General features: G+C 54.0%; 125 protein-coding genes and 7 pseudogenes (1 of these 132 running past the window's edge). 88 read left to right on the top strand and 44 right to left on the bottom strand.

The window, feature by feature from the left end; genetic code table 11:
- A protein-coding gene (locus tag ACW44H_RS20275; protein ID WP_035561902.1) for a HupE/UreJ family protein crosses the window boundary here: on the top strand, positions 1-515 show its 3' portion. 136 nt of this gene lie to the left of the window's left edge; 515 of the gene's 651 nt are visible here — the last part of the coding sequence; its start codon lies off the left edge, out of view; its stop codon occupies positions 513-515.
- A 15-nt stretch (positions 516-530) separates the two neighbouring features.
- On the top strand, positions 531-1,292 hold the full coding sequence (locus ACW44H_RS20270; RefSeq protein ID WP_113270634.1) for a hypothetical protein: 762 nt from the start codon (positions 531-533) through the stop codon (positions 1,290-1,292).
- 87 nt (positions 1,293-1,379) lie between these two features.
- Here ACW44H_RS20270 and ACW44H_RS20265 read toward each other — a convergent pair whose 3' ends face one another.
- Entirely contained in the window at positions 1,380-1,841 is a 462-nt protein-coding gene (locus ACW44H_RS20265) for a hypothetical protein (RefSeq protein ID WP_241524643.1), read from the bottom strand.
- 580 nt (positions 1,842-2,421) lie between these two features.
- Between ACW44H_RS20265 and ACW44H_RS20260 the strand changes: the two genes are divergently transcribed.
- The 6 genes from ACW44H_RS20260 to ACW44H_RS20235 all read left to right on the top strand — a co-directional run bounded on the left by ACW44H_RS20260 (position 2,422) and on the right by ACW44H_RS20235 (position 10,913).
- On the top strand, positions 2,422-3,513 hold the full coding sequence (locus ACW44H_RS20260) for a DUF7146 domain-containing protein (protein WP_052703833.1): 1,092 nt from the start codon (positions 2,422-2,424) through the stop codon (positions 3,511-3,513).
- Positions 3,514-4,053: 540 nt separating this feature from the next.
- Entirely contained in the window at positions 4,054-4,707 is a 654-nt protein-coding gene (locus ACW44H_RS20255; protein ID WP_167408823.1) for an ERF family protein, read from the top strand.
- Between the two features lie 71 nt (positions 4,708-4,778).
- Positions 4,779-5,234 (top strand): metal-dependent hydrolase, encoded by a 456-nt coding sequence (locus tag ACW44H_RS20250; RefSeq protein WP_146779542.1) that lies wholly within the window; start codon positions 4,779-4,781, stop codon positions 5,232-5,234.
- The gene (gene traF, locus ACW44H_RS20245) at positions 5,231-6,250 is read left to right on the top strand and encodes a conjugal transfer protein TraF (RefSeq protein ID WP_113270631.1); all 1,020 of its coding nucleotides are present in this window, start codon (positions 5,231-5,233) and stop codon (positions 6,248-6,250) included. Before ACW44H_RS20250 ends, traF begins: the two co-directional genes overlap by 4 nt.
- Positions 6,250-7,809 (top strand): conjugal transfer protein TraH, encoded by a 1,560-nt coding sequence (locus tag ACW44H_RS20240; protein WP_176304216.1) that lies wholly within the window; start codon positions 6,250-6,252, stop codon positions 7,807-7,809. Before traF ends, ACW44H_RS20240 begins: the two co-directional genes overlap by 1 nt.
- Positions 7,809-10,913 carry a conjugal transfer protein TraG N-terminal domain-containing protein gene (locus ACW44H_RS20235; RefSeq protein WP_457509111.1) on the top strand — a complete coding sequence of 1,035 codons (3,105 nt, stop codon included), beginning with the start codon at positions 7,809-7,811 and terminating at the stop codon, positions 10,911-10,913. The genes ACW44H_RS20240 and ACW44H_RS20235 overlap by 1 nt, the downstream gene beginning before the upstream one ends.
- Before the next feature lie 29 nt (positions 10,914-10,942).
- Here the strand turns inward: ACW44H_RS20235 and ACW44H_RS20230 are convergent, their stop codons facing one another.
- From ACW44H_RS20230 to ACW44H_RS20185, 10 genes are all read right to left on the bottom strand, one after another.
- Entirely contained in the window at positions 10,943-11,287 is a 345-nt protein-coding gene (locus ACW44H_RS20230; RefSeq protein ID WP_113270628.1) for a hypothetical protein, read from the bottom strand.
- 344 nt (positions 11,288-11,631) lie between these two features.
- On the bottom strand, positions 11,632-13,302 hold the full coding sequence (locus tag ACW44H_RS20225; RefSeq protein WP_101146467.1) for a type IV secretory system conjugative DNA transfer family protein: 1,671 nt from the start codon (positions 13,300-13,302) through the stop codon (positions 11,632-11,634).
- Positions 13,299-13,712, bottom strand: a complete 414-nt coding sequence (locus ACW44H_RS20220; protein ID WP_113270625.1) for a hypothetical protein — start codon at positions 13,710-13,712, stop codon at positions 13,299-13,301. The genes ACW44H_RS20225 and ACW44H_RS20220 overlap by 4 nt, the downstream gene beginning before the upstream one ends.
- Positions 13,712-14,302, bottom strand: coding sequence for a hypothetical protein (locus ACW44H_RS20215; RefSeq protein ID WP_113270624.1), 591 nt, complete (start codon positions 14,300-14,302; stop codon positions 13,712-13,714). Before ACW44H_RS20215 ends, ACW44H_RS20220 begins: the two co-directional genes overlap by 1 nt.
- Positions 14,290-16,377, bottom strand: a complete 2,088-nt coding sequence (locus ACW44H_RS20210) for a conjugal transfer protein TraN (RefSeq protein ID WP_281662274.1) — start codon at positions 16,375-16,377, stop codon at positions 14,290-14,292. The genes ACW44H_RS20215 and ACW44H_RS20210 overlap by 13 nt, the downstream gene beginning before the upstream one ends.
- 135 nt (positions 16,378-16,512) lie before the next feature.
- Entirely contained in the window at positions 16,513-17,880 is a 1,368-nt protein-coding gene (locus ACW44H_RS20205) for a hypothetical protein (protein ID WP_457509110.1), read from the bottom strand.
- 1 nt (position 17,881) lies between these two features.
- Positions 17,882-18,859, bottom strand: coding sequence for a type-F conjugative transfer system pilin assembly protein TrbC (locus tag ACW44H_RS20200; RefSeq protein WP_113270621.1), 978 nt, complete (start codon positions 18,857-18,859; stop codon positions 17,882-17,884).
- Positions 18,844-19,713, bottom strand: coding sequence for a TraU family protein (locus ACW44H_RS20195; protein ID WP_246009098.1), 870 nt, complete (start codon positions 19,711-19,713; stop codon positions 18,844-18,846). Before ACW44H_RS20195 ends, ACW44H_RS20200 begins: the two co-directional genes overlap by 16 nt.
- 134 nt (positions 19,714-19,847) lie before the next feature.
- Complete coding sequence (locus ACW44H_RS20190; protein ID WP_127061349.1) at positions 19,848-20,549, bottom strand: hypothetical protein; 702 nt, start codon at positions 20,547-20,549, stop codon at positions 19,848-19,850.
- The gene (locus ACW44H_RS20185) at positions 20,527-21,102 is read right to left on the bottom strand and encodes a helix-turn-helix domain-containing protein (RefSeq protein ID WP_035561861.1); all 576 of its coding nucleotides are present in this window, start codon (positions 21,100-21,102) and stop codon (positions 20,527-20,529) included. The genes ACW44H_RS20190 and ACW44H_RS20185 overlap by 23 nt, the downstream gene beginning before the upstream one ends.
- On the opposite strand from ACW44H_RS20185, the gene ACW44H_RS20180 reads away from it, so the two are divergent.
- Entirely contained in the window at positions 21,101-21,643 is a 543-nt protein-coding gene (locus ACW44H_RS20180; protein ID WP_035561865.1) for a hypothetical protein, read from the top strand. The genes ACW44H_RS20185 and ACW44H_RS20180 overlap by 2 nt on opposite strands.
- 5 nt (positions 21,644-21,648) lie before the next feature.
- On the opposite strand, the gene ACW44H_RS20175 is transcribed toward ACW44H_RS20180, so the two are convergent.
- On the bottom strand, positions 21,649-21,981 hold the full coding sequence (locus ACW44H_RS20175; protein ID WP_113270617.1) for a DUF2274 domain-containing protein: 333 nt from the start codon (positions 21,979-21,981) through the stop codon (positions 21,649-21,651).
- A gap of 142 nt (positions 21,982-22,123) precedes the next feature.
- On the opposite strand from ACW44H_RS20175, the gene ACW44H_RS20170 reads away from it, so the two are divergent.
- Positions 22,124-22,741, top strand: coding sequence for a helix-turn-helix domain-containing protein (locus ACW44H_RS20170; protein ID WP_127061347.1), 618 nt, complete (start codon positions 22,124-22,126; stop codon positions 22,739-22,741).
- Between the two features lie 1,215 nt (positions 22,742-23,956).
- Here the strand turns inward: ACW44H_RS20170 and ACW44H_RS20165 are convergent.
- Positions 23,957-24,493, bottom strand: coding sequence for a hypothetical protein (locus ACW44H_RS20165; RefSeq protein ID WP_035561874.1), 537 nt, complete (start codon positions 24,491-24,493; stop codon positions 23,957-23,959).
- A gap of 195 nt (positions 24,494-24,688) precedes the next feature.
- Complete coding sequence (locus ACW44H_RS20160; RefSeq protein WP_127061345.1) at positions 24,689-27,043, bottom strand: DNA topoisomerase; 2,355 nt, start codon at positions 27,041-27,043, stop codon at positions 24,689-24,691.
- 458 nt (positions 27,044-27,501) lie between these two features.
- Here ACW44H_RS20160 and ACW44H_RS20155 point away from each other — a divergent pair.
- The 11 genes and pseudogenes from ACW44H_RS20155 (at position 27,502) to ACW44H_RS20105 (ending at position 32,379) form a co-directional block, all read left to right on the top strand.
- Positions 27,502-29,265, top strand: a pseudogene (locus ACW44H_RS20155) (AAA family ATPase).
- Positions 29,249-29,686, top strand: a complete 438-nt coding sequence (locus ACW44H_RS20150) for an ATP-dependent DNA helicase (protein ID WP_167408820.1) — start codon at positions 29,249-29,251, stop codon at positions 29,684-29,686. Before ACW44H_RS20155 ends, ACW44H_RS20150 begins: the two are co-directional and overlap by 17 nt.
- Positions 29,667-29,816 carry a hypothetical protein gene (locus ACW44H_RS20145; protein WP_457509109.1) on the top strand — a complete coding sequence of 50 codons (150 nt, stop codon included), beginning with the start codon at positions 29,667-29,669 and terminating at the stop codon, positions 29,814-29,816. Before ACW44H_RS20150 ends, ACW44H_RS20145 begins: the two co-directional genes overlap by 20 nt.
- The gene (locus ACW44H_RS20140) at positions 29,813-29,944 is read left to right on the top strand and encodes a hypothetical protein (RefSeq protein ID WP_268762343.1); all 132 of its coding nucleotides are present in this window, start codon (positions 29,813-29,815) and stop codon (positions 29,942-29,944) included. The genes ACW44H_RS20145 and ACW44H_RS20140 overlap by 4 nt, the downstream gene beginning before the upstream one ends.
- A gap of 8 nt (positions 29,945-29,952) precedes the next feature.
- On the top strand, positions 29,953-30,105 hold the full coding sequence (locus ACW44H_RS20135; RefSeq protein WP_457509108.1) for a hypothetical protein: 153 nt from the start codon (positions 29,953-29,955) through the stop codon (positions 30,103-30,105).
- 80 nt (positions 30,106-30,185) lie between these two features.
- Complete coding sequence (locus ACW44H_RS20130; protein ID WP_185858944.1) at positions 30,186-30,323, top strand: hypothetical protein; 138 nt, start codon at positions 30,186-30,188, stop codon at positions 30,321-30,323.
- Positions 30,324-30,383: 60 nt separating this feature from the next.
- Positions 30,384-30,824, top strand: a complete 441-nt coding sequence (locus tag ACW44H_RS20125) for a hypothetical protein (RefSeq protein ID WP_113270610.1) — start codon at positions 30,384-30,386, stop codon at positions 30,822-30,824.
- A gap of 4 nt (positions 30,825-30,828) precedes the next feature.
- The gene (locus ACW44H_RS20120; RefSeq protein ID WP_113270609.1) at positions 30,829-31,209 is read left to right on the top strand and encodes a hypothetical protein; all 381 of its coding nucleotides are present in this window, start codon (positions 30,829-30,831) and stop codon (positions 31,207-31,209) included.
- 9 nt (positions 31,210-31,218) lie between these two features.
- Complete coding sequence (locus tag ACW44H_RS20115) at positions 31,219-31,500, top strand: hypothetical protein (protein WP_127061337.1); 282 nt, start codon at positions 31,219-31,221, stop codon at positions 31,498-31,500.
- Positions 31,487-31,891 carry a hypothetical protein gene (locus ACW44H_RS20110; protein ID WP_113270607.1) on the top strand — a complete coding sequence of 135 codons (405 nt, stop codon included), beginning with the start codon at positions 31,487-31,489 and terminating at the stop codon, positions 31,889-31,891. Before ACW44H_RS20115 ends, ACW44H_RS20110 begins: the two co-directional genes overlap by 14 nt.
- Positions 31,888-32,379, top strand: coding sequence for a hypothetical protein (locus ACW44H_RS20105; protein WP_113270606.1), 492 nt, complete (start codon positions 31,888-31,890; stop codon positions 32,377-32,379). Before ACW44H_RS20110 ends, ACW44H_RS20105 begins: the two co-directional genes overlap by 4 nt.
- 77 nt (positions 32,380-32,456) lie before the next feature.
- On the opposite strand, the gene ACW44H_RS20100 is transcribed toward ACW44H_RS20105, so the two are convergent.
- Positions 32,457-33,544, bottom strand: a protein-coding gene (locus ACW44H_RS20100) for an IS3 family transposase (protein ID WP_253504891.1) whose coding sequence is annotated in 2 segments (ribosomal slippage) — positions 32,457-33,283 and positions 33,283-33,544 — 1,089 coding nt in all. Because the reading frame shifts where the segments join, the coding sequence is not laid out codon by codon here.
- 166 nt (positions 33,545-33,710) lie between these two features.
- Positions 33,711-34,064, bottom strand: coding sequence for a hypothetical protein (locus tag ACW44H_RS20095; protein WP_146779539.1), 354 nt, complete (start codon positions 34,062-34,064; stop codon positions 33,711-33,713).
- 229 nt (positions 34,065-34,293) lie between these two features.
- Here ACW44H_RS20095 and ACW44H_RS20090 point away from each other — a divergent pair.
- The 4 genes and pseudogenes from ACW44H_RS20090 to ACW44H_RS20075 form a co-directional block, all read left to right on the top strand.
- A pseudogene (locus ACW44H_RS20090) lies at positions 34,294-34,437 on the top strand (IS3 family transposase); the annotation flags it as partial.
- 903 nt (positions 34,438-35,340) lie between these two features.
- A complete protein-coding gene (locus ACW44H_RS20085; protein ID WP_113270605.1) occupies positions 35,341-35,586 on the top strand; it encodes a hypothetical protein in 246 nt (81 codons plus the stop codon).
- Between the two features lie 35 nt (positions 35,587-35,621).
- On the top strand, positions 35,622-35,903 hold the full coding sequence (locus tag ACW44H_RS20080; protein WP_457509107.1) for a hypothetical protein: 282 nt from the start codon (positions 35,622-35,624) through the stop codon (positions 35,901-35,903).
- A 364-nt stretch (positions 35,904-36,267) separates the two neighbouring features.
- Complete coding sequence (locus ACW44H_RS20075; RefSeq protein WP_146779538.1) at positions 36,268-37,179, top strand: hypothetical protein; 912 nt, start codon at positions 36,268-36,270, stop codon at positions 37,177-37,179.
- Positions 37,180-37,360: 181 nt separating this feature from the next.
- Here ACW44H_RS20075 and ACW44H_RS20070 read toward each other — a convergent pair whose 3' ends face one another.
- Positions 37,361-38,854 (bottom strand): competence protein CoiA family protein, encoded by a 1,494-nt coding sequence (locus ACW44H_RS20070; protein WP_127062883.1) that lies wholly within the window; start codon positions 38,852-38,854, stop codon positions 37,361-37,363.
- A 161-nt stretch (positions 38,855-39,015) separates the two neighbouring features.
- Positions 39,016-39,543, bottom strand: a complete 528-nt coding sequence (locus tag ACW44H_RS20065) for a hypothetical protein (protein WP_101145376.1) — start codon at positions 39,541-39,543, stop codon at positions 39,016-39,018.
- A gap of 212 nt (positions 39,544-39,755) precedes the next feature.
- Between ACW44H_RS20065 and parS the strand changes: the two genes are divergently transcribed.
- A complete protein-coding gene (gene parS, locus ACW44H_RS20060; RefSeq protein ID WP_101145377.1) occupies positions 39,756-40,208 on the top strand; it encodes a type II RES/Xre toxin-antitoxin system antitoxin in 453 nt (150 codons plus the stop codon).
- On the top strand, positions 40,205-40,669 hold the full coding sequence (locus tag ACW44H_RS20055) for an RES family NAD+ phosphorylase (protein ID WP_101145378.1): 465 nt from the start codon (positions 40,205-40,207) through the stop codon (positions 40,667-40,669). Before parS ends, ACW44H_RS20055 begins: the two co-directional genes overlap by 4 nt.
- Positions 40,670-40,767: 98 nt before the next feature.
- On the opposite strand, the pseudogene ACW44H_RS20050 reads toward ACW44H_RS20055, so the two are convergent.
- Positions 40,768-41,095 (bottom strand): annotated as a pseudogene (locus ACW44H_RS20050) (IS1595 family transposase); the annotation flags it as partial.
- 16 nt (positions 41,096-41,111) lie between these two features.
- On the opposite strand from ACW44H_RS20050, the gene ACW44H_RS20045 reads away from it, so the two are divergent.
- Complete coding sequence (locus ACW44H_RS20045; protein WP_101145379.1) at positions 41,112-41,369, top strand: hypothetical protein; 258 nt, start codon at positions 41,112-41,114, stop codon at positions 41,367-41,369.
- A gap of 125 nt (positions 41,370-41,494) precedes the next feature.
- On the opposite strand, the gene ACW44H_RS20040 is transcribed toward ACW44H_RS20045, so the two are convergent.
- Together ACW44H_RS20040 and ACW44H_RS20035 are read right to left on the bottom strand one after the other, a co-directional pair.
- Entirely contained in the window at positions 41,495-41,716 is a 222-nt protein-coding gene (locus ACW44H_RS20040) for a hypothetical protein (RefSeq protein ID WP_101145380.1), read from the bottom strand.
- A 50-nt stretch (positions 41,717-41,766) separates the two neighbouring features.
- A complete protein-coding gene (locus ACW44H_RS20035) occupies positions 41,767-42,267 on the bottom strand; it encodes a hypothetical protein (RefSeq protein ID WP_052703860.1) in 501 nt (166 codons plus the stop codon).
- 259 nt (positions 42,268-42,526) lie between these two features.
- On the opposite strand from ACW44H_RS20035, the gene ACW44H_RS20030 reads away from it, so the two are divergent.
- From ACW44H_RS20030 to ACW44H_RS20015, 4 genes are read left to right on the top strand one after another with little or no spacing between them, the layout of a single operon-like run.
- Entirely contained in the window at positions 42,527-42,748 is a 222-nt protein-coding gene (locus ACW44H_RS20030) for a hypothetical protein (protein WP_035557803.1), read from the top strand.
- Positions 42,732-43,052 carry a hypothetical protein gene (locus tag ACW44H_RS20025; protein WP_035557806.1) on the top strand — a complete coding sequence of 107 codons (321 nt, stop codon included), beginning with the start codon at positions 42,732-42,734 and terminating at the stop codon, positions 43,050-43,052. The genes ACW44H_RS20030 and ACW44H_RS20025 overlap by 17 nt, the downstream gene beginning before the upstream one ends.
- 5 nt (positions 43,053-43,057) lie before the next feature.
- Positions 43,058-43,540 carry a PH domain-containing protein gene (locus tag ACW44H_RS20020; RefSeq protein WP_052703859.1) on the top strand — a complete coding sequence of 161 codons (483 nt, stop codon included), beginning with the start codon at positions 43,058-43,060 and terminating at the stop codon, positions 43,538-43,540.
- 7 nt (positions 43,541-43,547) lie between these two features.
- A complete protein-coding gene (locus tag ACW44H_RS20015; RefSeq protein WP_127062880.1) occupies positions 43,548-43,916 on the top strand; it encodes a hypothetical protein in 369 nt (122 codons plus the stop codon).
- A gap of 95 nt (positions 43,917-44,011) precedes the next feature.
- On the opposite strand, the gene ACW44H_RS20010 is transcribed toward ACW44H_RS20015, so the two are convergent.
- A complete protein-coding gene (locus tag ACW44H_RS20010) occupies positions 44,012-44,329 on the bottom strand; it encodes a hypothetical protein (protein WP_127062879.1) in 318 nt (105 codons plus the stop codon).
- Positions 44,330-44,498: 169 nt separating this feature from the next.
- Between ACW44H_RS20010 and ACW44H_RS20005 the strand changes: the two genes are divergently transcribed.
- The 18 genes from ACW44H_RS20005 (at position 44,499) to ACW44H_RS19920 (ending at position 60,850) form a co-directional block, all read left to right on the top strand.
- Entirely contained in the window at positions 44,499-46,157 is a 1,659-nt protein-coding gene (locus ACW44H_RS20005) for a DUF4942 domain-containing protein (RefSeq protein ID WP_457509106.1), read from the top strand.
- Positions 46,158-46,241: 84 nt separating this feature from the next.
- Positions 46,242-46,460 (top strand): hypothetical protein, encoded by a 219-nt coding sequence (locus ACW44H_RS20000; RefSeq protein ID WP_113270592.1) that lies wholly within the window; start codon positions 46,242-46,244, stop codon positions 46,458-46,460.
- A gap of 172 nt (positions 46,461-46,632) precedes the next feature.
- Positions 46,633-46,941 carry a hypothetical protein gene (locus tag ACW44H_RS19995; RefSeq protein ID WP_035557818.1) on the top strand — a complete coding sequence of 103 codons (309 nt, stop codon included), beginning with the start codon at positions 46,633-46,635 and terminating at the stop codon, positions 46,939-46,941.
- On the top strand, positions 46,938-47,546 hold the full coding sequence (locus tag ACW44H_RS19990) for a hypothetical protein (RefSeq protein WP_457509105.1): 609 nt from the start codon (positions 46,938-46,940) through the stop codon (positions 47,544-47,546). The genes ACW44H_RS19995 and ACW44H_RS19990 overlap by 4 nt, the downstream gene beginning before the upstream one ends.
- The gene (locus ACW44H_RS19985; protein WP_457509104.1) at positions 47,546-48,190 is read left to right on the top strand and encodes an OmpA family protein; all 645 of its coding nucleotides are present in this window, start codon (positions 47,546-47,548) and stop codon (positions 48,188-48,190) included. The genes ACW44H_RS19990 and ACW44H_RS19985 overlap by 1 nt, the downstream gene beginning before the upstream one ends.
- Complete coding sequence (locus ACW44H_RS19980; protein ID WP_457509103.1) at positions 48,187-48,966, top strand: hypothetical protein; 780 nt, start codon at positions 48,187-48,189, stop codon at positions 48,964-48,966. Before ACW44H_RS19985 ends, ACW44H_RS19980 begins: the two co-directional genes overlap by 4 nt.
- A gap of 10 nt (positions 48,967-48,976) precedes the next feature.
- Positions 48,977-49,390 carry a lytic transglycosylase domain-containing protein gene (locus tag ACW44H_RS19975; RefSeq protein ID WP_045812323.1) on the top strand — a complete coding sequence of 138 codons (414 nt, stop codon included), beginning with the start codon at positions 48,977-48,979 and terminating at the stop codon, positions 49,388-49,390.
- Positions 49,387-49,749, top strand: a complete 363-nt coding sequence (locus ACW44H_RS19970; RefSeq protein WP_035557825.1) for a TrbC/VirB2 family protein — start codon at positions 49,387-49,389, stop codon at positions 49,747-49,749. The genes ACW44H_RS19975 and ACW44H_RS19970 overlap by 4 nt, the downstream gene beginning before the upstream one ends.
- 17 nt (positions 49,750-49,766) lie before the next feature.
- Positions 49,767-50,060, top strand: coding sequence for a type IV conjugative transfer system protein TraL (gene traL, locus ACW44H_RS19965; protein ID WP_457509102.1), 294 nt, complete (start codon positions 49,767-49,769; stop codon positions 50,058-50,060).
- Positions 50,060-50,617: a TraE/TraK family type IV conjugative transfer system protein gene (locus tag ACW44H_RS19960; protein ID WP_035557829.1), complete on the top strand. Its 558-nt coding sequence runs from the start codon at positions 50,060-50,062 to the stop codon at positions 50,615-50,617. The genes traL and ACW44H_RS19960 overlap by 1 nt, the downstream gene beginning before the upstream one ends.
- Complete coding sequence (locus ACW44H_RS19955) at positions 50,614-51,306, top strand: TraK domain-containing protein (protein ID WP_035557832.1); 693 nt, start codon at positions 50,614-50,616, stop codon at positions 51,304-51,306. Before ACW44H_RS19960 ends, ACW44H_RS19955 begins: the two co-directional genes overlap by 4 nt.
- Positions 51,299-52,786, top strand: coding sequence for a TrbI/VirB10 family protein (locus ACW44H_RS19950; RefSeq protein WP_457509101.1), 1,488 nt, complete (start codon positions 51,299-51,301; stop codon positions 52,784-52,786). Before ACW44H_RS19955 ends, ACW44H_RS19950 begins: the two co-directional genes overlap by 8 nt.
- A 4-nt stretch (positions 52,787-52,790) precedes the next feature.
- Complete coding sequence (locus ACW44H_RS19945; protein ID WP_035557838.1) at positions 52,791-53,288, top strand: TraV family lipoprotein; 498 nt, start codon at positions 52,791-52,793, stop codon at positions 53,286-53,288.
- A 1-nt stretch (position 53,289) separates the two neighbouring features.
- Positions 53,290-55,902 carry a TraG/VirB4 family ATPase gene (locus ACW44H_RS19940; protein ID WP_457509100.1) on the top strand — a complete coding sequence of 871 codons (2,613 nt, stop codon included), beginning with the start codon at positions 53,290-53,292 and terminating at the stop codon, positions 55,900-55,902.
- Positions 55,903-55,911: 9 nt separating this feature from the next.
- A complete protein-coding gene (locus tag ACW44H_RS19935) occupies positions 55,912-56,688 on the top strand; it encodes a M48 family metallopeptidase (protein WP_457509099.1) in 777 nt (258 codons plus the stop codon).
- 1 nt (position 56,689) lies between these two features.
- Positions 56,690-59,671 (top strand): hypothetical protein, encoded by a 2,982-nt coding sequence (locus tag ACW44H_RS19930; protein WP_457509098.1) that lies wholly within the window; start codon positions 56,690-56,692, stop codon positions 59,669-59,671.
- 96 nt (positions 59,672-59,767) lie between these two features.
- On the top strand, positions 59,768-60,187 hold the full coding sequence (locus ACW44H_RS19925; RefSeq protein ID WP_035557849.1) for a hypothetical protein: 420 nt from the start codon (positions 59,768-59,770) through the stop codon (positions 60,185-60,187).
- Between the two features lie 39 nt (positions 60,188-60,226).
- A complete protein-coding gene (locus tag ACW44H_RS19920) occupies positions 60,227-60,850 on the top strand; it encodes an RES family NAD+ phosphorylase (RefSeq protein WP_232774555.1) in 624 nt (207 codons plus the stop codon).
- Positions 60,851-61,295: 445 nt separating this feature from the next.
- On the opposite strand, the pseudogene ACW44H_RS19915 reads toward ACW44H_RS19920, so the two are convergent.
- Positions 61,296-61,940, bottom strand: a pseudogene (locus tag ACW44H_RS19915) (recombinase family protein).
- 640 nt (positions 61,941-62,580) lie between these two features.
- Between ACW44H_RS19915 and ACW44H_RS19910 the strand changes: the two are divergent.
- From ACW44H_RS19910 to ACW44H_RS19900, 3 genes are read left to right on the top strand one after another with little or no spacing between them, the layout of a single operon-like run.
- Positions 62,581-63,993 (top strand): sensor domain-containing diguanylate cyclase, encoded by a 1,413-nt coding sequence (locus ACW44H_RS19910; protein WP_240719813.1) that lies wholly within the window; start codon positions 62,581-62,583, stop codon positions 63,991-63,993.
- Positions 63,994-64,014: 21 nt separating this feature from the next.
- Complete coding sequence (locus ACW44H_RS19905; protein ID WP_101145389.1) at positions 64,015-64,338, top strand: EAL domain-containing protein; 324 nt, start codon at positions 64,015-64,017, stop codon at positions 64,336-64,338.
- A 9-nt stretch (positions 64,339-64,347) separates the two neighbouring features.
- Positions 64,348-64,875 carry an EAL domain-containing protein gene (locus ACW44H_RS19900; RefSeq protein ID WP_127059532.1) on the top strand — a complete coding sequence of 176 codons (528 nt, stop codon included), beginning with the start codon at positions 64,348-64,350 and terminating at the stop codon, positions 64,873-64,875.
- 382 nt (positions 64,876-65,257) lie between these two features.
- On the opposite strand, the pseudogene acuI reads toward ACW44H_RS19900, so the two are convergent.
- A pseudogene (acuI, locus tag ACW44H_RS19895) lies at positions 65,258-66,240 on the bottom strand (acrylyl-CoA reductase (NADPH)).
- 161 nt (positions 66,241-66,401) lie between these two features.
- Here acuI and ACW44H_RS19890 point away from each other — a divergent pair.
- A pseudogene (locus tag ACW44H_RS19890) lies at positions 66,402-67,124 on the top strand (IS3 family transposase); the annotation flags it as partial.
- Between the two features lie 236 nt (positions 67,125-67,360).
- Here ACW44H_RS19890 and ACW44H_RS19885 read toward each other — a convergent pair.
- The 6 genes from ACW44H_RS19885 to ACW44H_RS19860 all read right to left on the bottom strand — a co-directional run bounded on the left by ACW44H_RS19885 (position 67,361) and on the right by ACW44H_RS19860 (position 70,380).
- Positions 67,361-67,774: a DUF6691 family protein gene (locus tag ACW44H_RS19885; protein ID WP_240719815.1), complete on the bottom strand. Its 414-nt coding sequence runs from the start codon at positions 67,772-67,774 to the stop codon at positions 67,361-67,363.
- Positions 67,771-68,232: a YeeE/YedE family protein gene (locus ACW44H_RS19880; protein ID WP_457509097.1), complete on the bottom strand. Its 462-nt coding sequence runs from the start codon at positions 68,230-68,232 to the stop codon at positions 67,771-67,773. The genes ACW44H_RS19885 and ACW44H_RS19880 overlap by 4 nt, the downstream gene beginning before the upstream one ends.
- A 110-nt stretch (positions 68,233-68,342) precedes the next feature.
- Positions 68,343-68,516 carry a hypothetical protein gene (locus ACW44H_RS19875; protein WP_176304696.1) on the bottom strand — a complete coding sequence of 58 codons (174 nt, stop codon included), beginning with the start codon at positions 68,514-68,516 and terminating at the stop codon, positions 68,343-68,345.
- Positions 68,517-68,585: 69 nt separating this feature from the next.
- On the bottom strand, positions 68,586-69,014 hold the full coding sequence (locus ACW44H_RS19870) for a TIGR01244 family sulfur transferase (RefSeq protein WP_035557861.1): 429 nt from the start codon (positions 69,012-69,014) through the stop codon (positions 68,586-68,588).
- A gap of 20 nt (positions 69,015-69,034) precedes the next feature.
- A complete protein-coding gene (locus tag ACW44H_RS19865; RefSeq protein WP_457509096.1) occupies positions 69,035-69,946 on the bottom strand; it encodes an MBL fold metallo-hydrolase in 912 nt (303 codons plus the stop codon).
- A gap of 287 nt (positions 69,947-70,233) precedes the next feature.
- Entirely contained in the window at positions 70,234-70,380 is a 147-nt protein-coding gene (locus tag ACW44H_RS19860; RefSeq protein WP_157826461.1) for a hypothetical protein, read from the bottom strand.
- A 440-nt stretch (positions 70,381-70,820) separates the two neighbouring features.
- On the opposite strand from ACW44H_RS19860, the gene ACW44H_RS19855 reads away from it, so the two are divergent.
- Entirely contained in the window at positions 70,821-70,943 is a 123-nt protein-coding gene (locus tag ACW44H_RS19855) for a hypothetical protein (protein ID WP_268762340.1), read from the top strand.
- A 153-nt stretch (positions 70,944-71,096) separates the two neighbouring features.
- On the opposite strand, the gene ACW44H_RS19850 is transcribed toward ACW44H_RS19855, so the two are convergent.
- The gene (locus ACW44H_RS19850) at positions 71,097-71,369 is read right to left on the bottom strand and encodes a hypothetical protein (RefSeq protein WP_035557864.1); all 273 of its coding nucleotides are present in this window, start codon (positions 71,367-71,369) and stop codon (positions 71,097-71,099) included.
- A gap of 705 nt (positions 71,370-72,074) precedes the next feature.
- Between ACW44H_RS19850 and ACW44H_RS19845 the strand changes: the two genes are divergently transcribed.
- The 3 genes from ACW44H_RS19845 (at position 72,075) to ACW44H_RS19835 (ending at position 73,779) form a co-directional block, all read left to right on the top strand.
- Positions 72,075-72,701: a class I SAM-dependent methyltransferase gene (locus ACW44H_RS19845; RefSeq protein WP_035557867.1), complete on the top strand. Its 627-nt coding sequence runs from the start codon at positions 72,075-72,077 to the stop codon at positions 72,699-72,701.
- Between the two features lie 457 nt (positions 72,702-73,158).
- On the top strand, positions 73,159-73,311 hold the full coding sequence (locus ACW44H_RS19840) for a hypothetical protein (RefSeq protein WP_157826462.1): 153 nt from the start codon (positions 73,159-73,161) through the stop codon (positions 73,309-73,311).
- Positions 73,312-73,503: 192 nt separating this feature from the next.
- On the top strand, positions 73,504-73,779 hold the full coding sequence (locus ACW44H_RS19835) for a hypothetical protein (protein ID WP_035557873.1): 276 nt from the start codon (positions 73,504-73,506) through the stop codon (positions 73,777-73,779).
- A 243-nt stretch (positions 73,780-74,022) separates the two neighbouring features.
- On the opposite strand, the gene ACW44H_RS19830 is transcribed toward ACW44H_RS19835, so the two are convergent.
- Positions 74,023-74,865, bottom strand: a complete 843-nt coding sequence (locus tag ACW44H_RS19830) for a hypothetical protein (protein ID WP_052703854.1) — start codon at positions 74,863-74,865, stop codon at positions 74,023-74,025.
- Positions 74,866-75,006: 141 nt separating this feature from the next.
- Here ACW44H_RS19830 and ACW44H_RS19825 point away from each other — a divergent pair, with 141 nt between their 5' ends.
- The 5 genes from ACW44H_RS19825 to ACW44H_RS19805 all read left to right on the top strand — a co-directional run bounded on the left by ACW44H_RS19825 (position 75,007) and on the right by ACW44H_RS19805 (position 78,275).
- Complete coding sequence (locus tag ACW44H_RS19825) at positions 75,007-75,363, top strand: hypothetical protein (protein WP_035557876.1); 357 nt, start codon at positions 75,007-75,009, stop codon at positions 75,361-75,363.
- The gene (locus ACW44H_RS19820) at positions 75,356-75,766 is read left to right on the top strand and encodes a DUF6573 family protein (RefSeq protein ID WP_035557880.1); all 411 of its coding nucleotides are present in this window, start codon (positions 75,356-75,358) and stop codon (positions 75,764-75,766) included. The genes ACW44H_RS19825 and ACW44H_RS19820 overlap by 8 nt, the downstream gene beginning before the upstream one ends.
- Positions 75,767-76,002: 236 nt before the next feature.
- A complete protein-coding gene (locus ACW44H_RS19815) occupies positions 76,003-76,593 on the top strand; it encodes a DUF6927 domain-containing protein (protein ID WP_052703853.1) in 591 nt (196 codons plus the stop codon).
- A gap of 195 nt (positions 76,594-76,788) precedes the next feature.
- Positions 76,789-77,367: a hypothetical protein gene (locus tag ACW44H_RS19810; protein WP_035557883.1), complete on the top strand. Its 579-nt coding sequence runs from the start codon at positions 76,789-76,791 to the stop codon at positions 77,365-77,367.
- A 125-nt stretch (positions 77,368-77,492) separates the two neighbouring features.
- Entirely contained in the window at positions 77,493-78,275 is a 783-nt protein-coding gene (locus ACW44H_RS19805) for a hypothetical protein (RefSeq protein ID WP_035557885.1), read from the top strand.
- 605 nt (positions 78,276-78,880) lie between these two features.
- Here the strand turns inward: ACW44H_RS19805 and ACW44H_RS19800 are convergent.
- Entirely contained in the window at positions 78,881-79,279 is a 399-nt protein-coding gene (locus tag ACW44H_RS19800; RefSeq protein WP_035557890.1) for a MerR family transcriptional regulator, read from the bottom strand.
- 78 nt (positions 79,280-79,357) lie between these two features.
- On the opposite strand from ACW44H_RS19800, the gene ACW44H_RS19795 reads away from it, so the two are divergent.
- From ACW44H_RS19795 to ACW44H_RS19705, 19 genes and pseudogenes are all read left to right on the top strand, one after another.
- Positions 79,358-79,777 carry a mercuric transporter MerT family protein gene (locus ACW44H_RS19795; protein WP_035557893.1) on the top strand — a complete coding sequence of 140 codons (420 nt, stop codon included), beginning with the start codon at positions 79,358-79,360 and terminating at the stop codon, positions 79,775-79,777.
- Positions 79,778-79,810: 33 nt separating this feature from the next.
- Positions 79,811-80,116 carry a mercury resistance system periplasmic binding protein MerP gene (merP, locus tag ACW44H_RS19790; protein WP_035557896.1) on the top strand — a complete coding sequence of 102 codons (306 nt, stop codon included), beginning with the start codon at positions 79,811-79,813 and terminating at the stop codon, positions 80,114-80,116.
- A 63-nt stretch (positions 80,117-80,179) separates the two neighbouring features.
- The gene (gene merA, locus ACW44H_RS19785; RefSeq protein WP_035557898.1) at positions 80,180-81,814 is read left to right on the top strand and encodes a mercury(II) reductase; all 1,635 of its coding nucleotides are present in this window, start codon (positions 80,180-80,182) and stop codon (positions 81,812-81,814) included.
- Positions 81,815-82,033: 219 nt separating this feature from the next.
- On the top strand, positions 82,034-82,477 hold the full coding sequence (locus ACW44H_RS19780; protein ID WP_052703852.1) for a glycoside hydrolase family 15 protein: 444 nt from the start codon (positions 82,034-82,036) through the stop codon (positions 82,475-82,477).
- A 431-nt stretch (positions 82,478-82,908) separates the two neighbouring features.
- Positions 82,909-83,235, top strand: a complete 327-nt coding sequence (locus ACW44H_RS19775) for a hypothetical protein (protein WP_127059530.1) — start codon at positions 82,909-82,911, stop codon at positions 83,233-83,235.
- The gene (locus tag ACW44H_RS19770) at positions 83,236-83,493 is read left to right on the top strand and encodes a hypothetical protein (RefSeq protein ID WP_127059529.1); all 258 of its coding nucleotides are present in this window, start codon (positions 83,236-83,238) and stop codon (positions 83,491-83,493) included.
- A gap of 138 nt (positions 83,494-83,631) precedes the next feature.
- On the top strand, positions 83,632-84,978 hold the full coding sequence (locus tag ACW44H_RS19765) for a dihydrolipoyl dehydrogenase family protein (protein ID WP_035557901.1): 1,347 nt from the start codon (positions 83,632-83,634) through the stop codon (positions 84,976-84,978).
- 190 nt (positions 84,979-85,168) lie between these two features.
- Positions 85,169-86,344, top strand: a pseudogene (locus ACW44H_RS19760) (ISL3 family transposase).
- A gap of 172 nt (positions 86,345-86,516) precedes the next feature.
- The gene (locus tag ACW44H_RS19755; protein ID WP_035557913.1) at positions 86,517-86,978 is read left to right on the top strand and encodes a hypothetical protein; all 462 of its coding nucleotides are present in this window, start codon (positions 86,517-86,519) and stop codon (positions 86,976-86,978) included.
- A gap of 153 nt (positions 86,979-87,131) precedes the next feature.
- Entirely contained in the window at positions 87,132-87,473 is a 342-nt protein-coding gene (locus ACW44H_RS19750; RefSeq protein ID WP_035557917.1) for a single-stranded DNA-binding protein, read from the top strand.
- Between the two features lie 64 nt (positions 87,474-87,537).
- Positions 87,538-88,101, top strand: a complete 564-nt coding sequence (locus ACW44H_RS19745; RefSeq protein ID WP_035557920.1) for a hypothetical protein — start codon at positions 87,538-87,540, stop codon at positions 88,099-88,101.
- A gap of 94 nt (positions 88,102-88,195) precedes the next feature.
- Positions 88,196-89,011 carry a DsbC family protein gene (locus tag ACW44H_RS19740; protein WP_035557923.1) on the top strand — a complete coding sequence of 272 codons (816 nt, stop codon included), beginning with the start codon at positions 88,196-88,198 and terminating at the stop codon, positions 89,009-89,011.
- Positions 89,012-89,461: 450 nt separating this feature from the next.
- Positions 89,462-89,920, top strand: coding sequence for a hypothetical protein (locus tag ACW44H_RS19735; protein WP_052703851.1), 459 nt, complete (start codon positions 89,462-89,464; stop codon positions 89,918-89,920).
- Complete coding sequence (locus ACW44H_RS19730; RefSeq protein ID WP_113270576.1) at positions 89,917-90,267, top strand: hypothetical protein; 351 nt, start codon at positions 89,917-89,919, stop codon at positions 90,265-90,267. Before ACW44H_RS19735 ends, ACW44H_RS19730 begins: the two co-directional genes overlap by 4 nt.
- A 677-nt stretch (positions 90,268-90,944) precedes the next feature.
- Entirely contained in the window at positions 90,945-91,652 is a 708-nt protein-coding gene (locus tag ACW44H_RS19725) for a recombination-associated protein RdgC (protein ID WP_274542011.1), read from the top strand.
- Between the two features lie 195 nt (positions 91,653-91,847).
- Complete coding sequence (locus tag ACW44H_RS19720) at positions 91,848-92,624, top strand: ParA family protein (protein ID WP_113270641.1); 777 nt, start codon at positions 91,848-91,850, stop codon at positions 92,622-92,624.
- A 1-nt stretch (position 92,625) separates the two neighbouring features.
- Positions 92,626-93,795 carry a ParB/RepB/Spo0J family partition protein gene (locus ACW44H_RS19715; RefSeq protein ID WP_113270575.1) on the top strand — a complete coding sequence of 390 codons (1,170 nt, stop codon included), beginning with the start codon at positions 92,626-92,628 and terminating at the stop codon, positions 93,793-93,795.
- A gap of 5 nt (positions 93,796-93,800) precedes the next feature.
- Positions 93,801-94,082: a helix-turn-helix domain-containing protein gene (locus ACW44H_RS19710; protein ID WP_008958302.1), complete on the top strand. Its 282-nt coding sequence runs from the start codon at positions 93,801-93,803 to the stop codon at positions 94,080-94,082.
- 88 nt (positions 94,083-94,170) lie between these two features.
- On the top strand, positions 94,171-94,746 hold the full coding sequence (locus ACW44H_RS19705; protein WP_457509095.1) for a hypothetical protein: 576 nt from the start codon (positions 94,171-94,173) through the stop codon (positions 94,744-94,746).
- Here ACW44H_RS19705 and ACW44H_RS19700 read toward each other — a convergent pair.
- Entirely contained in the window at positions 94,726-95,979 is a 1,254-nt protein-coding gene (locus tag ACW44H_RS19700; RefSeq protein ID WP_113271324.1) for an IS256 family transposase, read from the bottom strand. The two genes, ACW44H_RS19705 and ACW44H_RS19700, sit on opposite strands and share 21 nt — an antisense overlap.
- Positions 95,980-96,120: 141 nt before the next feature.
- Here ACW44H_RS19700 and ACW44H_RS19695 point away from each other — a divergent pair, with 141 nt between their 5' ends.
- Both ACW44H_RS19695 and ACW44H_RS19690 read left to right on the top strand, forming a co-directional pair.
- Positions 96,121-96,576 (top strand): hypothetical protein, encoded by a 456-nt coding sequence (locus tag ACW44H_RS19695; RefSeq protein ID WP_457509094.1) that lies wholly within the window; start codon positions 96,121-96,123, stop codon positions 96,574-96,576.
- A 108-nt stretch (positions 96,577-96,684) separates the two neighbouring features.
- Complete coding sequence (locus ACW44H_RS19690) at positions 96,685-97,746, top strand: YaaC family protein (RefSeq protein WP_290698192.1); 1,062 nt, start codon at positions 96,685-96,687, stop codon at positions 97,744-97,746.
- A 51-nt stretch (positions 97,747-97,797) separates the two neighbouring features.
- Here ACW44H_RS19690 and ACW44H_RS19685 read toward each other — a convergent pair whose 3' ends face one another.
- From ACW44H_RS19685 to ACW44H_RS19670, 4 genes are read right to left on the bottom strand one after another with little or no spacing between them, the layout of a single operon-like run.
- Positions 97,798-98,529, bottom strand: a complete 732-nt coding sequence (locus ACW44H_RS19685; RefSeq protein WP_113270572.1) for a hypothetical protein — start codon at positions 98,527-98,529, stop codon at positions 97,798-97,800.
- Positions 98,526-98,867 carry a hypothetical protein gene (locus ACW44H_RS19680; protein WP_113270571.1) on the bottom strand — a complete coding sequence of 114 codons (342 nt, stop codon included), beginning with the start codon at positions 98,865-98,867 and terminating at the stop codon, positions 98,526-98,528. The genes ACW44H_RS19685 and ACW44H_RS19680 overlap by 4 nt, the downstream gene beginning before the upstream one ends.
- Positions 98,868-98,879: 12 nt before the next feature.
- Positions 98,880-99,836 carry a tyrosine-type recombinase/integrase gene (locus ACW44H_RS19675; protein ID WP_113270570.1) on the bottom strand — a complete coding sequence of 319 codons (957 nt, stop codon included), beginning with the start codon at positions 99,834-99,836 and terminating at the stop codon, positions 98,880-98,882.
- Positions 99,829-100,152: a hypothetical protein gene (locus ACW44H_RS19670; protein WP_113270569.1), complete on the bottom strand. Its 324-nt coding sequence runs from the start codon at positions 100,150-100,152 to the stop codon at positions 99,829-99,831. The genes ACW44H_RS19675 and ACW44H_RS19670 overlap by 8 nt, the downstream gene beginning before the upstream one ends.
- A gap of 601 nt (positions 100,153-100,753) precedes the next feature.
- Here ACW44H_RS19670 and ACW44H_RS19665 point away from each other — a divergent pair.
- Both ACW44H_RS19665 and ACW44H_RS19660 read left to right on the top strand, forming a co-directional pair.
- Entirely contained in the window at positions 100,754-101,110 is a 357-nt protein-coding gene (locus tag ACW44H_RS19665) for a histone-like nucleoid-structuring protein, MvaT/MvaU family (RefSeq protein WP_035561723.1), read from the top strand.
- Positions 101,111-101,143: 33 nt separating this feature from the next.
- Positions 101,144-102,175, top strand: coding sequence for a hypothetical protein (locus ACW44H_RS19660; RefSeq protein ID WP_035561720.1), 1,032 nt, complete (start codon positions 101,144-101,146; stop codon positions 102,173-102,175).
- A 1,189-nt stretch (positions 102,176-103,364) separates the two neighbouring features.
- Here the strand turns inward: ACW44H_RS19660 and ACW44H_RS19655 are convergent.
- From ACW44H_RS19655 to ACW44H_RS19645, 3 genes are read right to left on the bottom strand one after another with little or no spacing between them, the layout of a single operon-like run.
- The gene (locus tag ACW44H_RS19655; protein ID WP_457509093.1) at positions 103,365-103,772 is read right to left on the bottom strand and encodes a JAB domain-containing protein; all 408 of its coding nucleotides are present in this window, start codon (positions 103,770-103,772) and stop codon (positions 103,365-103,367) included.
- Positions 103,773-103,788: 16 nt separating this feature from the next.
- Entirely contained in the window at positions 103,789-105,042 is a 1,254-nt protein-coding gene (locus ACW44H_RS19650) for an IS256 family transposase (protein WP_113271324.1), read from the bottom strand.
- 38 nt (positions 105,043-105,080) lie between these two features.
- Positions 105,081-105,314 carry a hypothetical protein gene (locus tag ACW44H_RS19645; protein ID WP_457509092.1) on the bottom strand — a complete coding sequence of 78 codons (234 nt, stop codon included), beginning with the start codon at positions 105,312-105,314 and terminating at the stop codon, positions 105,081-105,083.
- A 134-nt stretch (positions 105,315-105,448) separates the two neighbouring features.
- Here ACW44H_RS19645 and ACW44H_RS19640 point away from each other — a divergent pair, with 134 nt between their 5' ends.
- Both ACW44H_RS19640 and ACW44H_RS19635 read left to right on the top strand, forming a co-directional pair.
- A complete protein-coding gene (locus tag ACW44H_RS19640) occupies positions 105,449-106,351 on the top strand; it encodes an ArdC family protein (protein ID WP_052703848.1) in 903 nt (300 codons plus the stop codon).
- A 296-nt stretch (positions 106,352-106,647) separates the two neighbouring features.
- Positions 106,648-107,676 (top strand): DNA-binding protein, encoded by a 1,029-nt coding sequence (locus ACW44H_RS19635; protein ID WP_052703847.1) that lies wholly within the window; start codon positions 106,648-106,650, stop codon positions 107,674-107,676.
- Between the two features lie 1,047 nt (positions 107,677-108,723).
- Here ACW44H_RS19635 and ACW44H_RS19630 read toward each other — a convergent pair.
- From ACW44H_RS19630 to ACW44H_RS19620, 3 genes are all read right to left on the bottom strand, one after another.
- Positions 108,724-109,137: a DUF411 domain-containing protein gene (locus tag ACW44H_RS19630; protein WP_113270568.1), complete on the bottom strand. Its 414-nt coding sequence runs from the start codon at positions 109,135-109,137 to the stop codon at positions 108,724-108,726.
- A 13-nt stretch (positions 109,138-109,150) separates the two neighbouring features.
- On the bottom strand, positions 109,151-109,282 hold the full coding sequence (locus tag ACW44H_RS19625; protein ID WP_274542010.1) for a hypothetical protein: 132 nt from the start codon (positions 109,280-109,282) through the stop codon (positions 109,151-109,153).
- Between the two features lie 40 nt (positions 109,283-109,322).
- Positions 109,323-109,865: hypothetical protein (locus tag ACW44H_RS19620; RefSeq protein ID WP_113270567.1), on the bottom strand; the 543-nt coding region annotated here is incomplete at its 5' end.

Here is a 109,865-nt window from a genome sequence, read left to right as displayed (position 1 = left end):
ACCACATCCTGTTTTTGTTAGGGGTCATCTTTTTCCTCTACCGAATGCAGCATATCGCTATTTACGTCAGCCTCTTTGCCATCGGTCACTCGACGACCATGCTTCTCGGGGTCTACTTCAATATCGGCATCAATAGCTATCTGATCGATGCCATCATCGGGCTATCCGTTATCTACAAGGCGCTCGATAACATCGGTGCGTATCAGCGCTGGCTCGGCTTTCAGCCCAACACCAAGGTAGCCACGTTGGTGTTCGGTCTGTTTCATGGCTTTGGCCTGTCGAGCAAGATCATTGAGTACGATATCTCGCCCGATGGTCTCGTCCCTAACCTTCTGGCATTCAACATAGGCGTAGAGATCGGCCAGCTACTGGCATTGAGCGCCATTCTCATTGTGATGGGCTTCTGGCGACGCACTACGGGCTTCTTACGCCACGCCTATACCGCCAACGTCGCCATGATGTGTGCTGGTTTTATGCTGGTAGGTTATCAACTGACCGGCTATTTCATTGCCTAATTGAAGGAGTCCCCAATGTATAACACTGATCTTCCAACCCGTGCCGAACTGCCGTCAACGGGTAAGTTACTTCGCTCTACGTTGATGGCAGTCGTTATTGCCGTCGCTTTGCTGATCAGCGTCGTGCTACCTGCTGAGTATGCCATTGACCCGACCGGCGCTGGGCGCTTGTTGGGGCTGACGGAGATGGGAGAAATCAAGACCCAGTTGGCTGAGGAAGCCGAGCTCGACCAAGCCAGTGTCCAACAGGCTTCTGAACCCGCTGCACCTCAAGAGGCCGTTAGTGATAGCCAACCTTCGGCTGCAACCGCTACTGCTGCGCCAACTTCAGACGTAGAGACGGAGCAGGTAGCCGCTTCGTTACCAGAAGACCAAGAGATGGTGCAGACTGAAGCAAACGTAGCGCTTGCTGACGCTCCTGCCGCTGAGGAGACACCTTCCCAGGCAACTGAAGAAACTGCGGCATGGGGTGATGAGGTGACCTTCACACTCACGCCGGGTGAAGGTACCGAGTATAAGCTAACGATGGAAGAAGGTGCTGTCGCGACATTCGCTTGGGCGTCCGACGGCGGGCCACTTAATTTTGACACCCACGGCGATGGCAATGGGAACTCCATCAGCTACGAGAAGGGGCGTGGCGTACCCGAAGATGAGGGAGAGCTGGAAGCTGCTTTCACCGGCAACCACGGCTGGTTCTTCCGTAACCGCAATGACAACGACGTGACCGTGGTCTTGCGTGTTGGAGGAGACTACGGGGAGCTAAAAGGTATGCTTTAATTCCCTTAACTGAACCGCTCCGGCCAAAAGGCCGGGGCGGCCCCCATAGCGCACCTAACGACAAACAGCAGAGCTAACGTTTTACTCTTATACAATAGGCAGCCAGTAGCTCACGCCCTCCATGCTAACCCGAACCCCGTCTCCTGAATGCTCTATGGTCTGTTGACGGAGTGCTTTTTTAGATACTTTCTTGTCATGACAGTATTCCATGGTAGTGACGATCCATCGTTCCTTCCACTCCTCCCCTTGATCAGTACACTTAGCCATTTGAATCATGGTGCGAGCCAACTTTTCTTTTCGCCGTTTTCTTGCCCGTTTCTCATCCACCCTAGGGGTCAGTGTGGTGGCATGCTGGCGATTTAAGAAATTGGTAAACCCCGTCACCAAGGCTGCTTGTCCGGGCACCGCACTCAAGTAACTGTCCACATCGCCCTGGTTAGGTAGCCGCTGTCCCTCTCTGTCAGTATTGAGTAACAATGCGGCTGCCGCGCTTAGTGCAAGTCGTGCGGAGGTGTGGGACGTTGTGCCCGCCTCTATACGGGTTTCCAATTACAGCCAACAGGCTTGCAGCACTTGGTCTGATAGCGAAGCGGACGGCATAGAACTGAGACACGCTTGTATACGTCTTTTCTCTGAGTCGATCCGCTTTGCTTGGTGATCCGGCTCTACCCCTTGCTCTTCATGCAACCATCACATAGGGAGCCTCACACGCCGCAATCCCTCTGCCCCGAAGTGATGAAGCAGTTCCGTATAGCTCGGTATGCGTGACCATGCTTGGTCGAGTTACTGCTGGGCCAAGTAGTGGTGCATTGTGCATTTCGTGCTGTGGCCCGCCTCATTGGCAACTGCTTGCAAAGTATTAGTGAGCAGGACAAAGCTGCCTGGCAACAGAAGTGGCTCAAGACGCATTCCGCGGCTTAGCCACACACTGAACGACTAGGCACCCTTCAAGCCCCTCTCCGATTAATCGGGAGGGGCTTTTCTCTGTATAGGACTTCCAACTGCCATTGTTTCGCATGCGGAACATTTTTATTTGGTGGCAGTGTCTCCCCTACCTCTTCATAGCCGTCACTGGTCGCCCTATCTAATTGTGAGATCCGGGTGACCGGAAATGAGAGAGGAGCAGATCATGAGGAATAGCAACAAGTACGAAATTGCTGATGTGAAGCGTGTCGCGGAAGGTCAATGGGATACGGTCTTTCAGGCACTGTGCCCCGAGCTGGAGCATGCAATTGCCCACCCGGGACATCACATCGATTGCCCGATACATGGTGGCAAGGAAGACTTCCGCCTCGATCGCGGCTTCAAGCAACGGGGTACGGCCATTTGCACTTGCGGTAACTGGGATGGTTTTAGCCTGTTGAAAGAGCTGAAAGGCTGGGCTCTTCCCGAAATACTGGAGCAGGTAATGGGGGCTCTCGGTGAACAATCCGTTGAGCCGCTGGCGCCTACAGTATCACGGCCACCGCCACGGCAGGTCGAGGAAAAGCAGGACATCCGGCCAACGCTGCGCAAGCGCTGGGAAGAAGCTCTACCCCTGGGAAGAGGCGAAGGTCGCTTCATGCTGGCGAGCTACTTGCAGTTCCGCGGGTTGCCTGTAAAGCCGATGCTTAGCGTTCTCGAGACGGAGGCACGCCTCCACCCTAGGATGGCCTACATCGAGAAAGGCAAAGTGGTTAGCTACTACCCTGCACTGATAACCATTGTCAGGGATGCGGCTGGAAAGCCTGTCACGATGCATAGGACGTATCTCAACCGCACAGAAAATGGTGTGGTAGAGAAGGCGCCTGTGAGCAAGGCTAAAAAGCTGTTCCCTGTGGTGAAGGATGGTGATGTCCACGGTGGTGCTATTCGCTTAGGCACAGCTACAGCCGGCGTTATCGGTGTGGCTGAGGGTATTGAGACCTCGCTAGCTATTCGGGCTGCTACGGGAATGCCTGTCTGGCCGGTACTGTCAGCTTCCCTAATGAGGTCGTTCGAGCCGCCTGAGGGTGTCACGGAAGTCGTTATTTGGGCTGATCGTGACCTACCCGACAGGAAAGGACGCAAGGCTGGTCAGGACGCAGCGGAAGTGCTCCAGGCTCGGCTTTTAGAGAAAGGGATTCGAGCTTCGATAAAGATCCCTGATGCATCCAGCTCAACTGATGTGAGCGTTGATTGGGCTGATGTGTACACCAGTAGTGGGCTCACGGGATTTCCCCGCAAGAGCAAAGCTGCTTAACCCTTCAAACCCTTCTGACATCCATTGTCAGGAGGGTTTTTCATTTTCAGCATGATGGGATTCGGGAGGAAGGATGCATTTTTATATATTTGCTGAATCTGTTTGGGTCAAGCAGCTACTGATCACTTAGGTCATTTCACTCTACCTCGCTTGAAGCGCATTTCTGTGGCATTGGCGCTTTTTAGCGTGGATAGCATGCCTCCGGGCGGTGATTCTGTGCTCAAGGCTCTGAGCACAGGGTCCAAAGTTACCGCCCTATCTGTCATTCCATAACAAGCCTTGCTTTTATTATCTGTTATTCGTTCTGAGACTAAGGTTATATGGGGCCTAGGGAATGATTCTAGTTCCCTTGCGTGGTGCATCACTTCTCCCTACTTTCTTTTAAATTAAACGTTTGTTTGATTTATCCGCTGGATCGTGTCACTTCAGCGGCGTTGCCACTCCTCTCGGTAATCTCAATACCACCTCCCGTTTGTCTGTCAGTAGCGCCCCTACCCCTCATGAGACCCCGATACCTGGGGGATGAGAGGAGAGCACGTTATGAATCGCAGTGACTCGATCGCCAGAATCGGCAAAGCCCTGGCTTCAGTGCAGGCTGAGCTTGGTGGTCTGATCGCACCGGATTCTACGAATCCGATGTACGACAACCGCTATGCAAGCCTCGCAATTATAATCGGCAGCATTCGTGCCGTCTTGAATAAGTTTGAAATTGCACTGGTTCAGGCACCTGTGCCCGGAACAGTGGGGGCTATGGTGATGGAGACCATGCTCATTCATGGTCCTTCTGGGGAGTACATTGGCTCTTACTGTGAGATGCCCGTTGAGACCCTTGATAGCCATGGTGTGGCGTCAGCCCAGACGTATGCACGTCGCTATGGGTTGATGGCTCTTCTAGGCCTTGCTCAAGGCCCGGACGATGATGGAAATGCTGCCTATAACGCCGCTGTGGAATCCTCAGTGCTTCTCTCTCGAGGAGAGCCTGAGCCATCAGAGCAGCGGGTATCGAACGGTCACCGTTTGGCATCGCGCGAAGCGATTCTAGCGGAGATTGAAAACTCAGATGTTGAGCGATTGGTTTCGGCCGAACGCTGGGTCAATAGCGCTCAACTGGATGCACACCTGTCAGCTCGGCTCAAGGGAGCGATCGCACAGCGACGCCGAATTATCCAGCGACAGCAATCCCAACATGCTTAACGTTCCATAGCCCCATCCCTTTGTGGAGTTGGGGCTTTTTCGCGTGCATGACACAGGTATTTGGAGGCAGCTTGACCGGGAACGCTCATCGATTATTCGGCCTGGCGCTTGGCGCATCGGCTGGTGCGATTATGACCCCCTTTTATGGCGGGATGTCTGCGCTGGCGGTGGCGGCGATGGCGCTGCCTGGATCAACGGCACCTGACTGGCTGGAGATCCGCATTGGTCCAGCCACGCTCATACCCCATAGGACTGTGACCCACTGGTTGCTCCCTTGGCTAGGGCTGGCAGTGGCATCGGCCGTTTGGCTACCTGATGCGCCATTGCTTGCCGCCCTTCTCTTAGGTTTCTCGGTTGGTGGGCTCTCTCACGTCATTGGAGATGCTGGCACCCCTTTGGGAGTGCCTGTGTGGCACCCCGCCAAACGCCATTCCCTGAAGCTGTGGGATGGCGGCACTTCAGAATTTTGGCCCGTGCTGTTGGCCTGGGCCATTGCCGCGATATTGATACGGAGCCTTGTGCTATGAAACACATTACCGCTGGCCCTTTGCCGGCGCCATTTCTGCGGCTAATGCTGGCGCTTTTGCTAACGCTGAGTTCGACCGCTATAGCCCAGCCTGGTGGAGACCGAGGGCAAGCCTGCCTTGATAGCAATAATGCTCGCGAATGCGGTTGGTTCTGGGGGCACTTAGATGATGATGAGGAAGAAGAGCCCGAAGAGCCCCCAGTCGAGATACCGATGGCCAAGGCGCCTGAAGAGGAGCTGGATTGTACGGACCCAGAACAGTGGGAGCCCTCTTGTGGTTTTGTCGACCCAGAGGGGAGCTTCGAGTTTCAAGCCAAGCAGCGCGACATGCTGCTTAACCAGTCTGTGATGAACCCCAACAATCCAGAGACAGTCGAGGCCTTTCAGCGGTATATGCGATGGGCCGTCGACCAAGCCATCACAATGTCGAGGATGTGGGAGTGGAATCAGATCCAAAACCAGGACCTCAACCCCCTCGTACATAGCCCCGTCTCCTCCTTTGGGCTTCGTGCAGCGTCACGAGCACGCGATGGCAAGCGCAATGCGGTCATGGAAGAGATAGATGACCAGAATGGGTTTCTCGTCTGGTTTACCCGGTCTAGCTGCCAATTCTGTCATGACATGCAACCAGTTATGAAGCAGCTCGAACGACGTACTGGGCTCACCATTTACAACGCCCCACTTGATGGGGGGTGCATGCCAGAGTTCTCGAACAGCTGCGATACCACAGGACGCTCAGTAGAGGCTGCTGGCCACCTTGCCGTCGAAGCGGTACCGGACCTCTGGCTTTACCTGCCACAGGATGATCTTTGGTTCCGCGTCTCCAGTGGTGTTGAAGCAGCGCAGCGGATTACCTCGAGGATTGAGGTCTTCTTTGGTGCTATCCAACGAGCAGCAGAAAAGGGCCTCGAGGCGGTTGGTGATGGCACGAGTCCTCCCGTTGATTTCAGCGTTCCCGACATGCTGGAACGGTCATCCGGTGGCCTCGGCGCCGGCATTCCCCAAGGAGTTGAGTAATGTTCTCCAGAAACAAATTGGTAACCATGGTGGCAACAGCCGTGATCAGCGGAATGTCGATAACGGCCACCACAAGCCTGGCTGAAGCCAACGCACTCGAAAATGCGTTTGACCGGCTATCCAGTGCCGGAGGCGGCTTCAGTAGCTCAAACAGCGCAGCGTCGTTTGAGACCAGGACACGGCATGGATACACGGCCGGGGGGTTGACCATGCGGTTTTCTCAGAACCGCTACTCGCTAGTCAACATGGACCCGCCGCGGCTAGACGTAGGCTGCAATGGCATCGACGCGCATTTTGGTGGCTTCTCCTATATCGACAGTGAGCAGATCCAGCAGATGTTGGAGCAAATCGCCCAAGGGGTTGTAGCCCTCTCCTTCCAGCTCGCGCTCAAACAGCTCTGCCCTATTTGTGGGGATGTGCTTGAGTTCGCACAACGCATGGCACAGGCGGCGGCGAAACTATCCCAGGACAGCTGTGAGGCTGCTACCGCACTGGTTGAGGGGTTCCCTGACTACTCCGGCGAATTAGGGAATCTCTGGTGTAGTTCGGTAGGGATGTTTGAGGGCGTGGAAAGTGACTGGCTGGCAGCCCAGAAGGACACTTGTGATAGCAAATCGGATTCGGGCCGCGAAGTGCGAGACCACCTCAGCAACAATCCCGGGGATCGCGCACTGGCCTTAGAGCTTGATGGCAACCGCACATGGCTAGGCCTTCAAGAAGCAGGTATTGCCCCTGGGCGAGATGGCAGGAACAACATGGGGGCAGAGAACAAGATATTTGCCGAGCTATTGATGAGTTGGATTGGTACTGAGGTTCGCAACAAAGGGGGTAGTGGCGACTCGAACACCTTTGCGCCAACCATCGAAACTGCCGATGCGATGCTGGACATATTCCTGTGCGGAAGTGATAAAGCCTCGCCGACCGTCATTGAATACGCTGACTTCGTGAACAGCTTTTGCGAGGACAAGATATGGTCAGGCGCCTCAGGCCAGGCCACCGAGATTTATACTTGTAGCAACAGTGATCTGAGAGACTGTTGGAACCCGAACAAAGCAAAGGTTGAGGATATATCACTAGGCCACGGCTTTTTGACCACGGTGATTATGGAATTGGAAGGTGCGGTTAAGAACGTTGCCAGTGGCACCCCGCTGACCGCTTCTCAAAAGGCCATTATTGCTGCAGCGCCCTTCCCGCTCTATCAAGCAGTTAATGTTGCAGCGACCTACCCGGACCTTGCCTACGACCTAGTAGTTGGTAACTCGACCATTCTGTCTTACATGATCTCCATTGAGTACATTCGCTATGCCGTCCAGGCAACGGCTAAGACATCGATGACATCATCCGTGCCGGGTGAGATCTTGCGCGAATTCCGCGAGGCCCAGAATGAGCTAGTTGTCATGACCTCCCAGAAGGCTCAGCAAATTAACCTTATGGCTGAGACTCAGGAAAACATAATGAGCCAGGTTGACAAGATCAACCGCGCCACGTTGCGAAATCTTCATGCCATGGGTCTATCCGGCATGGATTTCGCTCGTGATATGGTTCGGGAGATGGACTGATGAAATGGCTTGTTCCTGCCCTTATAGCTATTGGATTGGTCGCTGTTCCGGGGTTAGCAATCGCAGAGACCATGACGCCTGCAAGTGGTGACACTTGGACATTTTATGGCTATGGCAATGGTTATGCGCTGGCGCAAATACTGGAGGCGATTAAACGCCTGACTGACCCTGACTCAAACCCTGGGTTCAGGAACTTGGCGCTGTTCTTGGCGATGGCCGGCTTCCTTGCGATGTGCTTTACGGGAATCCTGGGTGGAAGTCTGCAAAAGGTGGCCATGTATTTTGCCGGCATGATTCTTACTGTCTACATGCTGTTCTCTTTGAAGGTCGATATTCTTATTGAAGACATGGTGTGGGATGGCGTTGGGTCGCCCCAATTCATTCAACGAATTGAAGGCGTTCCGGCAGCCATCGGTCTTCCTGCTGTTGTCATCTCAGAGATAGGGATGTGGGCTACAAACGGCATTGAAACTAACTTCACGACGCCAAACTTCGAAAATCTACGTATTTCAGAGGGGGCTCCCATTGGCATGGCGGCAAGCATGTTGAATGACATGAAGAAGATTCGCCTGACTGATCCGTACCTGCGATCAAGCATTCAAAGTTTCATGAATGACTGTGCGTTGCCGAATATTTTTAGCGGCAAAATATCCCCGGTGACGCTAATTACCTCACAAAATGCATGGGGGGTTTTAGGCAATAACCTGAACCGGGCAGTTTATACCGTCGTTTATGACTCGACCGATCCAAATGGTGGCATGCAGGCTTGCGATGAGGCCTACGCGAGCATTGACAACCGTTTGCAGACTGCAGCTCCCGCGCTATTGAACGGCATGAGGGAAGCTTCCCCGTTCTGGCTTCAGCAGGCAGCAGGTTCAACAGCGCTGGCACAAGCCGCTCTGGATGATTCGTTTCGCTGGGCCTCAGGGGGAAGTGCCGTTCAGGACGCCACAGGGCTTGCCACACAAGCCGCAATCGCAGAAATGTACTCAGGCACCTATGAATACGCAGCAATGGCCACAGGCTCCAACGAGCTGATCTCAGCCTTGAATATGGAACAGGCTCGACGTGCCCAGCAATCTGGATGGTATAGCACAGCTATTCTCTTCCGGGATATGGCGGGCTATTTCTTCGCGATCCTTCAGGCATTCGTGATTGGGCTGGCGCCGATTGTGTTTGCTGCGGTGTTGGTCCCCGGCTTAGGCAAGAAGATGGGCACCTCGTATGCCCAGGTGATGACCTGGCTCATTTTATGGTGGCCAGGGCTCGCTATCGTGAACTACATCATGATGCTCTATTTCCAGGGGCAGACAGCGGGATACCTCGCTGATGGTCTCACCATGGCCAATATGAGCGCAGTCAGCGAGATGTCGGACAAGATGGTGATGGCATCAGGTTTTATGTCCACCTTAGTTCCCGCCATCATGTGGGGGCTAGTATCTGGCAGCGGTTACGCCTTCACCTCTGTCTTGGACAGGGCATCTGGTAGCCAACAAGCGGCGACAGCCGCGAACAACATGTCTACAGGTGCAGCTTCGGCTGGCCAGGTAAGTATGAACAACGCGAACATGAATGCTCACCAAACCTCTCACCGTTATAGCTCTGGGGAAGAAGTATCGGCACACCATGTCGGCGTTGGGGCATCTCAAGTTACGAATATGAGCGGGCAGGATACGAACGTAGGCCTAAGAGCGGCAGACATGAGGGAGAGCCTATCTAAGTCGCAGGCATTTAGTGAAGCGACCCAGAGAACAGAAGAAGCGAAACAGTCATTTAGCCAACAATCCCAGAATATGATGACTGATACCTTCAGATCGGCTACCCAATACGCTCAAGACCAAGGGTTTGTAACTGACGGCTCGGTTGACTGGTCAAGGATGTCTCAGGATCAGCAAGGGCAACAATATATGTCGGAGCTGTCTGCTACTAGGCAAGTTATGGAGCAGGCCGGATTATCGGAAAGGGAAATTAATGATGTTACTTCGCATGCGGCCGGAAAGGCCTCAATCGAAGCTGGGGGTAAAACAGAGGTTGGTCTTTCACTTAATGCGGGTGCTAGCGCTTATGCAAGGACATCTGTACAGGGCGAAGTCGGGGTCCGTGGTTCAGACACTAGCCAAGACACGACCGAAGAATCTATGAGCCTGAGCCAATCAGATACTGGGAAGCTATCTTTCTCTGAAAATGGTGCAGTTCAAGTTGTAGGTCAAGACGGCAGCCGATATTCAGAAAAAGTATCCCAGAGCGAATCTCGACAGGTACTTGAGGGGCGGGTCGGTGAAGACCGCGCCTCTATGCTCTATGCGGCCTCAAACGATTATCAGGAAGCTGTCCAGGTTCAACAGCAAGCACGCGAGGAATATGTTGCAAGTCGCAGTGGCTCGATCCCTACTCCTGCCAGCCCACAGACTATTTCTGCTATGCGTAGCGATGCCAATGATCTACGAGGTGAGGTTGAACAGCGACAGAATGCCGATCATGCTGAAGTTGCCGGGCGTGAGAATGCTGTAAGTGGCAGTGTCGGCGCAAATACAAGCGATTTGGGCGCAAGAGCAGCAACGGCAACTGAAGTCACCACACCGATAGAGAGAGGTGGTGTAAGTTCACTATCGGTTGATTCCAGCGAACGGCTAGGGGCGATCCAAGGTAATGCGCAAGCGGACGTTGAAAGGCCAGATGCTTATCATGTGATCGATACAGGAGGTAGCTTTTCTGTCGCTGATCGTAGGGCGATCGATGCTGCTGACCAACAAAATGCGGATGCTCTCATTACCGGAGGCGAACGATCCAATATACAGATCGGAGATGACACCTTCGTTCCAACCTACTATGAGAACAATCAGGCAGTTTATGCTGTTGAGCGTGAAGGAGGGCATGCATATTACACGTATGGAGGGGATGGCGAATTTGAGCCGGCCAGCTCTCCTATGCCGTCTACTCAAGAGCAAATTGATTCTCAGGCCAATAATGGCTCAACCCAGAATGCTACGGCCGCTACGATCAATCGCGGCCAGGTGCGTCGAGGTTCTGAATCAACGGAAGAGTCTTCCCCTAACCAAGGGTCAGATATTGATCCGCGAGAATTAATGGACACCCGCCCATAAGAAAAAGGCCCCTTGCTAGGGGCCTTTCTTCATGCATTTTTAATGATCCGTTTGAACCTCAACATCGCCCTGGTCTGGAATATAAGAACCAGAGCATACCCTGCCCAAATAAAGGGAAGCACTTTGCCAGGGGCACTATCCCATGTGAAATAGGTAAATATTAATAGGCTTGGAATTATTACTAAGTTCACCATCAGAAATACGTATATGTTCTGTTTGGCTCTCCACCTAGCGGCACGTACAACATCTTCTTCTTCTGCACCGATCAAGTGTTGAAGCTCATTGACAACGAAAGAACCCTTGGGTTTCCGGGCGGCACTTTGGCGGGCTGCGATCGCACGTTGGCGGCGAGCTTTGCGATTATTGTTAGCCATTTCGACCTCCGAGCGATCGACGCAATTACCTTACTGTCATGTAATAATACCATACGACGATTTCAATGTACAACATGAAGCGGCTATTTTCTCATCTTTTCTGCTGGGTCAAAGTATGAGCGCTTATGACATAAGTGGGTAGCAAGGTCGATATGGGCATGAATTATCGTCTTGGCAAGCCAAAGAATATATCCCCCGGCGAATTTCAATACCTCGACGGTTCCCTTGGATATAATGTCCATGAGCGGCCTAAAGACTTCTTTTACTCCCGGAAGAATTCCTAAGAGCAACATAGCGAAAATGGCGATTGTCGCCCAAAATAACACTGTAATCATAACTACCCCCTAAACAGTTGCTGTAAGAAACTCGTTTAGCCGTTCCTCGAAGTTAAGCGCCTGTTTGTCGGCAGGCATCTTCATCTTGCGTTTTATTACCTTAAATGAAGGAATGTGTTTGGGGTAGTTGATCATTGGCGTTCTCAAATGATACATGCGAGCGCCCATCATCATGACCGCTTGCCCCATATCCATGGCTCTCAATTGATCCGGTGTTACCCTGAACTCCTCAACTTCGCGCCAGCTTTCACCCATGCCGCCGCCATCGGACATGCTGGATTGTGGGGTGGTTCTCAAATACTGCGCACTCTCTCCCTGGTTAGCCGAGACTGAGACAGTACGTTGAAAACGCTTGGTTTTACCTAGTATTTCAGCGGCCTCTTCAGGGCTGTCTTTCGCACCGAACTTGAAGAATATTTTGTTCCATGTGTTCTGGATCACGATGTCTGCAAAGTCTGGCGAGACTCGATTAAGCTGGCTGAAGGACTGGAAGGCTGGAATCAGTGCGATATTGGCAGATCGCGCCTGCTCGAAGAGACGCCCTACCCCTTCCATTACGTAAGCACCCATTTCATCCAGAAGTGCGATGAAATGCTCTGGCCTTTCGCCCTTGGGTAAATCCTGAATGTAGGCAACAGCAGAGCGAATGTCCGAGACGATCATTTTCCCTAGGTTGAGGGCTGCGGTGTCCTTTCCCATCGTCGGAAGCGAGACATAAAGCATGTGGCCCTTACGAATAATTTCGGTAAGCACGATTTCCGGGGCATAAACGTTGAAGACCTTTCCAAACTTACCCTGGGCGAACAGTGCAATCCGGCCTGCCATCCCGCCCAGCGTTTGCTTCATGCGGTTGAGGTCGATTTTTGTCCCTTCCTTGGTACGGGTACGGAACTGATCGAGGAAGATCGATAGCGCCCTCTTCTCAGGCCCTTGAGGAGTCATTCTCTCCAAGTTTTCAAGGGCTCTATCGGACTGCAATAGAATTGATAGATCGCCGAAGTGATATAACTGACCGGAGGCTTGCAGAGCGGCAATGATGACAGTGAGTGCATGATTGGCGGATTGCCTGTAGTGATCGGCGCCTGGATTGTTCTCCGCAGAAGGAATGAGGTTCATCAGTCGAGATGCCACCTCATCAGGATCGCCGTGGAGAACAGGGTTATAGGTATTGGCGTTATCGGGGTCTGACACGTCGATAATGTAGAGTTCATCTTCGCGGCCTGTCACCTTGGCCATGTACGCTAGGTGATCCCGAGTGTCCCGATCGATCTTGGCGTCAATGAATAGCCATCCGCGCCCACGCGCAGTTTGCTGCCAGAGGATATATTCACCAAGAGTAGTCTTACCCACACCAGACTGACCCACGATCGCAGTGTGTCGCTGCCCGAGGATGTCGGGCATGTTGATTCGAGTATTTTTGTCGGTGGTCAGGCCGATATGTAAGGAAGGCCCCTTATCATCTACTGGCTCGTCTGAAGGCAGCACGAAGCCCTCTCGGGAATCCTCGTCGTACTGGCGCAGCTTGGCCATAGCCTGGCTCCATGTGAGCTGCGCCATGCCCAGCGAACCCAGGACGCCAGCAGGCCATGCTGGGAAGGTGCCGACAGCCCAAGGTGTAGCGGCCGCAACGCCGGCTGCAATGGCGGTAAGCGCCAGCGCATCCATTCTGCCGGCTATCATGGGCAATCCTCCAGCGTCACGCTATCAGCACGGAACATCCCGGCTGCCCATGCAGCGGGGGCGATGTAGCTACGGCTGTCGGGCAGCGGTGCCTGATGGCAGCGAATCGTCAAAGATGAGCTGTCCTCCAGAGGATGAAGGCTTATGAGGTGTCCTGGGTAGGACGCGAAGACTAGAACTCCGATATAGCCTTGGGGCAAATCTTCTGGTGGATTGCCTCCAAGGTTCAGCGACCAGGCATTGAGCCAATCTAGCTGGCTGGTCACCATAAGCGACTTGCTAAGTAGCGCGCCAGCATCATGACCGCCGTAAAGCTGATGCGCGGGTTCATTGTCGCCTTCCTGAGCATTGGCAAACAAAGGCATGGTTGTTGCCACAATGATCAGCGCAGCCTTGAAAAGAGTTTGCATTATTTGTTGTTCCTATCAAAGAAGCCACTGGGCAAACGTTCCCTGCCACCAGCCCCACTAACGCTCGGTAGCATGTTGTTGGGTAGCGATCTTCCTCCGGGAACAAGCGAGTCAAGAAAGGAATGCCACATGCTATATTGAAACTGCTCGGTATATGCATTGCCTGAAGTAGTCACGAACGTAATCCTGCCGGTATAGACAATACTTCCATGAGGTGTAATGGCACCCTCCTTATTGCGGTGGCCATACGTATGGTAGGCGGGTGTGCCAGGGGTCACTGTGGTCGGACTTGAGCCGTCACCCCAGTCGACAACTGCTTTTTCAACTCTTCTAACGTTCTGTCCACCGTTCTCAAAGGACGTATATGTGAGCGATACATCTAGCTGGGTTTCTAGGCCTACATACCCATTATTGGGCGTGAACATGAAAGGCCTCTGCCCCGCGTTCTGCACCACTTCCTCTGAACCGGCTGCACCTGATGCCAGCGCTTCAGCTTGGGCAGTGATTCGGTCTACTGGGCTCCCGAAGGAGCCCATAGATGCCAATACCATCACCACACAAGTAGCTTGAATTAAAGCTATCTTGCCCATGTCTGGTTGAACTCCGATTGTGCTTTTTCCGACAACGTTTCCACGTACTCCGAGAAATCCATATCGCCGAGATCAAGTGCAAGGAACTCGTCAATAGTGAACCCGGTGCAGTCTGGCTTGTACTGACGATCGTAAGTTGTAGAGGCCTTTGTCACACAGCTACCCAAAACCTTTAGCATGCAGGGCTCGTATTTCTTTTCTGAGTAGGTGTACCAAGGCTTAGCTGTAAGATTGACCTCAATTGAAGCTCTAAACTCACATTCCTCATCGGAACATCCACCAGTGAGAGTCACTGGTGGACTGTTGCTGACATAGTTATTCAAATTAGTAATGTCATTCTGGATGTTGACTTCATTCCACGCCGCATTGTCATAGCATTCATAAGATGAACCGATACACATGCGCAGCCCTCTGGAAGGGGATTCTGAACCTAGAGGGTTTGTATATGCCTCGAAGTGAACATTGTTATGCGCCCAAGAAAACTCGCCCCAGCCATCATTAGGAAAATTGATTGGCCACTTCATATCTAAGGGAATGCGCATCTGACCACCAGCGCCAGCTTTCCAAGCGTGAACTTTGTATTCACAGCTGCCATCTTCAAAACACCCACCTTCTACTACCGAATATCGGTTGATCGCACGGGTGTGATGATCCTCTGCTGCTAAGCGATGGGTTTCCCAGCCTGGGCTAAAGCCATAAACAGGGTGATCAGGCGGTGCCCCGCATGACGATTCAGAGCAGACCGCTGCATAAATGTCTGGGCTTGAAGGGCAGTCGTATCCAGATAACATCGAATTGGTAAAGCCTTCATCGGTAGAGCATTCCTCTTTCCACTGCCAGAACCGCACTCGATTGCCGTTGGCATTTAGCTCGTTCGACCATCCTCCGGCAGAATTGTAAAAAGGAAACTCAATGCGCTTGGTAACAGCTCCACCTGCGTTTTGCGAAGCCAACTCGGCAAGCTGTTCTCGACCCTGTTCTTGAATAATTCTGGCAAGCATCGAGTCAAACTCGCACCAGCGTTGGTATCTATCCACCTGAGTTTGGGTGTTAGCAATCGACCATGGCCTTGTCCAATGTGCGCATATTTGCTTCGCGTAGGACATGTCACCTTTCGCAGGCGCGTTGTAAATATAATTTGCGAACGTGCATAGCGTATTATTGGTGGGAACAAAGCCGGGTGTAACTTGGACGGCTCGTTTCGCCATGCGGGCAGCAGCAAGCTCTACATCTTCGAGGTCGCAGTAGTCAGCACCGATTCCTGTTGCCATAGAGATAAATGAGCTGGTCAAAACGACATCTTCTGGGTCTTCCTGACAGCATTGCATGTGCTCAATAGCATTTAGAATGTCTGCCGAAGCAGTGCCAGCCAAGACAGCTCCAAGCGGTCCGCCAAAATACGTTGCCAAAACCGTTGATACGGTTGCGTTAAATTCCATCATGCGACGGAAATCGCTTGTAATCGCTTTGCACTCGCGCTCCATGCCAGAAAAGATCCGCATGTTTTCATCTAGCCCACCCTCGGCAGCGATCATGTCCATGACACCTGCCGCTGCAATAGCGTCTGAGAAGGCGCCTTCATCATCGCTAACTTCAGGCATAATTTCGTAGGAACTAGGATCGCATTTCCCATCTTCGCGACATGTATATGTCTGTTCCTGCCGAACGCATAAACCGTCTTGCTTTCTGGTGCAGTCGTAGCTCGTTATGTTGCAGTTCGGGTCGTTATTGCAACGTGGTGTCTCGCCGATGTAACAGCGCTTAGTTACTTTCTGGCCGACAATATTTCCAGAAGCATCTTTTATATCTGTCCTGCTTATATCTGGGCCACAGCCATACGAAGTGTCGGCACTACATGTAGACTCGCTCTTTTGCCATTCTTCGATCCAACTGTCAGGAAGAATGCGTGAATATTGCGAATAGGTCGCTGGATATGTTTCTCCAAACGTGTTTACCAACTCCCAGTCATCATCGTTCTGTAGTGCTTCGAGATTGCAAGTGTGGCTATATGGATCGCCGTAACATCTATAAGTAACAGCATATTCCCAGCATTCTCGTCTGACTGTTTCACCCATTATTGTTCTAGGGGCAGAATCAATACATGTTTCTCCGACCTTATAGCACTCTTGGTAGTCGCTTAAAGCCCCAAAGGTAACCTGAGGTATTAGTAGATAGATTAATAAAGCTGCTAGATGAATATATTTCATAATTTATAACTCAGGCCGTCTGCTTTCTAAACCAGTACATTCATCGATCACTCTATCTGTGAATTCAATTCTCATTGGTATAGGGAAGCTATTTGAACCTGCATAGCTTATGTTCTTGCAAGGGTTTTCAAAGTAAGCTGTGACATTGCAGGTAGTGCCATTACAGTTCTGCTCGTAAGCTACTCGAAAGCATTTACTGCCGCTGAAATCCTCTATAACAGTTGTTTTAGGTACAGTAGTGTTCAAGCCGCCACTGACGACATTTGAGTGAGGGCCTGTATAACGTGAACCATCTGACTTCTTTACCGTGTCATAGACAACTCGGTAGCCTTGGTCTTGGCAATAAAAGTTATATCTGAGGTAATCGACGCAACTAGGGCAGGGGTCGCTTGTTATAGTTAAAAGGTGGTCGCCATTTTTACATGTCGGTATTTTTATTCCCGTCACCTCAAGTTTTCTAGCGCAGCTAAACTCTGCGGAGTCTCTTCTTACCTCACACTCCCGAGATTCAGGCTCACAAGTAACGAATCTTGTTGGTATATCGACCACGCAGGAATCGGTTGTGATTTTATCCGGCTTGCATTCTCCACCAGCATTGATGTCAAGAAAATCAATTGTCCTTGGGTCGTTGGGGTCACATGAAACTGGAATATCACCTTCACTGAAAAGTTGGTTTATTTGATTGCCGAGACACTTTGAACGATCATCAGCAAAGTTGCCGCCACGTTCAAAAGTAGGGTTGTCGCGAACATCACTAATTGTATTTGACGGGTGATTGGGATCTTGATTGACTCTATCATTCCCTTTCTGACGCATATCGTTGCCGCCCCATGCATCCCCGTGAAGTTGGTGCATAGTCATGGTGCAAGACGATGAAGAACATTCAGCCTCGACTCGATATGCTCCGTACAGGTTGCCTCCGCTGAAGGCGGCTTCTCCCCCGGTCGGTATTTCTCTTGTGACCGTGTAGCGGTCCTCGCTACACCGTATCCCCTGAGTTAGTGCGTCACATACGGACACACTGATCCGCTCAAGCTCACCATTGTCGCTTTGTTCACACTCTTCGACCAAAACTCGAATGCCGCCTGCAGTGAGGCGAGCCCCGTCGCGGCATCTAAAGTTTCGCTGCTGTTTCTGTTTAACTTGAAGCCCCACCTCCCCTCCAAGCTCACCAGAGGTTTTCGTATCCTCAAGACCCAGGCTCGATGTAGCTGATCGGAAGGCGTTGTTTGGGTTGAAATCCCTGGCCCAGGCTCCCCCAGCATTCATTCCAGCTTGGTTAGGGGTGGCCATCGCCACGTCGCTCAAGGGCACGAGGGCCGCAAAAGCGGCCCCCATGGCAAACAGTTTTAAGCAAGAGCCCTTCGGCATGTCACTCCTCCCAGAGATGATCAATATTCTGTCCCGCGGGACCAACGGCCGGCCCCATTGGCGTGTCGTAAACTTCGCGATCAGTGCCTTGATAGCGCTCACGGAGTCGTTGTGCGTTGCGCTCAGCTAGCTCGTCGCTCATCGACTCCCACTGTGCTGACGCAACGCCTCCCTGCTCAGGAGCGCTTTCGGCGCCCTCGCCCTTGAGCGCATTGATGTAGACCTCGGCATTGCCGGCACCGCCTTTGTTGAATTGCTCTAAGGCATATAGGGCAGTTACTGACCCTTCAGCCTTCCAGTAATTGTCTGGGTTGCCCTTAGGGCATCCCTGGTACTCGAGCTGCTGACCATCGATTTCGCCTATTTGGCGCTTGGCGGTCTGACACACGCCCATGGGATCTTCCTTGGCAAGGACAATCGTGGGTACGGTCTCGATCTCGTAGGTATCGAACAGTCGCGGGTCGATCTGGATCGGTGCTGTCATGCCTCCCGGGCGTAGTACCTTCAGCAAGCGCTCCATGGTGAAGTCACGGAGCGTTATACCCGGCTCCACTCCGCGCAGAACCAGCTCGCCTCCTGCTCTGGCTGCATCAAGTGCATAGCCACGAATCAAGCTTTCGGGCATTGAAAATGAGATGAAGAAATACAGTCGATCCTGTTCACCTAGGTCTAACGAATCCCTCAGTGCTTGCCATTCAGCGGCCATTTCAGGGTCTGCGATCCCCCCGGTCTGACCTTGGGCCCGGACGTTTCCTAGCATCTCAGAGCCGGCTGCTTGGCCTGCGGTTGATCCGCTTGTGTTCGCGCCCATCGCCTCCAGGATTGCCTCAGGGCTCTTCTGGCCAGCGAATAGGCCACTAGGTGCCTGTGACCCTTGAAGAGCAGAGAAAGCGTCTTGAGCGGCTTGTACGGGTGTTTGTTGGCTTAACGCCGATGTGCTGAATAGCGTCAAAGTAATAGCGGTCAGAGTGCGCAGCATTGCTTACCTACCCAGATCAAGAATGCGGAATCAGTACGAACAGCGGTGTTGGCGGGAGGCAGCATCCCCCAGCGGAACTCGGACATTCCAAGAACAGCAGTTTGGTTGCTGGCAACAGGGGCCACCGGGTCAATACGGTATTGGCTGCGAATCATGTTCGGCAGGTAAACGGATTGGCATTCAGCCCAAGGGCCGGTCGTTGATAACAGGCCCGCCATGCGTGTCTTACGCTGCATGTACTTGCCAAGGACGTGGAGATTCCCACCTTGGGGGGAGCTGTGAGTGGTGCTTGAGCCAGTGAGGGGATACACGACGCCCTGAGAGCCCTGACACCAGAACATCATGTCTAGGGGGCGACCCGCTGCAGAAGCTACGGCGTCAGGGATGCACGAGAGAGCACCAACTGGATTGGCGAAGAGAGCTGACTCTGGAAATGCGATGGATGTCCAAGTGTCATCCTGCCAAGTGGCGTCGACCTCAGTGAGGTCTGCAAGGTTAAATCCGGAGGTATTCATGCACCCCAGCGAACTCATCATGTTGAGTACACTGAACAGAGGGTAGATATACCAGTGGATTTGCATCCTGGTAACGCTGCTATCTCCACGTCCCGAGCCATACGTTTGGTTAGAAGTCAGGGAGTCGTATCCGGTTAGTACCTGCGTGCCACCGAGCGTCGACATACAGCCAGGTGTTCGCGCCACTTCAGCGAGGAACGTTGGTTCCCAGAACGTCATGCCGATCCCTGGCATGTCGATGCCATAGGGCCCAGGACACAAACAGATTGAGTCCATGTGCATAAGGGAAGGATTAGACCCACCCCCCATGGAAATTCCAGCTACCGTTACCGGAAACATGTTGTTCCAGTTCGCGTCGTTGATGGGATTGAAAATCTCTCCCCGACATGCGGCAGAACCCGATAACGGGGATGCGCTATAGGCGCTCCCCGTTGTGAGAGCTGCAACAGTCAGAACAGAGAGTAGTAACCTCTTCATGGCAGGTGTTCCTCCAGGGTGGTGACATCGTAGGGATAGGCGAAATGGGTCACTTCGATTACGTCAGGATGACTGTCCCGAACGCCAGCTAAAGAGGGGGTATGCGTAATGCCCAGCCGATCGAAATGCCATTCCTCTGCGAAGTACACGGCTTGGCCAAGATCAGACGCCAAACTACCTGGGTCTCCTGCTGTGACGATTACTGTTAGGTTGGCTGGGTGTCGGGCCTTTAACGTCATGGCCAGTTCACGCTGATCATCGGCTCGAAGATCAACAACGAGGAGCCAGTTCTCTGGCTGTATGTGCTTGAGGGGGTTGACCTTGGTGCCGGCCTCATAGATGACTCCCCACTGGTATGTACCATCGGATTGCCGCTTCAAGGCTTCGATGTCTTCACCTAGCGTATAGGACGGATCTACGAAGTGAGTTTCGGTATGCTCGGCAATCGGGACGAACCAATCGGGGATGTCTCTCGTATGATTTTGAGCTTGCCCTGCTAGGTGCTCATTTACGGAGTCCCAGTCGACACCATGCGCCTCTGCCACGATCGCCAGCCGCATGTCGGGCTCTACGATTTCCCAAGTAGGGCCAAGTACACCTAGGTCCTGATCAGAGGCAAGTGCGGTAGTGGATAAAGCAGCTCCTAAGAGTGCTACCGATAACGCTGCAATTTTACTATACTGTACTACGGTTTCCATGTTTAAGGCGTTCCAATCTGCGGTATACGCTGCGCTCGGTCATGTTCGCTGCAGCTGCGATCTCAGCGGGCGAAAGGCCTTCGCAGTGAAGGGCCAACAAGTTTTCATGAGACAGCTCAGTTCGAGCTGAGCGTTTGGGTAGGTCGATGAGGTGCGCTGAAGCCATCGAAGTGGTCTCAACGAAAGCCTCAGGGTCAATGTCGATTTCGTCGTTGAACTCTTCAGTGAAACCAGGGATCTGTTCAGCCATCAGATCAAACTGCTCAGCCCTGGGTTCGCTATCAGCCTGACCGGCTTTATGAACGGTCACTGGTAGGATGGTATGGCGGCGCCATGTGCTGACCGCGAGGAAAGCCGCCTCACCAGCATATTTCATGATCGCATCATGGGAATACGAAGGGTCATATTCCTTAGAAAACCAGGCAACGTATATTTCCTGCTTCATGTCCTCCTGCCATTGCCTGGGGATATGCAAACGGGCTGCCGTCCAACCAACAAGTCGCTGCATTTCAGAAGGCGGGTGACTTGCCAAATATTCATAGAGGTTAGTCATGCGTGACGCACTCCTGAACGACCTGATCAACACGCTCGAGAGGCATGGCTGCGAAATCAAGATCAGCATTCCGACAACCCGTGGGCGTGCTGAACGCAGCAAGACCGACAGTGACTTGGCTCGACATATTGCTACTCTGCGAGACGATTACGGCATGACTCTGGCCAAGATCGCAGAGCACCTGACGGGGAAACTTGGATGCTCTATTTCCGTGGCATCCATTCATACCTGGACAGGGGGAGCGGTCCCTCGAAAGGTCGGATATGACAAAGTGCTCAATGCTCTTAATGAAATCATGTCCGAGCACGTCGCTATCGAAGGCGGTGCTTGGGTCGATTCCAAAGAGATCAAAGCTACTGTAGAGCGCTGGATGGAAGTAATGACCCCACGCCAGATAGCCGTGGCTGCTGACGAGGCTGTTACCTCTGTGCGCAGTTGGGCTACAGGCAATCACCGTGTTCTGCGTACCAAGTGGAGACGTGTTGTTCCCCAGGTAGAACAGATGTGTGAGATCATCCAAGCGCAGCATATCGAGACCTAGTACCCTTATGCCTGGTGCTGCTCACGCTGATGGCTTTGTGCCTCAGCGTGAGATTCGGTTTCAGCTTCACCAGCTGAGGGGATAGTTCCTGTGCCTCGTTCCTGTTGTTTTGCTTCCAGTTTTTTCTTTCGTTCCTCCTCTCTCAAGAACCGCTTGAATTCACGGTCTCTATCCATGACATTCGTGAGCATTAGGTCCACGAGATCGTTATTTGCAACTTTCTCGCCGAATGTCTGCTGATAAAGTTCTTTGTACAGTTCAAGGCGGCCAAGCGTTGACTCCGGCAACTGCAGCGGAAAGTGTTTTTTGGGATCGTGTTCAATACGGCCGATGAGCATTGCTTACTCCTGGGTTAAGATGTAGCGATGCAATCTTGCCGCTGAGCGTGCGGCGCTGGATAGGCAATAAGTATTAGAATTTGTTATCCGGTATAGTTCTATTTGACTAGATGACATGCTGACGTCATATGGGGAGAAAAACTTGGATCAGGGAAAAAATGATAAAGACCTACAGAAGGTCATCGACGCAGGAATCCGTAAAGGGGGTTCAGGCCCTAAGGATGGACAGAGGGGAAAGCCCAAAGGACCAAGAACTGACTACCTGCAAATCGAGCCCGAAACGCCTGGCTATAAGTTGGTTCAGGTTATCTTCGAGAGAGCTGTTGGCGAAGGGCTGGCTTCCACAGACCTAGCCGACCACCTTGGCATTGCGCCGAGCACTCTAAGCCACTTGAAAACTGGACGTAGGCTTGCCAGTAGCCTGGGCCGGGATGTGATTGAAAAGTTTGCAGAGTTTCTGAACTATCCGGTGCTTGCGGTTTTGATCCTGGCCGAGCAGGTACATCTGTCTGACTTTTACTCGCCCCGAAATGATCTGGATCGTGCCATTGATCGGGCACTCCAGTTTATGGCTGACGATCCAGAGTGGGGAGGGATGATGCCCAAGGACCTTGAAGGCGCCTCAACGCATATGAAGTTATGGAGTGTGTGGATGTATGAACGCGCTACAAAGACCCGCCTTATTACGGGTGGGGTAGATTACCTGGACCTGCTCAAGAGCATGGATGAATTCAGGGGGGAATATCCCAGTCAGGAATAGGGTCTTCCCTTTCCAAGAAAATGATGCAGTTGCCGTGGCAGTGGTGAGCGTAGCTTTGAAACCGCGGTGACTAGGCATGCCTTAGGCCAGGGACAGGGAACATCCCCCGAACTACCCTGATTTGATTATAAGTCCGTGAATCGTTCGAGTTATACGGCGCGGTCGCTCCGGCTATCTTCGCCCATCTCAATAAAAGATAGTTTACGAGCATCTCTGGAATTGCATATAAACGACTAATTTTAGGCGGTATTCTGTGTTAGCGCGTATCTATTTTAGAAGGTTTTTCTACAACTTTTTGAATGGTTTTATGTGCGGCCTGGTGTGCTTTCTTGTTGTGTTCACCGTTGCAGTTATTCGTTGAGTCAACGAGAGCACATGAGCCGCTACGCGGCTGAATAAGAGCCAGGCCACGACACGCCTAGATTTGCTATAGTTAAAGCCGGAAAAACGCCCCAAGTCACTTCGTTTTGTTAGAGCAAGCAGGACTGCTGTGGGAGAGCAAGCGATCTTTCTTCTGCTGTCCACGAAAAGCACATGGGCCGCTTCGCGGCCTATCACGAGGCAAGCCTCGAAACGCCTAATATTTGCGATTTCTAATTCCTTAAACCGCCCCGATTCAACTTCGTTCTAGCCCGCTATTGTCTCCTCATGCTCACGCATCGAAGGCGCCAGCATAGAGCGCGGTGGCATGGCCTTCCCACACCCCGACAAGGACGTTTTCACCGTTGCTGCTCACGCATCGAAGGCGCCAGCATAGAGCGCGGTGGCGTGGCCTTCCCACACCCCGACAAGGACGTTTTCACCGTTGTTGCTCACGCACCGAAGGCGCCAGCTTGGTCAGCAATGGCGCGCTTGGGATCTCATATATAAGGGAATACATATTGTATTAGGAGGTGCTTTCATGGAGGTTGATTCCCGTATGGGGTATTACCTCTCCCCCACCCTCTCATACCTACCAGCGCGGTCATTTAGTAACTGTCATCCATCCCCCGTACAAGGATACCCAAAGGGTGGTTGCCCATGGGTATAGCTCTCCGTAGGAAGGAGTAACGCGCATAGCGAGTACACATATAATGGGTGAGATGCATCATGGTGCGTTCACCATTACGGTGAACATCTAAGCCCGCTTGAGGCCAGTTCAGCGTCTCAAAAACGGCTTGTAGAGTGACACTCCCAGCCATAGAGGAATCAGTTGGTGCGCAAAAAAAAGAGCGTCTAGCTGTCCTCTTTGCCGCCATGTTGGCCTAGCTCTGGTCGATAGTGACGTGCAGTACCAATGGCCTTATTGATGCGCTTCAAATGGTCGATGAAGCGTGCCCTACGTTCGATCAGCACGAGAGCTTCTGCTATCAGTTCCCGTGCCTCTTGAGGTACAGATTTCGCTCTTGCTGCTACCCCTGGTCGCTGTATTCTCACAGCATGCCAGGTTGATGGAGAATGCCGGCTATGCTGTTGTCGGTTGACCCATTTACGCCATACCGGGTGAGGGCAACCGAGGCATCCATAACCACACCGACTAACATCTAAAAGTACCGCACCATGGGTGCGTGGTTGGGCTTCTCTGATGCGTTCAACGATGTCCAGTAGCTGCCTTGTGTACTCCCCCATAATTGCATCTATATCTGCCGTCAGTGCGCCGACCATTAGCTCGGCCTCGTGAGCTAGTACCTCTCTATCAACTGTACGGCGTGAGCGACGTTGATTAGTGCTTTCAACCAGTAGTTCATCGTCGTCTTGGTGGGCTTCATGCATAACGGTTCCTATCGTCTCCTATCAATCTTAAAGGATATTTTCTGTGTGCTTTAAAGGTGGTGAGCGGGTACGTCTGGCAGGTGTTAAATTGAACGCCTTCCTTGGCGAGGGATTGTCTTGTTCGGTAGCTTTTGATGTGATCGTACTTGTGCCCTTGCCCCGCCCAAGGGGTGCCCGGCCTACCTCTCGGCGCGGCTAGCGTGGGTGCTCGTTGAGGAACACGCGGCACTCTTGTATTGAGGTGCGGGCAGCCTCGGGTAGCGTTACTTTGTAGCGCTTCGCTGCAGACTCAGCAGCAGCTATCATTCTCGCGGTCGGTGCCTGGATCTGCATGTACTTGTCGATGAATGTTTTACACTCCCTGAAGGAGGTCAGCTCTCCATTCAATGTCACCTCATTCTCATCCGCTAAGCGCATCGCCAAGGCCTTCATCTTGTCAGTGGGTGGCGGTGTTTGCTGCATTACTTCGTCCAGAAATGAGCGACACAGCTCGAAGCTCTTTTCGATGCCTTCTGGTAGCGTGAGACTGCGAGCTGCAGCTAGCTTTCGTGCAGCAGAAACCATGTTCTCTGTGGGGCCATTGGCCGTTGCCAAAACAGCCTCGGGTGCATTGTCCATGATGTCGATTGCCTCTTTGATACGGGTGGTGATGAAGTCGCGTTGAGCGGTTATAAAAGTGTCACGGGCATGCTTTGCCGCTGTGTCGTTGGGTGCATTCTGGATCGCATCGAGCTGGCGCTCCCAGGCGGCTGTCACACGCACATCGGAGAGTTCGGAGGGGGTGTTATCGATGAATGCGCGGCCTCGCGGGGTGGAGACAATAAGCAGCTGTTTGCCCTTACGCTTGGTGGTTATGTATTCACGATCAAACAACGTCTGCAAAACGGTATCCCGAGTGGCTGGAGTGCCTATCCCTTCAGCTTTTCGGAGTGCTTCTGCATCTTCACCATCGACGTGCCGGCCTGCATTGAGCATTGCGCTCAGTAAGTCGTGCAGCGTGAAGTGTTTGGGCGGCTGTGTGCGTGCCTCATGAAGCCTTACTGCCTCGACGGGAGTGTTAGCGCCGGTTACCAGTGGCGGCAGGTCTTTCTGCTCTTTGTGGTCCTCGAAAGCAGTCATCCAGCCGGGGTCAATGATGCGTTTGAAGGTGCCAGCAAACAGCGCTGGCTGTCGCTCAATCACGTCCTCAACATCTATGCTGGCGCGGACACTCAGGGACTCGACGGTAGCGGCTGGTAGGAGGGCCTGGATGAATTGTTTTGCGCAGGCCAGATAAACCTTTTGCTCGGCCTCAGTGCGTTCTGACAGGTTCGGTGTCTTGCGCGTTGGGATGATCCCGTGGTGGTTCATGGGCTTGTCGGTAAAACAGCGTGGACGTGGCGCCTCGGCACCCTCCATGCAATGCCGGCGTCCAGCTTGCCGAGCTGGCGTCATGAGCGTGTCATCAGCCTTTGCTGCGCCCCCCAAAATGGCCAACAGATCGGTCCGGTTATAGAGGCTTGCGGGCAATTCGCCATGCTCTGTTCGGGGGTAGGTCAGGTAACCATCGCTTCGCATTGAATCGGCTGCTTTCAGCGTCTGTGTGGCCGTGAGGCCGTACTTTTTTGACATGTCTCGCTGAAGCGCTGTGAGGCTGTATGGCAGCGGTGGATGTTTGGCTGTTTGCTTTGTCTCGGCCTCCAGAATGGCGGCGTTATCGACGGTCTCTAAGCGCTTGGTGAAGGCCAACATGGCTGCCCTGTCCAGGAACATTGGCTTGCCTTCATCCTGCAGTTGGATGCTGCTGGCGCCAGCTATTGGGGTGGCTGGAGAATAGGTCAGCTCGCCCCCGCCCAGGGTAATCTTTGCCTGGTAGTGATCGACTGGAATAAAGGCTTCGATTGTGCGATCGCGGGTAACAACTAGCCCAAGGGTGGCGGACTGTACGCGGCCGGCCGACACGAGCCCAGCCTTGCCCTTGCCTTTGGCTAAATCGCTACCCATAAGGCCCATGCGTGCGGTTGCCGTGTATGCACGGACAAGGTACTGCCAGAAGCCATCCGCGTTGGCGCGGGCCTGCTGAGCCCGCCAGAAAGATATGGTTTCTCCGGCGTTCCTGAGGCGCTTGGCCGCGGCCTGAACATCGGCCGCTTCCATAGAGCCGGTCAGCCACATCCGCTTCACCGAACCGCGGTACTTAGCGTATTGCAGGATCTCGTACCCGATGGCTTCGCCTTCGCGGTCTGGATCGGTGGCCAACCATACTTCTGTTGCTTGAGAGAGTTCTTTTTTAAGGTTTCCCAGGTATTTCTTACCGCGGTCGGTAGGCGTCTGAGGAAAGGCGGTAGGTAGGGGCAGAAGACTGCGGGGATCGCGCCAATTGGCCTCTGGGCTCACCTCGGAAGGCTCAACAGGCGCCAGCAAATGCCCAGCGGCCCAAACTAAGGTAAGTGTGATGCCATTCCAGGTGCCGGTGTAGGCGTTGCCGCTGCGCGTAAGACCTAAAGCAGGGGCTATTTTGTCGGCCTGGTCGGAGTGTTTCTCACACAGAATGAGTGCTCGTGATGTCATCCTGAAGGTCGTCCTTCGGTAGAGGAAAGTAAGCGGAATAAGCACCGCTCAGAAGCAACCGACAATACGATGTCTTTCATCTCTAAAGTGTGTTGTATTCTTAAAAAATGTCGTCTAGTATAGTAACACATAGTAAGCAGAAACAGCTTAACAACCCATCGCCGAACGAATTAAGCGGATTGCGTCCGCTATCTCCTCTCTCCCCTGACACGGCTTCGGGGATGCGCATTAGCCGTCTGGTCGTCTCGGTAACGGGGCTACCGGAGAGCCCTCTGAGTTAGCCCTGATCCGGCTTCTCTCTCACTCTCAACTCAGAGGGCTCCCCAGTAGCAGATCCAGAGTTTGAAGTCGGGCGCGGCCCGGGCGTGCTGACAATCCACGCTCCCCAGTAAGAGCCTGTTTCCCTGTACCTCACCCGGCCTCCCCAGCCGGGTTTTTTTTATTTGCGAGGGCGATCCATGGACAACCTTGAGGAATTGATCGGCGTGATCAGTGCCGTTCGTTTCGTAGGTGATGAGAGATTTCAGATCCTGACTGTGCGCGATGCTCAGGAACAGGAGGTAACGCTGGTGGCTGTATGTCAGCCGCTCAACGAGGGGGAGTCTGTGCAGGCCCGCGGCACTTGGGGCACGCATCCTAAGTTCGGCAAGCAGTTCAAAGCCGATCGGCTCATCACGCAAATACCTCAGGAGTCCAAAGCGCTGGGTGCATACCTTGCGAGTGGCAAGGTGGCCGGCATTGGCCCCAAGTTCGCTGCGCGGTTGGTCGCCCATTTCGGTGATGGGCTGCGCGACGTACTCGGTGACGAAAAGGCCTTACGGGCTGTGTCAGGCATCGGTAAGAAGAAGGCAGTGGGGATAGCGGCGAGCTGGAATGAGTACCAAGAAGCGCGTGATGCATTGATCTTCCTGCAGGGGCATGGTCTGGGCGCTTCACGTGCAATGTCGGTCTTTCGCCAGTTGGGCCAGGAGACCATTGCGAAAGTATCCGCCAACCCCTACCGCACCTTATTGAAGACTCGAGGTATAGGGTTTCGTATAGCCGATACTATGGCTCAATCTCTTGGCTGCGAGTTGACCCACCGCGATCGACTCATTGCGGGGCTTCGCCATGTCGTTGATGCACGATCAGCCTCGGGGCATACCCTGGCAACCTCGGATGAATTGGCCTCGGAAGGCGCGCAGCTCCTCGGGGTCGACGTGGCACGCATGGCCTCGGTTGTTGAACTGCTGCTGGCGCATGAAAAACTTATAAGTGTTGAGGGCGGGCTAGTTGGCCTGCCTTCGCTGGTGGAAGCCGAGAGAACCATCGCCACCGCGTTGCTAACGCGTGCGGTGCATTGGAATGGCTGCAACCAAGTGCGTGTTGATGGCGAGCTGTCGGATGGCCGGGTGCTCAGTGATGAGCAGCGCCAAGCATTGGAGACCTGCCTTGCGTATGGGGTGGCTGTGCTTACGGGTGGGCCGGGGGTGGGGAAAACCACGGTGACTGAGGTGCTGGCGCAGACACTGGATGATGCTGGCCTTGAGCTGGCGCTGTGTGCGCCAACTGGCCGTGCCTCTCGGCGAATGTCGGAGGCAACCGGGAGGCCGGCGTCTACTATTCATCGTCTCCTGGGCGCTGGCGCCAGCGGCTTTGAGTTTAATGCTAGCAACCCGATCGAAGCGGATGTAGTGATCATTGATGAAGCATCGATGGTCGATGTGCCGTTGTTTCTGGCTCTGGTGGTGGCGCTGCCTGACCACTGACGACTGTTCATCATCGGTGATCAGGATCAATTGGCCTCGGTTGGGCCGGGAAACATTCTTCGCGATGTGATCGCTTCGGGTGCTATCCCAGTGGCACGTCTTCAACAGATCCGGCGACAGGGGCCAGGCTCGCAAATTACTGTCCAGGCGCACGCCGTCAACCAGGGCAATACTCCTCAATCGGTGCCAGATAGCGACTTTGAGATTGTCGAAGTGCCGGAAGGCGGTGACCCCGAGCTGATGTGTCGTGTGGCATTGCGGGTGGCCACTGAAGACATGCTGGCGCGTGGCTTCGATCCTCTTTATGAGGTGCAGGTGTTGACACCCATGCACGGTGGTCCGGTCGGAACCCGTGCTCTCAATGAAGCGTTTCGAAGCTATCACGTCCCGGGCGATCGGGGCTCGGTGACGATCCATGGGCGCCAATGGGCGCCAATGGGCGCCAGGAGACAAGATCGTGCAGACCGAGAATGACTACAACCGTGATGTCTTTAATGGTGATCTCGGCTATGTAGTGTCGGCAGACGCTGAAGACAAAACCGTGCTGGCGCGGTTTGAGGATAGAGAAGTGCTGTTCACCAGTGACGCGCTCGGCAAGCTGCAACTGGCCTATGCAATGACCGGCCACAAGGCGCAAGGGTCCGAATTCCCGGCCGTGGTCATTCCTCTAGTGCGATCGCACTGGCACATGCTTGAGCGACAGTGGCTTTATACAAGCCTCACTCGTGGAAAGCGCCGTGTCGTACTGGTTGGCCACCCTTCTGCTATCAAGCGAGCCGTCAACCATGTCACCGGCCAGCGCCGGCTCACCTCACTACCGATTTGGTTGCGCCAGCCAGCCCTATCAGTATCACCAACCCATAAAGGAGAGAGCTATGGCCAAACGAGCGCTTGAAGTCGCACAGCAGAATAGACGTGTCCCCCAGGATCGCGGCGAGCCAAATACCGCCTGCATTCAAGGCTGGCTAAACCGCAACTCCCAACCCGGGAACGCAGAGGCGACTTTAACCGGAGGTGTGGCATGAGCAGCTTCATCGCCATTCTCTGGGTCGGCGCTCTCGCGTATGCCGTCTTCCTCGCTGTATTGCTCATTCTCGGCCGGGGCAATCTCAAAGATCGTCGCTTTCTAATTCACTGGATGGTCGCTTTCTAATTCACTGGATGGTCGCTTGGTCGGCGCTGCTGGCGCTGACGATCGGTATACGAATGGCTGCGGCGGAGCCTGACCAGCCGCCTCCCTCTGCGCCGCAGTTGGGAACGCCGATGGCCGTGGTCACCTCGGCAGGCGGTGAATCCGAACCGGAGACGGACTAGAAAAGCTGTTTACCCCTGCCCTCTTGGTGAGGGGGCTAGGGAGAGTCGGCAGTGTGTGAGCTTTGTGGAGAGTCAACGTAATGGGCAATCAGTCACCGACAACACGCTTCATTGAGATGGTGCCACCTTTGCTGGTGCTTGCCGGCGCGATCGCGCTGCTGCAGGTGCATGCGATTCAGTTTTGGACGGAGTTTGTAGGTCCAATGGGCTGGGCCTAGGCTGTTCTCCTAGAAGTCGTTGCATTGTGGCTCTGGTATCAGCGCCAGCTGGCGCGGCGAATGCTGGCCATGGTCGCCAGCGTGCTTACGCTTACCGGCCCCATCTATATGGTTTGTGAGCCTCTGGTAGAGGAATGGCTGTCGGCATCTCACGTCGACGCTGGCCGGGAGCTGCAGCTCGAGCGGCTGGCCCTAGAGGCCTCGCGTCTTGAGGAGAGCATCGATACTTTCTGGGCAAATAGTGAGGCCCGGGCGGGCTGGCTCGAACCCATACAGGTAGCACAGGCTCGTCTCGCCGAGGTCGACAACCAATTGGCAACTCTCGTGGCGGCGCCCCCCTGCCGAGTGCTCGACCTGGCGCCAGCAGGCCTTGATCGGGATGCAAGCGGTGGCGCTGCTGATCTTCCAGCTGGCCGCGGTGCTCGCTATCACATCTCTATCCAAACTGCGCCAGCAAGCAATCGCCGAGGGTGTCACCCCGCGCCCTACCTCCTCTGGTGACAGGTTGCACGAGGAACCGCCCGAAATTGGGCAGAACTTGGTTGTAGCAGGTGCGCTACACACCGAGGCCGGTACATGCAACCTCGAACCGGAGCTGGGTGTGCCCAGTATGAGTGAAGCGAATAATGACAGTGAGCTGGGAAAGGGAGGGTTCGCGTATGCCGATATTGTCGTACTTCGTGATGCCCTGGAGCAACTGCTCAAGGACAGAGAAATGACACAGGCAGAGTTTTGTTGTGAACACGATTTCTCGCCAAGGGATCTTTCGCTGCTGCGCCGACATGAGGCGCGCTGTGCAGCGGGAGAGCGGACGATCTCCATCACAGCCTTAGATCGGCTGGCCGAGCTTCTTCGGCGCCAGACAGCCAGCTGTGCTGCAACGTAGGGGGTAGACATGGGCTCTGCACTCCATGAAACGAACAAGCAGGATTTGCTCGCAGGCAACGCGCTTGTGAGTGAACTTCATGATTACCAGCGTCATCGTGCCGTTATTGAGCAGGATCTGCGGCGTGTTGGCATCACTGATACCACCCCTCTTGAATTGGCCGATCGCATCATTGCCGATGCGATGCACTCAGCCTATGCCTGCATGCTCAGCGCCCACAAGCTGACTCATGCCGGTATTGCCAAGGGGAGCGAACACAATCACAGGAGACAAAGCGATGGCGAAACCTAGTCATTGCAAGGGCGAGCTGGTAGCACTCTCTAGCGGTGGGGCGACCCATTACCAGTGCAGCGGGCTATATCGAGCACTTGTTGACTTCAACCTGGGCGAGCTTGCCGAACAGTATTGCCTGCAGGCCCCTTATCGCGAAGCGACACTAGATAGTCTCAATAAGGGCATCGTAACCATTGACGACATTAATGCGATGGAGGCTTCCGGTGCCTATGCGCATCGGGACATCTCGGATCTAGGCTTTGGCCAATACTTGATTCATCGCGGCTATTTACAACTTGTGATGATCAATGAAGTTCACTGTGGTGCCGGCTTTTCTCCCGACCTTGTGCGGGAATCAGCCAATGCTCGTGCACAGACGCTGAGCCAGCTTTCGGGTGGCCATGCATGAATGCCATCGCCCCGCCCCCCATTCACTTTGATATGCCAGATAGCACCATGACCGAGCGAGCCTCATGCCCAGTCTGTGCCTGTCAGGACAGTCCAGACTATCTGAAAAGAAACACCGACTGGTTTCATGCGCACTGGCTGGTGTGCCAGCGGTGTGGTTACCAGACCACCACACATTCTTCCTACGAAGCGGCCGAACGTGACTGGGACAAGGCTTCACTCGGTCGACAAGCAGAAGAGGCAGGGCTGCTTGTACCGGCCATTCAGGTCTTTTCGATGCGTGACCTGGAGCTGTTGGAGTCGCTTCAGAAGGAAGCCTCAGAGGGTGATTGTGCGCGTACCTATCTTGTCTCCCGTGACTCACTGGTGCGGTGGAAAGAGATCGCCCGCCTGGGTCGTGACGAAGTAGACGAAACACTGCAACCAGCAGTCGCGTCTGTCGAGCGGGAAATAGCTGACTTACTTCAAGCTCAGTGTGACGAGGACTGATGTCACCGCGCTGTTGCAAGGAGTGACCAATGCATATTGGTAATCCCCCCATTTTCAGAGGGTTTCAAAAGTAGAGTTCAGACCACAGCGGCCAGTTTCTGTTGAGGGGTGATCCCTCCAAGCCCCATATTAGGGCGCTCGTGATTGTAGTGCCAGAGCCAACGAGTGGCGTAATCCTGAACCTCTTCGGTACTTTCAAACAGGTATTGGGCTAACCAGTCATAGCGCACCGTTCGATTGTAGCGTTCTATATAAGCATTCTGCTGGGGTTTTCCTGGCTGGATAAACATCAGCTGAATACCTTGACCTTCCGCCCATGCCGATAACTTACCACTGATATATTCTGGCCCGTTGTCACAACGAATAGAGTGCGGCTTACCACGCCATTCAATGATCTGGTCTAGCGCCCGGATAACTCGTTCAGTAGGCAACGAGATGTCTACTTCGATACCAAGACCTTCTCGGTTAAAGTCGTCGATCACATTCAGTAGACGGTAGCGACGACCGTCGCTCAGTTGGTCATGCATAAAATCCATAGACCAGCTGTCATTAATCGTTTCAGGCACCGCTAAAGGTTCAGGCTTCTCGCGGATTAACCGTTTCTTCGGTTTGATCCGAAGATTCAGCTCCAACTCTCGGTAAATCCGGTAGACCCGCTTATGGTTCCAACGAAAGCCTTTCACATTACGTAGGTGCAGGAAGCACAAGCCAAAGCCCCAGTTTCTCTGGTTATGCGTCAGCGTGATCAACCAGTCGGCGATTTGATCGTTCTCGCCGCGGAGCTTCGCTTGGTATCGATAGCAATTTTCACTGATGCTAAACATCCAGCAGGCTAGGCGGATGCTGACGTGCTTTTCCATGACGGCTTTCTGCGCCATCTCACGGCGACGAGACGGCTTCACCACTTTTTTTCGATGGCTTCCTTGAGGATATCCGCTTTCAATCGTTCCTCGGCATACATCTTCTTGAGCCGTCGGTTTTCATCCTCTAGCTCTTTTAGCCGTGCCATCATGGACGCATCCATACCACCGAATTTAGCTCGCCACTTATAGAAGGTCGCGCTGCTCATACCGTGCTCACGACATAGCTCCGGAACCGGGGCACCGCCTTCGGCTTGCTTGAGGATTGACAGTATTTGGCTGTCAGAAAAACGTGATTTTTTCATGCAGAATCTCCCTGCGTTTAGCTTACGGAAAATTCTACTTTTGAGCACCCTGGTTTTTCGGGGGGATTACCTATTCATTTGCGGGTTCGAAAATAGGCTACCTAGCGAGGCATGTAAGCCTTCAAGGGTGCTACCTACCCGCACCGGCGCAGGCCTCAAGTCGGAGCTAGTTTGTTTGAGTACCGGTAGGAACTGGCAGACCTTTACTGGCCATACAGTTGCGCCATGCTGACCCTGCAGACGAACCATCAAGATATGTTGACTCAGCAACTGGGATTAGTTGAATAATAGAATGCTGTGAAGTAGCGATATCATACTGACTGATATCGATTTCATCGAAAGGAACAGATTTTAGGGTGATCATTCCACCATTTTGCTCACGCAAAGGCTGTGAAGTTATGACAACTTCATTAGAGCATTCTTGTGCCCCATCAAAGAACTCGCCCAATGTTGGTGAGTCTGCATAAGTGTTCGCTGATACTAACAAGCTGAATAGGGCTATAAGTCCGATTTTATGCATTCAAAGACCGTTACTGTATGTCAGAACTAATGTATTACGGCTGAACATCAGGAAACTTTAATACTATTCTCTTCGCCACGCCCATGCGGTATGACGCTATGCATAGACAAAACAACGCATAAGTGAGGCTACTACAAATGAATCACCCGGGTTTCGTAGACACCTCCAGGCCTTATACCTAAGTCATCTAGGAGGAACCATGAGCCATCCCCGTTGAACTGAAGAATTTAAAATCGAAGCCGTCAATCAAGTGGTAGAGTGCGGCCATCGTTTTGCCGAGGTCGATGAGCATTTAGAAGTGTCAGGCCACAGCTTGTACTATTTGATCAAGCGTTACGATAAGCCGGTAGATCAGCGGCAAGAAGATGATTAGCTCCAAGCTTAGAACCGTTGTAAGAAGGCTGAATCCAATCGTGTATCAGAAGAGCGAGAATATAATATAAAAGGCTACCGTCGGCATGACGCTCAGGACTTCTCCATAGAGTCCCACGGGGGGCACGCGTTTATTCAAAAGCATACGAGACAATATCCGATATGGCGCTTGTGCCGCATGAGAGCCGTTCACCCTAGCGGCTCATACCCCAGACTGGCTATTGAGGACGTCCTAGCGAACGCACTCGGGCAGAGAGGTAGGAGCAGGCTCGAATGTAACCAGCATAGCGGTGTCGAGGTTGATCGCTAGGTTCATGGAATGCCTTAAAGTCGTGATACTGATGGCCTTTGTAATAGAGTACAGTGCACACTTTATAATTAAGGCGCACACTTTTTATTAGTTACTATTGAGCTGACTTACCGAACTGCGGAAGCTTAAAAGCCAAGTGTTTATCGTGGATGGGTTTTAATGCCTAAATATTTCCAAGCATTGCAGATGTGTGCATTGCACATTAAACTATTTGCAGCACCTATTAAAATAGATGCCAAATGGTGAACCTCATGGCATCAACCGTGCAGATCGAGACGATCAAATAGGACCCTGAGATCCAGCGTCTGATTCGCGACAATGAGTTCGTTGCTGAGTTGGAGCCTTGGTCTGCCATAGATATTCACCAAGCAGTCGATTTGCTAGTGGAAATCGACCTTGACTTATGAGAGTCCACGCTGTGTGGCGCACTACACTCCCCTGGTCTTGCAGAAGCGCATACACAGAAGAGTGCCAAGTGTCGCGCTAGGCGCTGCTGGGGCTTTGAGGCGTAGTCTTCACCTGAATGCGCTTTAAGGCGCCATACATGAAAGAGCGTTGCTGGTAGGCACAGTGGCGATATATAGAGAGATATTAATGAGCACTTCAGAGAAACCGACGAATGAAGCTCTCCGACAGCTGATGGAGCGGCATGGCTTGAACCAGAGTCATGTGGCCACCTTGACTGGGTATAGCGTGGAGACGGTGAAGGGCTGGTTCGCCTCGCCTGATTCTACCCGCTACCGCGCAGTGCGTAAGCCGGTGTTGGAATCGGTGCGCCGCGCTATAGAGCTAGGAGAGCACTACACTCTGGAGGGAGTGAAGATTCCCAGGGTGAAGTAGTAAGAGCAACACCAAGCCAAGGAAATATATTGATTATGTTGATAACAAGAGTGGCAGTGTTGGTTCTTGCAGGAATAATGTCATCTACCACGCTCGCAGATGACCTTGGGACAAAAGAGCCACAGCCAGGCCTTTTCGACGGCATGGCCGAAGACATGCAACGCCGTCTTGACGAAAACCACGCCGCTAGGCAGGCAAATGGCAACAACCCCGGCCCAAATGTGGATGCCCAGCCAGGCCTCTTCGACGGGATGGCCGACGACGTGCAGCAAAGTCTTAATGAAAACCACGCCGCTAGGCAGACTAATGTCGAATAAGAGGAAAAGAGGAAAAGAGGAAAAGAGGAAATAGCTCATAAAATGTCTACTTCGTTGCAAAGATGCTCCCGCTTTAGGTGTGTTGATCGTGTTATCAATCTTAGGCGCCATCATCGGCATTTCTGTGGGCCTCAACGTGGTTTGGAGAATGCCATGAACATTTTTCCTGGGCTGCTGGCTGCAATTGTGATAATAATTTTACTCCAACACCATAACCGCTAGTACATGCCAAATGATTTTACGAACCGATGCAACGCAACATATTGCAGAAAAGCCATTCAGTCTGAAAGTTTATAAATTTTTATCACAGGCACTATGTTGAAGTTTGCTTGAGCAAATATAAAAATATAGAAAGGAAAGCCTTTTGAAATTATACCACTACACGTCAGTGCTTCAGGCCTGTGACATTTTTCATTCTGGTTTATCTTATGGTGTATATCGAATGGAGCTAGGTAATGACCTTGCTCCTGTAGTCTGGTTAACCACGAGCCCAAGTTGGAAGAATCATGGACTGCCAGAGGGAAGTTTAATAACGGGTAAGGGTGATTTAGATTTAGTCCGTCAACGTGAGGGTGTATCTAGTAAAACGTTATACTCAATGGATAAAACAAAGATCAGAATAGACCTAGATGATACTTATCTTCAAACGCTAGACATAAGTGCATACCGCGGTACCGACCGACAAGATTGGAGTGGGCTCATTGACTTTGAGAAATTCAGTAAATACATTCTAAGAGAATCAAAAAACTTTCGTAACCGTCTTGGGCATTCTACAGATCCAAGTTATAAAGCGTTTTCTAAGGACGAGAGAACCGCGCTGAGCTGTAAAAAGCCTAAAAATATTTCTACTTGGAAGTTGTACTTTGGAAGCATTCAGCCAGAAAGATTTATGTCCGTCAAATATAGAGAAGGAAACGAGTATGTACCGTTTGATTTTTTTAAACATGGTTACTCGGCGATGGAAAGTAGTGGTGTGGTCTATCTTAGAGAAAAATATCTTAAGCAATTTCATGGCCTATGCCCGCCAATAAATGATTTTGAAGTTCCAAAGATTGCTGCATTCTGTACAAGTGCTGATTCCATTCCTCATTTGATATGCAAGTATGGGGAAAGTTCTTGGATAGTATATCTTGATGAAGACTTGACTGTGGAATTAACGCGCGGTGTCCTGCCAGAAAATATAGATAATATAAGAACGCTTGTATTAAATAGTCGTATTGAGGCTGAACGCGCTTGGGATATTGCAGTAAAGCGTTACCAGTTTTTTTATAAATAAGTATAAATATCGATTGCTACGAGATAGACAAGTGTACGAAGAATATTGACTGGTCCAGTATGTGAAAGAGGGCAAGGTTAATTCTGACGACCTCCTACTCAAAGTCTTCTAGGACGCAGCGGCTATCGCCGAATCACAGTTACTCTCAGCTTGAGCGGCCACTTTGCTTGTGCTGATGGTATTAGCGCCAGCTGTTAGCAGGCTTGGGTATGAACGCAAGTTCATCCAGCTTGGCAGCTAGCAGATGAATCATATTGAAATTGTCCAATTCGCCAACGAATTCTGCAATCGCATCCAGCGGCCTTGGAAGTAGCTCCAACGCCATTAACGCAGGATCTTCTGCGAGAATATGGTAGTAACGAGCAGTATTCAGCAACTGCTCGGCACGCTGAAGAGCGACAATAGGCTGGTATCCGAACTCCCCAAGATAGCGCTCGATGGCTTGGATTGAGATCCAGTATCGGCTTTGTATGCTCTCACGGGTATAGACGACGCCTAGCAAGGCCACGAGTTTCCACTCACGAGACGGCACCCCGAACATCCAGTCATATTCCGTGCGTGTCTCAACCGCGGTAGGAATGGCTTCCAGGTCCATTTTGTGAATATCTCGTTCGAGGTTGTGCCGGGCCATCGGCAAGCAGAACCGTGTTGATGTAGCCACCTTGCCAGACCTGGCATGAATACGCTGACAGGACGCGAAAAGTTCCATGGCGAGATGGCGCATCTCATGAAGATCGAGTTGCTGACGCTCTTGCTCCCAGGTTTTCTGTTGCCGATGCCGCTCGGCTTTAGCTTCGAGTTGACGTGCAACCTCGGCTTCGCGTCGTCGGATTTCGGCCTGCTCGGTCGCTTTTTCTCTCGCCCGGCGTTGCTCCTCCTCCCGTTGGCGTTTTAATTCAGCGTGTTTCTGTTCCTGAGCTTTAAAATAAGCTTCCATCCGGGCATGTTGTTCACGTTGTCGCTGCTCCTCTTGTTCCCTTGCGATATTCGCCTGTGCTATTCGTTTGTTGGCCTTCTCGATCTGCTGCTGAAGTCTTGGGCGTAGCTTTTCCTGCTCCGCTTCGATCTTGGGATTTACGATCCAGTAGGCTCGTTGATAGTTAAATACATGCTCTTCGAGCTCGACCGGTGTTAGGTTCCGTGGTATGTCCCCCAGGTCGATTTCGATGCAGCGCTGGCCACGGGACTCAAGCCGCTGCTGCTTTTCCGCGTCGATGAAATGGGTTACGGCCACCTCGACTAGGATTTCTATCTGACCCAAGCTCACGATAAGGTCAGGGCGGATGTCCCCCAAGCTGAACTCAAGTTTTGTGTCATCCACCGGCTGCCGATCGTGGCCGGGGAAAATGACCTTAGATTCGGTGTGCTTGTAGCCAAGGCTATCCTTCGCCTCAAGTACCGCCTGAAGCAGAGGAATGGGTATTTCCTTTCGGTCTGCGATCAACTGCTTTGCGGCTAGGTGTATTCCGGTTTCAGTGCCCCCAGCGCATGGTCGGGTCCCTCTGGCATGTGCGAAATAGTGACGGACAATATCCCCCATTCTCGCTTCAAGCGGTGTTCTGCATTCAGGACAGACACAGCCGCAACGGCCGCCGCGTTCGGCCCTTGTGAGCTGGCTGATATGCACCAACCTGTTATTGCGGATGCCGTAAGGGATTTTTGCGCTGTTTTTCATGTAATTGCGTCAAGAGAGGTTGTGCTGAGCGAGTGTGCTCGATAGCTCTCCCCTGGTAAAGGGACTAGGCGGCGTGAATTACAGCCGGAAGCTAACCGCCCTGCTCGATAGTGGTGAGCTGCTAAGTTGTCAGTTTTGGCTCGCCATCAATCGATCTTAAGCTAGGCGTCCGCATCTAGTTCATCGAGAACGTCGAAGATTGAATAGCCGCGCACTTCGCTAGAATTGGGCTTTGGACTGCCAATGTCACTCACGAGGTCAGTTTCCGGTGTGATCATCACAATGTCATCGGTCACAGCTCGAGCGTTCCGCTTCAGAAGTCGATCATGGAAGGACGGGACCGTATCTATGAGGAAGAGATCGTAGCCGGCTGGATGAGCAACCTCGAAGATGGCCTTAATAGTGCGCTTGCCAAGCCGCTCCCAACGTAGGGCGAGCGGCATCATTATGTTACTAAGCTGAAGCTCTTCGGAGTCGTGCAAGAAGGTGACAGAGAGGACCAAGGTTCTGACAGGAGAATCGGCTTCTTGCTGACAACGGACCTGCAATCTCGCTCTGCCTGTAGGCGAATGGTACTCAAGTTCGAACTGATGCCAAGGCAGGGTCGCGAGCTTTGTCTCCAATAGCTCTTTAGCCGCTTGAAGTACGCTATTTTCAAACACTTGGTTATGATCGGTGGACGTGGGCATGCAACCTCTCCTGTTCTTTCGGTCTACTTTACCACTCTCTGTTGGGGCCTTGCTTACGCGATAAGCAATGTTGCGATGCAGCCCTTGGGCAAGCTGTAGCGCAGAGGCGCTATAGGTGCCCGCGCCTAGATCTGCCTGGAGTTGCAACCGCAGTGGCAGTCTTTCGATCTTCTGATACACTGTTGTTATATCAAATGAGTGGAGGGGAGGCCATGGAAGCTGCCATCGAAGAGTATCGGCCGAAGCCTAAGCCCAAGAAAGACGACTTTTGGAAGGCCCTGGGTCTTCCAGCGCGTGGGGCACAACTGCATGAGGCTTTGGAAAAAGGCGTCCCGTACAAGGTCTACACGGAACTTGCTGTGGCGTCTGGCCTGGAAAGCAAGGAGCTGGCGCGTTATGTCGTTATCAAGCCAGCGACATTGCAGCGAAGAGCCACGGCTGGGCGCTTCAAGCAAGACGAAGGCGATCGGCTGTACCGCTTTGCCGAGGTCTACAAGAGCGCTGTTGATCTCTTTGAAGGAGATCAACAGCGGGCGAGGCGCTGGCTCCTCAATCCGGTGCGCGGTCTCGGTGGTCGGCGACCGGTGGAAATGGTGGCGACGACTGCTGGCGCTGAAGCTGTGCTGGATCTGATCGGACGGCTTGAGCACGGCGTTTTCGCGTGAGTACGGTTCGTGGTTACCGCCTCGTAAAGCGGAAGTGGCTCCAGACGGCCTTCGATGGGGAGGGAGCCCGCTTGTACGGCGGTCGATGGAATAGCAAGGGGAAGGCCTGTGTGTACCTCGCCAGTGCTGAATCACTGGCTATGCTTGAGGTGATGGTTCATCTTGATGACTATCGGTTGCTGACACACTATGCGCTGTTGGAGGTGACTATCCCGGAAAATGCGCTGATGCGCCTGCCTGCCGATAGTCTGCCGGAAGACTGGATGGAGGAGCCGGCGCCCGCCTCGACCGCGGAGATCGGCGACAGCTGGCTTGAGAGCCAATCGAGCCTCGCGCTAGTAGTCCCAAGTGTCGTGGTGCCTCGAGAAACGAACTACCTGATCAACCCCAGTCACTCCTATTTCCAGGCATTGGCTGACAGTGCCAGGGAAGTCTCGTTCACCCCGGATAAGCGCTTGTAGCGCCTTTCCCCGCCCTTGGACAGGGACGGTTTGAGACCCCCTCCTTCTGCCTAGCTTGCAGCAGACCTGCCGAATCTCTGAATTCTGTATTTATATGGCTATGTTGGTATCTTTTGTTGGTTTGAGCCAATCGCTATACGTAGCCACATCTCCTCCGTTGGCTCTGCGGTTTCAAACAAACGTCGCCATGCCAAATAGTTGGGTAAGTACACCGTTCCCACTCCATGAAAGCGCCCCATCCATCCCTTTAAGCGGCTCATATAGCTGTTGACGTTCTGAATGTGATATTCCTTGCCGATCACGCGCTGATTATCGAGCGTGAGCAATACCATGGTTAGCAGAGAAGATGTTATACCAGCTATGCCCATCCGAACATAAAATCGAGTCGCAATTGATGATCGGCCCCAGGAACTCATGAACAGTAGATTACTTGAATGAATTGATGGCGGGCGTACAACGCGTCGCTGGCATGCTAAGCGAGATCAGTCATGCCGCTGGCGAGCAGAGCGACGGCATCGGCCAGGTGAATATCGCCGTGGCGGAGCTGGATCGCATGACAAAGCAGAACGCATCTCTAGCCGAGCTGTCCACCATGTCGACCGATCAGCTCAGCGAGCACGCCGAACGATTGGCCTCAATGGTAGGGCGCTTCAAGTTGCGCGGTGACCTATTTCCGGCTCAGGTGATTGCATCAACTTGATAGTCAATGACCTAGTAGGCATTGCTCTGTTTCGCATGCGAAAAAATTAAACCTGCCTCCAACGAAATCGAGCAGCAAACCGTTAAGGTTGCTGCCCGATCGCGTACTTGCAGTCTTGCATGGGGTTAACTCGGTTTCGTGTCGTGGTCATCGAGCGTTTCAGAGGCCGCGGAGAGCGATGCTTCGGCAAAGGCTGCCGCGCTCTCGCCGACTTCCTCGGGGCTTAATTTACCCCCTCCCTCACCAAGCAGAATGGCGTGCATGGCGGTCATCGTAAAGGCTTCCAGTCTCGTCATGTCCAAAGCAGACTTATCGAACCGCGATGTATTGAGATTATCGTCAGCCATTTTGCCCTCCAAAAGCTGAGCGGCCACTAATAGAGTGGCCGCTGATCGAATCAGATTCGTTCCCAGTCGCCACCGGCATTCTGGCAAGTCGTGACATTCTGATCATTGTCCTCGGGGCCACCAGTGACAGTGATGTGGTAATCAATGCAAGTACGGCCTTCACCATCGACATAAGTATCGCTCTTGACGATGTTCTGTTTCATGTTGGCAACGTCCTCGAACCCGACTTCGGATTCGCCCTGCAATGCGGTGAAAGCGCTTCGCATCCCCTTGTCAGCCAGACCTAGCGCGCCAGCGCCAACAGCACCGTAGGCGGCACCGCTCATACCTGCTTTTCCGCCATTAACCAAACCCTGAACGCCCTGCATGTGACTGGCCGAGTCTGCTCCTGCTGCGCTGACGCTATTGTTGTTGCGACTTCCTAGCACATCAGTGATCGCGCTGACGGCTGAGTTCTGCAACATGCCAGACCCTTGCGGGGCAGCACAACCAGCAGCCAACAGCAGCATTGATGTGGCAGCCAGACCCATGAGAGTACGCTTGATAGTCATTTTGATCCCCTTTTAATCCGTTGTTTTGATGGTTTCAGGCAAAGCTACTTATAGATATATAATTTATACCATACGACGTTTTATATTTAAAACTCTGCGAAGCATTTCCAGACAAAGTATTCTCTACACAATCCCGAACCATCGCAAACGCAGCGCCGTAAATCAGTAATAACGGCAATTAGTAATGGCGGAGAATCCGTAAAAATTGTCACATATTCATAGTTAAAAGATGTCGTCTAGTATAATTAAGGTTTGTATTATGGATTCAGGTGCTCTTATTGCGAACGCGCACGACGAGCTTTCCCTACTCTCACGACTTGTCGTTGATAGGGCGGCCCTGCGCGAAACCAACGAAACACTGACGCTGATCATTGATGAGGAGGGGGCGCGGTTACTGACGATGGACCGGGTGCGCCAAGAAATTGAGTGTGCTGTAAAGAAAGTGTGTGGGCTGGAGGTTGCCTATGAGCGGGCCGCGTAATTCCCGCCAGGCGAGACAGCTTGTTAGGCGTCTTGAACGCGACTGTGACCTGGATTGGCCAGGTGGCGCTGACAACGCGGCTCTTTTTCATGACCGCTCAGCCAGTCGGTGGGAACTCCACACACTCGAAGGCCCTTCGTTACCTGTCATCTCTGGCCCTACCCCTCTAACCCACCTGCTTCGAGATGGGTTCGTCCTGATCCGCTGGCCGGATGACAGCATCGAGCTTTTCCACGTTGAAACGGCAGAATCACAATTGAGCCACCGACTGAAAGAAGCGGAGGTGGCAGCAGCCGGGAGATGAAACCCATGATAAGCAAGACCACCTTCCGAGTCAGTCACCGCGCCCTGCTGGGACACTGGTTGCTTGTACCCTTGGGGGCAGCATTGCACTTTGCTCCTCATGCCCCCTTTACCCTCGCTGGGGCAAACGCTCCAGAGACTCTGACGAACATCCTTTCCTGGGCAGGGATGGGGTTGGCCGCCTGGGGGCTGCTGAACATCGCCTATCAGCGCCTTGCTCACGAGTACGTCATAGGCCCCGATCGCGTGATAGAGCGGCACGGCATTATTGCCAGGCGTGTTACACCCCTATTTATTCATCACATTCGTTCGACCGAAGTGAACCAGACGATCTTGGGTCGATTGCTAGGATATGGGACGGTGAAAATGTCTGCGGCAGGCACTGGCACAAGCGAAGCTCGATTTGATCGCGTGGCCAACCCGTTGAAGGTCATGGCTTCAATCAACAGTCACTTTCAAAGCCTTGCGGCTGGCACTGGGCAGGAGTAGTTAGATCATGGACTCACAAATTTCCGCACTTGCTGATGTGCTTATCCCAGGCCAGAGCATTGTGTCGACCGATTGCCATCAGTCGCAGGAGCTGCTGCCCCACCGTCAGTTACTCACGCAAGTATTTTTGAAAGCAATTGATGACCTAAAGAGCAACAACCTCAAGCACCAGTTCTCTGCGGCTGAGTTTCTGGCTGGCCCTGTCGCTGAGGAGTATGTCGGCCATCTCGGGCTTCCTGAGTGGACACCCAAGTTGGCGCTACTGATCCATGCTCAATGCGAGCTTCGTTCTTGCCTTGAGATACCCGAGCTGTTGGAGGCTACCCTTAGCCAGTATGCACCGCCCGAAGCAGGCGAGCGCCGCCCCTCTTTGTGACTTGCTGGGCCTATATAGCCCCTTCATCCAGGATGTGATGCAGCGGGTTGGCTTGCCAGCCCGCTTCCCCTGTCAATATTCCCCGCCTTAACCTACTACGGTTCTCCTTTCTCAGCGTCGCTGCTGGTTAGTCTTGCCCCTCCTTGGCTCGCTAGCCATTCATCCAGCGCCAGCAGCTTGTCCTTGGGCAATCTCACCTCGACTGCCACGAACACCCGATCTACTTCCGCCTGTATTCGCTTTGCTGCCTGAGAAACAGCAGCTCTGGACACGCCATGCATATTGGCTGCTTTAGCGTATGTATCGCACACCTTCATAATCACATCTGAAGCTGCATCACATGCACGACCCTTCATTCTAAGCCTTGCCAGTGCCGCGTATAGCTGTTGAGTGCTGATGTCATCTGTGGACATGGTATCCCCTAAAAAGTGTGCATTGAACACATTTTTACTTGCCGTAAACAGTAATGCTGCATTAAAGTGTTTACATCATAACGAAGGCAGCCGGTCGGCGTCACCTACGCAGGAAGCCAGGCACCTCGGAAACTCGCTTGTAATAGATCACTAAATAGGGAACGGCACCATGATTCACGAAGCCATTGATAGCCATGACAGCACAGAATATCTTGGAGATATGGGCGAGTTCTTCGCCCCGGCCTCGACAGATATGGTCGATGGGCTGATGGGGCGCTACAACGCAATGCGTAGGCGTGTGGAAGAAGTGGCGGCACTGTTTGATGGTGATCGTAAAGGTGTCATCAACTACTTCATCCAGGGCAATCGCAAGCACGACAACACACGTTACTCATCACTGTCCGCAGAGAATATTTTTATTGAAGAAGGCGCGATCGCAGCGCTGAACGCTGAATATTGGGTCCGGGCCTTGAAGATGACCGATGTTCTCGACTTCATGCCTCAGACTCGCCGTAGCGAGTGGTGGGAGCAGATTAACGAGATGAAAACCCCTGACTTCACTGAGGAAACCGTAAGGGCAACCCTGACCGAGCTGCTAATGATGCGCGGCACCTTCCTAGCTGAGCGTGTCGACGGTATATTCCGTGCCCTAAGCCGTGAGCATGTTACCAATCGGCCTGAAGGTTTCTACAAACGGATGATCCTCAATTATGTCGTCACTTCCTATGAGACGGTGAATCATGACCAGGCAGGCCATATCAATGACCTTCGCTCAGTCATTGCTAAATTTATGGGCCGGGATGAACCAAACTGGCAGGCCTCTAGCCGATTGATTGATATTGCACGGCGCACCCCAGGCAAGCGGTTTATGGTTGATGGTGGCGCTCTGTACCTGAAGGTCTTTAAAAAAGGCACGGCGCATCTTGAGGTACACCCCGAAATCGCTTTTCGCCTAAACCAAGTGCTGGCGCATTTGCACCCGACTGCAATTCCTTCTCAGTTCCGTACCCCGCCTAAGCGCAAGCCTAAAGACTTTGTGCTAATGGATCGCCCACTTCAATTTGCGGTCATCAATTTACTCGGTTCCATGCGCAGCGTCCCTACCCGCTGCCCTAGCCACCTTCGACATCTCGAAACACGGTCGCCGAAGACAGAAAACCCTTGGGCGATTGAGTTCGATTATGGAGTGAAGGATAAGGTAGCGCTGGCTGAGGCTGAGCAGGTGCTCAAGGCCATCGGTGGGGTTAAGGTATTCAGTGATAACGGCGCAGTGTCGTGGTTCGAGTTCGGCTACCACACCAAGCCGATTTTGGATGAGATTGTTGCCAGTGGTTGCATCCCTGACCATAAGAGCCACCAGTATTACCCTACCCCGGAACGCTTGGCGTATGAGGTCGTAGAATTGGCCGAAATCAACGACCAGGATACGGTGCTGGAGCCAAGTGCTGGCCAGGGCCATATTGCTGATATGCTTCCCAAAGATCGGACTACCTGTGTCGAGCTGGCACCGCTGCATTGCAAGGTGCTAGCGGCGAAGGGGTTTCGCTGCCATCAAGCCGACTTTCTAGAGTGGGCAAATACGGCCAGAAGCTACACCAAAATAGTCATGAACCCTCCGTACAGCAAAGGTCGAGCCCTGCATCATCTTGAAGCCGCAGCGAGTTGTCTAGCTCCTGGCGGGCGCCTTGTGGCTATCCTCCCCGGCAGCATGCGCGGCAAGGATCTACTGCCGGGCTGGGAGGTGGAATGGACTGCTAGCTATCAGGGTGAGTTCGCCGGGACTGGCGTAAACGTGACCATCCTTGTGGCCGATAAGCCCGCCCAGTAAGAAGTAAGCTGGCGCGGTCGATGCGATCGCGCCAGCTTTAGCATTTGGGTTAGCATTCCGAAAACACATCCTAACGGAAAGGTAATGGATCAAGGGCGCTACGAGGCTTACCGCCTGTCTCATGAAATACACAAAACGCTGGGCACCTATCAGCCCTCTCCTTTTCGTCCTTGGTCGCCTGAGGATATGGCGTGGCTCGCTGGCGCTGATGATGCCTCTGGAGAGTATTTGAAAGCAGATAATGAGCAAAGCAGCGCCTCCCCCTCTCCTCGATCTAAAGAAACCCAGCTCTCCCTGTTCTAAGCCTCCCTCGATAGTCGTTTTCATCTCCCTCTAAGCCTTGGCATGCGCCAGCAAAGCGACTCGCGCAAAAAAATCTCTACTTCCCCCGGTTAAGTGTCAGTGGCTGCCCTATCTACCTGCGAGGCCCAATAAGGGCACCTATGAGAGAGCACCGCTGGGAGGCGGAATTGAGATGATGGCGATGCGAGGCAGCACGCTTATTGGCGTGGCCATATTAGTTTGGGTCGCATGGATTGTCCTGGCGACCGATTCAGAAGCTCGAATTGAGCGAACCTGTCAGCCCGTTCTGTGGTTTGGCAATGTGGCAACTTCACTGACGCAGCTAACCTTTCCTAAGCAACAGGAATCGGTGCATGAGGCGTTTGAATCAGCTGACTATGCTTGTCGCTTTACCGTGTGGCGCTTGCTGCACGAAGACGCCTGGATCGAAAGCCACCAAGGTAACGAATCTAGTGATCAGTCGGGGGAGAGCGACCAATGATTTCCCCTACCCGTCTGCTACACCCTATCCGTAAATTTCTTGGTGTCACCGTGGCCACCTTGGGCCTCGCTGCTGGCGCACATGCCGGAAATGATCAGCCTCTGGCGCTGGTTGAGTTTGCCAGCTTCGATTGCCCGCACTGCCAGGCCATGGACAAACACCACTCTTCTATTCAGGCAGCCGTCGAAGCGGCGGGCCTGGAGTACCGCTACGCTCCCCTGCCTTCCCATACCGGCCTTGAACGAGCATGGCGTGAACGCGCCTTTTACGCATCTCGCTCTATTCCAGGGGTCGCCAATGACGTTCGCAAAGCCTTTCTCACGGCTGGCGAAACCGGGGTTCCCCTCAAGGACTATGACGATGTGCTGGCGCACCTCCAATTGCATGTTCCCCAAGTTCGGTGGAACGAGTTTGCGGACGACCATATCAGCGATCCCAGCTCTGTCGAGGCGATTGAGCGAGCAGCGAGGCTTGCTGGTCGGGCAGGTCTTCGTGAGTACCCTGCCTTTGTCGCTGTGTCTCGTTCTGAAGTGAAGCTATTGAGCCTGTCGGGAGACGTTGCCGAGAGGGCCGAGGCGGTAATCAAGTACCTGGAGAACCTTTGATGACACTGCGAAACCCTGTGCTTGCTGTCGCGCTGACAGCTGTTCTTGCTGGCTGTGCAGCACATCCTTCGGCTCTGGAGCACGCACGCACGTCAACGCTACCTGATTCGTATAACACGATGACCAGTCGGCATGTGGTGATCCCTGCCTATACGCTTCGAGGGGTCAACGCGACCCGTACCACCAACTGGTACTACGGGGCTGGCCAGGGGCTTGATCGCTACGCTTACGGCGGCACCGTTTACGACGAGGCCTATTGGCAGCAGCGTCATGCCTCAATGCCGGATGACTACAAGGACGCCATGGAGTCTGTGCTTCTGGCGCGCTTCCATTTCGAGTTCGACTCAACAACGCTGACGCCTACCTCTCAGCGTGAAATGGCTTCCTTCCTGGAAGGAGAAGACCTGGCTGGCCGTGTGCTCATTGTTGGGTACACCGACCATATCGGCCCTGAGTCCTACAACATTTCACTCTCACAGCGCCGCGCTGATGCGATCGCGGGACAGCTCCATTTGGCTTGGCCAAAGGCCCGGTTCCTGACGGAAGGGCATGGCATCTATCCCAAGTTGGTTGACGGCACGACTGATGAAGCGCGGGCGGCAAACCGTCGCGCCGAGATTTTTTACCTGGAGGCAGACCAATGAACGTCTTTATCGCCCACGCCCAGATTCTACGAAAAGAGACGCCAAAGGAGCGCGGTCGTTCTGGCCTGATGGTGCTCAAGGTTGGTAAGAACAAGCGAAGCACAGAAGCCCTAATCCAATCTGTAAATCAGATCATTGTCCGAATTCCGAACCATCTATCTGATCGCGCAGCCAAGCTGGATGTTGATTCTTACATTGAAATTTTCGGCCATGTTGGCGGCATTGTGCGCCGTGCACACCACACGGGCGAGCAGCACCTGAGTGCCGAGTTGGTGGCCAACAACATCCAGCCGGCTGCCCCGATGATCGAGGGCAACATCGAAAAACATCTTTTCAATCGTTTCATTGCGATTGGCTTGCTGAGGGGGGGGAAAACTCCCGAGAAGGAGGGACCACCCTCCACAGCGTACCTGCAGATCGGCCCTGACCGACCGGACCTGGGGCGCTCCTTTCAGCATACCGGCGTGGTGTCCATGGCTGCTTTTGGGCGCGTTGTCGATCGACTTGTCGAGTACGAGGCCGGCACCGCCCTGCATGTTGAGGGACGAGTTACCGGCCTATTGCGAAAGATCCCCAAACCAGGAGCAGAAGGCGGCTTCGAGGAAAGTCTGGAGGTCGGGCTGGTGATGGATCGTGTCAGCCCCACTGCCATGGTCGCTGAGCGGATGATGACGCCGTTTGATGTGGCCAAGCCTGAAGCGCAGAACACCCCAGAAGAAACCAACGACGAAGCTGGCGCTGGGGAATCCGCGGCTGTGGCTGAAGAACAGCGCTAGGAGGTGGTCAATGATTGCCCTACCTGATTGTGTCCCTGAAATCGCTGATTACTACCAAGTACCCATCGAGATTGTCGCGGCAGTACGTCTTCAAGAGAGCGGCAGCCGAGGGCAATTAGTGGGTCGCATAGGTCCGAACAAGAATGGCACTTACGACCTAGGCGCTATGCAAGTCAATACATGGTGGCTCGACCAGGAAACCAACCGGAATTACCTCCAGCAATGGGGAATTACCGAGCGTGAGTTGTTGGAAAATGAGTGTACGAATTTCGCTGTAGGGACGTGGATTCTCTACGACAACATCACGCGCTACGGCGAGTGGGAGGCGGCATTGGCCGCTTACAACGCTGGGTCGCCGAATAGTCCGGCAGGCCAGCAATACGCAAACGAAGTCCTCGCGACATTAGGAGATCAGTACCAATGACTACTTCCGTAGATACCCAGGCCACAACCAAGCAGGGCAAGCTCGCTCATCTAGTCGAATGCCTCCGCATGAACAAGAAGCGAGCAGCAGAGCGCTCACTGTTGGTTGCTACTACCGCTTTCCTGGCGATGCCAGCATGGGCACAGGAAGACTTTGAAGACTTCGCTGACAAGGTTGAAGAGCTGGCGCATGGGCCCTTCGGTATCGGCATTTCCATTCTGGCGCTGATCATAGGTTGCCTGGTGGGCCTTGGACGTCAATCTGCTGCCCCTGCGTTCCTGGGTCTAGGGATCGCCGGTGCCTTTGCGGTCGGCCCCTTCATGATCAAGGAAATCTTCAGCTGGTTCTCAGGCACCTGAGTTAGGAGTCGCGGGTCATGTCTAACGAGTCCTATCGGATACCGCAGGATGTTGATGCCCCTATCCCCATCTTCGCCTGGGAGATGACCGAGGTGGTTGTCGCCATCATGGTGATCGGCGTGGGCATCATCATGCGGTTTTTTATCCCAGGCCTATTTGCGGGGATCTTTCTCATGATGATGGCTAAGAAGATGCGTGCCGGCCAGAAGCGGGGACAAGTGCAGCATGGCTTGTGGCGGATGGGGCTCAAGTTAGACCCGCTGCTTGGCAAATACGCACCTAGGCCAATGCGATTGGAGTACATTCGCTGATGAAATACCTCAATGCATTGCGAAATCAGTGGGTCGCTGCCAGGGGCTGGATGTTCTGCACCCTGCTCCTGACTGGGTTGCTGATCTATGTCTTGCAGAGCTATGTCCAGCTCAGCGCCAATATGCCAACCCGGCTGGTTCCCTACAACCTGCACGTCGTGGATGGGCCGGTCGAGGTGGGCGCCAGCGCTGGTTATACCGATGCGAGCTACCTCACTGAGATAGCCATGGCGGATGCCCAGCTGCACAGCTCTTGGACCCCAAGGAACGTGAGAAGCCAATACGCTCGGTTCCAGAACCGGATGACGCCGGCCCTCTATGCCAAGGTCGGCAATGATCTACAAGCACGGATTCCAGACCTGGAGAAATCTGAGCGTACCCAGGCCTTGTTCATTGAAGGGACCCAAGTCCTAGACGGCACAGTGCGAGTTTATGGGCGCTTGCGGGCTTGGCATGGCACCGAACAGATCGAAGACGAACCGATTGCTTACCGTGTCCGCTATTCCTTCAGCGGTGGCGTTCCGTATGTCGCTGGTTTCTCTTTGGAGGACGAATGAAAAAGCCTAAGATGCAGGGGCTGGTCATGGTGGCGGCGCTTGCCGTCGCCACCTTTGTCAGCGCCAGCGATGATGTCCAGAAGGTGGTTGTATCCACCGATGCTTATAACCGGCTGGTATTCCCAGAGCCGTACTCTACGATTGTTATCCCCCCCGAGGCCGAGTTGCGTGACAACCCTGTGCCGACTGATGGCAAACGTGGTCTCCTCATCCGTCCTGCAGACGAAGCCGACCCGTTCTCTATCTTCATCCAGCTGCGAAGCGGCGAGGCCTTCACGGTGAAGCTAGCGCCGGAAAGCGGCATCGATGCCCAGGTGTTCCGGTATCGAAACGCCCCTGACCTATCCGCAGAGCCCGAAAGGGAAAGCCGGCCCAAGGATCGTTGGATTGCTGACACTATCCTGTCCGCTTTCCAGGGGGCTCGCCCTAGCGGGTTTGAGCCGGCTGGCGCCCCGCCTAGTGCCCGACTTGAAATGCCTAATGGCGGCACGCTCAAGCTCACAGCGGAAACCCAGTACCGTGGTTCCGGCCATGTCGTGAATATTTACCGGCTGTCTTCTGATACCTCCCTTGAAGTCGAGCCTCGTGACTTCTACCGCGATGGCGTCGTTGCTGTTTCCTTGGAAGGGGACACGGTAAGTGAGCGCGATCAGCCCCGAATGATCGTCGTGGAGGTTGACCGTGGCTGAAGATCAGAACAACCAGCAGCCGAATGAATCGGGCCAGGACAAGCCTTCTAGGGTGGCCAAGGCCCGAGCTAAGTCCAAGGTAGTCTCTCAGAGCCTGTTGGAGCGAGCGCAGGGAAGAAAGTGGCTTCTATATGGTGGTGGGGCCTGCCTAGTCATCTGGCTTGTGGCAAGTAACGCTATTAGCGCACGAGACAACAGTAGCAATAAAGCGCCCCCTCCCCCGGAATTTATGGACACCACGCCGGATACACGGCATGGGGAGGAAGTCACTATTTCCCGACTTCAACAACAGTTAAGGGAGGCTCATGAAGAATTGGCAGACCAGCGCGAGAGTCAAGAGCAGAGGGATGCACGACTTCAGGCGCAGCTCGAAGAAATGCAGGCTGGCATGGAATCCGAACGCGAGCAAACGCGGGAAACCATGGAGTCGCTGCGCACACGACTAGCCGATATTTCTAGCGGAGATGATGGCACCAGTGAGGTTCGCATTGGCACATCTTCAAACAGAAGCACCGACGCCAACCGTGCCCCGTCTGACTATCTTCGCCCCCCCCGAGGCGACGACGCTGGCGCGGTACCTCCGCCCCCGGTAGCGCGTCGAGATGGTGACTCTGGCCGTGCCGGTTTACCCCCGAGGCAACAATCGTCGACACAGGGCGGCGTCATTCCTTCACAGTTTCCACAGCTCCAGAAGGAAGAAGGACCGGCTGACCCGATCGTACTCAATGGCTCAAGTGGTGAGTCCAGCGCTCGCATCTTACGTAATGAAGCGGCTCAGCAGGATGACGAAGAAGAGGATCTGGGGCCACCTAAAGCTGGGTTCCTCCCTATGGGGTCGTTCTCTGAGGTGGCAATGTTGACTGGCGCTGACTTTGGCGCTGCCGAGCGTACCCGCAACAACCCTCAGCCGGTGCTATTCCGCATTCAAAACGATGCATTCCTACCTGGCAGTGCGCGGTATCGCCTCGCTGACTGCTTTGGTATGGGCGGTGGCTACGGTGATTTGTCGAGCGAGCGAGCGCATATCAACGTCTCTCGTATTTCCTGTGTCGATACACGGACTGGAATGATGCTTGAGTCTCCAATCAATGGCTACATCGTGGACTCGGATGGCCGTCTGGGGCTTCGCGGCAAAGTTGAGCGACGTGCTGGCGCCCTGCTGGGTAAGGCCATGCTTGCTGGCTTCGCAGAAGGCGCCAGCAGCATTGCTGCAACAGCAGCTCAAGGTGCTGAATCGGCTGTCACAGGCAGCGGCGTTGTCAACACCATCGACCCGAACAGTGTCGCCGAGGTTGGCATGTACGGCGGTGCAGGCCGCGCGATGGAGATACTGGCAGAGCGTTACATCGAAGAGGCTGAATCCATGTTCCCGGTGATCGAGGTTCCATCAGGGCGCCGTGGCACTGTTGTAATCCAGGAAGGCCAGAAGCTCGAGTGGGAAGCCTACGAGCTGGCCGACAAGATGCCGAGCGAGGGCTAATACGATGAGCTTAAAGTTGATGATCCCCTTGACCGCCCTGCTGTTCCTCGGTGGGTGTGCCACTGTCCAGCATGATTGTGAGCTGGGAAGCGAGTGTGTCGGTACCGGCGATGTTTATGAAGCTGCGGTGGCAAATAGTGGTTCCTCTGAAACAGTGATGGAGGGCCGTAAGGATGGCTCAGAAGCTGAAGAAGAAAAGATCGAGCAATGGCGACCCTATAGCGGGGGAGGCCTAACCGATATGCCTGTCTACCAGCCAGGTAAACCGGTGCGTATCTGGGTGGCGCCATGGCGCGGTGATGACGGCATTCTACGATCGGGCGAGTACCTGTATGTGACTCTGCCCGATGACTGGAGTTATGGCCAGCTGCGTGACGATGGCATTGGGGCAGGCATGATCGGACCTTCTCCGGGTGTTCAACACATCGCGCCGAGAGGGCAAGACGCCAGCGTGAATCCTTATCGCATTCAGCCGCAAATGCAGATCGTCCCGGAGAATTGATATGAAGATAACCGCGATGACTCGTATGCGGCACCAAGTGCGCCGCATGATCCAGCAGGGCGCTCCCGATTATGGCGATCGCGCCCTCCCCCTCCAGGCAGCCGAGGCGCTGACTGAGCGGGATGATCCCGCGAGCCTGCTCCCCTACATCGACTATGAAGATAACTACTGTGTCCGGGATGATGGTAAACATCCTCAGCTTGGCTTCGGCGTCCAGTTTGCGCCATTGATGGTGGCTGGCAAGGACATCGAGGAGCAAATCGAGTCGCTGATTACGCGAGCGCCAGCGGACACGGTTATCCAGTTCGTCGCCCATAGTTCGCCGGCCATTGAGGACCGGATAAATACCTGGCAGGCACGGCGGTTACGTTACTGCAAAGACCCTATGCTCCAAGAGCTGGTAGAGCGCCGTAGCAAGCACATGCTTGACGCCGCGGCCGGGAACAAAAGCCTCCTACCGAATGAGCGTCTATATCCCCGGGAGGTGCATTACTTCGCCTTTTTCACCATGACCTTTGGCGGTGACCCAGAGCATGCTGAAGAGATTCGTTCATGGCGGCACATGTGCGACGAATTCCGGCAGTCGGTGATGGGGACATTCAGCTCTATGGGCCTGTCCCCTGCCCTGATGAACGAATTGGGTACGCGACGTGTGCTGCGCCGCATAGCCAACCCACAAATGGTGCCAGGGGAGCTTCAACGCCTGGAGGAGGAAAGTGGTCACTTCATTGATTCCATTTTCGATAAGCGCACACGCATTCGAGTGAAGTCCTCGGGTGCAGTCCAGTTTAGCGACAATGAAAGGGAGGTGGATGTTGTCCCTTTGACCATCGACACCTACCCGGACTACCTGCGTCTCTACATGACCGGTGACATGCTTGGGGAGTTGAAGTCGGCGACCGATCGGATCGCGCCGGCCTACTGGATGTATACCACCATCTACAAGCCGAACACCGAAAAGGCTCGTGATGACATCACCATGCGAATGGGCATGATCTCAAAGCAGTGCATGAGTGATTCCGAGTGGTATAAGGGGATGATGCCGCATCTCTTCACGCGGCGTAGAGATACCCAGCAGCTGCTCAACGATACTCGCTCGAACTACTGCCCGGTACGTATGTGGTCGGGGATCAACATCATCACCGAGCCTGAGCGAGCAGCTTCGGACGCGGACTATGTTTCCTCGTTGTGGCGGAAAGCAGGCTTCAGAGCCTCGCGTGAACGCTATATCTCGCTGCCTATCTGGTTGTCGTCTTTGCCATGGGGCTACAACCCACGCATGGACAAGCCTACATCAGGCCTTCAGCGGGCACAGATGGTGTCCAGCCTAAACGGCGCTTGCGCCTCAATCTGCCAGGGCGATTGGGGCGGTAACGGGCCAGTAGTACGCAAAGACCCACAGGGGAACCCTTACCTCTACGCAAACGGACTGTTGCTGGTTTCTCGCCGCGGTCAAATGTCGTGTATCGACATTTTTGATTCGGCCACCTCATACAATTTTTCGGTGATCGCGACCTCGGGTGCGGGTAAGTCATTCCTTGCCAACGAATTCGTTACCGACATGCGCTGTCGTGATGGCGTGGTCCGTATCATTGACGTGGGCGGCTCTTATAAGGAGCTGTGTGAACTGCTGGGCGGTCAGGAACTGAGGTTTGATCCTAACCATCCGGTCTCACTTAACCCATTCTGGGGTATCAAAGGCAAGCAGCGTTACGACGATGATGAAGGCGGCAGCGAGATCGCAGAAATGATCCCGGTGCTGAAGGATGCCATATCTCAGATGGCGTTCCCCCTAGGTGAGCCCGACAACTACGAATACCAGTTGATCGAAAAAGGCATCCTTGAGGCGCACGATAAACATGGCGAGGTCATGGAAACCAAGCATGTCTATCAGTGGCTTGAGTCCCGGGCAGACAGTGATCCGGTGGCCAAGAGTATTGCGTTGCAGTTGGAGCCGTATGCCGTAGGTCGGCATGCCGCATGGTTCAACGGTGAGCCCCAGCTGGATCTTTCCAATGAGTTCACCATACTCGAGCTGGAAGAGCTAAACGTCGATCGTGAGCTTCGGAATGTGGTCATGACACTCCTGATGGCTCGGACGACGCGGGACATGTATCTGCGCCCACGCAACATCCCGAAAATGATGCTGATCGATGAGGCATGGGATCTACTCGCGGACCCGAAAAGCGGGAAGTTTATCGAAACCGCCTTCCGGCGCATCCGTAAGTATTACGGCAGTGCCGGCTTCATTACTCAGGGCTTTAAGGATACCGACCTGTCGCCGGCCGCTCAGGCTGCCTTCGACAACGCGCCATGGACATTCGTACTCAAGCAGTCTGGTCCCTCGCTGGACTACGCCCAAAAGAACGGTAAATTGGGCGGTGAGGATGAATTCCTGTTCGATATGCTGCGCGGTGTGAAGCCCGGTGCCGGCTATTCGGAGGTCTTCGTCAAGCACGAGAGCGGGGGTGGCCTTTTCCGCTTTGTGGTCGATCCTTACTCCTACTTCCTATATTCGACCAATCCCAAGGACCAGGCGCGTCTGATGAAGCTCACCGAGGAGGGCCACAGCACCCAGGAGGCCATCCGCATGCTGGCCGAGGGCAAAGGGTAGGCTTGGCCTATGCTAGCGCTTCTGTCTGCCTTTTCGGCCTGTTTCGCTGGGGCGCTTGGTTTTACTGTGATGGTGGTATTGCCGGTCGTGGTCTTCATTGGCTTGCCCCTGGAGTTTATGCGCCCCCCTGGCGAGCTGATGACTGTCACTTGGCTGGCCAAGGCCACCTTCCTCGCAGGTGGGGGCCTGACTGCCCTCGCCTGGCTAGGGCTTAGGCTGGCGCCAGCCAGTTACCGGATCGGCCGACTATTCCCAGGGGCTCGTGAGATTGCAGATCATGTCTGGGTTTACGAGACCCCTGCCCTTCAGGCCTATGCAATACCGAGCCTTACGGGTGGCGTTGTAATCGTTTCCCGGGGCGCCCTCAATCTGCCTCCTGATGAGCTTGAGTGGCTGCTGGCGCACGAGAGGTCACACCTTCGCCGCGGCGATGCGTCTGCGAGCCTATACTGGTGGACGCAGCACAGCATTTTGCGGGTGGCGCTTTGGCTGGCGCGGTTGATCTATACAATTCTTCGTCCCATTCCCCTGATTGGCCTGTTGAGCGGCTTGTACTTTTCTGTGGCGAGCTTGGGGATTCGCTTGGCATTAGGGGTTTTAAAAGTCATGGATCGCCACCTGGGACGCCTCATGGAATATCGTGCCGACCGTGATGCAGCAAGTGTGACCTCACCAATAGCAGGCTGCCGATTTCTCAGTAAGCTCTCCTCGGGTCTTGAGTCGAACTGGGGCTTTTCTCGACACACCCGCCGACATATCGGCGTATCAAGCGCCTGGAGCGTATGACATGAGTTTGATGGGGTATCGCTCGACACTGCTAAGTTCCGTTATTGCTCTAACTATCTTCTACAGTCTCGCCGCGGCTACTGCTTTTTACTTCATGGGGCCGGAAACGCTGCAGGAGTGGCTAGCTGGCGCTGGCTTTTGGTTAGAGGGTGACGAAGAGATAAACCCCGCGAACGCGGCATCAGCGGCCACTGAGGTCGTCCTAGCAAGGTTGCGTGTTGTCTGGCCATGGTTAGCCGGGGGAATGGCTGCAGGCTCTGTGATCGTTCTGCTCATAGTGGGAATGGGATTAATAACACGTCGACAGCGCGCTAAATCTCGCGGTGAGTTCCGGGGCATGGATCTCTCAATTACGTACATGCCTTATCCTGATCCGATTAACTTCAAGCCAGTGAAAGCGCAGCTGTCGGGTAACGTTCCGGCACATCACATGCCGCTAATTAACCAGTTGCTCGGCTACCTCCAGGCTCACCCTGATGCTTTTTGCGGTGACGGCCACAGTACGACACTGCTTGAGCACCATCTAGGCGTGATCGATGAGGCCTTCGAGTACGAAGGTGCCGATCCCCTCCTCCCTCTTGCCGCGGCAGCACATGATATTGGCAAGACTGTTTCGCATGCGAAACAGGACGGGCAGTGGGTCCGCCTGTCCTACCACGATAAACAGAGCGGGCGTCTGTTGGCAAAGTTCCCCGCGTGGTGGGAGCTGCCTGAGGATGAGCGAGCCATACTGTTGCTGGCAGTAAAATACGAGCATTCTCCCAACCTGATGCCAGTGGCTTTCCCTGGCCTCAGTAGCAAGGGGGTGCGCCGCGCAGTCACTCTCCTCCAGCAGCTGCGAGAGATAGACGGCCTCGCTACACGAGGCGAGAAACGCAAGGTGCTTGAGAATCTGAATGTCCAGGAGCTGGCGATCGAAACGTTCTTGCGAGTGGTTCCCCAAGTACCCTATCAGGTGAAAGGTTTAGCGAAGCGTGTCAAAGCGGCAGGCTTCCGCGTTGGTGAGCGGCTTTACCTCTCCGAACATCATGTTCGGGAGACAGCCCTTTCCAAGCTGGATGATGACGTTGCCGCGGCCTTTGGCGGTGACTTTCGAGCCCCAGGTAAATCAGGGGAGTTTACACAGGTACTTTTGGCAGCATTGGCCGATCGCGGCTGGCTCATCACTGAAATCGAGGGAGTGCCAGAGGGGAGCGAAGCGGCGAAGACCTGGACGTTGCCATCTGACCAAGCGTTGTGGCGGGTACGTTCCGGCATAATCGAGTTCAGGGGAATGATCGCGGTGGAGCTGCCAGTAGAACACCAAGGCCTATACCCGCGAGAAACCGCTTATGAGGTAACCGTCCTCGGCCCCCAGGGCAAGCACAGTAGCAACGCTGGCGTTGCGCCAACAAAAGACAGTGGTAAGCGGGAAGAGCGCATGACTAAGCCTAAAGGTATTCCAGCGTCAGACGTATGTGATGTCAGCCTGTTTGCTTCAGTGCCTACGGGTACGGGTGATGCAACGAAAACCAGTGGGAATGCTGCACAGAAGAGTTTAGGGGCAGCGAGCAAAACCTCTACATTCAGCCATGAATCACTCACGAATACCGACGTGGCTTCCGCCTGGCTGCTAGATGATTCCCAGGCGGCAGGTGGGAATACTGCACAGGAAGAGACGCGACAGCCCACCCCTTGCGGTGGGGATGCTGCACAGAAAGGCAATGGCACCCAGAACCAGCAGGCCTCCGCAATGGTTGAAACAGGCGAAGGAAAAGATATAGCCGGTGCCAAGCCGATGGATGATCTCCATGCGGCAGGTGGGGATACTGCACAGGAAGAGACGCGCCAGCCCATCCCTTGCGGTGGGGATGCTGCACAGAAAGGCAATGACACCCAGAACCAGCAGGCCTCCGCAATGGTTGAAACAGGCGAAGAAAAAGATATAGCCGGTGCCAAGCTGATGGATGATCTCCATGCGGCAGGTGGGAATACTGCACAGGAAGAGATGCGCCAGCCCACCCCTTGCGGTGGGGATGCTGCACAGAAAGGCAATGGCACCCAGAACCAGCAGGCTTCCGCAATGGCTGAAACAGGCGGAGAAAAAGTTATAGATGGTGCCTGGCTGCTGGACGATTCTCATACGGCAGGTGAGAACACTACACAGGAAGGCACGGGCCAGCCAATACCTTGCGGTGGGGATGCTGCACAGAAAGGCAATGATGCCCAGAATCAGCAGGCCTCAGCCAAAGCTGAAACAGGCGACGAAAAGGCTATAGTTGGCGCTTGGCTGCTAGAGGATGTCCCCGGTGTCGGTGGGGATATTGCACATTATGAGCAGGATGGGATGAGTAATTCCATTCATACTAAGACTCCAGCAGGATTTAAAAGAGAATCAGAGGGAGCTTGGTTACTAAATGAGATTGTTGAGGCGGCCGGTGGGAACGTTGCACAGATAGCGACCAATGACCAAATTTCGCCCACAACAAGCGGGGGGGATGTTGAACTGATCGCTGAGCAAGCCGAACCCACGAATGACTTTTCAGAGATTAGTCAGCTGACGCTAGGGGCTGACGCAGATAACCATAGTGATGTTTCGGCTGAGCTGGGTGACTGGAGTCCAGAGGCCGATAACGCACCGAATGATACCCATATTCAACTTGGCCTGGGGGAGGCAATGCTGGCCACAGCTGAGCATGAGTCCCCAGTGACACAGCCGAGCCATCAGCCAGTCCCTACTGTCATGGTTGATAAAACGACGCAAGGTGCTACAGAACAGCAGAAATCGGCTGTGTCTGGGCAGAAAGATGTACGGACATCCTCACCTATCCAGCGACGCCTGAAGAAGCGAGGTGGGACCTCGGCTGGTCGCCAAAAGGCTTTAAACAACGAAGCGCCAGCGGATAAAAGCGAACAGACAGGCCAAGTGAAAGCGAGCAGAGGGTCATCCAAGCCTGCCGGTGCCAAGGCGGAAGTAAAAGGAGTGCCTAAGCTGTTCAGTTGACCAAACATCACCTTGCGGAGATGGACTTCGAAGCGCTGAAGTTATATGATGCATTTATGTAGCAACATCGCTGCATTTTTGCAGGGAAAATAGGCTATGAGCGTTGAAGCAATCATCGAGCCGTCCGATTACGTTGCTCCCGACACTTTCAATCAATTCCTCGCTGACTTGAAAGCTCGGGCACGGCAAACCAAGAGCCCAATCATCAGCCCGAGGATGTTCTGCCTTGCCCTGGGCATGGATGTACAGACGCTGGCCTCGCGGGCGCATGTCCACCGCGTTACTGTAAACCGCGCCCAGGGGGCTGAGAAGCTGCAGACTTACTTACGGGATGCGGTGCGAGTCATGGGAGCAGCGGCTGACATAAATGGTAATTTTCAGGATGCCGCGTTCTGGTTTCGTAATGAACCGATCAGCGCATTCAATTTCAGGACACCAGAGCAGTTGGTCAGCGAGGGACGAGCTGAGGATCTATTGAACTATGTTCAATCACTTCACGCAGGCGCGGCTGGATGATCCTTACCAGCCTGGCAGATCAACCAGCCTATCGTGTCCATGTCCCCCGCTGGGCCATCGCCCCCCACAAGTGGCGCAGGCGCCGCCCAGCATGGCGGTCGCCTCAATCGTATCGGGGTTCCCGCACTCTACCTTGCTCTGGAAGAGCTGACCGCGCTTGAGGAGTGCCGGCAGCTCTCGACCCTGATGCCACCCGGTCTTATTGTGAGCTACACGGTAGCGTTGGCCACAGTAGTGGACTTCAGCCATGGGTACACGGCTGACTGGGACTCTCTCTGGCAGGAAATGGGTTGTGACTGGCGTAGAATTTTGTTTAATGATCGCGTTGAACCGCCCAGCTGGTTGCTCGCTGACCTAGCCTTGGAGGCTGGTGCTAGCGGCATACTGTTCCCGTCGTTGGCCAATCCACGGGGTGTAAACCTCGTAGTCTACACCGACGCCTTCATTTCACGTCACACCGCCCCTACCTCTCTTCGAGACCTGTCATACGGGAATGAGAAGAGAAGGATGCAAAATCATGATGATGTGCTGATTGTCCGAGGCGATGCTGATCTACGTTGCTACTGGCTAGCGATGGAGGGGCAGCCCTTTGCAGATGTCGAGCCAGCGGAGTTCGGGATCGAGCGGCAGAAAGCGCAGGTAAGGTTCCTTACTTGGGACTGATCCTACTCTGCCACAGTAAGGCTATCAATTGATGGCAAACGGAGAACCTGCCCGTTAAGCATGGGTTATACGGGCTTGTAGTTCGCCCAGACTGTTGATTTCACGCTTCCCCAGGCTGTCTGCTGAGGGAGGCATTTTCAAAACCGCTTGATCCATCCGGTCAGTCATGCTTTTTGAAAGCTCGAATAATGAGAAAAGCTATGAACAGCGCTAAGTGGAATAAGTTGCTAGCTCGGTGGTGCCTTCTTAAAAATCAGTATCAATTGGGTTCAGGGGACTGCAGCCAGTCCAAGTTCTTACTGGCCTATCCTTAAATGCTCCAAGTTTAATACTATTATGCTTACACATATCGGCTGATTTTCTGCCATCTTTGATCATAAAGTCGATATAAAGCATCACTATTAGGCTAGAAGTGTCCGGAGAACACAGAGCAGTCCAGTTTTCTTTACACATGAAGCTTGCCCCTCCAGGTGTTATTTTCAGAAGACGATCGCACTGCGTGTCTGAAGTCGGTTGCACTGTGGTCTGGGGCTTCGGACTGGCTGGCCTCCAAAGCGGCGTAAAGGGCCGTCTTGCTGACCTTGATGCGTGCGGCGGCCTCGCGGATGCTCAGCCCATTGGCGAGGTGCTCCCTTGCCCGCTTCAGCTTGTCGTCGGTGACAACGGGCTTGCATTCTCCTTTGCGCCCACGGGCGGCGGCAGCGGCCAGCCCCGCCTTGGTGCGATCACGGATCAGATCACGCTCGAACTGCCCCAAGGCGCCGAACACGTGGAAGATCAGCCGCCCACCCGGCGTGGTGGTATCGATGCTTTCGGTCAGCGACCGGAATCCGACGCCACGCGCGTCCAGAGTGCTGACCACTTCGATCAGATGCGGCAGTGAGCGTCCCAGTCGATCCAGTCGCCACACAACCAGCACATCCCCGTCGCGCAGGAACCCCAGCGCGGCTGTTAGGCCGGGTCGTTCTTCCTTGGCCCCGGAGACGGTGTCATCAAAGATTCGCTCGCACTCCGCCTTGCGAAGCGCATCGGTCTACAAGGCGGTGTTCTGCTCCGCCGTCGGGACCCGCGCATAGCCAATCAGCGCCATTGACTGCCCCTTTTGTCCGCTAATCCGTCCGTTTATCTTATTGTCCCAAAATACATCAAACAAGCTGTTGTCGGACAATGTCCGGATTGGCCGCCTAATGATCGTTTCTCGGACAGGCTGCATTGTGCGCCGCCATGCTGAACCAATTCGAGGATCGTTTGACACGGCTCGTTCACAAGTCCGCTGCACACCGGGCGAACCGCCCAATGTATGGGTACAACCACCTTCTGACAACGACAGGCAATCAATGGGCTCAACACACGCGTTCGACGCGCTGATGAATATGGCGGGTTCATCGTTCCGTCACCATCGCTCGCTGCCCTGACTGCCGGCAGCCGCGGTGCCTCCAGCAGTGCTTCTCTATCCAGCGTTAAAGGGAGTGGTGGCCGATTACGGGTGAATAAAATTACTCTTGAGACGCTTTCAGTGTAACTTCCTTACAGATAAGTTATGAGCTATATCACAGTCTGTTCGCACAAGCGCGACAAGCGACGGGCGACGAAGGCTCTTTGGCGAAAGAGCACGCGGATACTCTTCTTAAGGCTTCGACATGGACAACGTGTAAGTGCACGCCGGACAAGAACGCGGGGATAGCGCCCCTCAGGACGAATTGGCCTCCATCGAGTCCAGTGAACGGCTTATGAGAGCCCTGGGGCGCGGTCTCTTAATCAGCCTGGTCACGATCTTGATCGCCGTGGCCGGGGTCTTCGGGGTGGTGATCCTGTCGTCGCAGTCGCTCGATCGCTATGCCGAAGCGAAGTCGCGGGAGCAGGTGCAGCGACTGCTCGATCTCGAGCTCGAGGAACTGGCCAACCGCAGCCGAGATTATAGCTGGTGGAACGAGGCCGTCGAGCTGGTAATCTACCAGCGAGACACCGACTGGGCCATGGAAAACGTCAGCGGTTATCTGCAGAACCAGTACGGTACCGACTGGGTAGTGAGTCTGGATCGCGAGGCGACACTGATCCACGGCGTACACAAGGGTACGGAACTGGAGGCGCTGCCCGAGGGCCTGCTGACCGCCGAGTTCAAGCAGCTCATGGCCGAGGCCATCGACACCGATTTCGCCGACCCCGAGCCCGCATCTGACATCCTGGATATCCAGGGAGCGCCTGCCCTGGTCGCCGTGTCGCCGTATGTGGCCTACGACCCGACCCCGTATGCCACCGATCAGGCGCATGGCTATCTGATCCTGGTCAACTACATCGACGAGGCCATTCTGGGCGCTTGGCGTCGTGATTTTCAGATCGAGGCCCTGCGTCTGCTGCCTGCAGCGGCAGCTCCCCCTCGGGAGACAGGCCAACTGGCGTCCCTCCCCCTGGCAACACCGAGCGGCGAGCCGCTGGGCACCCTTCAATGGCGTCCGGAGCATCCTGGCCAGAGCCTCCTCACACAGCTCCTACCCTGGGTGATTGGAGGCGTGCTACTGATCCTCGCGGGCAGCCTCTTCTTCTATCGACGGCTGCGAGCCTATGGCAGGCTGGCCCATGGTCACCTCATGGAATTGAGCACCAGTCGGGAACTGCTTTTTCGTCAGGCGAACTACGATTTTCTCACCGGATTGGCGAACCGGTCGCTGTTTATAGAGCACCTGAACCACGAGTTGGCGCGCTGCATCCGCCATAAGCTGAAGGCCGGAGTCCTCTACGTTGACCTGGACGGTTTCAAGGCCGTCAACGACACCCTGGGCCATACCGCCGGCGATGAGCTGCTGTGCTGGGTGGCCAAATCCATGGCGAAGCTCGTGCGCACCGAGGACGATGTGGCACGCTTCGGTGGTGATGAATTCTGTCTGTTGCTGACCGACGTCGCCTCTGAGGAAGATGTGTCACGGGTCGTCGACAAGATTCATGCCCTGCTGGCGGGCCCCGTTGAGGTGGGCGGCAAGCACATGCTGGTCGGGGCGAGTATCGGGATCGCGATGATTCCCGACGACACTCAGGATCTCTCCGATGTGTTCCGCTATGCCGATATCGCCATGTACCAAGCCAAGTCGAGGGGCACAAACCTGTTCTGCTTCTATGATGCAACGATGGAGGAGCGCTCGCAGTAACATGCAAGGCTGAAGGGTCTGTTGGCTCATTGCCTGACCCATGAAGAGCTGTACCTGCGCTATCAGCCTATCTATTCTCTGGTGAGCCGTGAGATCACCGGCATGGAAGCACTGCTCCGGTGGCGCCACAAGGAACTGGGGGAGGTGTTGCCGGCCGAATTCATTCCCGTGGCGGAAGAAACGGGCCGGAATATCACGGTCTCGATCAATATCTCGGCCAAGCAGCTGCGCGACCTGACGTTTCCGTTCAAACTGAAACAGCTGCTGGAAAAACACGGCGTAGAGTCTTCCAGCATCAAGCTCGAGATCACCGAGAGCCTGTTGATCTTGGAAAGTGACAACTAGCACCGTGTACTGCTCGACCTGGCGAAGCGAGGATACCGCCTGGTGCTGGATGACTTCGGCACGGGGTATTACGGCCTTGGCGACCTGGGCCGCTATCCCCTGGAAACGGTCAAGATCGACAAGTCGTTCGTGTCCGGCCCGAAAGCCTCCTCGCTGAACGCCTCGCTGGTCAAGACCATCGTCTTCATGGCCAACCACTGTGGCATGAAGACCATCGCCGAGGGGATCGACACCCCCGAGCAGGAAGCGTTCGTGCGCGATACCGGCTGCACCCACGGCCAGGGCTTCCTCTTCAGCCGTCCGACCTCGGTGGCCGACATCATTGCCCTGATGGCCCCGCCCTCGCCTTCCCCAACGGCGTCCTGGAACGAGAGCGTCTCGGTCTCGGGGCATGCCCCATCAGGCGCCAGGGAGTCATCCCTGTGTCCGGCCATGCACTATCGTGGTGCATGGTCGAGCATTGTAGTTGCCCGTTGCCCGTTGCCCCGCCCAAGGCCCACTGGCGTGTCGGGCTGGCTGGCCTTCAAAACGGCGTAGAGGGCCGTCTTGCTGACCTTGATGCGTGCGGCGGCCTCATGCCCCAATTCAAGTGTCACCAAGGCTCCGATGATGGACGTTCGGAACTGGGCCTGTGCTCAGGTCGGACAGGATGGTCACGCCTTGCTCGGCAATTGGTGATGTATCTGATGCCATGCCTCGACCCGCCCATGGTGCTTAGGAGGACTGAGCATAGTCGAGGTTGGTGAAGGCGATTGCTGAAACAATTCTTTCAGAAGACCACTGCACACCGGGCGGTCCGCTCGATGCGCTGGTGCAGCCGTCTTCTGAAAATGACACCAGGACTTCCTGGAGGGGCAATTTTGCGTAAATAAATTACGTTAAATTTTCTACGTAAAGAAAACGTACCTATTATTCGGATTTATAGAGCCATGGTCACTACTACGCGTCCGCGAATGCGACCGGCGAGCAGATCATCGGCCGCCTCGATGGCGTCGTCGAGGGCGATGGAGCTGGTGATAGCATCGAGCTGCTCGGGAACCAGCAGCTCCCCCAGACGCCGCCAGGACTCGACGCTATCCGCGTAGGGGCGCATCACGCTGTCGATCCCCGCCAGGGTCACGCCGCGCAGGATAAAGGGCGCGACGCTGGCGGACAGGTCCATGCCCTGGGCCAGACCGCAGGCGGCCACCGTGCCACCGTAGCGGGTTGAGGCCAGGACGTTGGCCAGGGTGTGGCTGCCCACGGCGTCGATAGCTCCCGCCCAGCGCTCCTTGCCCAGCGGGCGTCCCGGCTCGGAGAGGGTAGCCCGGTCGATCACCTCCGCGGCGCCGAGCCCTTGGAGGTAGTCGGTCTCCTCTGGGCGGCCGGTGTAGGCCACCACCCGGTAGCCCAGCCGCGTGAGCAGCGCGATGGCGTAGCTGCCGACCCCTCCGTTGGCGCCGGTGACCAGCACATCACCCTGCTCCGGGGTGACGCCTTGCCTCTCTAACGCCATCACTGAGAGCATGGCGGTGTAGCCGGCGGTGCCGATGCCCTGGCTTGGCGTGGCGTGAAGGCCGCCGGCAGGGGAATCAGCCAGCGGCTCTCTAGACGGGCCTTCTCGGCCAGTCCGCCCCAGTGGCCCTCGCCCACTCCCCATCCGTTGAGCAGCACTGCATCGCCCGGCGCATAGGCCTCGCTCGCGGAGGCCTCCACCGTACTGGCTAGGTCGATGCCCGGCACCATGGGGAAGGCACGCACCACTGGCCCCTTGCCGGTGATGGCCAGGGCGTCCTTGTAGTTGAGGGTGCTGCAGTCGACCCGGACGGTGACGTCGCCCTCGGGCAGCTGCGACTCGTCAAGGGTCTCGAGCGTCGCCTGCTGCCGGTTGTCTTGCTTGTCGAACAGGATGGCTTTGAACATGTTGCACCTCGTGTCGTGGTGGGGTCTTTTATTGTAGTGGCATAGTGAATTTGGCCACCTAATTAGAGGTGCTAATATGCACCAAGACATCACTAGGTGGCAGCATGACAACATGACCAAAACGTAACTTTAGCCCTGAATTCCGTCTCGAAGCAGCACAGCTGGTCGTCGATCAACACTACACTGTTCGTGAAGCGGCTGAAGCCATAAATGTGGGGCATTCGAGCATGGATAAATGGGTTCGTCAGTTACGCCAAGAGCGTGATGACCAAAGCCCTAAAGCAACGCCCATGACACCCGATCAGCTCAAGATTCGCGAGCTTTAAAAGCGCATCCGTGACATTGAGATGGAAAAAGACATCCTAAAAAAAGGCTACCGCTCTCTTGATGTCGGACTTCCTGAACACTTCTCGCTAATCGAGAAACTCAAGACGAGCTACCCGGTAAAAAAACTGTGTGACGTGTTTGGCGTGCATCGCAGCAGCTTTAAATACTGGAGACAACGTTCAAAAAGGCCTGTGTGTGCCACGAAGACTAAGGAAATAGCCAAGGTCAGAGAGCTATTTCGCGAGAGCGAAGGCTCTGCAGGGGCGCGCAGCATTGCAGAGATGGCGACAAGGCAGAATGTACCGTTAAGTCGCTATCGCGCTGGCCGCCTGATGGAAAAACTTGGCCTGATTAGTTGCCAAATACCCGGTCATAGCTACAAGAAAACGGGCGAAGAACATGCTGAGGTACCGAACCACTTAGCGCGTCAGTTTAACGTTGAGGCGCCCAACCGCGTTTGGTGTGGCGATGTCACCTATATCTGGACTGGCAATCGCTGGGCTTATCTAGCCGTTGTTATGGACTTATTTGCTAGGAAAACGATTGGCTGGACGATGCCAAGAACACGCTCATGGGGTTAGTGGGTCTTGAAATCCGGCGTGGCAGCCTGAAACACGGCTGTACGGTAATAAAGCCAGCGGTAGTGGCTAAAAAGTGGTCGCGCAGAGAATACTCGGGCCATGTTGACTGCTTCACTTGCCCAGAGATGAATTGTTTAGTGCTTTACTAGAATTACACTTCTAATAAACCTATTCTTCAATCGTAGAAAATATGGTTGAAGCTCAAGCGCCGATCAGCGACTGCCTGAGAACCGCTTTGCCAGCCACCATCCTCCTATCATCGACAGTAGCATTGCCATGAGTGGCGTGGTCAGCCCAGCGAAAGAGGCGAATGCTGGTCCGGGGCAATAACCGGACAATCCCCAGCCAATTCCGAACAGGACCGCCCCACCCATCAGTCTTCCATCCAGATCACGCCGAGTGGGTAGTTGGAAGGCCTGAGCAAACAAGGGCTGTGAGCGGCGCAGCACGAGTCGATAACCGATGAACGTCGTGGTGACGGCACCGCCTAGTACAAACATCAAGGTCGGGTCCCAATCTCCAAACACATCAAGGAAATTCAGCACCCGGGTCGGGTCGGTCATGCCGCCGATCGCCAACCCTAACCCGAACAGCAACCCGGCGAGATAACCCATCAACGTTTTCATATGCCACCTCCGATGAGATGACGCATGACGAAGACGGTCAGCATGGCGCTTCCAAGAAAGGTTAAGGTGGCCGCCAACGATCGTGGTGAGAGTCGCGCCAGGCCGCTGACGCCGTGACCACTAGTACAGCCGCTGCCGACTTTTGTCCCGACGCCGACCAATAGACCTGCCAGCAGCATCAGCCCGATGTCTCCCGCCGGCTGACCGATGACCTCATCCGGTGCGCCGGAGACATTACCTAGCCCACCTCCCAGTAAAATAAGGATGAGTGGGCCGCTGAACAGACCCAGTAGGAAGGCCAGGCGCCAAGCCGAATCTCCTGCGGGTTGCTCCAGCAATAGTCCGGAGAGGATTCCGCTGACGCCGGAAATACGACCCAGCGTTGCCATCAGCAATACAGCTGCCAGGCCGATCAGCACACCGCCGATCAAACCGGAAAGACTTGCCGCTATGTCCACGTTGTGTCTCCTCTATGTCAGGTATTTGAAATATGCCGGACAAGCCGTGTCGAAGCATCGTCATTGTCGGGATCGCTCAGCTCTGCAGAAGAATGAGCGTGCAAGGCATGTCAAGCATCGAACGTGTTCAGGAAGACATTACCGCTGAAATTGCGTAGGAATGCTGTCTTCAGCAGGCGGTTCATCTCTGGCCCCTTGACCTCGCAAAGGTGCAGTTGTAACCCCGCATCACTCAAACGCGGGTTGATCGACTGCAAACTATCCAGTGCCGAGGCATCGATCAAGTTGACGGCCTGGCAGCCACTGAGCGATGGGGAAATAGCGGCGCAAACTGGCCATGCCGGTCAGCGCTATTAGTTGTCATTGGCCTGGTTTTCGAGGCTCTCGCGAAGCGGCTCTAGGTCATAGCCGGCCGACTTGGCAGCACCGACGAGTTCCGAAATCGGACGATGCGAGACCTGTGAATAGGCCCAGAGATGAGCGACCCGTGTGCCGGTCCGGCAGAAACCGATCACGGGAGTCGGCGATAACTCCAGGGCATCGGCAAAGGCGGCAATGTCCTGCTGGGAATACTTGCCGGGCTTGACGGGAACTTCATGCCAGACCATACCCAGTGATTCTGCCTTAGCCTTGAGAGCATCGGGATCCGGCTGGTCATCACTTTCCCCACGCGGGCGATTGGAGATAATGGTGCGGAACCCTTGCTCGGCGAGCTGTTCAAGTTCGTCGAGGCGAGGTTGTGCTGTCACATAAAGACGATCATCGAGCGGTTTGATATCCATAGGTTACCTCCTTGGTCGCTTTAGGAGCGCGCCTCATCCCAGGCGGCCCCCGGTAGAGCATCGAGGGGAATCTTTAGGTAACGACGACCATTATCCTCTGGCTCTGGCAGGTCGCCGCCCCGGATATTGACTTGCAAGGCGTGCAGGATCAGTTTAGGCATGGGCAGCTTGGCGTCACGCTCGTTACGCAAGGCGATGAAGCTGTCCGCTGTCGGGCTGTCTCGGAGATGAATATTGGTTTCGCGCTGGACTCTCACCGTGCTTTCCCACTCTGGCTCGCGATCGCCGGGCATGTAGTCGTGACCAGTAAAGAGCCGAGTGTCGTCCGGCAGTGCCAGGATGGCCTGAATGGAATCCCACAGTTTGTGAGCATTGCCCCCGGGGAAATCGGCACGGGCCGTACCACCATCCGGCTGAAACAGCGTGTCGTGCACGAACGCCGCATCGCCGATGACGTAGGTGATCGACGCCTTGGTATGGCCGGGCGAGAACATAATCCGGCCTTCTATCTCGCCCACGTGGAAAGTATCGCCCTCTACAAAAAGGTGATCCCACTGGCGGCCGTCATCCGGAAAGTCGGGCCAGTTGTATATATCCTTCCATATCGCTTGCACTTGTGTAACGTAAGCTCCTATAGCCGTTGGTGCTCCTGTCTTTTCCTTTAGATACTGTGCTGCCGAAAAATGGTCCGCGTGCGGATGGGTATCCAGAATCCATTCGACCTTCAGCCCTTGGCTGGCAACGTAGCCCAGCAATTCATTCGCATGGTGCGTTGCGATAGCGCCGGACTTTTCATCGAAATCTAGGACTGGGTCGATGATTGCGCAGCGCCGAGTCACAGGATCGCTAACAACGTACTGCACGCTAGAGGTCCGCATGTCGTAGAAGCCGACAACATCTGGCTTGCCTGGCGAGTGTCGAAACGTTTGCATGGCATCCTCGGTTGTTGGTAAAAACGTTACTAGGTTAGAACAAAAAAACATAATGTCTAGCATCAGCAACCAAACCGCACAAATCATTTATCGCGGCAGCCTTCAAGGAGAAACACCTACTCTGTTTCGCTGGATTGACCCATTTCAGGGCTTCGTGGACTATAATGATGCGATAGAAATCCTGATGAGGATGAAGTTTGCCGACCTGTGCTAGATCATGCAGGGCCAAGCTGACGATACTTGCAATGGCAAAAATCCCCATTGGTAAGGAGGCTTGTTATAGCTGATCATGGCCGTGTACGGCGGGCTTTGGGTGCGTGCGTAGCTACAAGGGCATGCTCGACAAATACTTTGCCATCCATGGCTTCACGGATCGCAGCCAACACGGCTGACACAATCAACCGCCAGTCTGGGTATGCGGCTCGACTAAACATGACTGATTTCCTAAGCATTCCTACGCAGGTTTCCGTCGGCCCAACGAACTGGACCGGGAGGAGATATCGAGCATGCACTGAAGCAAACGTCGCAAAGCTTAGATTGGCTGGGGTCTTCCTAGGAGAAACAGTGCTGACTTCTGCCAACTGTGACCATTAGATATCTAGCGTGATTTTTGTCCATTTACCCTTCTGCAGCGTGGAATTCGGGCTCAACGAGCTCGAGGAGTATGCGCTATAGGTGCTGTACAGGGACTGAAGTACTGACTTTGTAACAATCAGCCCACGAGGAAAGGGTAAGAAGATAGCTCGTGCAAATCGACAAAAAGCGAATCCAAGTCAGGATGAAATTCAAGGCGTGGCGTTATCGGCAGGAAAAGCTAAGCGAGGTGTGCTTAACGTAACCATTACTGTAAATGAGATAGAAAGGGAGAGAAACAATGATGGATGGAATGATGAACGGTGATGCAATGATGTGGGGGATGGGGCTGATAGGGCTTCTTGTCCTAATACTGCTTGTGCTCGGTATTGGGGCTCTCGTTAAGTATCTATTTAAAAAATAAGCGAGACCTTAAAAGCGGTGAGGATACTGAGGGCTCTCAGTGAGTACAACCATTTGCTTCCCAAGTTCACACAAGGGCAGATAGCCGGCATATACGAGTGCCATGTTATTCCAACTGAGGCGCGGGACATCCGCAGCCACTCATTGCCTGTTGCTAAAGAACAAGTACTATACGAGTGCGGCAACCCCAAGCACGAGGAGCAGGATTACAAGCAGACAGAGCAGGTCCATCCCACCACATCATCAATCCGCCGCAAGCCACCATTTCGCCCATCGTCAGTTCTTCTCCCTGTAGTGTCGGTTTCTCCTGCATTTCAATCTGCACCGGATGTCCGGCGGCTTTCCACTGCGGATAGCCCTCGGTAAGGCTTATCGCCTTAGAAAAGATTGGTATTCTGACAGCGATATACCCCGCCGTCTGGAGCATCGGTAAGCTCTTTACCGGTGCCTGGTCAGACCGGGTGGGGCGTCAGGGGCTCATCGTCTGCCAGCAGTGGTCATTGTGGTGTTTGCTGTCTCCGTAGGGTTTTCGGGATTTGCGACGGGCGCGTTCCTATTGGGATAGGTAAAGCGATGGTTTATCCTACCCTGTTCGTCGTCATCGGTGATGTCGTGCATCCAGCGTGGTGATCCTCGGTTGGCATCTATCGCCTCTGGCGTGATCTTGGCTATTTCTTAGGCGCTATTATCGCAGGGGTGGTAGCGGATACACTGGGACTGGCTGCGGCGTTGTGAGTGGTGGTGGCTTTGACGTTCGCCTCGGGCCTATTCTCGACGCTGCGCATGAAGGAGGTACTCCAGATCACCGCACGGTCTCAGCGCAGCTGGATCCCTAACCAAGCTGGGAAGTGATTTACCGACCATCTCCTTGCCCATAGGCCCGGTCACGCCCGCGCCAAAAAGGAGAAAGACATGACGAGCATCACTCCTTCTTCTTGCCCGATGGGTCTTGGGCGCAATAGTCGTAGCAGTAGACATTGCCGGAAAGTTCAACACCTAGGACGGGAAAGAGCGCGTTGTAGTGCCCCAGAGATGGAGGGCAACAAAGGGCACAAGCTGGCTTAGCGGGGGTGCTATAGGCTTACAACACAATGATATGAGTTTTATCCCTATCGAATGTGGAGGAAGTGCCATGGGTTTTTATAGTCGCCACATACTGCCGCATCTGATCAACCTGACGATGGGAGCGGGGATGCTTAAGAAATATCGTCAACGTACCGTGGCCAAAGCTCGGGGGAGTGTCTTAGAACTTGGATTTGGATCTGGAGTTAACCTACCTTATTACAACCCTGAGCTTATAGAGAAGTACTATGCAGTGGAGCCGGATGGTGGCCTTTTAAAGCTTGCGCAAAAGCGTATTAACAAAGCCCCTTTCAAGGTGGAAGTGCTGCAAATGGGCGCAGAGCAGATAATACTACCTGATGACAGCATAGACACGGTCCTGAGTACTTGGACACTCTGCACGATTCCGGACATAGAAGCGGCTCTAGCCCAGGCGCGAAGGGTGCTCAAGCCCGGGGGACAATTGATTTTTGTCGAGCATGGACTCGCGCCAGAAACCCGCGTTGCCAGCTGGCAGCAACGGCTGACTCCGTATTGGAAGCGTTGCGCCGGTGGCTGCCATCTGGATCGGCAGACAGATGTGTTGCTTCTCAATGCCGGCTTTGTACTCCAGGATCTGGCTACAGGCTATCTCGGTCGTCCCAAGACCATGACGTTCATGTATGAAGGCGCGGCCAAGCCTCCCGCTGTCGGGTGAGTGAACTGGGTTCGCTGGCGGTAGATGGCGAACTCCGGGGCGCGAGATGTGAAAAAAATCAATTACATGCTACATAGCTGCTGGTGTAGCCCAGCATGCATGGCGGAGCCAGCGGCCCAGTAACGTGATCGCCAGCATGTTATGTCTCTCCACCCCTGTCTCGGTACGGTCACCCTCGGCTCTATCTCGGAGTGACATTCTGGTTTTTATCTTGAGCCCAGGTAATGAGGTCTCGGGTTCAACAGTGGTTTACGAGGCTCAACAGGCCCAGTACCCGGCAAACTATCGGCATTATGGTGCTTTTCTTAATTGGCATTGCCCTAATCGCCAGTGTGGTCTTTCGCTAGGCCACTGCTTTTGCATCTGCCGTTCTGCATGTTAAGGACGGTAGGTCTATGCTATCGCTGGATCGGCGATGTGTGCGGCCTCGGCCTGCTGTGGGGGGGTGAAACTGGTCATGGGCCCCGTAGTGCGAACGCCTTTCCCCGCCGCCTCTAATCTCTTCGCCAAGGTAACGGTGGTGGCCAAGGAGAAGGGTCTGTTGATCTACCTTCGGCGCACTCTGAACGGCCTGCTCGATGAACTGCTGACGCAGACCAGTCTCACCTGACGCTGGTCAAGAACGACGCAACGAGCCGGACATTGGCATCGGCAGGCGGAACCGCGCTAGTCGAGTCGCCCGCGTGATAGTTATCGTTCACGGAAAATTCGCTGTGCACCCTATTTACGAACCTGAGTGTCACCCTGCCCCCCTATCTCCTCTTGAGACCTGTAATCCAGCAGGAATGAGAGGAGTAGGATCATGAGCGTAAAGTTTCAACAATGGGTCGCCACGGTACGACGAAGGATGCAGGATGGCCAGCCTCTGCTGGGGCCGGACAGCCTGCAGGCACTGACAGACGATGTACGAAAACTCGGTCTTGGCGCTATGGGTGCCGGAGTTCTGGGTTTCTTCGCTCCTAGCGAGAAAATCACTCTTGGTGCATCAGTTGCCATGTTTTTCGTAGGTGCTATCATTTGGGTAACAGGTATTGCGTTTCTTGTAAGAATTGAGCGCAACAGTGCAGAAAAGGATTGAATTTATGAGCCCTTTTGGATGGTTAGTTACAGCTTTTGCAGTCTTTATGGCGGCCGTGTGTTTATTCACGTTCGTTCAAATTGAACGCAGCAAGCATCATCACCATCAGGACGGCAGCAGCAGTTAGCTGAATTCTGGCGATTGTCATTCTCGTCAGAACAAGAGACATTGATCTCACATTCAACAAGCTCTTCCTTCGCGAAGAGCTTTTTTATTTCCGGTTACCAGAGGCTGGCGGATGGTTCAGCTAACCACTTCCTTGGCGAGGGAAAAGGCCACAGCCACCAGTGCAAGGCAGCCCAACGCCAGAGGATTGGTAAGAAAACGACACACTGCATAGCGGTATGGATGGGCTTCAATGCGGTCTTTCGTGGTCTGCAGGCTTGCAGCCTTTCGCTTGAGCTTCGCTATCTGCCCTTCCTGTTCTTCCAGCTTTCGCTGCTGATCAACTAGCCAGTCACTCGCATTCACCTTTTGGATATTCAATCGCCAGGCACGCTCGGCATCGTCAGTCGTCAGGTTTTCAGCAAGCATGTATTTTGATCGAGCGGTTATCTGCGATTCGGTTTCACTAGGGATGAATTCAATACCGAACTGCTCATAGAACCGATCACGCCTAACCTTGTTATTTCCATCGTGTGCGCCTGGCTTTTCATCTTGCCACGACAGCTCGATCTTCATTACCTCTGCCAGCGGCCACTGCCTGGCCCAAGTGACGATCTCTGCCATCAGGTAGGTGCCGATACGAAACCCGCGTAAACCGTTAAGAATCATTTGAATATCTGCGGGACCTCTGCATTCACCGTGAGTGAGTCTGACCCGCTCCCTATCTGTTGAGCTTGAAGGCGAATATGCAGCTGACCATTCGAGTTCATTTCCCTCAGGAGGCCGCTGGGTATCGATCCGTTTGACTCTAAGCGTGAGTCGAGCGCCCTGGCCAACAATTTGTTCTATCCGCTGGATCATCAAAATCGCGTGTGGAGTCTCGCTGTTGGGTGTCTCTCGGTGGCGAACCTGGATAACACGCAGATTCTCTCTGGGCGCTCCCTCAGTAGTGCTGTCCTGGGCTGTTGCTTTACCGACCATAGGCATCTCCTGAATTGATTGTTTCGCATGCGAAACAGGTAGGGGGCTACCAATACCATACTTTTCAACGTCAGCAAGGCCCCTATCTCTTCTTGAGACCTGCTTTGCAGGAATGTGAGAGAGAGAAGAGAGAGAATCCCAATGGAAACATTTGGCGAGCGTTTGGAAACGATCATCTACAGCCGTCGCGGCGGTAACTTCGGTGAATACTTAGGCGTTGAAGGTCTGAGCCGGAGGGTGCGAATAAGCGAGCAGGTGTTCAAAGTCCGCTCATGTGTGGATGTGGATTCTGACTGGATGTGGGAGGTTACGCACGAACCAAGCGGCTTGTCTGAGCGTTCTAATGAACGCTGGGGGCTATGCTTTGCTGCTGATCGACTGGCTCGCGTTGTTAGACGTGAGAGCGCCTGGAAGTTGCCGACTGGGCCTGAGGTTACACCCATCCCAATGGCTGCTTTTTTGGCGTCACGCCAACAGGGGGCTACAGCTCATGTTTGATGAAACTGACATGATCCATAGCTATTCCCGTGCGGATGCCATCGAAGATGGCAATTTGGTAGATGTCAGCGAACGTGCTGAGCACGCCGCCGGCAACATGATGGGTTTCAAGGTGCCTGTTGCCATGACTGCTGCAGCCTGGGAGGCTTTGGTGGCGTGGCATGACGGTAGAAGCCCTCATGAGATGCAGCAGCAAGAGGATAAGCGGTTAGGCGATGTATTGCTTGTCGCCCTTGAGGCTGCTGCGAGAGAGCGCAACGAGAGATATATCGACTTCATCGTTGATGTGATTGAGCAATCCGAAACCGGCTCTATCGTTGTGCCAAAACATGTTGTTATGACTATAGGTCCTGGGGATACCCCTAAGCCTGTGATAACGATCATGCTACCCGAGGAGGACTGACGCGATCGCGCAGTTATCACTCCTCTTTCTAAGCCCCTAGTCAGCCTTGTGCTGCCTGGGGGTTTTTCTATTTATGATGCCCATGAGCCAGGATCATGATTTTGCGGCTTCGATCCTATATGGCACTGCAATGGGAGCTAGACGCTATGTTTCGCATGCGTAACATTTTCTGTCAGTTTCACCCCTATCCCCTCCTGAGACCTGCAATACCGCAGGAATGAGAGAGGAGTAAGATTATGGGTACTTTATGCGTACCAAAGCCGTCCGACCGTAAAGCCTACCTGGACAAGGAATACACCAACCAGGATGGATCTAACGAAGTGCTGAAGTCGAGTTTCGTGGGCTCTACCTATTACGCTGCGATTAAGGTCCAGCGGAGGGGAGAGGCCACGGATCATGCGTCTATTGAGTACACGATAGCGGCGGTCGTGAAAACTAGCTGTTCGCAGGGAGAGTTTTGCTACAAGTCGATGGATGAAACCATGGGGCCAGCCTTGTCACAGTGCCCTGCATCGATTCTCAAACTGCTATCTCCGCTTGAGGAGCTGGAGCAGTTGGGGGTAGTAGTGGGAGTCGGACTGAAGTATGCCAGCGAATGGCGTGAGAGATGCCTAAAGCATGCTGAATCGAAAAAGCAGCGTGTGCGTCTGCAAAATGGCGATCGGATAAAACTACCGTACACAGTACGGTTCGTTGGAGGCCTGGAGTGCGACACATTCACCAAGGTGGACTTGCCGCGCAAACGCAATGTTTTCAGGCCAGATGGCTCGTCCAGCTTGGTAAGGCTTCAGGCCCGCCACCTGGATGATGCTGTAGTGCTCGCGTAGTATTTCAAGCCCTCTCTGCTGTTCTCAGCATGGGGCTTTTTCACGCTGGCGCCAGCCGCGCTATACCACCTGACACACAAGCCCTATCACTTCCTGAGGCTTTGGCCGTGTTCGTGTTCACCTCATGAAGCCCCTTTGCATCACCCTCCCCTCCCCCCCGATACTGAAACTCACCTTAGCCAAATGGAAGCCGTTATGACTGACTTAACGCATGAAGACCGCTTGTTTCTTCGAGAGCTACAGAAAAATATCGCTGCTAGTTTGGCCGGCTATTTTGATCAAGCGTTCGGCACTAATGTGCTGCCCGCAACCGGCGCCTCGATCACCATTGAGGGTGAGGTGAAGATGAACATGTACGATCACGCGCCAGGGCTCGCATTCTTTGAGAAGGAAACCTCACGTTCTGTGGCTGTACCTCCATACACTGAGTATTACAAACTGCGTGAGCTGGCTGAGGCTGGTTTTGCTGAGTTTTATCAGGCATCGAGTGAAGCCGAAGACGTATATGAAGGATTGTTTAGGCCTTTGATCATGCGTATCTGCAATAGTGGTGGGGTTGTTATAGACCTTTACGAACGAGGGGGCTGGCTCGTGGACACAATGCCTCCTAGCCAATGGACCGAAACGGCAGTTCAGATTGAGGAGCTGAATCGAGAGGGTAGCTTTCAGTCAGGATGGGACAATTTTTCGACAGCCCAAAGGCTGCATCGGCAGGCCTCTCGGCTACAGCAGTTGCTCACCCTTTCTCGTCACAGGACGAAATGCGCTGCCTGACACAGCCATAGCGACAGTACTATGAACCCTCTTTGTTTCGCGTGCGAAACACTTAGCTCGTCAGTTACTCCCCTACCTCATCTTGAGTCCTGCATTTACGCAGGAATGAGAGAGGAGTAAGGATCATGACGACACAGACAGACAAGACCACCTGCTGGATACCGAAGTGCCAACTTCCCGCACTGCGCGAAATGGTAGAACGGCTCGATCGCAAGGCAAAGAAACTTGGCATGGCGTCCTTCGAGATCAACGTGCTGGAAGAGGCTGTAAAGCCCTGGGCTCGTGAGAAGTTGGATCTTGAAGATCGACTGTCGCACTTTAAGCTGGAGCAGATCGTTGCCGTGAAAGTCGCAGTCAGTGGCGAACCTCCGAAGCTGGACGGGTATCGCTTGCTGGCGCGAATCGACATGGCAGCGAACCAGGCAGCACGGGGCACTCCCTTGGAGTGGGCATATAGCCGATTGCCCGAGCCATACAGATCGGGCGACGCCACGGGCGACTGCAGCCACTGCAACAAACGGCGTGAGCGGCGTTATCTCTTTCTGATGGAAGAGATGGCAATTGGCGTTGTCCTAGAGGTCGGAAAGACATGCCTCAAGGACTATCTTGGCCACCAAGGCGCTGAGTCGATGATGGCCCGTGCTCAACTATTGGTCTCTGTTATCAATATGATGGAAGAGATCGATGAGGTGGGCATATGCGGCGGTCGCCCTCCAGATGCTGTTGTCGAGCTGCGATGGCTGGTTGCCGCGGCAGTAAGGCAGATTCGGGAGCGAGGCTTCGTGTCTCGTGCTCGAGCAGAAGAAACTGGCGACCTGGCCACAGCAGAAATTGTGGGTGAGATGGCTCGTTCAGTCCCGATGGTCAGCAAGCGAATGAAGGCGTGTGTCTCTGAGGACGTGGCGTAGGCTGATGCGGTAATAGCTTGGGCACGGCAAGTGATCCCTCTGCAGACTGAGCATAACGATTTCGAGACGATGATTGTTCATCATGCTCGTTTCGACTTGGTTAAGCTTAAACGCGGAGTCGGCGTTATGACGGCGGCTGTCACTGCCTACGATCGACATGAGGAGTCAGCTGTTAACACCGAGTCAATGATGGCTCTCGGCTATGCTGGAGGTCCTGGCGATCAGTTGGAGATGGAAGTTGTGCGTAAGCGGTCCTTTTCATCAGATACGCGATGGGAGCTGATGTGGAAGCACATATTCTGCGACCCCGAAGGTCGGTACATTGTCTGGAAAACAGGTAAGGCCCTTGAGGGGAGTAAGGTTGTACTGAAGGGGCGAGTCAAGGAACACGGCGAGTACCGCGGGATTTCCCAGACTGTCGTGACACGCTGCTCAATTAGACCTACATGATTCACTAGCCCCTGAACCTTTCGGTCAGGGGCTTTTTTATGGTTCTTCGCCGATCAGCGAGAAAGAGAAGGAGGACGTCAATCACAGAGATTGCCTTAAGCCGCTCTGATGCGAAGAGGTAAAAGATGAACCACACCGCAGTAATAGGTATTCGGCTAAGAGGTCTCAGAAAGAATTTCTATGATGGGACATTTGGGAACTTCCTCTCCGCTGCATTGGGCCGACATTTCTTTTAAGGCGCGTTGCATGCGATGCAGGTCATTTATCTTGCGCTGGATATCGTCGGTATGCCTGAGTGCAAGCTCCTGTACCTGAGCGCAGGTGTAATGCCCGCCATCAACCAGTCGTAGAAGGTCCTGCACCTCTTCGAGCGTAAATCCCAGTTCGCGCGCTCGGCGGATAAACGTCAGCCGTGTGAGGTGGCGCTCTTCATAGCTACGAAAGCCGTTCTCGCTTCGGGGCGGATTCGGCATAAGCCCAATGCGCTCGTAGTACCGAACCGTCTCGATGTTGCAACCGGCTCGTCTGGCTAGCTCCCCTCGGCGTAATGGCATGGCCTACTTTCCTCTTGATCCTGTAGTAGCTACAGGGGCTACAGTAGCTATGAATACCCAAATTGCAAGAGAATCACTATGCAAGACAGTAAAGACCAGACGCTTGATCGAAGCGAGCAAACCACGACGAGCCGATCAGGGCGCAAAGGCCTACTGGCAAGCGGTAGTGTCATTGGCGCGATACTCGCCTCCGCCTGCTGCATTCTGCCGGTGGTATTTCTCTCACTGGGCATCGGCGGGGCCTGGATGAGCAATCTCACGGCGCTTGCGCCCTACCAGCCGCTCTTTCTCGCCTTCACCCTGGCAATGCTCGGTATCGGTTTTTATAAGGTTTATCGCAAGCCCAAGAGCGCCTGCCGGGCCAACGCTTGTGATGTGGATGGCTATTGCGGCACGCCGCTTGCCGAGCGAGTGATCAAGATAGCGTTGTGGGGTGCGACGGCACTCGTCGTGTTGGTGCTTGCCTGGCCGTATATCGCCCCGCTGTTCCTTGGCTAATACACCTTCAAATTTTCCTGGAGTCTTTCTTATATGAAATTTAGCACCTTGATCGGTACGCTTTTTTTGTCCGCGGCAAGTGCCGGGACGGCCTTCGCCGCTCAACAGACCGTCACCCTGGCTGTTGACAATATGACCTGTTCGACCTGTCCCTACACCGTCAAGAAAGCGCTCAATCAAGTGCTCGGTGTGGAGAACGCCACGGTTTCCTACGAGGAAAAAAGCGCCACCGTGACCTTCGAAGATGCCGAGGCGAGCGTGGCGGACTTGACCGCCGCTACGACCAATGCGGGCTATCCGTCGCGCCTGGCCTCCGAGAAAACTAAACAAGCCCAGTAACCACCTAGCCCACGTTCATCGAGGGCTGCGGGAGTTGTGCGAAAGGATTACCGAGGAATTTTTATGCAAACCACGATTACAGTTACCGGCATGACCTGCACGAGTTGCGCCGACTCGACTCAGGCGGCGCTCAATGCACTGCCCGGGGTCGAGGCTGAGGTCTCTTATGACCAGGGCCGCGCGGTAATAATGCGCCCGGGCGAGGTGGGTACCGAGCGTCTGCTTGAGACGATCCGTGCCAAGGGCTACGGCGCCGATCTGACGCAGGCCACAGAGCGAGCCAGCAGTGACCGAGGCAGCGAACAGGGTCTACATATTGCCGTGATCGGCAGTGGCGGGTCTGCCATGGCAGCGGCGTTGAAAAGTGTCGAGCGGGGTGCCCGTGTCACCCTGATCGAACAAGGTACCATAGGGGGTACCTGCGTCAACATCGGCTGCGTGCCCTCTAAGATCATGATCCGTGCCGCGCATATTGCCCATCATCGCCGCGAAAGCCCGTTCGATGACGGCATCACGGCAACGGCACCAACCATTGATCGTGGCCGTTTACTGGCCCAGCAGCAGAGCCGTGTGGAAGAGTTACGTCACGGTAAATACGAAAGCATCCTAGAAGGCAACCCGGCCATTACGGTTATCCGCGGCAGGGCCCGCTTCCGTGATGCCCAGACCCTGATTGTTGACAAGAACGATGGCAGCGAGCGCGAGGTCGCTTTCGATCGTGTCTTCATCGGGACCGGCGCGCGTCCCGCCATTCCACCGGTATCGGGGCTGGCTGGCACGCCCTATTGGACCTCGACCGACGCCCTGGCCAGCGACACCCTTCCCGAGCGTTTGGCGGTGATCGGGGCATCGGTGGTCGCGGTGGAGTTGGCCCAGGCCTTCGCGCGGCTGGGCAGCAAAGTGACGATCCTGGCGCGTAGCCGCCTGTTCTCCCGCGAGGACCCGGCCATTGGCGAGGCCCTGGAAGCCGCTTTCCAGGCCGAGGGCATTGATGTATTACGAGGCGTCCAGATCAGCCAGGTGGTGCATACCGATGATGAGTTCGTGCTCACGACGGACACGGGGGGCATCAAGGCCGACAAGCTGCTGGTCGCGACGGGCCGCACGCCTAATATCGAAACGCTGAACCTTGACGCCATCGGCGTAGAGACTGCCCGCGGAGCGATTCTGGTCGATGATTCTCTGCGTACCACCGTACCCACTATCTATGCCGCTGGGGATTGCACCGACCAGCCGCAGTTCGTCTATGTCGCCGCTGCGGGCGGCAGCCGCGCCGCCACCAATATGACGGGGGGCGAGGCGCGCCTGGACTTGAGTGCCATGCCGGCGGTGGTCTTCACCGACCCGCAGATCGCAACCGTCGGTTTGTCCGAAGCCGAGGCCGAGGCTCAAGGATTCGCTACCGACAGCCGGACCCTGACCCTGGATAACGTGCCCCGTGCGCTGGTCAACTTTGAGACCGGCGGCTTCATCAAGATCGTCGCCGAACGCGACAGCGGGCGCCTGCTCGGGGTCCAGGCCGTGGCCGGCGAAGCCGGCGAGCTCATTCAGACGGCGGTCATGGCCCTGCGTGCCGGGATGACGGTACAAGACATCGCTGATGAGCTTTTTCCTTACTTGACTATGGTCGAGGGGCTCAAGCTCTGTGCCCAGACCTTTACCAAGGACGTCAAACAACTGTCCTGCTGCGCGGGGTGACAAGCCTTGATGTGACGTTGGCGACCCTTGTTCGAGAAATGGCCGATCATGTCGCCGCCCACTGGCACGAACCCGATCAAGGGATCTAGGAAATGCGTGGGGAACCGCGTCATCACGTCTACAAATACCATGGCCTGGGTCGCACTCGACCGCACACTGCGCCTGCTGGGTCCTCAGCCCGCCTGGGAACTGGCATGAGATGGCATATTCCAGGCCATCGTGACTCAGGGGATCAAGCTCAGTGGCGGCTACCTCACGCAGGCCTTCGGTCATGACGATCTCGATGCCGCGCTTTTGTTGATCCCATTGATGGGCATTCCTATCGACAAGGCCGTACTTGAACTGACGGCTGCAGCAGTGGAAGAGCACCTATGTCATGGCGATGTCGTACACCGCTACCTGGCTTCGGATGGGCTTTCCGGCAGCGAAGATGCGTTTCTGATCTGTAGTTTCTGGCTGGTCGATATACTTCTAATGCTTGGTCGAGCCGAGGAGGCTCGCGCCCTGTTCGAGCGGTTACTGGCCAACGCCAACGCCAACGATGCGGGGCTCTATGCCGAGGAGAGCGATCCGACGACGGGCCTGTTCCTTGGCAACTTCCCGCAGGCTTTTACCCATCTTGCGCTGATCAACCGTGCCCTGCATATACAGCTCTACGAATAAGGTAGCGTGACGGCACCCATGCGGATTGCGTCCGGCGTACTGCTTCAAGCCTGTCCTCGGTCGCAACCAATGCGCCTTGGCGGCGCTGCCTCGGTCAAGGAGGCCGGGGTTCGTGACACAGTTCTGGAACTGCACCCGACCTCCTGGCCAGGCAAGTGAGGCGAGCCAGACAAAGTCTGCCCCTGCCCACAAGGCTACCGAGTCGACCTTGGGCAGGCTGGCTTCTTCAGTTACCAGACATAAACAACAACCACCTTGTCCCTGTAATAACTACAGGTCTACGTTGAAGTCAGCAAGGTCAGGATTTTCAGATTCGCCAACGAGTGAGGAGGGCCTATCCCTGCCAGCTCGCTCCCATGAATACCTGCAGGATGGCCGTTGATTTATCGGAGCAAGAGGCTCTCCAATGTCAATGAAAGGAGGCAACGACGATGTCTGAAGTGGAAATAGGCCGCCCCGAAGGCCGCACGTCCTACAGTGACTACGCCGAACGCTACTATGCTCAAGCGGGGGCGGGAAGAAACAGCCTCTCCGCAAGCGAGTACGTGGCCGTCGTCGAGGGCTTTCGGCGTGAAGTCGTTTGCATGGGGCAGTGCAACTTGTACCTCGCCGCGACGAAAGACTCGCAAATCAAGGAAGCGATCAAGACCTACCTTGAGGATGTATGCAACCCCAACATCCATGAGATGAAGAAGATTCTGGAAGTTGGCGGTTACGCCCTGCCGGCGCCGCTTGAAGAAACCATGAGCCCTGACTAGGTGCCCGATCAGGATACCTGTGTCGCCAATGACCGGATGATCGTGAATGCCCAGTGGTTCGCGGCGCGTGCGTTCATGACGCTCTGGCACAACTACGCCAGCATGAGCCAGCGCACGGATATTCGGGACGCCTTCATTCGAAACTATCACCGGGCCAACCGCTGGCATGTCACATTCCATGAAATCGCGGTAGAGAAAAAGCTAATGGCCCCCTTGCCCACCGTGGAGCCGAAAGACATGCCACTGATCCCCGAATAAGTGGCACGGTTCAGAGGGGAATAACGCATTTCCAGGGTATCGCTGTTCGGGCCACGGTAGAACGAAGCCTGGACAGCGATGACTTCAACGCGGCGACTAGCGGCTACCAAGTCGCCGCTACGCAAAGGAGTAAACAAGATGGCAGCATCCTACGATCTCGTCGCTATCGGTACCGGCACCGCCGCTAAAATAGTCGTCATGCGTGCCCAAGCCGCCAACTGGCGTGTTGCGATCATCGACTCCCGCCCCTTTGGGGGCACCTGTGCCCTGCGCGGCTGCGACCCCAAGAAGATGATGATCCAGGGGGCCAAGGCGCTGGACCATGCTCACCGCATGCAAGGCAAGGGCGTGGAGGGAGAGGTCCGTATCGACTGGGCCGAGCTGCTACGCTTCAAGCGAGAGTTTACCGATCCTGTGCCTGAAAAACACCAGGCCATGTTCAGCGACAAGGGCATCGATACCTACCATGGACAGGCGCGTTTTACCGGCCCCAACCGCCTTGAGGTTGAGGACCAGGTACTTGAAGCACAGCATATCCTGATTGCCACGGGAGCCGAGCCAGCCACCCTGGGTATTCCAGGCGAAGAACACCTCATAGACAACGAACAATTTCTGGAACTGGCTACTTTGCCGCCGCGGATTGCCCTGGTCGGCGGGGGCTATATTGCCGCAGAGTTTTCTCACCTGGCTGCCCGGGCTGGAGCTCAAGTCACCGTCCTACAGCACGGCGAGCGGATGCTCAAGCCCTTCGATCCGGACCTGGTCGATTGGCTCATGGAATCCTTCCGTGATCAGGGCATTGATGTGCGAACCCAGACCAACGTGGACGCCATCGAAAAGACGGCCTCCGGCTATCGTGTTCGCACCTCCTCGAATGGCGAGACCGGCACGGTTGATGTAGACCTAGTCGTGCACGCGGCCGGAAGAAAGCCAGCCCTCAAGGCCCTCAACCTGGAAGCGGCCGGTATCGAGACCGAGAAGGGGCGGTTATCGCTAAATGAGCATCTGCAAAGTACCTCGAACCCCGCCGTTTATGCCGCAGGCGATGCCGCCCAGGTGGGGCCGCCCCTGACCCCCGTGTCGAGTCACGATGCCAAGGTGGTGGCCGCCAACCTGATCGATGGCAAACGTAGCACACCGAATTATAAAGGGGTGCCGAGTGTCGCTTTCACCATTCCGCCTATCGCCTCCGCCGGTCTCGACGAAGCGCAGGCCCGTGAGCAAGGGCTGAAATTCCGCGTCTCGAGTCAACACACACACAACTGGTTTACCGCCCGTCAGGCCGCCGAGCCGGTCTATGGCTTCAAGATATTTATCGAAGAAGAGACAGATAAGGTACTGGGCGCTCATCTCGTCGGCCCCAACGTGGATGAAGTCATCAACGTATTCGCGCTGGCCATTCGTCATGGGCTCACCACCACGGACCTCAATACGACAATGTTTGCCTACCCAACGGGGGCCTCAGACATAGGCTCGATGCTCTAGGAGAGCCTGATAGCGGCAACTTGAGATGGCTAGACCTCATGCCTAAGCATTGAGATCTTTATTTGGCAACTGAGGATAAGAGTTCCAAACCATTTTCAGGTTTCACTGCAGGATAGCACCCGTAAACGAGAATGACGGCGGTAGAAAGGTTTAAGCCAAAAAAATGTCCCAACCAGACCACCGCCGTGCCATGGATGCTAGTTTGCTTACCTTGTTCTGGGAAGACTTCGAGTTGGTTTGCTATGAATCACTCGGCGCCAATGGCCTGCTGATCAAGCTCAAACTCACCGCCTCACACCCGCCCTGCTGCAGTCGCTGTGGCCAATCCACCTGGCTCATTCATGATGTCAGTTATCGCCGTGTGCGTGAGCGCGACCTGTTCCAGTATCGCGTATGGCTAGACATCCCTGTGCGCCGAGTACGTCGTCCGGCCTGCGGCCCCCGATGAGAGCGTATTGCCTGGCTAGCCGGACGTCAGCCACTGACCTGCGCCATGGTGAGCTGGGTCGAAACCCTGGTTCGACTTTCACCTATCAAGCATGTGGCCGAGCTGGTGGGGCTTCAATGGTATACGGTCAAGACTATGGATCATCGGCGCCTGAGTCATGAGACAGCCCAGGCAGACCTGACCCGGGTGCGGCGTCAGTTTGTCCTGCACAAGGGGAACCACTATGCCATGGTGGCTATTTGCGCCGACACACAGCAAGTCCTGTGGGTCGGCGAGGGGCGTTCATGCGCATGCGCTGCCTTCGAATGGCTGGACAGGGATACCTGTCAGCAAAAAGAAGCGGTCGCCATGGGCATGAATACGGCAATGGACATGGAAGCCAAGCAACACTGCCCAAAAGCCAGGGTCGTTTACGACCTGTTTCACGTGGTCGCCAAGTTCGGTCGCGAGGTGATCGACCGGGTGCGGGTCTATCAGGCAAACCGGCTACGCGAGAACCATGCTGGCCGGCGTGTGATCAAGCGCAGTCGCTGGTTGCTCCTGCGCAACCGCACCAACCTGGACCCTGAGCAGGCCGTCAAGTTGGATGTATTGCTAGCCGCCAAAGAGCCGCTGACCACGGTCTACCTGCTTAAGAGCTAACTCAAAGAGCTATGGTACGCACCTAGTGAAGCCGAGGCCCGCCGACGCTGTAAAGCGTAGTTTGGAATGGCCATCGACAGTGGGCTCAAGTCGCTGGTTGCTTTCGCCAAGCACCTAGAAGGTATCGTTGCCAGTGCCCTTTATCGACTCAACACCAGCGCCCTGGAAGGAATGAACAATCACATCAAAGTCATCAAGCGAATGGCTTACGGCTACCGGGACACGGCGTATTTCTTTCTGAAGATCAAAGTCGCATATCCCGGCAAAATGCGATGAACTTTTTTATTCTGTCGCTTGCCCTTTCTTAACCCCGTAAAAAACTACCTCTACAGCCTAGGGATGTTCTGCATGCGAAACATTTTACAGGCGCTCTAGCTGTCCACTTATGGCAGTCCCCGCCCTATCTCCTTTTGAGACCTGCATCGCAGGAATGAGAGGAGAGAGCGACATGAATATTGAGCTGATTATTAATCAAGAAGATGCCATAGCTTTTGGTCGTGAGTTCGGCGGGCTGCAATTAGATGACCTCCGTGCTGATAAGGTGGCGTTTGCCATCGACTCAGCGCAAGGCTCTCTTTTCATTCTGCCTCGTGAGGCCGGTCGCCGCTGGCGCCAGCCAACGCCACGTCAAATGGCTGACTTGGGAACGGATGTGAATGTGGCCTTCGAGGTCTTCTCGCTTGGTGAGCTTGAGGGGTTCGCTTTCTCTGTCGAGGATGGACCTGTCATCCAGGTGCGTCGCCCTGATCGCAAATTGCATCGGGAAAGCACTTTACAGGCCATAGAGAGCGCCGAAGATACATTCATTGTGAGCTTCACCAAGAGAGCTTTTGGTAACTTCCTCCTTAACTTGGCGCACTGGAGTTATCTCCAGCCCAAGGCAAGAATCGTTCGTCACCTCCCGAGGTGACCACTTCAAAGCCTCCTCGACTCATCTGAGTCAGGGGGCTTTTTCATGCGTTAGGAAAATAAACCGCCCAGGTTCGCTCCTTAGTGTCAGTAGCGCCCCTATCCCCCAACGAGACCCATTACGTTGGGAATGTGAGAGAGAGGAGATTTGAACATGTGGGGACAGACTCTACAGATTGGTCACATTGGCGAACCAGAAGTTCGGACCAACGGCAATGGCAAAACTTACGTTCGGTTCGGTATCAACATGGCCAAGAAAGTGGGTGATGATCCGATGTGGCTTAACTGCATCCTTGGTGGTCGCTTCGCCGAGGTTATGAAGGATCGCTTGAAGCGCGGTCAGTTGGTCTTTGTCGAGGGCGAATTGTCCTTCCGTAAGGCTGATAACGGCACTGTGTATACCAACCTTATGGTGGACACTTGCCGCATCCTCCGTGATCCGCGTAGCGCTGGTGCTGCAGGTGATGGAGACGAAGGAGTGGAATTTCCCTTTTGATGTTCTATTCACAGCCCCTGGTTTATTCCTGGGGCTTTTTCATGCGTAGACGATAGGCAGGCACATGAGCGAGACAGACCAAAAAACCAGATCCCGATTTCAGCACCCCTTGGCTAGGGTATTGCCTTTGGCAGGTGGTGTGCTGGGTGCGATGGCGTTCGCTATAACCGTCATTCCCTTAGACCTCCCATGGGCCTCGTCAAACGCTGAATCACCAGCCGTGGTGACATTCGATACGGCCAAATACGTTAATGCTCGCCGTGCAGCAGCCAGTGAGCTGCTAGGGGACGGTGAGGCAAGAGATTCAGCCGTATCCACATTGGCTCGCGTCGACAATGGCGTTCGCCCAGCGATCGTTGATGCAGCAGATGGCGCTTTGGTCATCGTCCGTCAAGCAGCCGTCTTGGACGGCACTATTCCTGACATCACTGACACCGTACTGGCTGGTTTAGGCCTGCCAACAGATGCCCCCACGATCGAGACAAGTCTTGATCGTCATGGAGACACCACCTACAGCGCATCGAACCTTTATGAGGAGGCTCGAGAGCTGGTCAGTCGTGCTAACCAGCAAGCGCGTGAGCGTGCCGATTCGCAGCGCGAGGCGGGAATTGAAGAGCTGCTGCCATAAACAGCAGATGATTAGAACCTGATGTGGCCATGCCCTGCATGGCGAAGACTACGCCAGCACCACTGGCGCTTAACTTTGCTCAAGGAGCTTATTGATGAAACACCTTACCCTGATCGCCTCCGCTGTTGCAGTCGCCTCCGCACTTTTCGCGGGAACTACCGTCGCCAATGACGACAATGCCGGCTCCAGCTTAGAGCTTCCCAAGGCCGTGTCCGATTTGGGCATCCCTGGAGCCAAGGTCGACAAAACATTCGATACCGGCCTAGATGGCATCAATGGCTGGGTTATTAGTGTCGAGAACGACACTAATGTGATCTATACCACTGAGGATGGTACGCATGCCTTTATCGGGATGATTCTGGGCGAGGGTGGCGAAAACTTGACGCAGGCTCACATGGAGCAGCACATGGAGAATAGCCCGCTGGCCAGCATGCCGAAGCGAGCTGCCTCTCAGGACAACGGATTTACAGATGAGGATGAGGCCGCAGCGCTTGCGCAAGTTGAGGAAAATGCCTTCTACGTTGAAGAGGGGAGCGGCGACAAGGTTCTGTATGTCGTCTTTGATACTCAATGTGGTTACTGCCAGAAAATGTATCAAGAGTCCCGGGCGGTTCTGGATGAAGTCACCATCCGTTGGATTCCGGTAGGCTTCATGGGCGAGGGCTCGCTCCACCAGGCTGCACAAATAGTCGACGCCGAGAACCCTACCGAAGTGCTGGCCACATTTGAGGGAGGCGGCAGTGTGTCTGGCTCCCCGAGCGCCGAAGCTATGAACATCGTGAGTGAGAACAGCAACCTGATCCAGCAGCTGGGTATCCGGTCTACACCGAATACGCTCTACAAGGATGAGAACGGTGAAGCTCATATCATGCGTGGTGCTCTTCGTGCGGCTGAAATCCGTAGCCTGTAACCTTATTGCACCTTGAAGAAATGCGCCCTGGCTCCCTCTCCGGCAGTCCGGGCGCCCAGCTAGAGGGCACCCCATGTCTCTACAAGACCAACGCACTGTTAGTATTATGCGGCGAGCAATCGAAGGAATGTTTCCGCAGTTCGCCGTGAACCGTCTATTTCCACGTCAGCCACTCAAGGTAGGCCGTGGTACACGGGAGAAGACCCTTTACCCCTTTCGCTGGCTGCACCGTCCTCTGACGCTTGAGCAGGCGCGCTGGGTCGCAAGTAGGTCAGTTGATTATTGGTTCCGGTGGCTCATCGCGTTTGGTGCGTCTCTTTATCTCTCTGTCAAATTGGGACCGCCTTACGGAGCATTCCTCCACTTAGGTTTTACGCTACTTGCTGCATGGACATTAATAGGTGTGGCCGTGGCTGTCGGGCGGAATAGAAAGACTCCGAGGATAGATGCATGAAGCAAGGCAACAAAAGTTGGCTCGCCTCTTTGGGGCGCGTAATATCCGGCCTGCGTAAGCAGTCGATGGATGCTGACCAAGTTGATCCAAGTGACCCAGCTATCACGAAGATGACAATTAGCCTGGCACTGGATCTCCTAAACGAAGAGCAATCGCACGAGCGTTTCAAGCCTAAAGATCGTGTCTCATGGAAATGGGGCATGAAGAACAAGAGCGTGCCGCTGGCCAGGCAAACTGCTGTAGCGTTACAAGTCCGTCAAGAGCCATTCAACGATAGCACCCTGGCACCTTCATCCACGTACTACGAAGAGCCTTTAGATGTGCTTGTAGGTGTGTATACCCACGAGGGTATTTTTCGAGAGCTATGGGTCGATGGGCGGCGCCTATGCTTGCTGACAGACCATCGCATAAACAGCCCGAACGGTGGCACTCAGTGGGGACAAGGTGAAGGATGATTGATACCAAGGTCATTTCAGATGCCCCTCTGAAGTTCGATGAATTGCTGACCACCGTGGCCAAGGAACAGCTTGGCCTGGATGGGAGCTACACAGTGTATGCGGTCGAGACGGATCAGATTGATGAGATCAATCTCAAGATGATTGAAGGCCTGGATGACATCCATCTACATTGTTTCACTGTAAGGCTTCCCCCTGGCTTGGCGAGAGTTAGCCTCGCCCCGCGGGATGGAAATCACTGGCGGATGGAAGAGGCGGTTCATGGGGTCGTGGATTATGGCCATACAGCTCGGGAGACTATAAGCGCCAGCTATAGTGGCAATGGGCAACGGTTGTACATCCCTTAGTCAAGTGGCAAACACTAAATGTTTCATTCTGCTTGAATTTAATATAATTCGTCGTCTGGCATAGATATAATATGGATAGCAATGATAACCGACTGGACCAGCTGAATGAGCTTCCCCTTACCAAAGAAGATCAGCGCTTCATACTCCGCTGCCTCCGTGAGGGCGGAGTGGTCGACTACCAACCCGTCCTCGCGGCATACCAGCTGTGTTGGAACAATGCGGCTGAATCAGCGACTATCCGCAAAGAGATAACGTTGGGAGGAGGGCAGCCAACACCTTTCTCCGAGAGGCCTTGGGTGTTGAAGCGCTTGACTATCCGAGGTAAATGACTGGCCAGTTTACTATAGCGCCTAGGGGAGGGGGGGAGTTATACCGTTATCTATTATTTCACCATTTAAATACCATGCTCCCTTGCCTAAAATAATAAGATCGTAGGGCCTAATCGTGTTCGACAACGCACTGTCATATAGGGCACATAGCTCATTCTTTGGGGCTGACGAAATGACCAGCCTCATCGAAAAAAACTTTCCAGGGCCTGCGCGCCCACAGAGGCTCGAAGGGTAGGGTGGTCGGCTGTTTGCGGTGAAGTATTGGCATACACACTCCAGTCTCAATATCTCATTCTTCGCTTTCGGCAGTAGCAGCGTTTGCTCCCAGTAGCCGCGGTCAAATAGCTGGTGGAGGAGAGGGCGGCTGAAATGGAGAAGGCCTCAGGAAGTCACCTGCGCCGTGCGGAGAAACAATTGCTCAAAGAGCAGGTATACGAAGAGCTACTGCCCACCTCCCTGAAGCGAACCGGGCATTTTCTGATGGCTATCGACATCAGGCGTAAATGGATACTCATTGACGCTGCCAGTCGTAAGAAAGCAGAAGAAGCACTCGATCTGTTGCGCCTTACACTGGGATCGCTCAAAGTCACGCCAATGGCAACTAGCGATCGTCCAACAGCTTTGATGACCCGTTGGTTGGCTGCCTCGACTGAGCGTGCTGAAGGCTGGGCTCTTGGAGAGTTCTGCCAGCTCGAATCGCCTTCTGGCAATGATGGTGTGATTAAGGTTTCGGAGGTCGATCTCGATAGTGACGAGATACAGCAGCACCTTGATGGAGGCCGCATCTGTTCAGCCCTTTCGATTGCTCGGACAGGTCAACTGGCGATGCAGCTTCAGGATGATCTAGGCCTAAAGAAGATCAAATTCGATGATGCACTGCTTGAGCATGCTGATTCGGGTGATGATGAAGCATCAAGGTTTGATGCGGATGCCCATATTCACATCCCAGCTCTTGCGGCCGTTGTCGAGGAGCTGATAACCCTACTAGGGGGTGAATCAGTCCCTACGCTAGAGGATACCCCTGAGGATGCTGTTCAGGCATCTAAAGCAGCCTGAACCCTACTCATATCCTGTCTTTGGCTTGGCTCTGTCCAGGCCTTTTTTATGCGCTAGATAGATCGGTTTATACTATTTGCCGTATCAGTTTATGTGGATTATCATGTTTCGCATGCGTAACTTGGCAAGGATCGCCGCCGTTTGCACAAGGACATTCTCAACCTGTCTTTTTCCAGGTCGGCTACCGGGAACTCCATGACCAAAATAATCAGTTTCTCCAATCAGAAAGGCGGGGTCGGAAAATCGACCATTTGCCTTCAAACAGTCTTCTACCTCGTGGAGGCGGGCTATCGCGTACTAGCAGTTGATTTCGACCCACAGGGCAACACATCTAGCCGGTTGAGCCAGAGCGATGAGGCAACCTATACAGGCACACCATCAGTCCGGTTGTTCGATGAGAACATGCATGAAATCCAGCCGATGAAGTGCGTGCGCGGAATGGATCTGATTTGGACAACCAAGAACGATCCAGAGCTATCTGAGATTGAGTCCCTACCGCTCAACTGTGTGGTCAACCCGATCACAAACCTGAAGGCTAGCGGCATACTGGATAATTACGATTACGTGCTTGTCGACTGCCCCCCTAGTTTGGGCCGTAAGCTAGTAGCTGCACTCACTATGTCCACTCATGTCATTTGTCCGGTGCAAGTAAGTGGTTTCGCACTGGATGGCGTAGAGGGTCTGCTGAACACGATCATAAGCGTTCAGGAGGAGCTGAATCCCGAGTTGGAAAACACCGGGATGGTGATCAATAACCTCAAACGCGGTTTCGAGGAGGACATGATCACGCGAGATGAGCTTCGCAAGGCGGTGCCGGATCTGGTCTACAAATCTGAGATTGGCGTTAGAGGGCAACTCGACGTGGCCAACCTCAATGGCGTACCCGTTTGGAGCATAAAAAAGACATCGGCACGAGAGGCTGGCAAAGAGATCCGTGCAGTTATCGAAGAACTCATGGAAAAGGTGGGCTGACATGGCATTAGGACAACTAGACAACCTGCAAAGCCTCTCACGCCGCTCTAAAGGCGCCAAGGAAGTATTGGTGCTGGATACAGCTGAAGTGGTGCCGAAAAATGGCCAAGTCCGAGAGAAATTCGGCGGTATTGAGGAGCTAGCCGACTCAATTAAGTCGCATGGCCAGGAACAGCCGATCATCGTATCTCCTAAGGATGCTAACGGTAAGTATCGAATTCAGAAAGGTGAGCGCCGTTGGCGTGCATGTAAACTGGCCGGTGTGCCGGTTGAGGCGATCGTCAACAAAAAGGACCAGGAGGAGCTGGACGAAACAGCCGGCGAGCTGATTGAAAACATTCAGCGGGAAAACCTGACTCCGATGGAAATCGCCAAGGGGATTCAGAAATTCATTGACGCTAAGTGGAAGGCCGTCGATGTGGCTAAGCGTCTAGGTAAATCGCGTGGTTATATCTCGCAGCACCTATCGCTGCTCAAGCTCCCCGAATGCGTACAGAAGCTATACGAGGAAGATGTCACGGCTGACCCCGAATCGCTGAATTCGCTCAGGCAGATTTATCAAATTGCGCCAGAGAAGGCTGAACGCATTTGCGAAAAGGCCTTAGTAGACGGAATCAGCCGAAAAGCCTGCCGTGAGCTGCTGAAACAGGCAAAGGGTGGCACTCTGGCTGAAGACCCTGAAACAGTTCCCATGGAGGCTCAGGTTCCAGCGCCAGCTCTAGGGACGAATGATGACCAGCCACCACTGAGCGGATTCGACTCATCCCCCTCCGCTGGAAACTCTGGCATGGGGAACACTGTTGATGATGTCCAGCCCGCAATGCCGCCCCAGTTTAACGAGAAAGATGACTCCTCTCTTGGTAAGGGGGATGTTGCACAGGAAAAGCCACCGAGACCTAAATCGGCCACTAATACTGAGCAACCCCAGCCTAAAAAGGCTGCTGGCGCCGAACTTGATACACCAGCGCCAGTAATGGCAAAGGAGCCCACCCGGGCTCGGGTCGTGGTAGGCGTTACCGTGAAGGGCGCACAACGTAGTGGCATGCTACAGACTGATCGTATCGATCATGAGCCTGGCTATTGCTGGGTTCGACTAGATAATGATGAAAAAGACACACTGAGGGTAAGAGTCTCTGACGTTCAGCTACTTGGTGTCGAGGGTGAGGACTGACCTCTATGCCGAGCCTATCGCGTGACACACAGCGAAAATACGACATTATCCGTGCTATTGACCACATGGATCGCCCAAGCCTTCAGGACATCTCTGAAGCTACGGGCATCCCGGCTGGCACGGTTAAACGGCAGCTGACTTCGATCCGGGAAGAGTTTAAGGTAAAAATCCTCTTTATTCGTGACCCTAGCTCACCTGAAGGTGCAATGGGCTATTACGCACTTGAAGGCTGGGGAATCTTGGACCCAAACTCCTTTCGAGTGCATTTTGGAGACAGCACTTCCTAGCCAGCTGACACCCGGGGAGCAAATAGCTCCCCGAATTATGTCAAACCAGCCCCACCTTTCTGAGCCAGTCAACACGGAGTCATCAGCAGTGCCTGAACCCGACCATCCCCCACTGAATCTCATCAAGCAACCTGTTTCAATTGGTCATGAAGACGTAGTTAAAGAGCTTGCTACTTTTAAGGTCGAGCTGGATAGATACGCACGTAAGACAATTGGGCAACCGTTGCTTAATGACATAGTGGACAATGATCGAGGAACCTGCGCACTACACCCAGATTCATTAATAGCTGTGCTGATACCTTTTTTAAACTGGGAAGACCAGAATGGACAGGCTTATCGAGCCTTTGTAGATCCAAAACATGTTATTGGGGCAAGCATCAAAGGGCATCCTGAGAACGTGCCACCAGAGGAGGTGGTGAATAGGATCGAGCGCTACGCGACCTACTTTGGCTCAAGGGATAACGCCTTATATGTCTGGTACAAGCCACTTGGGATATTCATTGCTCATGAGGGAAAACACAGGGTCGCTTTTATGCGATCGCATGATCAACCGGCTATAGCAGCGTGGGTTCAGGAAGCTGATTATCCAGCTCCATCTCGAATTACGATAATTGGAGTTATAGTCAAATCTGGTGGATGGCGGTCAGGCGGCAGTCCTGTCTGACTGATCGGTTACTTGCTCTCCATCCTGGAACCGGACGTTGTTCACGACCAGTTCCAGCTTGCTGAACCCCTTGATGCGCTTCCAGCGCTTCTCGGCGCTCTGGAGCAGCTTGAAGACCATCGCCAGGGTCGTCGCTCTGGAGCCGCAGTTCCGGCTGCGCTTGCTCCGCAGGCGGACCGTGGCGAAGGTCGACTCAATCGGGTTGGTGGTGCGGATATGCACCCAGTGCTCTGCCGGGTAGTCGTAGAACGCCAGCAGTTCCTCCCGATCCTTGGCCAGGCACGCCATCGCCTTGGGGTACTTGGCCTCGAAGCGTTTCAGCGTGCGATCGAAGGCCTTGTGCGCCTCGTCGCGGGTCTCGGCCATCCAGATGTCATGCAGGTCGGCCTTGACCTTGGGCTGTACTGACTTTGGCAGCTTGTTCAGCACGTTAGCCGTCTTGTGAACCCAGCAGCGCTGATGGTCGGTCTCCGGGTAAATCTTGCTCAGGGCCGCCCAGAACCCCATGGCGCCGTCGCCCACCGCCAGCTTGGGAGCCTGGGTCAGGCCGCGTTCTCGCAGGCCTGTCAGCAGGGTCTTCCAGCTGTCCGCCGACTCGCGGAAGCCGTCCTCGACGGCCACCAACTCCTTGCGGCCCTGCTCGGTGACCCCGATGATCACCAGCAGGCACAGGCGGTCATCCATGCGCACGTTGCTGTACACCCCGTCGGCCCACCAGTAGACGTAGCGACGGTCTGACAGGTCCCGCTTTCGCCACTCGGTATGCTCGTCCTCCCACTGCTTCTTGAGCCGTGACACAGTGTTGGCCGACAGACCCTTGGCCTGGTCGCCCAGCAGTGCCGCCAGCGCCTCCTGGTAGTCGCCAGTGGAGATCCCCTTCAGGTAGAGCCAAGGGATCAACTCCTCGATGCTGCGGGCTCGCTTCAGATAGGGCGGCAGCAGGCTGCTGTTGAAGCGAGCGCCACCGCCACTGCGGTCACGCACCTTGGGCACCTGCACGCTGACATCCCCGATCCCGGTCTGGACCGTGCGCTCGGGCAGGTAGCCGTTGCGGACCACGGCCTGGCGTCCATCGTCGAGCCGCTGATCGGCATACTGCGCCAGAAAGGTGGCCAACTCGGCCTCGACGGCCTTGGCGATCAGGTCACGGGCACCTTGGCGCAGCAGCTCGTGCAGCGGGTCAGCGACCTGGGGTTCTGGTTGTGAAAGAGTCCGGAGGGTAGAATCGGCCATGGCGTATCCACTCGTGTTGGTTGAGATCTTGGTCGTGATCAATCAACAGGATACGCCACCCTTCCTACCTCCTCCCATACACCAGACTTGAGCTTAACTCCGATAATTGAGCCCAGCGATGAACGTGACGAATGGTTAGCAATGCTCGATGGTCGCTACATTCAGGTACTGCGGCGTCCGAACATTGCAAGGAAAATACTTGATGCTTACGGCGTAAAGACAACGAGCTGGCAGAATATAGATCATCTACCAGATGAAAAGATGGTGCGATTGGCGATTTACGAGCGCCGGCTTCATCGACCAGCCAGAACACGGAAGGAAATCGATAGGACTCTTGATCTGCAGGCTCATCTCGCTCGAATGGCCAAGGACAGTCAGGAGCAGTATTTTCATTGTCATGATCTCGGCCCATATCGTCTTGACTGGAATCGCAATATTGTAGTGATGTGCCTCCTGCTATTTACAGGTTTATTGCTAGTAAAGTTTGATCATGACTGGTCGATCAGAACAGGGATTGGCTTGGTGGGTGTAACATCTGGCATGATGCTTAGCCAGAAACTGACGAGGTTCACAGGCCCGCGAAAGCTAAAATCATAAATGAATGAGAACGAAACTACCTTAAAAGGCTCGCTAAGGCTGATGACGACCAAACATACTACAGATTTTAGCCTAATATCCCGCAGTACAGCCTCTTAAGGAGCGAAAGTGCTTGGAGAAAATATTAAAATTGGCAATCGTCGGGTATGGATGCACAAAGCTATCAACCACCCTGACTTCGCATCTGAGAGCGTACTCACAAGAGATCCATGGAGCTTCGTAGAGCTTTGGCTTAAGCGACAGAATAAGAGTGAGGCACTATCCTTCTGGTCACAGGCACTAAGGTTCCATGAAGCCGCTAAGTATATGGATGTTGAAGCGTCGCCACTGTCCCTTTATTACTCTTTTTTGAACGCAACCAAAGCTCTTCTGGTGGTTCGAGGCGCCACACATGCAGAGAATCATGGTGTAACCGGAGATAGGCCAGCAAAAGCCAAGGCTAGCTTGGCTAATGAGGCCATAACTTTTAAGTCTGGCGGTATCTTGCCAGCTTTGTGTACGTATCTCGGCGAAAGCACCGTCACGCACACCGCCGAAAAGTACAACCTCAAAGACTTACTCTGGAATGTACCTTTTGTGCATAGAGCATTCTTGCATACCTTCAGGTCGGCCCCAGAGCTCTTCATACCGTTAGAAAGTGCTTGCTACGTAAAACATCCAGACCCCAAGGCTCGTGAATGCTGGTTCCAGGCTGAAGTGTCGCCCAGATATGCAGATGGTCGGATGCTCAGAAATATCCCTCACTCTTTTGAATGGTTCACTGAAGACGGTAGAACATATATTCGCCGAAAAAAGCGCTTCAATTGGTGGCGAGGTAAAGCCCCACAGGCTGAAAAACTCTTGGCCCAAAAGCGGCTAGGCACATATCACAGCAAGACTCGTCGGATCATAGTTCCTATCTCTGGGAATCGCGACTTGTGGTACATCAAACGAAATCTGAGCAGCAACCCACCATCTGAGCGCCACGGTCTTACCATTATATTTGCTGCGATGCATCGGCTGAGCGAATTAGCCCGTTACGATCCTAATGGCCTAGAGAGACATCTCTACGGCACATCGAACTGGTTAATTACGGAATTCATGACAAATTCAGCAGATCAATTCATTGATCAGATGGCGTCGGAAATTACAGGGTTTCAGTTTTGGCGACCAGCCATACGAACCCCGTGAGAACTGTCAATGTACGATATGAATAGCCGACAAGCCGATTGACTGAGCTGGCTACTGTGATCCCTCTAAGGCTGACGTCAATCCAGCCCAGGTACTATACAGCTCGTTTTCATAACATTCCTGCTCAAGGCTACGCGCCAGCACGTCACTGGCGACAAGATCCAATTGGGTCTGAAGGCTTGCAACTGGAATAACTATCTCCGTGGTTTCCCATAGCTTCTTCTGTGTGCTGCGAGAATCAACTCGGTAGCGGGACCAGTGCGGTGAAGCCTCCACAGAGCTGATGGTTTCAACTAGCTGTGCCAAGCACTCTGGAGGAATTTTCTCATCGGCTAGCTTGGCTGCCTTTTTCAGACTATTCAGAATTTTCCGCAGGTCATGCTCATTATTTAGAGAACGGCGATGCCGATTTGTAATCATAATAGCCTGCCCAGGTTTGATCTGGTTCCGACATTCAATAATCTCAAAACACCACTGCAGTAGCCTTTTAAGAATCAACTCCGCAGCGTGACGCTGAAGATAAAAAGCTGGTAATCCTATCTCATCGAAGCTACCACGTGCCTGCCCTTGCTCAACGAGCAAAGAGGCTGCAGTCAGATAGGCCCCCACATAAGATGGCTGGCGCCAAAACCCACCCATGCGAGCGATGCCATTCTCAAAATCACTTTCCGCTTGGCTGGGGTTCTTCCCACCAACGAAAACATCTCGAGGGTCGGTCGCAGGGTGACGGGAGTAGAGAGGTCCGATGCTCCATAAACCGTTTACTTCTCGCTGACCAGTCATTTGCTGACCCCTTCCTGATGAATTAGGCTGTATTTGCCGCGCATGGCTACCCATCGATCTGGGGTTGCTACAGGATGGCCACCATGGACTGGGTTCCGGCATTGCCACCCCTTCGTGGTCAGCTCGGCACACTGCGCCATGTACCCGGCTGCTTGCCAGGCGAGGCAGTCTCCCCGGGTAATACCATAGACACTGGCAAAAGCTGCAGCCGGATCGCTCCAGAACACCTCGAGCTGACCTGGCGTTAGCGTCACGGTTATCTTGCCAGCTAGGCCATCGTGGCTGGTGTTGAACGTTATGTCACTGTTAGATGACACCCATAGCTTGGGGTGAAGCACTGCTCTGTTGTTTCATATTCTTTTCATCGCCTCCTCCAGGCGCCTTTCCGCACTTCGGTCATAGCGTTGTGTGGTGACTAGGTTGGTATGGCCTAGAGCGTATTGCACCGTGAGAACGTCGACACCTCGATCTAGCATATTCGTAGCGAAGGTGCGGCGAAAATCGTGAGGCGCGCACTCCTTAATGCCCGCCTGAACGGCCCTTTCTTTTATGATGAAGTACACAGCTTGGTCAGTAATACGAAGATCAGTAATCACACCATGTCGGCGCACTCTAGGGAAAAGAGGCCCGACATCCCGCCCCAACCGGGATTGCCATGCCATGACTTTCAGGAACGTTTCATTGGGCAGAAAGACGAGGCGTTCCTTGTTACCTTTGCCCAGAATCCTGATCGACTGCCGGCCGCGGTCAATCATCTCGATGTCTATGGATACACTCTCCGATCGACGCAGCCCCGTGTTGACCAGTAAGTGGAGTAACACGGCATCTCTCTCCCCTTTGGGGGTCTCGTCTGTTTCGCATGCGGAACAAAGGGCTTGGATAGCTACATCATCAAGGTGTACGCCCTTCGGCAACCTTGAGCCCCTGACAGACTTGAGATCGCTGATCTGATGGTGGCTCTCACTATCCATGCGACCCGCAACCCAAGCCTCACGCGCCACACCTTTCATAGCAGACAATGCAGTATTAATAGTGGATGGAGCCTTGCCCAGTTCACTCATCATCTCGATGATTGAGCGCACATGTTCGCGCCGGATCATATGCCACGGACAACTCTTAATGTCATGACCGCCGCTAAGGTAGGCAACTTGCTGGAGGTGAGATCGCATCGTGACCCGGCTACGGCGGGAGCCAAGCCCCATAAGGTAAGAGAGCGCGGGGTTTCCCTTGGCCTCTGTCAAAGAATTCGATGCTTCAGCAAGGCCCCCAGTGACGTTATAAGGAATCATCGCTAGTGAATCAGCCATTTCCGGGGCCCCCCTCTAAGCTGGCAATGTGTTGCTGCAAATAATCAGCCTGGTCTGCAGAGCACATAACAATATCGAGCAAATCCCCGCTTTCATGCATCACCTCGTAAAAATCTGATGCGCTTGGTGCGGACTCGACATAGACTCGCTTGCGACGCAGCCCGCCCGGGATCGTTAAGCTCAAGTGCTCAAGAACTGCATCGGCGTCCTCTAGGACACTAACAATATCGCCCGTATCACGGACAATGACCATGAAATCGTTGGTAGTGATGACCGCATATCCTGCGCGGGGTGGCATAATCAAGTGATCAAACATCCAATTGCTCCCTTTTGGTTGTGATTTTCCCCCTGATCAGGGTTAGTGCCTGGCTTCAGACTGGGCAGCGTCCTGGCACCAATATGTGAAGACCACCTAAATCAGCTGCAATGCTATTGACGACCATCTGAGCATATGAAGTAACTACCGCAATTTTGTAGATTGCCTTCCAAGTCATTCAGCACAGCCTTATTCATGTGACTCTGATACAGCCTACTCGGGTTCGCTGCCCTTCTCTACTTTCTTAAATAACTATTTTAATAAGTAGAGAACCTAAGCGCCAGCACTACGGCCTTTTTAACTGTGTACACAGGATCACTCAAAAACGGAAAATATCACCCTAAGTTATTGTTCTATATTCTATTTCTCAAGGTAAAAGCCATTTCCTGAAAGCCTGTACGCAAAATCTAGGCTTTTGGCAGGGCCATCACCCGTAGATTTTGCGAAATAAGGGTATTTTTTAATGGAAAAACACATCCTTGGAGAGATATTTTTGCGCTAGCTTTTAGACCACTGCCAACGGTCTCATATCGTTGACATACAGCCGAGTTAGCTACAAAATGTGCTTTGCACACTTTCACATTGCCTTGTCTGGAAACACATGCCTATATTGCGTGAATACCAACAGCTGCAGGAGCAATCGAAGTCTCTTCGAGAACAACTTATATCGTTTGAGAATCGAGAAGATTTCAAGCGTGAAAGTGCTTTTTTTAACCGCTTAAAAACGTTAATGGCTGATTATAATGAATCGGCCCTGGACGTTATTAAATTGGTTAATACTGAAAAAAGCGTCAGCGAGTCTCCGGCTATACGTAAGAAGCGAATGATAAAGGAATATCGCAATCCTTATGAAAGGGAGATTGTCGAAACAAGAGGTGGCAATCATAAAACCCTGAGGGCTTGGAAGGATCAGTACGGTGCCGAGGTCGTTGATTCTTGGCTTGTCGAAGAGAAATAGCAGGTTATTACTGTAGGCTGACAGAGGTTAGATATGGCCAGCGATAGCAATAAAGACAAGGACATACAAGCAGTTGCGGTTAATAAGCCGCCTCAGCTTGACCTATTCAGCCTGAGCGATAGCCGGGACAGAAATTATAGTAATAGCATCGACATTTACGATGCATTGCCTAAATATTCTCTGGAGAAGCGTCGTCGATTCACAGACCTTAACAGCGCGGTAAGAGAGCGCGAGTGCCGTATAGGCGACCGCGTTATAAAGGTTAAAGTTAAGCCAGCTATTATCGAGAATAGTAAAGGCAAACATGAGCTAGTTTATCCTGGTGAGCGTGAAGAGATTATAGAAGACGCTTTAAGAAAACTGGCTGTTAATGGCGGAAGCGTCATGATCGATGGTAAAGTTGGTGTTCTTTTTACTTTCTACGAGTTGCGTGCTGAGTTACGCCGGAACAAACATGAGTTCAAACTCAGCGAGATAAAGGAGGCGATACTTGTATGCCGTGGCGCACAGCTTGAAACGGTCACCAATGATAATGAAACTGTTATTTCCTCAAGCTTTTTTCCTATGGTCGGCCTAACCACGCGAAAAGATATTCAGATGCGTGAAGGCGATACTAAATGCTATGTACAGTTTAACCCTTTAGTAACTGAGAGCATTCTTAAACAAACTTTCCGTTTATATGACTATAGCACTTCGATGTCGATTAAGAGCCCTCTTGCCCGGTACATGCATAAGCGAATGAGTCACTACTGGAGCCAGGCATCAGCCAACGATCCCTATACGCCTCGTCTTATTCCTTACCTGTCAGGTAGCCCTCGCGGGCTTTCTGATCGCATGGGCAGTAATGTTCGGGCTATGAAAATTGCCCTAGACGTACTCGTTGAGCATGAGGTTATAGCTAGTTATAAAGCGAAGAGAATAACGGAAGGGAAAAAACTTGTTGATATTTACTACACAATCTTTCCTACAGATAAATTTGTCAAAACTGTTAAAAGAGCAAATTACAAAAGTAACTCAATACGGTTAAAGAAAGACTTACATACTATTAGCGAAACATCACTTTAAAATAATATTATCTTATTTCCTTTTGTGAAGTCTGGATCATTGAATGCATTTAGATGGCCTTTACTGCTTAGGGGGATAATGTACACACGGGCAACTCGTCGCCCTTCAAACCCCAGCCAGCCAGGATCGTAATTAACGGGCTGTGCTGCAGGAACCATTGAGGCGCGCATTGCAGTCCAAGCGTGTGCCATCATTGGGGGGAATGTTGCACAGATAGCCGATTCCAGACCCTCTCGATCACCTTGCTCAATAGGGGGAATGTTGCACAGATAGATGCTTCCAGACCTCCTTAATCACCGCGCCAATGACCGTAGCCAACGTCCAGTCACCCTTGTAAGCAGACTGCTATCACAGTAGGCATTCAAGAGTGTAGCTCACAGAACGTAGGTGGGAACGTTGCACCATCAGCCCCCGCGACAGGTCTTTAAAGCACGGCCAGCGTGCTCAAAAGTGTCATTCCTCCCTGGCAGGGGATTGTCGATCAGTAACAATTTGACAACAAAGAAGGTAAGGCACTATATTAAGCAGCTTCAAATGATAACGGTATAAAAGTGCTCTGATAGCTATCAACGTATCCACATTTACTGTGGGTAAGCCTGTGGAAAAGTAGCGTTTTATAGGTGGGAATGTTGCATCGTTTCGGTGGGGATACTGCACAGGTTATTTTCTGACCAGCAATTTAGCCCTCTATAGTAGGTGGGTATATTGCACAGGAGATGCAGAGCGAATCGAATCGATCCTGTCAACCTATCATGCCTTAAATCTTGCAGGTGGGAATGTTGCACAGATGGTGCCTAAATGAGCCAAAATGTGGACAAAAAGACGTTTTCTGTGGACATCAGGAGGATAACTTTGAGCCCCAGGTGGGGATGTTGCACAGCAAGCGGTGGGAATGTTGCATAGCAAGCGGTGGGGACGTTGCATCGGTTTTTGAAAGATAATGCATACTTTTCAGTGGTTTGATGCTTCTTTACTCGCTCGTAACCCTGTTTTAACCCAGCCTTAACCCTTTAACCTTTTTATATTAACCAGCCTTTCCTAACACCCCCCAAGCCACCGAGTTTCTTTGTGGGCCGTTAGAAGAGCAGTATCAACATCACAGCAGGTTTAACAATTAAAGGATAGCCCATAAAAAAGCCTCACCAGCTGGAATGCTGGTGAGGCCATGAAAACGGCATAACCGTTGAAGTTATATCAGCCCCCTCTCTGCAAAGCTGACATGCTCGGTGCCAGCCACAATAATGTGGTCTATCACCTTTACGTCGATCACATCCAAAGCCTCTTGTAGCTTCTTCGTAATCTGACGATCAGCATCACTCTCTTGAGGACTACCGCTAGGATGGTTGTGACACAACAATACGGCGGAAGCATTCGTTTCAATCGCACTTCTAACCACTTCCCTAGGATAGACAGCCGCCTTATCCACGGTGCCTCTAAAAAGCTCCTCATGCTTGATGACTTGATGTTGCGAGTTCAGCCACGTCACTGAGAACACTTCGTAAGGCAGTTCCGCATACTTGAGCGTCAGATAATCAACCGCTATCCAAGGAGCCGTTATCTTTGCACCCTCACTCTCAAGCTGGGGAGTTATAGTCAAATCTGGTGGATGGCGGTCAGGCGGCAGTCCTGTCTGACTGATCGGTTACTTGCTCTCCATCCTGGAACCGGACGTTGTTCACGACCAGTTCCAGCTTGCTGAACCCCTTGATGCGCTTCCAGCGCTTCTCGGCGCTCTGGAGCAGCTTGAAGACCATCGCCAGGGTCGTCGCTCTGGAGCCGCAGTTCCGGCTGCGCTTGCTCCGCAGGCGGACCGTGGCGAAGGTCGACTCAATCGGGTTGGTGGTGCGGATATGCACCCAGTGCTCTGCCGGGTAGTCGTAGAACGCCAGCAGTTCCTCCCGATCCTTGGCCAGGCACGCCATCGCCTTGGGGTACTTGGCCTCGAAGCGTTTCAGCGTGCGATCGAAGGCCTTGTGCGCCTCGTCGCGGGTCTCGGCCATCCAGATGTCATGCAGGTCGGCCTTGACCTTGGGCTGTACTGACTTTGGCAGCTTGTTCAGCACGTTAGCCGTCTTGTGAACCCAGCAGCGCTGATGGTCGGTCTCCGGGTAAATCTTGCTCAGGGCCGCCCAGAACCCCATGGCGCCGTCGCCCACCGCCAGCTTGGGAGCCTGGGTCAGGCCGCGTTCTCGCAGGCCTGTCAGCAGGGTCTTCCAGCTGTCCGCCGACTCGCGGAAGCCGTCCTCGACGGCCACCAACTCCTTGCGGCCCTGCTCGGTGACCCCGATGATCACCAGCAGGCACAGGCGGTCATCCATGCGCACGTTGCTGTACACCCCGTCGGCCCACCAGTAGACGTAGCGACGGTCTGACAGGTCCCGCTTTCGCCACTCGGTATGCTCGTCCTCCCACTGCTTCTTGAGCCGTGACACAGTGTTGGCCGACAGACCCTTGGCCTGGTCGCCCAGCAGTGCCGCCAGCGCCTCCTGGTAGTCGCCAGTGGAGATCCCCTTCAGGTAGAGCCAAGGGATCAACTCCTCGATGCTGCGGGCTCGCTTCAGATAGGGCGGCAGCAGGCTGCTGTTGAAGCGAGCGCCACCGCCACTGCGGTCACGCACCTTGGGCACCTGCACGCTGACATCCCCGATCCCGGTCTGGACCGTGCGCTCGGGCAGGTAGCCGTTGCGGACCACGGCCTGGCGTCCATCGTCGAGCCGCTGATCGGCATACTGCGCCAGAAAGGTGGCCAACTCGGCCTCGACGGCCTTGGCGATCAGGTCACGGGCACCTTGGCGCAGCAGCTCGTGCAGCGGGTCAGCGACCTGGGGTTCTGGTTGTGAAAGAGTCCGGAGGGTAGAATCGGCCATGGCGTATCCACTCGTGTTGGTTGAGATCTTGGTCGTGATCAATCAACAGGATACGCCACCCTTCCTACCTCCTCCCATACACCAGACTTGAGCTTAACTCCAAGCTGACCATAGAACCGTGCTTCGATGATGTTCAGTGCCTCTGAGATAACAGCATCTTCACTCTCTTTACGCTGCTCTGCGGTCTCTACGGTTCCCTTTCCAGGGAAACTATAAACTTTGGCCGCCTCACTAACTGCGAACATATCCAACTGGTTGGTGTGCTTCATCATTCTCTCCTCTCTCATTCCCGCTGCCGGGTCTCGATTAGAGTTAGGGGAAGCACTGACCCCCCACCGGCTGTCACCTAGCGCCCTATCCCTTCTTGAGACCTGCACTACTGCAGGAATGAGAGAGGAGATAGATCATGAGCAAACGTGCAATCGATGGTATCCGCGAAGCACTCATACAAGGTTTGATGGAAGGCACAGCCCCCTGGCAGAAGCCTTGGAAACCAGGCGACAAAGATGTGAGCCAGCCCTATAACGCCTCTTCAGGGCGTTCTTACACTGGCTGGTCAAATATCATCAGTCTCTGGATTGCTTCAGATAAAAACGGCTACACCAGCCCTGCCTGGGTGACTTTCAAGCAAGCGAAGGATCTCTGCACTCACCCCCGCAAGGGCGAAAAGGCCACTCCCGTGGAATTTTGGAAATTCCACAAAAAGCGCGAGAAGAAGGAGAACGGCACAACGGAGGAGAAAATCATCCCCGTGAACCGTATCTTTTATGTGTTTAACGAGGAGCAGCTGGCGGACCCATTGACAGAGGCTGCAAAGCCACCTGTCTTAGAAGCTCAACCTGAGCCCGTGCAGTTCGTTGCACGGCTGATTGAAGCATCGGGCATCCCTTTAAGCTGGGGCGGTGACAAGGCCTACTACAGGCCCTCTACGGATGGCATACGCCTGCCCCGTCCTGAACAGTTCCATGAGGTTAGTGAAATTGCGGCCACCGGCCTGCATGAGCTGATCCATGCTACTGGTGCTCCCTCGCGCCTCAACCGGGACAAGAGCGATCGCGCTCGAGAGGAAGTAGTGGCAGAAGCTGGCGCCTGGCTTGCAGCCATGCGCTTTGGTCTCCCTGCTACCCCCGAAAACTCGGCGTCCTACCTCACTGGATGGGCTTCACGGCTCAAAGGTGACCAGGCCAAAGAGATCGACCGTGCTCTGGCTGATGCGCAGAAGGCGGTCAACTTCATCGAGCAAATGGCACAACAGTGCGGTTTGATCGACGGAGAAGAAGACTCAACTGCAGCAACCGCGGCAGCTTGATTTTTTTCTTTACCATTCAACAGCCTCCCCCTCGGGAGGCTTTTTTTTGTGTTTAGTCACTGCGGTGGGGATGTTGCACCGATCCCGCAACAGCTATGGCTTTCAACATTGGCACGATCTTTCCCAATAGATTTCCTGCACTGGTTGCATTCTTAGGTGGGAATGTTGCACAGCAGATCATCTAGTAGGCTGCGCTAGCATTATTTTTAGGGTTAGCGAAGCTGTTGACTATATTGTATGTATGTATCTTATGTATAATACATACATACAATACATACACTAGGAGATAGCCCGGCATGACTATTAAGCCGGAAATACGGCAACGCATCATTGATGCTGCCGAGAAGCTGGTATCCGAAGGCATCGACAGGCCCACCAATGAACAGGTGCGCGAATGCCTGGGTGGTGGCTCCCTGTCGCATATTTCCCCGGTCATGCGTGAGTGGCGCGATAGCCTAAAAGACAATGCCATCGCTGTGCGAGAAATGCCGAATGAGATCCGCACTGTCTTGGAGCGGGTTGGAGCTGAACTATGGCGCTCCGCTAGCCAGCACGCTGATGAAGAAGTCGAGAAGATACGCGCAGAGTCCGAACAGCGCGAGAAAGCTGCCAACGAAGAGCGAGATGAGGCGCTACGCGAGATTGAGCGACTAGAGGCCAGCATCGCAACCTTGCGTGAACACGGCCATCAGGATGGGCAGCGCATTGAGCAGCAGACGGAGGAGATCCATACGCTTGTGACGGAGAATGCCACCGCAAGGCAGCGGGCAGCGGATGCTATGGGACGAGTTACCGATTTACAAGACCAGCTCTCCCGCCAGAATCAGCAATTGGAAACCATGCGTGTTGAAGCGCAACGGCAACAAACGTTGGTCGACCACTTGCGAGACGAGAAAGCCGATAGCAGCGCCCGGTTGGCCACAATTGAAAGCGAGCTTAAAGCCGCTACACGGGAACTGGAAACCTCTAGTAAACGTGAATTGCAGCTCCAGAAAACGCTCGAGGCCGTCAACGAAGACCTCTCTTCTCTTCAGCAGGAACATGCCAGCCTACGTGCGGAGAATGCCTCTGTTATGAGGCGCAGCGGTGAGCTGCAGGACGAGAACGCAACGCTTCGTACCGATCTCGACAAGATCAAGACATCTTCCAGCGACGCCCGTAGCGAGCTGAAGACAGCGACTAAGCGGATTGAGGAGTTGGCAAATATTCAGGAAGAGCACTCAGAAACCCGGACACAGCTGGCAATCGCTTTATCCCGCGAAGAGGATCTGCGCAAGCAGTTAGCTGACCATCAGAAACGGCTAAAATCAAACAAAAAAGACTAGGGACCAAAGGCAGAGTGATGAGGTACAGGTCAGCCAGGTTACTGACCGGGCTCATGCTGATAATGGCACCAACCGTGGCCACTGCTGATATTATCATAGGCACCTGGTACGTGCGCCAGCTTGGCTGATTACCGATTGCCAAAGTGATACACCCTGGTAGAAGCGCAGAATGGATTCTTCTCCAGCACGAGCAAGTTCAAACCCAAATTACACCGGCTTTCCAATCCTTATATCTAGGGAGGGAAAGATTACTGAGGAAGCCCTGGACATTTGTATAGCGCATCTGATCAAGCGTGGCAGGGTTCAATCCAGGAAGTCGTGGATAACATGCCGGAAAGCGTTGTATCAGTTCTTTGGCTGGTGTGAGGTGAATGCTATTGACTGGCGTGATGTGGGCAATGACCGAGAAACTACGGTATTCGCGGAGTTCCGGGGCTGGAACCTAAGCCCCGAGGGCGGTGCCTTGCCGCAGCAACGGTGAATGCCCGGCTACGACTTCTTTGCGCATTCTATCGGTATGGCACCAAGTGTGGTTGGGTGATGACTGTTCCGTATGCCATGAAAACGGTAATGGTTAGGCAACCTACAGGCCTCCTCGCTCACGTCGGTGCGAGTGGAGGAAGACGTACGACCGCAGATGTCACGCTGAAGACGCCACGAACCGTAATTTGGGTGCTAAGCAAGCATCAATCGATTGATCTCCTGAGTGCCATCACCAATCCCACGCATACGCTGTACTCAATGATGCAATCCAAGGCTCAGACCTATGCCTTGCTCTACGTGCGCGACCGACTGGGCCATGCCTCGGTCGCAACTACTGAGAAATACTTGCACTGTCTCTAATTTTAATTAGTTTGATAGACGCAAATAATAGGCTGCTTTTGGCCGAGGCTATGTGAAAACTCTCGAGCCGTAAACAATATGGTTGACGTAAGCGAAATCGGTAGAATTTTTATAAATGAAAAGCTTTAGAGTCAGCGAAAGAGCACCGCAACCAACAGGCCAGCTTTGATCACTCAATTAAAGGGTCATAAACTGCTCATCTTCCTAGTCTGTAAACGCGTAGACATCGTAAGGACCGTCTTGTGGCCCTGGCATACCTGGCGTACCAATCGGCATACCTGCTAAACCAATTCCATCTATTTTAGGCTGTTGCTCAAACAGCGCCTTTACGGCTTCCATCGGAAGGTGACCTTCAACCCAATACTCGCCTATTTCGATGGTATGGCACGATCCCAGACCATAGGGAACGCCCGCCTGCTGCTTGATATCACCCAGCTCGACGTCATCAATAATGGTGACGTCTACGCCAAGTTTCTCAAGATGGCGCGCATATTCATCACAGCAGCCGCACTGGGGGTTTTTATACAGTGTTGCCTCTGGCGGTAACGCCGCTTGAGCGGAGACCGTCCCAAGCAGCATGAAACCCGAGAGCAAAAGTTTGGTTGTCATATGTCGCATTATTTTCAACTCCTTAACGTGAACGACTGAAGAGGTACTTGGCCAGCGACGCGATCGCCAAGCCAACTAATAACAGCATGGCCAGGGGCATCAACCAGCCTAACCACCCCATTGACCCCATAAAAGCAAAGCATTTCGCGTTCATTATGGCATCACTCCTATAAGGAATAGGCAATCCCCATGGCTTATTGCGAGCCATGGTGGCTGGGCATGCTTCCACTCATTTGTTCACGCTGCTCGTCGGTTAGTAAGTCCTGCATCTGGTTATGCATGCGCACGTTATCAGCCATCATATCGCCATGAAGGCTGGCCATTTGAGCATGCAGCGTCTTTACTTTCCATTGTTCAGGGCGTTCAGTCTGCATGATTTGCATCATGTCGTCGCGCAGGTTCATCAATTCGCCCATCCGCTCAAGCTGGGCCGCGCGGTGTTCTTGGCGCATCTCACGCATGGTACTCATCTGCTGCTCGTCGAGCATACCGCCCATGCTCCCCATGCCTCCCATCATTGGACAAGGCATCATCCCGCTTTGCCCTCCCATCATCATTCCTGGGTACATGTCTTCTTGACTGCCCATCATCATGCCCGAACCCATACCGACTTGGCCGTCCATCATATTGCCCTGACCTTGGGCGCCTTGGCTCATACCTTGAGCGAAAATGGCGCTGCTGGGGACACTGAGGCTTGCAGCCAGACCAATGGCAAAGATCATCTTGTGCTTAACCAT

This window comes from Vreelandella sulfidaeris Esulfide1, from assembly GCF_054072535.1.
Note: the sequence above shows the minus strand (reverse complement) of the source record. Positions and strands in the feature narration are given on the sequence as shown.

What these genes read in the sequence shown, in the direction of transcription:
- ACW44H_RS19885 (WP_240719815.1), bottom strand. Translation starts at nt 67,774, where the DNA reads ATGAAAACGTTGATGGGTTATCTCGCCGGGTTGCTGTTCGGGTTAGGG.
- ACW44H_RS20260 (WP_052703833.1), top strand. Translation starts at nt 2,422, where the DNA reads ATGAGGAATAGCAACAAGTACGAAATTGCTGATGTGAAGCGTGTCGCG.
- ACW44H_RS19755 (WP_035557913.1), top strand. Translation starts at nt 86,517, where the DNA reads ATGAATATTGAGCTGATTATTAATCAAGAAGATGCCATAGCTTTTGGT.
- ACW44H_RS19685 (WP_113270572.1), bottom strand. Translation starts at nt 98,529, where the DNA reads ATGACTGGTCAGCGAGAAGTAAACGGTTTATGGAGCATCGGACCTCTC.
- ACW44H_RS20070 (WP_127062883.1), bottom strand. Translation starts at nt 38,854, where the DNA reads ATGAAAAACAGCGCAAAAATCCCTTACGGCATCCGCAATAACAGGTTG.
- ACW44H_RS20195 (WP_246009098.1), bottom strand. Translation starts at nt 19,713, where the DNA reads ATGTTTCCGGTAACGGTAGCTGGAATTTCCATGGGGGGTGGGTCTAAT.
- ACW44H_RS20145 (WP_457509109.1), top strand. Translation starts at nt 29,667, where the DNA reads ATGGCCAAACGAGCGCTTGAAGTCGCACAGCAGAATAGACGTGTCCCC.
- ACW44H_RS19660 (WP_035561720.1), top strand. Translation starts at nt 101,144, where the DNA reads ATGGCCAGCGATAGCAATAAAGACAAGGACATACAAGCAGTTGCGGTT.
- ACW44H_RS19920 (WP_232774555.1), top strand. Translation starts at nt 60,227, where the DNA reads ATGTCCCCCGCTGGGCCATCGCCCCCCACAAGTGGCGCAGGCGCCGCC.
- ACW44H_RS20210 (WP_281662274.1), bottom strand. Translation starts at nt 16,377, where the DNA reads ATGGGTGAAACAGTCAGACGAGAATGCTGGGAATATGCTGTTACTTAT.
- ACW44H_RS19850 (WP_035557864.1), bottom strand. Translation starts at nt 71,369, where the DNA reads ATGCTCCAGACGGCGGGGTATATCGCTGTCAGAATACCAATCTTTTCT.
- ACW44H_RS20135 (WP_457509108.1), top strand. Translation starts at nt 29,953, where the DNA reads ATGGTCGCTTGGTCGGCGCTGCTGGCGCTGACGATCGGTATACGAATG.
- ACW44H_RS20255 (WP_167408823.1), top strand. Translation starts at nt 4,054, where the DNA reads ATGAATCGCAGTGACTCGATCGCCAGAATCGGCAAAGCCCTGGCTTCA.
- ACW44H_RS20125 (WP_113270610.1), top strand. Translation starts at nt 30,384, where the DNA reads ATGCTGGCCATGGTCGCCAGCGTGCTTACGCTTACCGGCCCCATCTAT.
- ACW44H_RS19625 (WP_274542010.1), bottom strand. Translation starts at nt 109,282, where the DNA reads ATGAACGCGAAATGCTTTGCTTTTATGGGGTCAATGGGGTGGTTAGGC.
- ACW44H_RS20130 (WP_185858944.1), top strand. Translation starts at nt 30,186, where the DNA reads ATGGGCAATCAGTCACCGACAACACGCTTCATTGAGATGGTGCCACCT.
- ACW44H_RS19795 (WP_035557893.1), top strand. Translation starts at nt 79,358, where the DNA reads ATGCAAGACAGTAAAGACCAGACGCTTGATCGAAGCGAGCAAACCACG.
- ACW44H_RS19715 (WP_113270575.1), top strand. Translation starts at nt 92,626, where the DNA reads ATGGCATTAGGACAACTAGACAACCTGCAAAGCCTCTCACGCCGCTCT.
- ACW44H_RS19735 (WP_052703851.1), top strand. Translation starts at nt 89,462, where the DNA reads ATGAAGCAAGGCAACAAAAGTTGGCTCGCCTCTTTGGGGCGCGTAATA.
- ACW44H_RS20180 (WP_035561865.1), top strand. Translation starts at nt 21,101, where the DNA reads ATGCGTGACGCACTCCTGAACGACCTGATCAACACGCTCGAGAGGCAT.
- ACW44H_RS19675 (WP_113270570.1), bottom strand. Translation starts at nt 99,836, where the DNA reads ATGGCTGATTCACTAGCGATGATTCCTTATAACGTCACTGGGGGCCTT.
- ACW44H_RS20035 (WP_052703860.1), bottom strand. Translation starts at nt 42,267, where the DNA reads ATGACTATCAAGCGTACTCTCATGGGTCTGGCTGCCACATCAATGCTG.
- ACW44H_RS19985 (WP_457509104.1), top strand. Translation starts at nt 47,546, where the DNA reads ATGACACTGCGAAACCCTGTGCTTGCTGTCGCGCTGACAGCTGTTCTT.
- ACW44H_RS20200 (WP_113270621.1), bottom strand. Translation starts at nt 18,859, where the DNA reads ATGCTGCGCACTCTGACCGCTATTACTTTGACGCTATTCAGCACATCG.
- ACW44H_RS19825 (WP_035557876.1), top strand. Translation starts at nt 75,007, where the DNA reads ATGGAAACATTTGGCGAGCGTTTGGAAACGATCATCTACAGCCGTCGC.
- ACW44H_RS20025 (WP_035557806.1), top strand. Translation starts at nt 42,732, where the DNA reads ATGAGCGGGCCGCGTAATTCCCGCCAGGCGAGACAGCTTGTTAGGCGT.
- ACW44H_RS20225 (WP_101146467.1), bottom strand. Translation starts at nt 13,302, where the DNA reads ATGATAGCCGGCAGAATGGATGCGCTGGCGCTTACCGCCATTGCAGCC.
- ACW44H_RS19695 (WP_457509094.1), top strand. Translation starts at nt 96,121, where the DNA reads ATGCTCGATGGTCGCTACATTCAGGTACTGCGGCGTCCGAACATTGCA.
- ACW44H_RS19635 (WP_052703847.1), top strand. Translation starts at nt 106,648, where the DNA reads ATGACTATTAAGCCGGAAATACGGCAACGCATCATTGATGCTGCCGAG.
- ACW44H_RS19940 (WP_457509100.1), top strand. Translation starts at nt 53,290, where the DNA reads ATGAAGATAACCGCGATGACTCGTATGCGGCACCAAGTGCGCCGCATG.
- ACW44H_RS20030 (WP_035557803.1), top strand. Translation starts at nt 42,527, where the DNA reads ATGGATTCAGGTGCTCTTATTGCGAACGCGCACGACGAGCTTTCCCTA.
- ACW44H_RS19750 (WP_035557917.1), top strand. Translation starts at nt 87,132, where the DNA reads ATGTGGGGACAGACTCTACAGATTGGTCACATTGGCGAACCAGAAGTT.
- ACW44H_RS20010 (WP_127062879.1), bottom strand. Translation starts at nt 44,329, where the DNA reads ATGTCCACAGATGACATCAGCACTCAACAGCTATACGCGGCACTGGCA.
- ACW44H_RS20185 (WP_035561861.1), bottom strand. Translation starts at nt 21,102, where the DNA reads ATGACTAACCTCTATGAATATTTGGCAAGTCACCCGCCTTCTGAAATG.
- ACW44H_RS20220 (WP_113270625.1), bottom strand. Translation starts at nt 13,712, where the DNA reads ATGCAAACTCTTTTCAAGGCTGCGCTGATCATTGTGGCAACAACCATG.
- ACW44H_RS19935 (WP_457509099.1), top strand. Translation starts at nt 55,912, where the DNA reads ATGCTAGCGCTTCTGTCTGCCTTTTCGGCCTGTTTCGCTGGGGCGCTT.
- ACW44H_RS20115 (WP_127061337.1), top strand. Translation starts at nt 31,219, where the DNA reads ATGGGCTCTGCACTCCATGAAACGAACAAGCAGGATTTGCTCGCAGGC.
- ACW44H_RS19640 (WP_052703848.1), top strand. Translation starts at nt 105,449, where the DNA reads ATGAGCAAACGTGCAATCGATGGTATCCGCGAAGCACTCATACAAGGT.
- ACW44H_RS19810 (WP_035557883.1), top strand. Translation starts at nt 76,789, where the DNA reads ATGACTGACTTAACGCATGAAGACCGCTTGTTTCTTCGAGAGCTACAG.
- ACW44H_RS19960 (WP_035557829.1), top strand. Translation starts at nt 50,060, where the DNA reads ATGAAATACCTCAATGCATTGCGAAATCAGTGGGTCGCTGCCAGGGGC.
- ACW44H_RS20020 (WP_052703859.1), top strand. Translation starts at nt 43,058, where the DNA reads ATGATAAGCAAGACCACCTTCCGAGTCAGTCACCGCGCCCTGCTGGGA.
- ACW44H_RS19720 (WP_113270641.1), top strand. Translation starts at nt 91,848, where the DNA reads ATGACCAAAATAATCAGTTTCTCCAATCAGAAAGGCGGGGTCGGAAAA.
- ACW44H_RS20065 (WP_101145376.1), bottom strand. Translation starts at nt 39,543, where the DNA reads ATGCCCACGTCCACCGATCATAACCAAGTGTTTGAAAATAGCGTACTT.
- ACW44H_RS19835 (WP_035557873.1), top strand. Translation starts at nt 73,504, where the DNA reads ATGAGCGTAAAGTTTCAACAATGGGTCGCCACGGTACGACGAAGGATG.
- ACW44H_RS19820 (WP_035557880.1), top strand. Translation starts at nt 75,356, where the DNA reads ATGTTTGATGAAACTGACATGATCCATAGCTATTCCCGTGCGGATGCC.
- ACW44H_RS19630 (WP_113270568.1), bottom strand. Translation starts at nt 109,137, where the DNA reads ATGCGACATATGACAACCAAACTTTTGCTCTCGGGTTTCATGCTGCTT.
- ACW44H_RS20110 (WP_113270607.1), top strand. Translation starts at nt 31,487, where the DNA reads ATGGCGAAACCTAGTCATTGCAAGGGCGAGCTGGTAGCACTCTCTAGC.
- ACW44H_RS19970 (WP_035557825.1), top strand. Translation starts at nt 49,387, where the DNA reads ATGACTACTTCCGTAGATACCCAGGCCACAACCAAGCAGGGCAAGCTC.
- ACW44H_RS20235 (WP_457509111.1), top strand. Translation starts at nt 7,809, where the DNA reads ATGAAATGGCTTGTTCCTGCCCTTATAGCTATTGGATTGGTCGCTGTT.
- ACW44H_RS19870 (WP_035557861.1), bottom strand. Translation starts at nt 69,014, where the DNA reads ATGGATATCAAACCGCTCGATGATCGTCTTTATGTGACAGCACAACCT.
- ACW44H_RS19930 (WP_457509098.1), top strand. Translation starts at nt 56,690, where the DNA reads ATGAGTTTGATGGGGTATCGCTCGACACTGCTAAGTTCCGTTATTGCT.
- ACW44H_RS19865 (WP_457509096.1), bottom strand. Translation starts at nt 69,946, where the DNA reads ATGCAAACGTTTCGACACTCGCCAGGCAAGCCAGATGTTGTCGGCTTC.
- ACW44H_RS19845 (WP_035557867.1), top strand. Translation starts at nt 72,075, where the DNA reads ATGGGTTTTTATAGTCGCCACATACTGCCGCATCTGATCAACCTGACG.
- ACW44H_RS19910 (WP_240719813.1), top strand. Translation starts at nt 62,581, where the DNA reads ATGAGAGCCCTGGGGCGCGGTCTCTTAATCAGCCTGGTCACGATCTTG.
- ACW44H_RS19800 (WP_035557890.1), bottom strand. Translation starts at nt 79,279, where the DNA reads ATGCCATTACGCCGAGGGGAGCTAGCCAGACGAGCCGGTTGCAACATC.
- ACW44H_RS20175 (WP_113270617.1), bottom strand. Translation starts at nt 21,981, where the DNA reads ATGCTCATCGGCCGTATTGAACACGATCCCAAAAAACACTTTCCGCTG.
- ACW44H_RS20190 (WP_127061349.1), bottom strand. Translation starts at nt 20,549, where the DNA reads ATGGAAACCGTAGTACAGTATAGTAAAATTGCAGCGTTATCGGTAGCA.
- ACW44H_RS19745 (WP_035557920.1), top strand. Translation starts at nt 87,538, where the DNA reads ATGAGCGAGACAGACCAAAAAACCAGATCCCGATTTCAGCACCCCTTG.
- ACW44H_RS19990 (WP_457509105.1), top strand. Translation starts at nt 46,938, where the DNA reads ATGATTTCCCCTACCCGTCTGCTACACCCTATCCGTAAATTTCTTGGT.
- ACW44H_RS19645 (WP_457509092.1), bottom strand. Translation starts at nt 105,314, where the DNA reads ATGATGAAGCACACCAACCAGTTGGATATGTTCGCAGTTAGTGAGGCG.
- ACW44H_RS19925 (WP_035557849.1), top strand. Translation starts at nt 59,768, where the DNA reads ATGAGCGTTGAAGCAATCATCGAGCCGTCCGATTACGTTGCTCCCGAC.
- ACW44H_RS19765 (WP_035557901.1), top strand. Translation starts at nt 83,632, where the DNA reads ATGGCAGCATCCTACGATCTCGTCGCTATCGGTACCGGCACCGCCGCT.
- ACW44H_RS19775 (WP_127059530.1), top strand. Translation starts at nt 82,909, where the DNA reads ATGTCTGAAGTGGAAATAGGCCGCCCCGAAGGCCGCACGTCCTACAGT.
- ACW44H_RS20205 (WP_457509110.1), bottom strand. Translation starts at nt 17,880, where the DNA reads ATGCCGAAGGGCTCTTGCTTAAAACTGTTTGCCATGGGGGCCGCTTTT.
- ACW44H_RS19860 (WP_157826461.1), bottom strand. Translation starts at nt 70,380, where the DNA reads ATGTTTAGTCGAGCCGCATACCCAGACTGGCGGTTGATTGTGTCAGCC.
- ACW44H_RS19980 (WP_457509103.1), top strand. Translation starts at nt 48,187, where the DNA reads ATGAACGTCTTTATCGCCCACGCCCAGATTCTACGAAAAGAGACGCCA.
- ACW44H_RS19650 (WP_113271324.1), bottom strand. Translation starts at nt 105,042, where the DNA reads ATGGCCGATTCTACCCTCCGGACTCTTTCACAACCAGAACCCCAGGTC.
- ACW44H_RS20270 (WP_113270634.1), top strand. Translation starts at nt 531, where the DNA reads ATGTATAACACTGATCTTCCAACCCGTGCCGAACTGCCGTCAACGGGT.
- merP (WP_035557896.1), top strand. Translation starts at nt 79,811, where the DNA reads ATGAAATTTAGCACCTTGATCGGTACGCTTTTTTTGTCCGCGGCAAGT.
- traF (WP_113270631.1), top strand. Translation starts at nt 5,231, where the DNA reads ATGAAACACATTACCGCTGGCCCTTTGCCGGCGCCATTTCTGCGGCTA.
- ACW44H_RS19665 (WP_035561723.1), top strand. Translation starts at nt 100,754, where the DNA reads ATGCCTATATTGCGTGAATACCAACAGCTGCAGGAGCAATCGAAGTCT.
- ACW44H_RS19855 (WP_268762340.1), top strand. Translation starts at nt 70,821, where the DNA reads ATGATGGATGGAATGATGAACGGTGATGCAATGATGTGGGGGATGGGG.
- ACW44H_RS20045 (WP_101145379.1), top strand. Translation starts at nt 41,112, where the DNA reads ATGGCGGGCGTACAACGCGTCGCTGGCATGCTAAGCGAGATCAGTCAT.
- ACW44H_RS19830 (WP_052703854.1), bottom strand. Translation starts at nt 74,865, where the DNA reads ATGGTCGGTAAAGCAACAGCCCAGGACAGCACTACTGAGGGAGCGCCC.
- ACW44H_RS19670 (WP_113270569.1), bottom strand. Translation starts at nt 100,152, where the DNA reads ATGTTTGATCACTTGATTATGCCACCCCGCGCAGGATATGCGGTCATC.
- ACW44H_RS20105 (WP_113270606.1), top strand. Translation starts at nt 31,888, where the DNA reads ATGAATGCCATCGCCCCGCCCCCCATTCACTTTGATATGCCAGATAGC.
- merA (WP_035557898.1), top strand. Translation starts at nt 80,180, where the DNA reads ATGCAAACCACGATTACAGTTACCGGCATGACCTGCACGAGTTGCGCC.
- ACW44H_RS19700 (WP_113271324.1), bottom strand. Translation starts at nt 95,979, where the DNA reads ATGGCCGATTCTACCCTCCGGACTCTTTCACAACCAGAACCCCAGGTC.
- ACW44H_RS19955 (WP_035557832.1), top strand. Translation starts at nt 50,614, where the DNA reads ATGAAAAAGCCTAAGATGCAGGGGCTGGTCATGGTGGCGGCGCTTGCC.
- ACW44H_RS20140 (WP_268762343.1), top strand. Translation starts at nt 29,813, where the DNA reads ATGAGCAGCTTCATCGCCATTCTCTGGGTCGGCGCTCTCGCGTATGCC.
- ACW44H_RS20015 (WP_127062880.1), top strand. Translation starts at nt 43,548, where the DNA reads ATGGACTCACAAATTTCCGCACTTGCTGATGTGCTTATCCCAGGCCAG.
- traL (WP_457509102.1), top strand. Translation starts at nt 49,767, where the DNA reads ATGTCTAACGAGTCCTATCGGATACCGCAGGATGTTGATGCCCCTATC.
- ACW44H_RS20085 (WP_113270605.1), top strand. Translation starts at nt 35,341, where the DNA reads ATGAGCACTTCAGAGAAACCGACGAATGAAGCTCTCCGACAGCTGATG.
- ACW44H_RS20080 (WP_457509107.1), top strand. Translation starts at nt 35,622, where the DNA reads ATGTTGATAACAAGAGTGGCAGTGTTGGTTCTTGCAGGAATAATGTCA.
- ACW44H_RS20230 (WP_113270628.1), bottom strand. Translation starts at nt 11,287, where the DNA reads ATGGCTAACAATAATCGCAAAGCTCGCCGCCAACGTGCGATCGCAGCC.
- ACW44H_RS19815 (WP_052703853.1), top strand. Translation starts at nt 76,003, where the DNA reads ATGGGTACTTTATGCGTACCAAAGCCGTCCGACCGTAAAGCCTACCTG.
- ACW44H_RS20040 (WP_101145380.1), bottom strand. Translation starts at nt 41,716, where the DNA reads ATGGCTGACGATAATCTCAATACATCGCGGTTCGATAAGTCTGCTTTG.
- ACW44H_RS19740 (WP_035557923.1), top strand. Translation starts at nt 88,196, where the DNA reads ATGAAACACCTTACCCTGATCGCCTCCGCTGTTGCAGTCGCCTCCGCA.
- ACW44H_RS20160 (WP_127061345.1), bottom strand. Translation starts at nt 27,043, where the DNA reads ATGACATCACGAGCACTCATTCTGTGTGAGAAACACTCCGACCAGGCC.
- ACW44H_RS19995 (WP_035557818.1), top strand. Translation starts at nt 46,633, where the DNA reads ATGATGGCGATGCGAGGCAGCACGCTTATTGGCGTGGCCATATTAGTT.
- ACW44H_RS20215 (WP_113270624.1), bottom strand. Translation starts at nt 14,302, where the DNA reads ATGGGCAAGATAGCTTTAATTCAAGCTACTTGTGTGGTGATGGTATTG.
- ACW44H_RS20095 (WP_146779539.1), bottom strand. Translation starts at nt 34,064, where the DNA reads ATGCATAAAATCGGACTTATAGCCCTATTCAGCTTGTTAGTATCAGCG.
- ACW44H_RS20000 (WP_113270592.1), top strand. Translation starts at nt 46,242, where the DNA reads ATGGATCAAGGGCGCTACGAGGCTTACCGCCTGTCTCATGAAATACAC.
- ACW44H_RS19730 (WP_113270576.1), top strand. Translation starts at nt 89,917, where the DNA reads ATGATTGATACCAAGGTCATTTCAGATGCCCCTCTGAAGTTCGATGAA.
- ACW44H_RS20240 (WP_176304216.1), top strand. Translation starts at nt 6,250, where the DNA reads ATGTTCTCCAGAAACAAATTGGTAACCATGGTGGCAACAGCCGTGATC.
- ACW44H_RS19805 (WP_035557885.1), top strand. Translation starts at nt 77,493, where the DNA reads ATGACGACACAGACAGACAAGACCACCTGCTGGATACCGAAGTGCCAA.
- ACW44H_RS19945 (WP_035557838.1), top strand. Translation starts at nt 52,791, where the DNA reads ATGAGCTTAAAGTTGATGATCCCCTTGACCGCCCTGCTGTTCCTCGGT.
- ACW44H_RS20165 (WP_035561874.1), bottom strand. Translation starts at nt 24,493, where the DNA reads ATGCATGAAGCCCACCAAGACGACGATGAACTACTGGTTGAAAGCACT.
- ACW44H_RS19710 (WP_008958302.1), top strand. Translation starts at nt 93,801, where the DNA reads ATGCCGAGCCTATCGCGTGACACACAGCGAAAATACGACATTATCCGT.
- ACW44H_RS19975 (WP_045812323.1), top strand. Translation starts at nt 48,977, where the DNA reads ATGATTGCCCTACCTGATTGTGTCCCTGAAATCGCTGATTACTACCAA.
- parS (WP_101145377.1), top strand. Translation starts at nt 39,756, where the DNA reads ATGGAAGCTGCCATCGAAGAGTATCGGCCGAAGCCTAAGCCCAAGAAA.
- ACW44H_RS20005 (WP_457509106.1), top strand. Translation starts at nt 44,499, where the DNA reads ATGATTCACGAAGCCATTGATAGCCATGACAGCACAGAATATCTTGGA.
- ACW44H_RS19840 (WP_157826462.1), top strand. Translation starts at nt 73,159, where the DNA reads ATGGGCCCCGTAGTGCGAACGCCTTTCCCCGCCGCCTCTAATCTCTTC.